The 112,615-nt window shown below is 71.6% G+C and carries 104 protein-coding genes, 1 pseudogene and 1 riboswitch (1 of these 106 running past the window's edge); of the genes and pseudogenes, 57 read left to right on the top strand and 48 right to left on the bottom strand.

The window, feature by feature from the left end:
- Positions 1 to 1,835, bottom strand: a 1,835-nt coding sequence (locus tag DSC45_RS21740) for a DUF2264 domain-containing protein (protein WP_162929295.1), incomplete at its 3' end; no start/stop codon positions are given.
- Positions 1,832 to 2,098: a hypothetical protein gene (locus tag DSC45_RS35805; RefSeq protein WP_162929296.1), complete on the bottom strand. Its 267-nt coding sequence runs from the start codon at positions 2,096 to 2,098 to the stop codon at positions 1,832 to 1,834. The genes DSC45_RS35805 and DSC45_RS21740, both read right to left, overlap by 4 nt.
- A gap of 450 nt (positions 2,099 to 2,548) precedes the next feature.
- Here DSC45_RS35805 and DSC45_RS21745 point away from each other — a divergent pair, with 450 nt between their 5' ends.
- Both DSC45_RS21745 and DSC45_RS21750 read left to right on the top strand, forming a co-directional pair.
- A complete protein-coding gene (locus tag DSC45_RS21745; RefSeq protein ID WP_119293521.1) occupies positions 2,549 to 3,571 on the top strand; it encodes a hydroxyacid dehydrogenase in 1,023 nt (340 codons plus the stop codon).
- Between the two features lie 719 nt (positions 3,572 to 4,290).
- Positions 4,291 to 5,034, top strand: a complete 744-nt coding sequence (locus DSC45_RS21750) for a lysophospholipid acyltransferase family protein (protein WP_119293523.1) — start codon at positions 4,291 to 4,293, stop codon at positions 5,032 to 5,034.
- A 110-nt stretch (positions 5,035 to 5,144) separates the two neighbouring features.
- Here DSC45_RS21750 and DSC45_RS21755 read toward each other — a convergent pair whose 3' ends face one another.
- From DSC45_RS21755 to DSC45_RS21790, 8 genes are all read right to left on the bottom strand, one after another.
- Entirely contained in the window at positions 5,145 to 6,743 is a 1,599-nt protein-coding gene (locus tag DSC45_RS21755; RefSeq protein ID WP_205571389.1) for an alpha/beta hydrolase, read from the bottom strand.
- 144 nt (positions 6,744 to 6,887) lie between these two features.
- The gene (locus DSC45_RS21760; protein WP_119293716.1) at positions 6,888 to 7,700 is read right to left on the bottom strand and encodes an urease accessory protein UreD; all 813 of its coding nucleotides are present in this window, start codon (positions 7,698 to 7,700) and stop codon (positions 6,888 to 6,890) included.
- A 5-nt stretch (positions 7,701 to 7,705) separates the two neighbouring features.
- Entirely contained in the window at positions 7,706 to 8,389 is a 684-nt protein-coding gene (gene ureG, locus DSC45_RS21765) for an urease accessory protein UreG (protein WP_119293527.1), read from the bottom strand.
- Positions 8,390 to 8,440: 51 nt separating this feature from the next.
- On the bottom strand, positions 8,441 to 9,115 hold the full coding sequence (locus tag DSC45_RS21770) for an urease accessory protein UreF (RefSeq protein ID WP_119293529.1): 675 nt from the start codon (positions 9,113 to 9,115) through the stop codon (positions 8,441 to 8,443).
- A gap of 58 nt (positions 9,116 to 9,173) precedes the next feature.
- Positions 9,174 to 10,895, bottom strand: a complete 1,722-nt coding sequence (locus DSC45_RS21775) for an urease subunit alpha (RefSeq protein WP_119293531.1) — start codon at positions 10,893 to 10,895, stop codon at positions 9,174 to 9,176.
- Positions 10,888 to 11,199, bottom strand: a complete 312-nt coding sequence (locus DSC45_RS21780) for an urease subunit beta (protein ID WP_119293717.1) — start codon at positions 11,197 to 11,199, stop codon at positions 10,888 to 10,890. Before DSC45_RS21780 ends, DSC45_RS21775 begins: the two co-directional genes overlap by 8 nt.
- 23 nt (positions 11,200 to 11,222) lie before the next feature.
- Positions 11,223 to 11,525: an urease subunit gamma gene (locus DSC45_RS21785; RefSeq protein ID WP_119293718.1), complete on the bottom strand. Its 303-nt coding sequence runs from the start codon at positions 11,523 to 11,525 to the stop codon at positions 11,223 to 11,225.
- Positions 11,526 to 11,713: 188 nt separating this feature from the next.
- Positions 11,714 to 12,376: a TetR/AcrR family transcriptional regulator gene (locus tag DSC45_RS21790; protein WP_119293533.1), complete on the bottom strand. Its 663-nt coding sequence runs from the start codon at positions 12,374 to 12,376 to the stop codon at positions 11,714 to 11,716.
- 239 nt (positions 12,377 to 12,615) lie between these two features.
- On the opposite strand from DSC45_RS21790, the gene DSC45_RS21795 reads away from it, so the two are divergent.
- Both DSC45_RS21795 and DSC45_RS21800 read left to right on the top strand, forming a co-directional pair.
- Positions 12,616 to 13,602, top strand: a complete 987-nt coding sequence (locus DSC45_RS21795; RefSeq protein ID WP_119293719.1) for an ABC transporter permease family protein — start codon at positions 12,616 to 12,618, stop codon at positions 13,600 to 13,602.
- Between the two features lie 246 nt (positions 13,603 to 13,848).
- Positions 13,849 to 14,973 (top strand): winged helix DNA-binding domain-containing protein, encoded by a 1,125-nt coding sequence (locus DSC45_RS21800; RefSeq protein WP_119293535.1) that lies wholly within the window; start codon positions 13,849 to 13,851, stop codon positions 14,971 to 14,973.
- 32 nt (positions 14,974 to 15,005) lie between these two features.
- Here DSC45_RS21800 and DSC45_RS21805 read toward each other — a convergent pair whose 3' ends face one another.
- Complete coding sequence (locus tag DSC45_RS21805) at positions 15,006 to 15,284, bottom strand: type II toxin-antitoxin system Phd/YefM family antitoxin (RefSeq protein ID WP_119293537.1); 279 nt, start codon at positions 15,282 to 15,284, stop codon at positions 15,006 to 15,008.
- A 101-nt stretch (positions 15,285 to 15,385) separates the two neighbouring features.
- Here DSC45_RS21805 and DSC45_RS21810 point away from each other — a divergent pair, with 101 nt between their 5' ends.
- From DSC45_RS21810 to DSC45_RS21820, 3 genes are all read left to right on the top strand, one after another.
- A complete protein-coding gene (locus DSC45_RS21810; protein WP_119293538.1) occupies positions 15,386 to 16,021 on the top strand; it encodes an ATP-dependent Clp protease proteolytic subunit in 636 nt (211 codons plus the stop codon).
- Positions 16,022 to 16,028: 7 nt separating this feature from the next.
- Complete coding sequence (locus tag DSC45_RS21815) at positions 16,029 to 16,337, top strand: hypothetical protein (protein ID WP_119293540.1); 309 nt, start codon at positions 16,029 to 16,031, stop codon at positions 16,335 to 16,337.
- Between the two features lie 385 nt (positions 16,338 to 16,722).
- Positions 16,723 to 16,896: riboswitch (cyclic di-AMP (ydaO/yuaA leader) on the top strand.
- A gap of 3 nt (positions 16,897 to 16,899) precedes the next feature.
- Positions 16,900 to 17,373 (top strand): C40 family peptidase, encoded by a 474-nt coding sequence (locus tag DSC45_RS21820; RefSeq protein ID WP_119293542.1) that lies wholly within the window; start codon positions 16,900 to 16,902, stop codon positions 17,371 to 17,373.
- Positions 17,374 to 17,513: 140 nt separating this feature from the next.
- On the opposite strand, the gene DSC45_RS21825 is transcribed toward DSC45_RS21820, so the two are convergent.
- Both DSC45_RS21825 and DSC45_RS21830 read right to left on the bottom strand, forming a co-directional pair.
- A complete protein-coding gene (locus DSC45_RS21825) occupies positions 17,514 to 18,473 on the bottom strand; it encodes a threonine/serine dehydratase family protein (protein ID WP_119293720.1) in 960 nt (319 codons plus the stop codon).
- A gap of 215 nt (positions 18,474 to 18,688) precedes the next feature.
- Positions 18,689 to 19,120 (bottom strand): ATP-binding protein, encoded by a 432-nt coding sequence (locus tag DSC45_RS21830; protein ID WP_119293543.1) that lies wholly within the window; start codon positions 19,118 to 19,120, stop codon positions 18,689 to 18,691.
- A 278-nt stretch (positions 19,121 to 19,398) separates the two neighbouring features.
- Between DSC45_RS21830 and DSC45_RS21835 the strand changes: the two genes are divergently transcribed.
- Together DSC45_RS21835 and DSC45_RS21840 are read left to right on the top strand one after the other, a co-directional pair.
- Positions 19,399 to 20,262, top strand: a complete 864-nt coding sequence (locus DSC45_RS21835; protein WP_119293545.1) for a helix-turn-helix domain-containing protein — start codon at positions 19,399 to 19,401, stop codon at positions 20,260 to 20,262.
- 9 nt (positions 20,263 to 20,271) lie between these two features.
- Positions 20,272 to 20,532, top strand: coding sequence for a DUF397 domain-containing protein (locus DSC45_RS21840; protein WP_119293547.1), 261 nt, complete (start codon positions 20,272 to 20,274; stop codon positions 20,530 to 20,532).
- Between the two features lie 111 nt (positions 20,533 to 20,643).
- Here DSC45_RS21840 and DSC45_RS21845 read toward each other — a convergent pair whose 3' ends face one another.
- Positions 20,644 to 21,978 (bottom strand): 6-phospho-beta-glucosidase, encoded by a 1,335-nt coding sequence (locus tag DSC45_RS21845; protein ID WP_119293549.1) that lies wholly within the window; start codon positions 21,976 to 21,978, stop codon positions 20,644 to 20,646.
- Entirely contained in the window at positions 21,975 to 22,751 is a 777-nt protein-coding gene (locus DSC45_RS21850) for a DeoR/GlpR family DNA-binding transcription regulator (RefSeq protein WP_119293551.1), read from the bottom strand. Before DSC45_RS21850 ends, DSC45_RS21845 begins: the two co-directional genes overlap by 4 nt.
- A gap of 179 nt (positions 22,752 to 22,930) precedes the next feature.
- Between DSC45_RS21850 and DSC45_RS21855 the strand changes: the two genes are divergently transcribed.
- Genes DSC45_RS21855 through DSC45_RS21875 form a run of 5 tightly spaced genes read left to right on the top strand, consistent with a single transcriptional unit; the run spans position 22,931 to position 28,405 of the window.
- Positions 22,931 to 23,926, top strand: a complete 996-nt coding sequence (locus DSC45_RS21855; RefSeq protein WP_162929297.1) for a carbohydrate kinase family protein — start codon at positions 22,931 to 22,933, stop codon at positions 23,924 to 23,926.
- A complete protein-coding gene (locus DSC45_RS21860; protein ID WP_119293555.1) occupies positions 23,923 to 25,257 on the top strand; it encodes an extracellular solute-binding protein in 1,335 nt (444 codons plus the stop codon). Before DSC45_RS21855 ends, DSC45_RS21860 begins: the two co-directional genes overlap by 4 nt.
- Complete coding sequence (locus DSC45_RS21865) at positions 25,254 to 26,135, top strand: carbohydrate ABC transporter permease (RefSeq protein ID WP_119293557.1); 882 nt, start codon at positions 25,254 to 25,256, stop codon at positions 26,133 to 26,135. The genes DSC45_RS21860 and DSC45_RS21865 overlap by 4 nt, the downstream gene beginning before the upstream one ends.
- Positions 26,132 to 26,956, top strand: a complete 825-nt coding sequence (locus DSC45_RS21870) for a carbohydrate ABC transporter permease (RefSeq protein ID WP_119293559.1) — start codon at positions 26,132 to 26,134, stop codon at positions 26,954 to 26,956. Before DSC45_RS21865 ends, DSC45_RS21870 begins: the two co-directional genes overlap by 4 nt.
- Positions 26,957 to 26,968: 12 nt before the next feature.
- On the top strand, positions 26,969 to 28,405 hold the full coding sequence (locus DSC45_RS21875; protein WP_162929298.1) for a glycoside hydrolase family protein: 1,437 nt from the start codon (positions 26,969 to 26,971) through the stop codon (positions 28,403 to 28,405).
- Here DSC45_RS21875 and DSC45_RS21880 read toward each other — a convergent pair whose 3' ends face one another.
- Complete coding sequence (locus DSC45_RS21880) at positions 28,406 to 29,578, bottom strand: 8-amino-7-oxononanoate synthase (RefSeq protein WP_119293562.1); 1,173 nt, start codon at positions 29,576 to 29,578, stop codon at positions 28,406 to 28,408.
- Positions 29,579 to 29,788: 210 nt separating this feature from the next.
- Between DSC45_RS21880 and bioB the strand changes: the two genes are divergently transcribed.
- From bioB to mug, 11 genes are all read left to right on the top strand, one after another.
- Positions 29,789 to 30,997: a biotin synthase BioB gene (gene bioB, locus DSC45_RS21885; RefSeq protein ID WP_119293564.1), complete on the top strand. Its 1,209-nt coding sequence runs from the start codon at positions 29,789 to 29,791 to the stop codon at positions 30,995 to 30,997.
- On the top strand, positions 30,990 to 32,282 hold the full coding sequence (locus DSC45_RS21890; protein ID WP_119293566.1) for an adenosylmethionine--8-amino-7-oxononanoate transaminase: 1,293 nt from the start codon (positions 30,990 to 30,992) through the stop codon (positions 32,280 to 32,282). Before bioB ends, DSC45_RS21890 begins: the two co-directional genes overlap by 8 nt.
- 22 nt (positions 32,283 to 32,304) lie before the next feature.
- Positions 32,305 to 33,021 carry a dethiobiotin synthase gene (bioD, locus tag DSC45_RS21895; RefSeq protein ID WP_119293568.1) on the top strand — a complete coding sequence of 239 codons (717 nt, stop codon included), beginning with the start codon at positions 32,305 to 32,307 and terminating at the stop codon, positions 33,019 to 33,021.
- A 199-nt stretch (positions 33,022 to 33,220) separates the two neighbouring features.
- The gene (locus tag DSC45_RS21900) at positions 33,221 to 33,955 is read left to right on the top strand and encodes a class I SAM-dependent methyltransferase (protein WP_119293570.1); all 735 of its coding nucleotides are present in this window, start codon (positions 33,221 to 33,223) and stop codon (positions 33,953 to 33,955) included.
- Between the two features lie 182 nt (positions 33,956 to 34,137).
- The gene (locus tag DSC45_RS21905) at positions 34,138 to 35,016 is read left to right on the top strand and encodes a TIGR03621 family F420-dependent LLM class oxidoreductase (protein ID WP_119293572.1); all 879 of its coding nucleotides are present in this window, start codon (positions 34,138 to 34,140) and stop codon (positions 35,014 to 35,016) included.
- Positions 35,017 to 35,101: 85 nt separating this feature from the next.
- Complete coding sequence (locus DSC45_RS21910) at positions 35,102 to 35,551, top strand: GNAT family N-acetyltransferase (protein ID WP_119293574.1); 450 nt, start codon at positions 35,102 to 35,104, stop codon at positions 35,549 to 35,551.
- A 350-nt stretch (positions 35,552 to 35,901) separates the two neighbouring features.
- Positions 35,902 to 37,248, top strand: coding sequence for a hemolysin family protein (locus DSC45_RS21915; RefSeq protein ID WP_119293576.1), 1,347 nt, complete (start codon positions 35,902 to 35,904; stop codon positions 37,246 to 37,248).
- Positions 37,245 to 38,258: a hemolysin family protein gene (locus DSC45_RS21920; RefSeq protein ID WP_119293578.1), complete on the top strand. Its 1,014-nt coding sequence runs from the start codon at positions 37,245 to 37,247 to the stop codon at positions 38,256 to 38,258. The genes DSC45_RS21915 and DSC45_RS21920 overlap by 4 nt, the downstream gene beginning before the upstream one ends.
- A gap of 90 nt (positions 38,259 to 38,348) precedes the next feature.
- A complete protein-coding gene (locus DSC45_RS21925) occupies positions 38,349 to 39,128 on the top strand; it encodes an SGNH/GDSL hydrolase family protein (RefSeq protein WP_119293580.1) in 780 nt (259 codons plus the stop codon).
- Positions 39,129 to 39,269: 141 nt separating this feature from the next.
- Entirely contained in the window at positions 39,270 to 40,703 is a 1,434-nt protein-coding gene (gene purB / locus DSC45_RS21930) for an adenylosuccinate lyase (protein WP_119293582.1), read from the top strand.
- Positions 40,700 to 41,305 carry a G/U mismatch-specific DNA glycosylase gene (gene mug, locus DSC45_RS21935; protein ID WP_119293584.1) on the top strand — a complete coding sequence of 202 codons (606 nt, stop codon included), beginning with the start codon at positions 40,700 to 40,702 and terminating at the stop codon, positions 41,303 to 41,305. The genes purB and mug overlap by 4 nt, the downstream gene beginning before the upstream one ends.
- Here mug and DSC45_RS21940 read toward each other — a convergent pair.
- On the bottom strand, positions 41,282 to 42,070 hold the full coding sequence (locus tag DSC45_RS21940) for an ABC transporter permease (RefSeq protein WP_119293721.1): 789 nt from the start codon (positions 42,068 to 42,070) through the stop codon (positions 41,282 to 41,284). The genes mug and DSC45_RS21940 overlap by 24 nt on opposite strands.
- A gap of 20 nt (positions 42,071 to 42,090) precedes the next feature.
- On the bottom strand, positions 42,091 to 43,029 hold the full coding sequence (locus DSC45_RS21945; RefSeq protein ID WP_119293585.1) for an ATP-binding cassette domain-containing protein: 939 nt from the start codon (positions 43,027 to 43,029) through the stop codon (positions 42,091 to 42,093).
- A 108-nt stretch (positions 43,030 to 43,137) separates the two neighbouring features.
- On the opposite strand from DSC45_RS21945, the gene DSC45_RS21950 reads away from it, so the two are divergent.
- The 3 genes from DSC45_RS21950 (at position 43,138) to DSC45_RS21960 (ending at position 46,337) form a co-directional block, all read left to right on the top strand.
- Positions 43,138 to 44,370, top strand: coding sequence for a sensor histidine kinase (locus DSC45_RS21950; protein WP_119293587.1), 1,233 nt, complete (start codon positions 43,138 to 43,140; stop codon positions 44,368 to 44,370).
- Between the two features lie 65 nt (positions 44,371 to 44,435).
- Positions 44,436 to 45,086, top strand: coding sequence for a response regulator transcription factor (locus DSC45_RS21955; protein WP_119293589.1), 651 nt, complete (start codon positions 44,436 to 44,438; stop codon positions 45,084 to 45,086).
- A 93-nt stretch (positions 45,087 to 45,179) separates the two neighbouring features.
- On the top strand, positions 45,180 to 46,337 hold the full coding sequence (locus tag DSC45_RS21960; protein WP_119293591.1) for an ROK family protein: 1,158 nt from the start codon (positions 45,180 to 45,182) through the stop codon (positions 46,335 to 46,337).
- A gap of 32 nt (positions 46,338 to 46,369) precedes the next feature.
- Here DSC45_RS21960 and DSC45_RS21965 read toward each other — a convergent pair whose 3' ends face one another.
- Positions 46,370 to 47,137 carry a GntR family transcriptional regulator gene (locus DSC45_RS21965; RefSeq protein ID WP_119293593.1) on the bottom strand — a complete coding sequence of 256 codons (768 nt, stop codon included), beginning with the start codon at positions 47,135 to 47,137 and terminating at the stop codon, positions 46,370 to 46,372.
- 337 nt (positions 47,138 to 47,474) lie between these two features.
- A complete protein-coding gene (locus DSC45_RS21970) occupies positions 47,475 to 48,356 on the bottom strand; it encodes an RNA polymerase sigma-70 factor (RefSeq protein WP_119293595.1) in 882 nt (293 codons plus the stop codon).
- 226 nt (positions 48,357 to 48,582) lie between these two features.
- Between DSC45_RS21970 and DSC45_RS21975 the strand changes: the two genes are divergently transcribed.
- Positions 48,583 to 49,458 (top strand): alpha/beta fold hydrolase, encoded by an 876-nt coding sequence (locus DSC45_RS21975; RefSeq protein WP_119293597.1) that lies wholly within the window; start codon positions 48,583 to 48,585, stop codon positions 49,456 to 49,458.
- Positions 49,459 to 49,473: 15 nt separating this feature from the next.
- On the opposite strand, the pseudogene DSC45_RS21980 reads toward DSC45_RS21975, so the two are convergent.
- A pseudogene (locus DSC45_RS21980) lies at positions 49,474 to 50,385 on the bottom strand (DMT family transporter); the annotation flags it as partial.
- On the opposite strand from DSC45_RS21980, the gene DSC45_RS21985 reads away from it, so the two are divergent.
- Complete coding sequence (locus tag DSC45_RS21985; RefSeq protein WP_119293599.1) at positions 50,376 to 51,848, top strand: MocR-like pyridoxine biosynthesis transcription factor PdxR; 1,473 nt, start codon at positions 50,376 to 50,378, stop codon at positions 51,846 to 51,848. The pseudogene DSC45_RS21980 and the gene DSC45_RS21985 overlap by 10 nt on opposite strands.
- A 43-nt stretch (positions 51,849 to 51,891) precedes the next feature.
- On the opposite strand, the gene DSC45_RS21990 is transcribed toward DSC45_RS21985, so the two are convergent.
- Positions 51,892 to 52,302 (bottom strand): VOC family protein, encoded by a 411-nt coding sequence (locus tag DSC45_RS21990; protein WP_119293601.1) that lies wholly within the window; start codon positions 52,300 to 52,302, stop codon positions 51,892 to 51,894.
- A gap of 344 nt (positions 52,303 to 52,646) precedes the next feature.
- Between DSC45_RS21990 and DSC45_RS21995 the strand changes: the two genes are divergently transcribed.
- Together DSC45_RS21995 and DSC45_RS22000 are read left to right on the top strand one after the other, a co-directional pair.
- Complete coding sequence (locus DSC45_RS21995; protein ID WP_119293603.1) at positions 52,647 to 54,245, top strand: alkaline phosphatase D family protein; 1,599 nt, start codon at positions 52,647 to 52,649, stop codon at positions 54,243 to 54,245.
- A gap of 189 nt (positions 54,246 to 54,434) precedes the next feature.
- The gene (locus DSC45_RS22000; RefSeq protein ID WP_119293605.1) at positions 54,435 to 55,985 is read left to right on the top strand and encodes a GNAT family N-acetyltransferase; all 1,551 of its coding nucleotides are present in this window, start codon (positions 54,435 to 54,437) and stop codon (positions 55,983 to 55,985) included.
- Here the strand turns inward: DSC45_RS22000 and DSC45_RS22005 are convergent.
- On the bottom strand, positions 55,924 to 57,132 hold the full coding sequence (locus DSC45_RS22005) for a trans-sulfuration enzyme family protein (protein WP_119293607.1): 1,209 nt from the start codon (positions 57,130 to 57,132) through the stop codon (positions 55,924 to 55,926). The genes DSC45_RS22000 and DSC45_RS22005 overlap by 62 nt on opposite strands.
- Positions 57,133 to 57,192: 60 nt before the next feature.
- Here DSC45_RS22005 and DSC45_RS22010 point away from each other — a divergent pair, with 60 nt between their 5' ends.
- A complete protein-coding gene (locus tag DSC45_RS22010; RefSeq protein WP_119293609.1) occupies positions 57,193 to 57,660 on the top strand; it encodes an Lrp/AsnC family transcriptional regulator in 468 nt (155 codons plus the stop codon).
- A 72-nt stretch (positions 57,661 to 57,732) separates the two neighbouring features.
- Complete coding sequence (locus DSC45_RS22015; RefSeq protein ID WP_119293611.1) at positions 57,733 to 59,418, top strand: DUF885 domain-containing protein; 1,686 nt, start codon at positions 57,733 to 57,735, stop codon at positions 59,416 to 59,418.
- 6 nt (positions 59,419 to 59,424) lie between these two features.
- Here DSC45_RS22015 and DSC45_RS22020 read toward each other — a convergent pair whose 3' ends face one another.
- The 5 genes from DSC45_RS22020 to DSC45_RS22040 form a co-directional block, all read right to left on the bottom strand.
- Entirely contained in the window at positions 59,425 to 61,071 is a 1,647-nt protein-coding gene (locus DSC45_RS22020; protein WP_119293613.1) for an IS200/IS605 family element transposase accessory protein TnpB, read from the bottom strand.
- A complete protein-coding gene (locus DSC45_RS22025) occupies positions 61,064 to 61,642 on the bottom strand; it encodes an IS607 family transposase (protein ID WP_119293615.1) in 579 nt (192 codons plus the stop codon). The genes DSC45_RS22020 and DSC45_RS22025 overlap by 8 nt, the downstream gene beginning before the upstream one ends.
- 121 nt (positions 61,643 to 61,763) lie before the next feature.
- Entirely contained in the window at positions 61,764 to 64,763 is a 3,000-nt protein-coding gene (locus tag DSC45_RS22030; RefSeq protein ID WP_119293617.1) for an AAA family ATPase, read from the bottom strand.
- Positions 64,760 to 65,923: an exonuclease SbcCD subunit D gene (locus tag DSC45_RS22035; protein WP_119293619.1), complete on the bottom strand. Its 1,164-nt coding sequence runs from the start codon at positions 65,921 to 65,923 to the stop codon at positions 64,760 to 64,762. The genes DSC45_RS22030 and DSC45_RS22035 overlap by 4 nt, the downstream gene beginning before the upstream one ends.
- 234 nt (positions 65,924 to 66,157) lie before the next feature.
- On the bottom strand, positions 66,158 to 67,087 hold the full coding sequence (locus DSC45_RS22040; protein WP_119293620.1) for a LysR family transcriptional regulator: 930 nt from the start codon (positions 67,085 to 67,087) through the stop codon (positions 66,158 to 66,160).
- Between the two features lie 281 nt (positions 67,088 to 67,368).
- Here DSC45_RS22040 and DSC45_RS22045 point away from each other — a divergent pair, with 281 nt between their 5' ends.
- Genes DSC45_RS22045 through DSC45_RS22055 form a run of 3 tightly spaced genes read left to right on the top strand, consistent with a single transcriptional unit; the run spans position 67,369 to position 71,225 of the window.
- Complete coding sequence (locus DSC45_RS22045) at positions 67,369 to 68,172, top strand: enoyl-CoA hydratase/isomerase family protein (protein WP_119293622.1); 804 nt, start codon at positions 67,369 to 67,371, stop codon at positions 68,170 to 68,172.
- A gap of 45 nt (positions 68,173 to 68,217) precedes the next feature.
- On the top strand, positions 68,218 to 69,864 hold the full coding sequence (locus tag DSC45_RS22050) for an acetate--CoA ligase (RefSeq protein ID WP_119293624.1): 1,647 nt from the start codon (positions 68,218 to 68,220) through the stop codon (positions 69,862 to 69,864).
- The gene (locus DSC45_RS22055) at positions 69,861 to 71,225 is read left to right on the top strand and encodes an MFS transporter (RefSeq protein WP_119293626.1); all 1,365 of its coding nucleotides are present in this window, start codon (positions 69,861 to 69,863) and stop codon (positions 71,223 to 71,225) included. The genes DSC45_RS22050 and DSC45_RS22055 overlap by 4 nt, the downstream gene beginning before the upstream one ends.
- 69 nt (positions 71,226 to 71,294) lie before the next feature.
- On the opposite strand, the gene DSC45_RS22060 is transcribed toward DSC45_RS22055, so the two are convergent.
- A complete protein-coding gene (locus DSC45_RS22060; RefSeq protein ID WP_119293628.1) occupies positions 71,295 to 71,921 on the bottom strand; it encodes a YigZ family protein in 627 nt (208 codons plus the stop codon).
- A gap of 161 nt (positions 71,922 to 72,082) precedes the next feature.
- Here DSC45_RS22060 and DSC45_RS22065 point away from each other — a divergent pair, with 161 nt between their 5' ends.
- The 4 genes from DSC45_RS22065 to araD all read left to right on the top strand — a co-directional run bounded on the left by DSC45_RS22065 (position 72,083) and on the right by araD (position 75,976).
- Positions 72,083 to 72,490 (top strand): CoA-binding protein, encoded by a 408-nt coding sequence (locus DSC45_RS22065; protein WP_119293630.1) that lies wholly within the window; start codon positions 72,083 to 72,085, stop codon positions 72,488 to 72,490.
- A gap of 209 nt (positions 72,491 to 72,699) precedes the next feature.
- Complete coding sequence (locus tag DSC45_RS22070; protein WP_119293631.1) at positions 72,700 to 73,344, top strand: GntR family transcriptional regulator; 645 nt, start codon at positions 72,700 to 72,702, stop codon at positions 73,342 to 73,344.
- Complete coding sequence (locus tag DSC45_RS22075) at positions 73,341 to 74,264, top strand: dihydrodipicolinate synthase family protein (RefSeq protein ID WP_119293633.1); 924 nt, start codon at positions 73,341 to 73,343, stop codon at positions 74,262 to 74,264. Before DSC45_RS22070 ends, DSC45_RS22075 begins: the two co-directional genes overlap by 4 nt.
- Positions 74,252 to 75,976: an L-arabinonate dehydratase gene (gene araD, locus DSC45_RS22080; protein WP_119293635.1), complete on the top strand. Its 1,725-nt coding sequence runs from the start codon at positions 74,252 to 74,254 to the stop codon at positions 75,974 to 75,976. The genes DSC45_RS22075 and araD overlap by 13 nt, the downstream gene beginning before the upstream one ends.
- 50 nt (positions 75,977 to 76,026) lie before the next feature.
- Here the strand turns inward: araD and DSC45_RS22085 are convergent, their stop codons facing one another.
- From DSC45_RS22085 to DSC45_RS22105, 5 genes are all read right to left on the bottom strand, one after another.
- Positions 76,027 to 78,378 carry a GH92 family glycosyl hydrolase gene (locus DSC45_RS22085; protein ID WP_240434777.1) on the bottom strand — a complete coding sequence of 784 codons (2,352 nt, stop codon included), beginning with the start codon at positions 78,376 to 78,378 and terminating at the stop codon, positions 76,027 to 76,029.
- A 279-nt stretch (positions 78,379 to 78,657) separates the two neighbouring features.
- Positions 78,658 to 79,215: a YbaK/EbsC family protein gene (locus DSC45_RS22090; protein WP_119293636.1), complete on the bottom strand. Its 558-nt coding sequence runs from the start codon at positions 79,213 to 79,215 to the stop codon at positions 78,658 to 78,660.
- Positions 79,216 to 79,296: 81 nt separating this feature from the next.
- Positions 79,297 to 79,869: a helix-turn-helix domain-containing protein gene (locus DSC45_RS22095; protein ID WP_119293637.1), complete on the bottom strand. Its 573-nt coding sequence runs from the start codon at positions 79,867 to 79,869 to the stop codon at positions 79,297 to 79,299.
- Between the two features lie 163 nt (positions 79,870 to 80,032).
- Positions 80,033 to 80,869 (bottom strand): NmrA/HSCARG family protein, encoded by an 837-nt coding sequence (locus DSC45_RS22100; RefSeq protein ID WP_119293638.1) that lies wholly within the window; start codon positions 80,867 to 80,869, stop codon positions 80,033 to 80,035.
- 81 nt (positions 80,870 to 80,950) lie between these two features.
- Positions 80,951 to 81,700 carry an acyltransferase gene (locus tag DSC45_RS22105; RefSeq protein ID WP_119293723.1) on the bottom strand — a complete coding sequence of 250 codons (750 nt, stop codon included), beginning with the start codon at positions 81,698 to 81,700 and terminating at the stop codon, positions 80,951 to 80,953.
- A 152-nt stretch (positions 81,701 to 81,852) separates the two neighbouring features.
- On the opposite strand from DSC45_RS22105, the gene DSC45_RS22110 reads away from it, so the two are divergent.
- Positions 81,853 to 82,383 (top strand): gamma carbonic anhydrase family protein, encoded by a 531-nt coding sequence (locus tag DSC45_RS22110; protein ID WP_119293724.1) that lies wholly within the window; start codon positions 81,853 to 81,855, stop codon positions 82,381 to 82,383.
- Positions 82,384 to 82,418: 35 nt separating this feature from the next.
- On the opposite strand, the gene DSC45_RS22115 is transcribed toward DSC45_RS22110, so the two are convergent.
- Together DSC45_RS22115 and DSC45_RS22120 are read right to left on the bottom strand one after the other, a co-directional pair.
- A complete protein-coding gene (locus DSC45_RS22115) occupies positions 82,419 to 84,914 on the bottom strand; it encodes a beta-glucosidase family protein (protein WP_119293639.1) in 2,496 nt (831 codons plus the stop codon).
- A gap of 299 nt (positions 84,915 to 85,213) precedes the next feature.
- On the bottom strand, positions 85,214 to 85,651 hold the full coding sequence (locus tag DSC45_RS22120) for a DUF4442 domain-containing protein (RefSeq protein ID WP_119293640.1): 438 nt from the start codon (positions 85,649 to 85,651) through the stop codon (positions 85,214 to 85,216).
- A gap of 186 nt (positions 85,652 to 85,837) precedes the next feature.
- Between DSC45_RS22120 and DSC45_RS22125 the strand changes: the two genes are divergently transcribed.
- The gene (locus tag DSC45_RS22125; protein ID WP_119293641.1) at positions 85,838 to 86,884 is read left to right on the top strand and encodes a DUF8017 domain-containing protein; all 1,047 of its coding nucleotides are present in this window, start codon (positions 85,838 to 85,840) and stop codon (positions 86,882 to 86,884) included.
- A gap of 150 nt (positions 86,885 to 87,034) precedes the next feature.
- Here the strand turns inward: DSC45_RS22125 and DSC45_RS22130 are convergent, their stop codons facing one another.
- Positions 87,035 to 87,889, bottom strand: coding sequence for a spermidine synthase (locus DSC45_RS22130; RefSeq protein ID WP_119293642.1), 855 nt, complete (start codon positions 87,887 to 87,889; stop codon positions 87,035 to 87,037).
- A 75-nt stretch (positions 87,890 to 87,964) separates the two neighbouring features.
- Here DSC45_RS22130 and DSC45_RS22135 point away from each other — a divergent pair, with 75 nt between their 5' ends.
- Positions 87,965 to 88,207, top strand: a complete 243-nt coding sequence (locus DSC45_RS22135) for an Lrp/AsnC ligand binding domain-containing protein (RefSeq protein ID WP_119293643.1) — start codon at positions 87,965 to 87,967, stop codon at positions 88,205 to 88,207.
- An 85-nt stretch (positions 88,208 to 88,292) separates the two neighbouring features.
- On the opposite strand, the gene tuf is transcribed toward DSC45_RS22135, so the two are convergent.
- Entirely contained in the window at positions 88,293 to 89,462 is a 1,170-nt protein-coding gene (tuf, locus tag DSC45_RS22140; RefSeq protein ID WP_119293644.1) for an elongation factor Tu, read from the bottom strand.
- A gap of 349 nt (positions 89,463 to 89,811) precedes the next feature.
- Here tuf and DSC45_RS22145 point away from each other — a divergent pair, with 349 nt between their 5' ends.
- From DSC45_RS22145 to lnt, 5 genes are all read left to right on the top strand, one after another.
- Positions 89,812 to 90,528, top strand: coding sequence for a TVP38/TMEM64 family protein (locus tag DSC45_RS22145; protein ID WP_119293645.1), 717 nt, complete (start codon positions 89,812 to 89,814; stop codon positions 90,526 to 90,528).
- A 227-nt stretch (positions 90,529 to 90,755) separates the two neighbouring features.
- On the top strand, positions 90,756 to 91,628 hold the full coding sequence (locus DSC45_RS22150) for an undecaprenyl-diphosphate phosphatase (RefSeq protein ID WP_119293646.1): 873 nt from the start codon (positions 90,756 to 90,758) through the stop codon (positions 91,626 to 91,628).
- Between the two features lie 263 nt (positions 91,629 to 91,891).
- The gene (locus DSC45_RS22155) at positions 91,892 to 92,878 is read left to right on the top strand and encodes a DUF2382 domain-containing protein (RefSeq protein WP_119293647.1); all 987 of its coding nucleotides are present in this window, start codon (positions 91,892 to 91,894) and stop codon (positions 92,876 to 92,878) included.
- Positions 92,879 to 93,224: 346 nt separating this feature from the next.
- Positions 93,225 to 93,692 (top strand): nuclear transport factor 2 family protein, encoded by a 468-nt coding sequence (locus tag DSC45_RS22160; protein ID WP_119293725.1) that lies wholly within the window; start codon positions 93,225 to 93,227, stop codon positions 93,690 to 93,692.
- Positions 93,693 to 93,824: 132 nt separating this feature from the next.
- Entirely contained in the window at positions 93,825 to 95,429 is a 1,605-nt protein-coding gene (lnt, locus tag DSC45_RS22165; RefSeq protein ID WP_119293648.1) for an apolipoprotein N-acyltransferase, read from the top strand.
- On the opposite strand, the gene DSC45_RS22170 is transcribed toward lnt, so the two are convergent.
- Positions 95,353 to 96,258, bottom strand: a complete 906-nt coding sequence (locus DSC45_RS22170; protein ID WP_119293649.1) for a Gfo/Idh/MocA family protein — start codon at positions 96,256 to 96,258, stop codon at positions 95,353 to 95,355. The two genes, lnt and DSC45_RS22170, sit on opposite strands and share 77 nt — an antisense overlap.
- A gap of 17 nt (positions 96,259 to 96,275) precedes the next feature.
- Positions 96,276 to 97,463, bottom strand: coding sequence for an FAD-dependent monooxygenase (locus DSC45_RS22175; RefSeq protein WP_119293650.1), 1,188 nt, complete (start codon positions 97,461 to 97,463; stop codon positions 96,276 to 96,278).
- A gap of 114 nt (positions 97,464 to 97,577) precedes the next feature.
- On the opposite strand from DSC45_RS22175, the gene DSC45_RS22180 reads away from it, so the two are divergent.
- Both DSC45_RS22180 and DSC45_RS22185 read left to right on the top strand, forming a co-directional pair.
- Positions 97,578 to 98,168, top strand: a complete 591-nt coding sequence (locus DSC45_RS22180) for a TetR/AcrR family transcriptional regulator (RefSeq protein WP_119293726.1) — start codon at positions 97,578 to 97,580, stop codon at positions 98,166 to 98,168.
- A gap of 199 nt (positions 98,169 to 98,367) precedes the next feature.
- Positions 98,368 to 98,850 (top strand): hypothetical protein, encoded by a 483-nt coding sequence (locus DSC45_RS22185; protein WP_119293651.1) that lies wholly within the window; start codon positions 98,368 to 98,370, stop codon positions 98,848 to 98,850.
- 187 nt (positions 98,851 to 99,037) lie between these two features.
- Here the strand turns inward: DSC45_RS22185 and DSC45_RS22190 are convergent, their stop codons facing one another.
- Both DSC45_RS22190 and DSC45_RS22195 read right to left on the bottom strand, forming a co-directional pair.
- Positions 99,038 to 99,565, bottom strand: a complete 528-nt coding sequence (locus DSC45_RS22190; protein WP_119293652.1) for a hypothetical protein — start codon at positions 99,563 to 99,565, stop codon at positions 99,038 to 99,040.
- Between the two features lie 384 nt (positions 99,566 to 99,949).
- Positions 99,950 to 100,204, bottom strand: a complete 255-nt coding sequence (locus tag DSC45_RS22195) for a hypothetical protein (protein ID WP_205571391.1) — start codon at positions 100,202 to 100,204, stop codon at positions 99,950 to 99,952.
- Between the two features lie 316 nt (positions 100,205 to 100,520).
- On the opposite strand from DSC45_RS22195, the gene tdh reads away from it, so the two are divergent.
- From tdh to DSC45_RS22210, 3 genes are read left to right on the top strand one after another with little or no spacing between them, the layout of a single operon-like run.
- Positions 100,521 to 101,549 (top strand): L-threonine 3-dehydrogenase, encoded by a 1,029-nt coding sequence (tdh, locus tag DSC45_RS22200; RefSeq protein WP_119293654.1) that lies wholly within the window; start codon positions 100,521 to 100,523, stop codon positions 101,547 to 101,549.
- Positions 101,550 to 101,599: 50 nt separating this feature from the next.
- Positions 101,600 to 102,823 carry a glycine C-acetyltransferase gene (locus tag DSC45_RS22205; RefSeq protein ID WP_119293655.1) on the top strand — a complete coding sequence of 408 codons (1,224 nt, stop codon included), beginning with the start codon at positions 101,600 to 101,602 and terminating at the stop codon, positions 102,821 to 102,823.
- Positions 102,820 to 103,722: a LysR family transcriptional regulator gene (locus tag DSC45_RS22210; protein ID WP_119293656.1), complete on the top strand. Its 903-nt coding sequence runs from the start codon at positions 102,820 to 102,822 to the stop codon at positions 103,720 to 103,722. The genes DSC45_RS22205 and DSC45_RS22210 overlap by 4 nt, the downstream gene beginning before the upstream one ends.
- An 18-nt stretch (positions 103,723 to 103,740) precedes the next feature.
- On the opposite strand, the gene ung is transcribed toward DSC45_RS22210, so the two are convergent.
- The 6 genes from ung to DSC45_RS22240 all read right to left on the bottom strand — a co-directional run bounded on the left by ung (position 103,741) and on the right by DSC45_RS22240 (position 109,238).
- Positions 103,741 to 104,430, bottom strand: a complete 690-nt coding sequence (gene ung, locus DSC45_RS22215) for a uracil-DNA glycosylase (protein WP_119293657.1) — start codon at positions 104,428 to 104,430, stop codon at positions 103,741 to 103,743.
- An 81-nt stretch (positions 104,431 to 104,511) separates the two neighbouring features.
- The gene (locus DSC45_RS22220; RefSeq protein ID WP_119293658.1) at positions 104,512 to 106,092 is read right to left on the bottom strand and encodes an ABC transporter substrate-binding protein; all 1,581 of its coding nucleotides are present in this window, start codon (positions 106,090 to 106,092) and stop codon (positions 104,512 to 104,514) included.
- Between the two features lie 140 nt (positions 106,093 to 106,232).
- On the bottom strand, positions 106,233 to 106,988 hold the full coding sequence (locus DSC45_RS22225) for an SDR family oxidoreductase (RefSeq protein WP_119293659.1): 756 nt from the start codon (positions 106,986 to 106,988) through the stop codon (positions 106,233 to 106,235).
- A gap of 25 nt (positions 106,989 to 107,013) precedes the next feature.
- A complete protein-coding gene (gene fabG / locus DSC45_RS22230; RefSeq protein WP_119293660.1) occupies positions 107,014 to 107,775 on the bottom strand; it encodes a 3-oxoacyl-ACP reductase FabG in 762 nt (253 codons plus the stop codon).
- Positions 107,776 to 108,009: 234 nt separating this feature from the next.
- Positions 108,010 to 108,393: a DUF3037 domain-containing protein gene (locus DSC45_RS22235; protein WP_119293661.1), complete on the bottom strand. Its 384-nt coding sequence runs from the start codon at positions 108,391 to 108,393 to the stop codon at positions 108,010 to 108,012.
- Positions 108,390 to 109,238 (bottom strand): HipA family kinase, encoded by an 849-nt coding sequence (locus DSC45_RS22240; RefSeq protein WP_119293662.1) that lies wholly within the window; start codon positions 109,236 to 109,238, stop codon positions 108,390 to 108,392. The genes DSC45_RS22235 and DSC45_RS22240 overlap by 4 nt, the downstream gene beginning before the upstream one ends.
- Before the next feature lie 496 nt (positions 109,239 to 109,734).
- On the opposite strand from DSC45_RS22240, the gene DSC45_RS22250 reads away from it, so the two are divergent.
- The 3 genes from DSC45_RS22250 to DSC45_RS22260 all read left to right on the top strand — a co-directional run.
- Positions 109,735 to 110,265: a uridine kinase family protein gene (locus DSC45_RS22250; RefSeq protein ID WP_346426670.1), complete on the top strand. Its 531-nt coding sequence runs from the start codon at positions 109,735 to 109,737 to the stop codon at positions 110,263 to 110,265.
- Between the two features lie 784 nt (positions 110,266 to 111,049).
- On the top strand, positions 111,050 to 111,472 hold the full coding sequence (locus tag DSC45_RS22255) for a hypothetical protein (RefSeq protein WP_119293665.1): 423 nt from the start codon (positions 111,050 to 111,052) through the stop codon (positions 111,470 to 111,472).
- Positions 111,469 to 112,615: the 5' portion of a sensor histidine kinase gene (locus DSC45_RS22260; RefSeq protein WP_240434773.1), read on the top strand. The gene runs 29 nt beyond the window's last position; 1,147 of the gene's 1,176 nt are visible here — the first part of the coding sequence; the start codon lies at positions 111,469 to 111,471; its stop codon lies off the right edge, out of view. Before DSC45_RS22255 ends, DSC45_RS22260 begins: the two co-directional genes overlap by 4 nt.

The following is a 112,615-nucleotide window of genomic DNA, read 5'->3' on the forward strand; positions in this document are numbered from 1 at the left end:
CTGGGCAGCTCGGACCGTACGGGTTCCGGAAGCGCGGAGCGGATCGCGTCGAGGGTGGGCGGCCGGCGCCAGGACTCGGTCCAGCAGGGGCCGTTGGTGGCGGCCAGGACCGCACAGACCAGCCAGTGGGTACCGGGTTCGTGCCTGGCCCGGAGGGTGGGCAGGACGGCGCGCGGGTGCAGGACGTTGGTGTTGGGGAAGGTGCGGACGGCCTCGCCCTCGCGGGTCAGCGCCGGCGACAGGTCCAGGAGCCCGGAGTGGCCTGCCGGGTAGGAGGCCTCGGCCCGGCCCGGGCCCGCGTCGGTGGAGCCCCTGAGCTCGGCCGGGTCGTCGCCGGTGCGGTCGAGGGCCCAGCCGCCCTCCGCGCTGTACAGCGGCCGGTCGGTGCCGAGCCGGTGGACCCGGATGTGCCAGGGCGAGCACGGCAGCAGCCAGGTCTCGACCTCCACTGCGGACATCGGGCTCCACCTCGCCCACAGATGACCGGCCTCGGTGCGCGCCTGCGTGCAGTTCTCCCTCACCCGCCAGTGGCTGTCGTCGTCGCTCAGCGCCAACATGCTGTCGGCGGCGGCCTGTTCGAGGCCCCTGCCGCCGGCCGGGACGCTGAAGCCGAAGGCCGTGGAGTAGGCGAACTTGGCGTACTTCTCGGCGCCGTGCCGCATGGGCGGTGCGTTCTGGCCGCCGGTGAGGGCCATCACATGGCCGGCCGCGCGCTCACGGCAGACCAGCATCCCGGGCTGCGGCTGCACCGACACCGCATACGGGTCGGCCAGCGGCTCCTCCTGCGCGCGCCAGAACGGGTGGCTCTCCTGGAGGGCGAGCGGCAGGAAGAACTTCAGGGCCCAATAGGGGGATCCGGGCGAGTTGTACTCCTCGGCCATGTTGAGATCCGGGTAGCCGTAGCCGACGGTCAGCAGACCCGCGTCGTCGGTGACCGGCTGTCGTGCCCACCAGCGCAGGTGGCGCAGGGCGAGGCCCTTGATCTGCCCCCAGGGCAGGGCCTCGACGTCCGCGTAGGCGAGTGCTCCCCAGAACGCACCCTGGGCGAACCGGTAGGTGAGGCTGCGGCCGAACGGCAGGGCCGCGCCGTCGTCCGCGAACCAGTGCGCGAAGTCGCGGGCGAACAAGGCCGCACGTTCCCGGAGTTGGCGTGCGAGCTCCGGTGCGCGGTCCTCGGCGAGGCGGCTGTGCACCAGGCCGTAGAAGTGCAGTGCGAAGGAGACGTAGTAGTCGCGCCGGGTCGTCGGTCCGTCGGTGTACCAGCCGTCGCCCAGGTAGAAGCCGTCCAGACGCTGCAGCGCGCGCCTCTCGGCGCTGGGGTCGTAGTGCGGTGAACCCACCTTGTACAGGGCGTCGTTGACGAGGACGCGGAAGAACAGCCAGTTGTTGTCCGGGGTTTCGGTCTCGTTGATCCGGGCGAGCCAGCGGGTCAGCCGCTCCTTGGCCGCCGGGGACAGCGGGTCCCAGAGGCGCTCGGGTACGAGGGCGAGCGCGAGGGCGATGGCGGCCATCTCGACGAGCCGCTGGTCGTAATCGGTGGCGGCGCCCCAGTACTCCGCATGCTCAGGGTCGGTGCCGTGGTCGAGGCCGCGCAGATACGGCGAGAAGTCGACGTCCGCGCCGCCGGCGGCGAGCGGGGCCAGGCCCCAGAGCGGGCGGGCGAATCCCTCCAGGGCGGCCGCTCGGTCCGGGAACTGCGCGCCCGTCACACCGAGTTGGGCCAGCGCGCCGCCGGGGCTGAGTCGCTCCCGTACGGGTGCGACCAGGACGTCGAGCGCCTTCTGCAGGTCGGCGCGGGTGGTGAGCGGCAGGTCGTGCAGGGCTCCACGGGTCACGCCGGGGTCTCCTGTTCCGTACGGGGGCGGGTCGCTTCGGCGCGGGGCGGACCGCTGAAGGCGCGTACGCGCAGCTCGGGCATGGGACGGATGCGCTGTGCGGGGAACGGGCGGCGCCGGTGCTCGCGGCGTGGGCGACGGCCCGCAGGCAGGCGTCGAGTCACCGCCGCGACGCCGAGCTGCGGAGCGAACTCGGCCACGCTCGGCATGCCGCGCGACCGCAGCTCGTTCATGATCGCCTCGCGGCGCTCGGAACCGATCACCCAGTACCTCCCTCGGCCCGCGGCACCGTCGTGGCGGGCGGCCGCGTGCGGAGCGGCCCGACACACGGGTGATCACCGGAGACCGGATTCGAGCAAGCGATCCATGGTGATCACACGGGGGGAGAGTACGTCCGCAGTGAGCCACCGGGAAGCCCGTCGACCCTGGTGCCGCGCCAGATTCATCGCCGCGGCAGCTCCCGGCGCACGTGTCGTTCATGACCGTTCGGCACGGACCTCCTTGACTGGCGATCGGAGGTGACCGAACAATCTCGCTAGGGACACGCCGATGCGATCCGGACGATGCGTCGCTGTGCTTTGCCCGTGCCTCACCCGCTCACGCGGGGTTCTCCTGCCTCACCTGCCAGGAACGCCTCCTCGCCGGCAGGCCGCCTGCCGTTCGGGTCCCTGTCTGTCTCAGTACGCCCAACCAGCCGGAGATGACGAGCAGTTATGCGAGATACGATCCCGACCGGCCCACCGGACAAGGCCATTCGCGACGCCTGGACGGTGGCATCGGTAGTCGGGCCGCAGTGGTCCCGCTCCGTCCTCACCGACGGGGCGAAGTCGGTCATCAGACGGCGCGCCGAACTGGTCGAGCACGACCTCGCGGCGGTCGAACTCCGCCCGGACGTACAGGTGTTGATCACCGGCTGGGGCACGCCACGGCTCACCGCCGAGATCCTCGACCGGTTCCCGGCGTTGGAACTCGTGCTGCACGCGGCCGGCAGCGTGCAGGGGCTCGTCAGCGAGGCTTTGTGGGGACGCGGCATCCGGGTCAGTACAGCCGCTTCCGCGAACGCACTCGCCGTCGCCGACTTCACGGTCGCCCAGATCCACCTGTCGCTGAAGAACATGTGGCGCTTGAGCCTTGCCGCGCGAGCCGCCCGCCGGCCCGAACCCCGCGTCGGCGTACGGGGAGTGGACGGCGCGACCGTCGGCCTGATCGGGCTCGGCCACATCGGACGCCTGGTGGCCGAGCGCCTGCACGAACGGGACGTGACCGTACTCGCCCACGATCCCTACGCCGCGCCGGAACAGGCAGCGGCACTCGGAATCCGCTCGGCCGATCTGGAGACCGTGGTCCGCGCCAGCGACGTGCTCAGCCTGCACGCCCCGCTCAACGATTCCACCCGCCACCTGGTGGGCGCCCGTGAGCTGCACCTCATGCCGCCGCACGCCACGTTCCTCAACACGGCACGCGGCGGCATCGTCGACCAGGACGCCCTGGTGGCGTTCCTCGGCCGGCGCACCGATGTCTTCGCCCTGCTCGATGTCACGGAACCCGAGGAACTCGCCCCGGGCCATCCGCTGTTCGCGCTGCCCAACGTCCTGGTCTCGCCGCACATCGCCGGGAGCCTCGGCTCCGAGGAGGCCCGCCTCGGCAACGTCGCCGCGGCCGAGTTCGTCCGCTTCGCCGACGGCGAGCCGCTCCGGCACGAACTGACCCGGGACGAGCTGGCCCGCACCGCCTGAACCACCGAGCCAGGCACATCACCCGTCACACCGCCGCCCCGACCGGCCCACCCCTCCCCCGCGGGAGACGTCCTGCCCCGTCCCGCGGCCGCCGCCGGCTGCGGAGCCCTGGCACTCGTGCCCACCCACGCGCTGTTCCGCATCAGGTGCCGGGGGGCGAGGCGGCCGACGCGGCGGTCACCATCACCTTCGGTGACCGCCCCCGGCAAGGCCGACGATGTGTACGGCCTGGTGTTCAGCACCCGGCGCGGGCCGGGGTGCGCACTGTGGTCACGGACCGCCGCTACATCCTCAACGCCGATCACGCCTCCGGAACACCGATCAGGTCTCCCTCGTCGACCCGTACCCGACGCCCGAGCCCCGGGTGGACCGCCGGCACACCAAGACCCGCCTGACGCTGCCCGCCGCCGGGGGGGCGAGGCCGTCCGGACCGACTGCATCGGCCGCACCGGCCGGGTGCCGGTGAGCGGCAGGAGGTGGCGGTCGAACTGGACGGCGCGATACGGCTGTTCGGCGGGCCGCAGCTGGGAGGCCCGCTGCGGAGGGGACGCAAGAAGACCCGATCCGGTGTCCGACCTGCGCGACAGCACCTGACTCCGGCGTTGCCCACGACACCGCAAGCCCCCGGCTTCGGGCTAGGATCGACCGGCCATGCCCGGCCGACCGGCGACTCGCGGACGCGGCGGGCGAGCCGGTCCCGCAGAGTGAGGAGCAAAGCCGTGTTCTACTACGTGCTCAAGTACGTGCTGCTCGGGCCGTTGTTGAGGCTGTTGTTCCGGCCGCGGATCGAGGGGATCGAGAACATCCCCGACGACGGTGCGGCGATCGTCGCGGGCAATCATCTGTCGTTCGCCGACCACTTCCTGATGCCGGCCATCGTCCGCCGCCGGATCACCTTCCTCGCGAAGGCGGAGTACTTCACCGGGCCCGGTATCAAGGGGCGGCTGACCGCGGCGTTCTTCCACAGTGCCGGTCAGATCCCGGTCGACCGCTCCGGCCGCGAGGCGGGCCAGGCCGCGATCCGCGAGGGGCTCGGGGTGCTGAACAAGGGGGAACTGCTCGGGATCTACCCGGAGGGCACCCGCTCGCACGACGGGCGGCTGTACAAGGGCAAGGTCGGGGTCGCCGCGATGGCCCTGAAGGCGGGGGTTCCGGTGGTGCCCTGCGCGATGATCGGCACCTTCGAGGCGCAGCCGCCCGGCAAGAAGCTGCCGCGTATGCACCAGATCACGATCCGTTTCGGCAAGCCGCTGGAGTTCTCCAGGTACGAGGGCCTCGAGAACGAGAAGGCCGCCTTGCGCGCGATCACGGACGAGATCATGTACTCGGTCCTGGAGCTGTCCGGTCAGGAGTACGTCGACCGGTACGCGGCCGAGGTGAAGGCCGAGGAGCAGGAGGCCGCGAAGGCGGCACGGGCGGAGCAGGAACGTGGGGCCAAGTTCCGGCGGTTGCCGAAGCGTTGAGGCTCCACGGTGCCAGCCGCTGACGGCGGACGACAGCAAGGGGCGGCCGGTGTGCGTACCGGCCGCCCCTCGTCGTGCGCCGGGGATCGGGCGGGAGCGGAGACTCCTGCCTACGACTTACTGCCCGCCGCCTCCGGCTCCGGCGTGGCGTGCGGGTCGCACGTCACATCGCGCCGGTCGGTCCTGCCGGTGAGCAGGTAGGTGTCGACCCGCTTGTTGATGCACGGGTTCTCCAGGTTGGTCACGCCGTGCGAACCGGCGCCCTTCTCCGTGATCAGGCGGGATCCCTCGAGCCGCTTGTGCAGCTCGACGGCGCCCGCGTACGGCGTTGCCGCGTCACGGGTCGCCTGCACGATCAGGACGGGCGGCAGGCCCTTGCCGCTCTTGACGTTCACCGGGGTCTGCTGCTTGACGCCCCAGGTGGCGCAGGGCAGGTTCATCCAGGTGTTGGCCCACGTCATGAAGGGGTGGTCCTCGTGCAGCCGGGTGCTGTCGCGGTCCCACTTCTTGAAGTTGCCGGGCCATTTGGCGTCGGTGCACTCGACCGCCGTGTACACGGCGTTGCCGTTCTCCGCGGAGGCGTTGCCCTCGGTGTCCGACATGTCGGGGGCAGCCGCGTCGATCAGCGCCTGCTCGTCACCCTCGAGGTACTTGCTCCACGTCTCGGCGGTGGGAACCCAGGCCGAGTCGTAGTACGGGGCGCTCTGGAAGAAGCTGATGAGCTCGTTCGGTCCGACGACCCCGCCGAGCGGCTCCTTCTTGGCCTTGGCGCGCAGCTTCAGCCACTGCGCCTCGACCTTCTCGGGGGTGTCCCCGATGCCGAAGGCGTCGTCGTTCTCGGCGACCCACTTCTTCCAGTCGTCCCAGCGCATCTGGAAGGCGACGTCCTGGTCCAGGTTGGCCTGGTACCAGATCTTCTCCCGCGACGGGTTGACGACGCTGTCGACGACCATGCGGCGGATGTGCCCGGGGAAGAGTGTCGCGTAGACCGCACCGAGGTAGGTGCCGTAGGAGACGCCGAGGAAGTTCAGCTTCTTCTCGCCGAGCGCGGCCCGGATGACGTCCAGGTCGCGTGCGGTGTTCGGTGTGGTCATGTGCGGCAGCATCTCGCCGCTGCGCTCCTTGCAGCCGTCCGCGTACTCGGCGGCGAGCTTGCGCTGGGCGCGCTTGTCGGCCTCGGAGTCGGGGACCGGGTCGGCCTTCGGTGCCTTGACGAACTCCTGCGGGTCGATGCAGGAGATCGGCGCCGAGTGGCCGACGCCGCGCGGGTCGAAGCCCACGAAGTCGTAGGCCTTGGCCGTCTTCTCCCAGAGCGGTGCCTTGTCGGGGATCCGCAGCGGGAAGCGCAGTCCCGATCCGCCCGGGCCGCCCGGGTTGTAGACGAGGGAGCCCTGGCGCTCCTTCTTGGTGCCGGTGTTGCCGACGCGGTCGACGGCGAGCTTGATCTGCTTGCCGTGCGGCTTGGCGTAGTCGAGCGGAACGCTGACCCAGCCGCACTGGACGGGCTTCGCGAGCCCCCAGTCCTCGGGGCAGTTCTTCCAGTCGATACCGGTCTTGGCCGCGCGCTTCGCGGCGATGGCCGCGCCGCGCTGCTGCGGGTCCTTGTGGTGGTCGCTGTCGGCGTTCGCCGTGGGTGCGACCACCGCGCTCGCTATGAGTGCGCCGGCGAGCAGTGTGCCGGCCGAGCCGAGCACTGCTGTGCGTCTCAAGTGATACCTCCCCCTGATGATGTGGTGCGTACCCGGGGATCCTTGCGTCTGTGGGGTCCCTGACAACAGGTAGGGACGGGCTTCTTTGCCAATCCGATAACCGGTCACGCCAGTACCGCTCAGGAGTCAGGAACGAACCGCGTGTCAACGAACATCGAGCAGGTCCAACGCGGCAGTCTCGAGGATCGTGCGCAGGGTCAGGGCGTCCGGTGCGACGGCGGTCACGAGCGCGGCAGGACCGGCGAGCGGGGTGAGTGCGGCGTACTCCCCGAGTGTCTGCTGCCGCACCGGACTGCGCTCGAACTCTGGTTGTACGAGGAGGAGTTGACCTACCGCTCGGCGTCCGGCGAGGACCGCGGGGCCGTCCCAGCCGGCAGCGGCTCCGGTGCCGCAGTCGAGTTCCTGGTCGAGCAGCGGGCGTCCGGCGCGGCGGACGGTGAGCCGACTGGTGAGGCGGCCGGAAAGTTCGCCGTGCCGGCCGAGTACTTGCTCCTCGCGCAGCAGCAGGCGCGATGCGGAAGCGAGTTCGGCGACGGTGGTCTGCCGGAGTTCGCTGCCTTGTACGGAGACGACGGGCTCGGGGAGCCAGCGCAGGGTGGCTCCGTCTCCGACGGTGAGGCGGGTGTCGTAGTGGGCCGGAGCCGGGTGGGTGCCGGGGAGCGCCAGGGTGGCGCCGGAGGCGGTGACCCGGAGGTCGGCGCCGGGGGTCACGGTCACGTCGATGGCGAGCCGGTCGCCGCCGAGCGGTGCGCTCATGGCTCCGACCAGCGTCACGTGTGCCTCGCCGGGTTGCCGGGACCGGGTACGACGCGGGGCGAGCGGGCCGGATCCGGCAAGCAGAGGCAAGGCGGTGCCGCCCCGGCCGTCCGGGCGGGCCTCGATGCGGGCGGTGGCCCGGACCCGGGATGCGTCGTCGCGCGGCGGGGCCTCGAGCGTTCGGCCGGCCGAGGTGGCCATGGTGGTCACGCCGCGGTCCAGTCGGCGATCCGCTCGCGTACCCAGTCCGCCACGGGCTTCACGCCCTCCTCGGTGCGCAACGACTGGAGGAGGACGGGCAGTTCACCGCGTTGCTCGGCGGCGTCGCGCGCCATCCGGTCCAGGTCCGAGCCCACGTGGGGCGCGAGGTCGGTCTTGTTGACGACGAGCAGGTCGGAACCGGTCACGCCGGGACCGCCCTTGCGTGGGATGTCGTCGCCGCCCGCCACATCGATCACGAACATCTGGGCGTCCACGAGTCCGCGCGAGAAGGTCGCCGTCAGGTTGTCCCCTCCGGACTCGACGAGGACGAGATCGAGCGGGCCGACGGCGTCCTCCAGGTCCTCGACGGCCTCCAGATTGGCGGAGATGTCGTCGCGGATGGCGGTGTGCGGGCAGGCTCCGGTCTCCACCGCGGTGATCCGCTCGGGCGGGAGTACGGCCTCGCGCACCAGGTGTTCGGCGTCCTCGCGGGTGTAGATGTCGTTGGTGACGACGGCCAGCGACAACTCGTCGCGCAGCGCCCGGCACAACGCGGCGACCGTGGCCGTCTTGCCGGACCCGACGGGGCCGCCGAGACCGATCCGCAGGGCTCGTCTGCTGCCGTCGGCTCGCACGGGCGAACTGTGGGTGTGGCGCTGCGGGAAGGGGGTGGCGTGGTCGAGGTGCATGGTGCTCCTGGGGTGAGTCGGGTGCGTGCCGGGTGCGGTGTCGCGACGGGCTCAGGACGCGAAGAGGCGGGTGTGACGGGCGGCGTGGGTCTCGGCTCCGATGTCGAGCAGTGGGGCGCCGGCGGCGGGCAGCGCCTCGACGCCGTCGGTGCGGACCAGTCGGGCGGCGGCTACCGCCCGTTCGGCGACCGCGTCGAGGTCGGGTCCGAGCCGGGCCAGCACGGCGGTGGCGTCGAAGGGATCGAGGCCGAGCAGTCGCACGGTCGCCGTGGCGGGGCCGCCCACGCTCTCGTACGCGGCACAGTGGGCCGCGTCGACGGGCCCGAGACCGGCGGCGCGTGCGGTGACACCGAGCACCACCGGCTGGTGGGCTCCACGGGGCAACGCCGTTGCCAGGGTGTCGAGTTGAGGGTCGGGCCAGGCGGCACGGGCAGCCCGCATCAGTTGGCGTCCGAGCCGACGGGAGGCGGTGCGCAGTGCGGCGGACGCGGTGCGGGCGTCGGCGGCCTCGTCGAGGGCGAGCGGGTCGGAGCCGTCGGCGGCAGCGGCCGCCAGCGCGGCGGCGACCAGGCCCGCCGTGTGCAGGCGGCCGCGGCAGAACGCGAACAGGCTCGGGGGGTCACTGATCCGCCCGGCGGTGACGGCCGCCTCGGCTCCGCCGGAGTGCGCATGTCCGCCGGCCGGAAAGCGGCCGTCCGCGAGGATGAGGAGGGCGGCTCTGCTCATGGTGAAGCCTCGTGGTCTCGTCAGGACATCGACTCGGGTGCACGGCCTACGTCACCGCTCAGAAAAGGAAGTACCGCTGAGCCATGGGCAGTTCGGCGGCCGGTGCGGGCTCTACGCGCTCGCCGTCGATGGTGACGGCGAAGCTGTCGGGGTTCACCCGGACGTCGGGCCGTGCGTCGTTCTCGCGCATGTCGGCCTTGGTGACGCCACGGGTGCTGGTGATCGCCGTGCAGCCCTTGTCGAGGCCGAGCCGTTCGGTGAGGCCGTCCTCGATGGCCGCGCCGGAGACGAAGTTGAGCGAGTTGGCTCCGGGCGCCTGGCCGTACGCACCGAACATGGGCCGGGGCAGCACGGGTTGCGGAGTCGGAATGGACGCGTTCGCGTCGCCCATCTGCGCGTAGGCGATCTGCCCGCCCTTGAGCACGAGTTGGGGCTTGACACCGAAGAACGCCGGGTTCCAGAGCACCAGGTCGGCGAGCTTGCCACTCTCGACGGATCCGACCTCGGCGTCGATGCCCTGCGCGATCGCCGGGTTGATCGTGTACTTGGCGACGTAGCGGCGGGCGCGGCGGTTGTCGGCGTGGGTGTCACCGGGCAGTGCGCCGCGGCGCTTCTTCATCACGTGGGCGGTCTGCCAGGTCCGCAGCACCACCTCGCCGATGCGCCCCATGGCCTGCGAGTCGGAGGAGATGATCGAGATGGCTCCGAGGTCGTGCAGGATGTCCTCGGCCGCGATGGTGGACGGCCGGATCCGGGACTCGGCGAAGGCCAGGTCCTCGGGCACGGCGGGGTTGAGGTGGTGGCAGACCATCAGCATGTCGAGGTGTTCCTCGACGGTGTTGCGGGTGTGCGGCCGGGTCGGGTTGGTGGAGCTGGGCAGTACGTGGGGTTCGGACACCACGGTGATGATGTCCGGAGCGTGTCCGCCACCCGCTCCCTCGGTGTGGTACGCGTGGATCGTGCGGCCGCCGATCGCGGCGAGGGTGTCGGCGACGAAGCCGGCCTCGTTCAGGGTGTCGGTGTGGATCGCCAGCTGGGCGCCGGTCTCCTCGCAGACTCCGAGGCAGGCGTCGATAACCGCGGGGGTCGCGCCCCAGTCCTCGTGAATCTTGAATCCCAGTGCACCGCCCCGTAGTTGGGCGTGCATGGCCGCGCGGGACATGGTGTTCCCGCGGCCGAGCAGACCGATGTTGAGCGGGGTGGAGTCGAGCGCCTTGAACATCCGGGCGAGGTGCCAGGAGCCGGGCGTGATCGTGGTGGCCTTGGTGCCTTCGGCCGGTCCGGTGCCGCCGCCGACGAGTGTGGTGACGCCGGAGGCGAGCGCGGTGTCGGCGAGGGTCGGTGAGATGAAGTGGACGTGCGCGTCGACGGCGCCTGCCGTGACGATCCGGCCGTTGCCCGCGATGATTTCGGTCTCGGGCCCGATGACCAGGTCGGGGTGCACGCCGTCCATGGTGTCGGGGTTGCCGGCCTTCCCGATGCCGGCGATGCGGCCGTCGCGAATGCCGATGTCGGCCTTGACGATCCCCCAGTGGTCCAGGATCACGGCGCCGGTGATGACGGTGTCGGGCGCGCCGTCCGCCCGCGTCACCGCGGACTGGCCCATGGACTCACGGATCACCTTGCCGCCGCCGAACACCGCCTCGTCGCCGGCCCGCCCGGGGCCGCCGCAGCGGTCCTCCTCGATCTCGACGAGGAGGTCGGTGTCCGCCAGTCGGATCCGGTCACCGGTGGTGGGGCCGAACAGGTCGGCGTAGGCGGCGCGGGTCAGTTCAGCCATCGAGGGCACCTCCGGTTTCGCCCCGCAGTCCGGGTACGAGGCGATGGCCGCCGAGCGGCACCAGATCGACCTCGACGGGGATGCCGGGTTCGAAGCGAACGGCGGTGCCGGCCGCGATGCCGAGCCGCTTCCCGCGGGCGGCCGCGCGGTCGAAGCGCAGTCCGGGATTGGCCTCGGCGAAGTGGTAGTGGGAGCCGACCTGGACGGACCGGTCGGCGGCGTTGAGGACGGTGAGGCGGGTGACCGGGCGGCCCTCGTTGAGCGGCACGGGCCCTTCGGCGTAGAGGATCTCTCCGGGGATCACCGGATTCATCGGGCGCTCCCCCGTCAGACGATCGGGTCGTGGACCGTGACCAGCTTGGTCCCGTCCGGGAAGGTGGCCTCCACCTGGACGTCGTGGAGCATCTCCGGGACCCCGTCCATGACCTGGTCCCGGTTGAGCACCGTGCGGCCGGAGGCCATGAGTTCGGCGACCGTGCGGCCGTCGCGTGCGCCCTCGAGGAGGTGCGAGGTGATCAGGGCGATGGCCTCCGGGTGGTTGAGCCGGAGCCCGCGGGCCCTGCGGCGCTCCGCCACGTCCGCGGCCACATGGATGAGCAGGCGTTCCTGCTCGTGCGGGGTCAGTTGCACGCGTGCCACCTCAACAGTCCGTCGGTGTCCGCCCGTTGGCGGATCCCGCGGGCACGCCGGTCGCCCGGTCGCCGTACCGCCGCATGGCTTTGTCGTCATGTCGGTACGTCGATGAAGGCCCCGTCCCGCAGGAGAGGGTGCACGCTAATGCCGAAGTTTTTCGGGCACGTTAACTGTCCGCCGGAGGCTCAGTCCCGTTCCGTGGACGCTTCCCGCCCCTGTGCCCACCGGTCGCTGTCGGCGTCCATCGAGATCAGCGCCTTCAGGCCGTTCTGCAGAGCGGACACGGGCGGCGCCCCGAACAGCGCCCGTTGCGCGGCGAGCCCCTGGGCCATCGCGATCATCGCCCGGGCCACGTGCTCGGCGGGCACGTCACTGCGCATGATCCCGGCCTCCTGATAGGCCACGACGATGCGCACCCAGGCCCCCTGCACGGCCTCGTACCCCTCGCGCATCACCGCGGAGAGCTTCTCGTCCCGCAGGGTCTCCGTCCACACCTGGACCATGAGCCGCGGGAAGGCCGATTCGTCGCCTGCGGCCAGACGCCGGCCCATCCTGAGGACCGACTCCATCACCTGCGGCAGCAGGACGTCCGGCGGGGGCGGCGGGGTCTGCTCGGCCGCTTCCTCGAAGGCGTGGCGGATCCCGCCGAGCACCTCGCCGACGATCGCACCGATGAGTTCTTCCTTGCCCTTGAAGTAGCGGTAGACCGCGCCGGCCGACAGGTCCACCTCACGCAGGACGTCCTGCATGGACGTGGCGTGGAAGCCGTTACGTGCGAAGCAGCGAGCCGCGCCGTCGAGGATCTGCCGGCGACGTGCATCGAGGTGTTCCTGGGATACGCGAGCCATGCCCCCAAAGTAAAACGAACATTCATTCTTGACAAGCGCCCGCACTTTGCGGACAGTGAGGACAGCACAGAAAACGAACGATCATTCTCTATGGTGTGAACACCCCGGAAGGCCCGGGGAGCGTCGCGGAGATCCGACACAGAAACGAGGGCATCGCCATGTCCGCCACATCCGCTGCACCCGCCGGCGCATCACCCGCCGCACCCGACGGCCCGCGCCTGACCGGCAACGGACGCCGGATGGCGGCCGTGATCGTCCTCGTCCCCATCATCGTCACGCTGGCCCTGTGGGCATTCGCCTGGCCCGCGGCCCGTAGCGCGCCGAACGACCTGCCGGTCGGTGTCGCCGGACCCACGGCGGCCGCCGCCGGAGTGGAGGAGCAACTCCAGTCACAGGGCGGCGCGTTCGAGGTCCACCGGTACGCGGACGAGGCAGCCGCCCGGGACGCGATCGAGGACCGTTCCGTATACGGCGCGGTCGTCGTGACGCAGGGCGGGCCGAAGCTTCTGACCGCCTCCGCCGCCGGACCCGTCGTGTCCCAGCTGCTCACCCAGGCGGTGACGGCGCAGGCGCCCGAAGGGACGCAGGTGGCGACCGAGGACGTGGTCGCGGCCCCGGAGAACGACCCGCGCGGCGCCGCGCTCGGCGCGAGCGTGATGCCCATGGCGATCGCCGGAGTCGCGGCCGGCGCGGTGGTCACCGTGCTCGGGCTGCGCGGGATGCGGGCGGCCCTGGCGCTGGCGGTGACCGCCGCGGTGGTCGGCGTCGTCGCCGTCGCCCTGACACACAGCTGGCTCGGGGTACTCACGGGCAACTGGTGGGCGGAAGCAGGTGCGTTCGGCCTCGCCGCGCTCGCGATCAGTGCGACCGTGGCAGGGCTCGCGGCGCTCCTCGGGTCCGCCGGGATCGGTCTGGGAGCGTTCCTCATGGTCCTGCTGGGCAACCCCTTCTCCGGTGTCACGTCCGCCCCCGAGCTCCTCCCCCAGCCGGTCGGCATGATCGGCCAGTGGCTGCCGCCCGGAGCCGGCGGCACGCTCATGCGCTCGGTGTCGTTCTTCGACGGCGCCGGAGGTGCCGGACCCGCCGTCACTCTCGGCATCTGGGCCGCGGTCGGCCTCGTGGCGGTACTCATCGGCGCACGTTCGCGCCGTAGCTCCGGGTCACGCCCGGCTCAGGCACCGGACACCGCCGCAGGGGCCCAGCCGCAGGGCGTACAGGTGTCCTGACCGGTCGCGCGCCCGCCTGCGGGGGTTGACCCCGAGCCCGCGCCCCCGCAGATCCCACCACCGACCCACGGACCGACCGTGCGCCCTCGCTGTAGCGGACGAGGGCGCACGGTCTTGCTGTACGCGGCACGGCCGCGTTCCTACGAGTAGCGGTCACGCCCTGTCCGCAATGCCTGAGACGGTGATCGGGCATCCGCGTCCCGTGGCAGCACCGGCCACCGGGCACGACCCGAAGGGCCCACCGCTGTGAGTACCGCACGACCGCACGTCCTCGACACCCGAGCCCTCAACCGGGCGACCCTCGCCCGGCAGCTGCTGCTCGAACCGTCCGACGCACCGGTCCAGGACGCCGTACGGCACGTCGGCGGACTGCAGGCCCAGGAACCGCAGGAACCCTTCGTCGCACTCTTCTCCCGGCTGCGCGCCTTCGATCCGGCAGCGCTGTCGGAGCTGCTGGTCGAACGGCACCTGGTGCGAACCCATCTCATGCGCCGCACCGTCCATCTGGTCACAGCCGACGACGCCCTCGCCTGGCGGGCCCGGCACGACGCGATGCTGCGCCAGCGCGTGCTCTCGACGTACCGCCGCGAACTCGGCCACCTGCGCGACGCGGACCTCGACGAACTCGCCACCAAGGGACGGGCGTTGATGTCCGACGGCGAGCCGCGCACCATGTCGGGTCTGGTACGCGAGGTGATGGCCGGCCACCCGACACCGCATCCGCGCGCAGTCGGCGAACTGCTCATCCCCTCCCTGCTCCCGGTGGCCCAGATCCCGCCCCGCGGCCTGTGGCGCACCAAGGCGGGCGTCCAGAACGTCCTGCTCTCCTCCTGGCTCGGCCGCGATGTCGACCCGCCGACGACGGACGGCACCGACCCGGTCGGCCGGGCACTCGTCCTGCGCTACCTGGCCGCGTTCGGCCCGGCCGCCACCGCGGATCTGCGGTCCTGGTCCGGCCTCTCCGGTCTGCCCGCCGCCGTGTCGGCCGTACGCGACGAACTCGTCAGTTTCCGCGACGAGCGCGGCCGCGAGCTACTCGATCTGCCCGACGCACCGCGCCCCGATCCGGACACCCCGGCGCCGGTCCGCTTCCTGCCGGCGTTCGACAACGCGCTGCTCGGTTACGACGACCGCAGCCGGATCGTGGACGACGCCCACCGCGGCCTCTCCGTCGCCGGTGAGCGTGTGGTCCTGCTCGACGGCCGGGTCGCGGCGACCTGGACCGTCGAGGACGGCACGGTCGCGGTCACCCCGCTGCGCCGCTTCTCCCGGTCCGACCGTACGGCCGTGGGCGAGGCCGGCCGGTCGATGGCGGCCTTCCTGTCGGACGGCGAGCACGGGCGCACACGCGTGGGGGCCTCACCCCGCTGACGGACCGGAGGCCGCGCGCCCGAGGACACCGCCTACGAAGCGCCCGGCGCCCGGTGTTCCGCCGTGATGCCGAAGCGCCCGCGTTCGCCTGCAGCAGAGCCCGGGGCGTCGACCGCGGACACCGAGCGGACCACGACCTCCTCCGCCGGCTCCGCCAGCTCTTCGAGTTTCTCCAGGTCGGCGGCCGAGACGAGGGCCACGAGCGGCTTGCCGTGGCGGGTCACGACGACGCGTTCACCGCCGTACACCACGCGATTGATGAGGTCGGCGAGCTCCGCCCGGGCTTGCGTCACCGGAATCTCGTAGGCCATGCTCCCCATCATAACGTCATGTACGTCCTGTACATTTTTTACAGAGGCCTCGGGGCGGCCCGATCCGGCCGCCCCGGTACCGACGGAGGAGGCGCTTCGCCATGCACCGACCGTCCGCCCGCTACGTCCTGCCCGAGTTCACCGAACGCACCAGCTCGGGCACGCGCACCATGGACCCGTATTCGAAGCTGCTCGAGGAGCGCATCGTCTTCCTCGGCACCGCCATCGACGACACCTCGGCCAATGACGTGATGGCGCAGTTCATGCACCTCGAGCACGCCGCTCCGGACCGGGACATCTCGCTGTACATCAACTCCCCCGGCGGCTCGTTCAGCGCGATGACCGCGATCTACGACACGATCCGGTTCGTCACCTGCGACGTGGAGACGGTCTGCCTGGGCCAAGCCGGCTCGGCCGCCGCGGTCCTGCTCGCGGGCGGAACCCCGGGCAAGCGCCTGGCACTTCCGAGCGCGCGCGTGCTGATCCATCAGCCGTCGTTCGCCGAACCGGTCGAGGGCCAGGCCACCGACCTCGCCATCCAGGCGGACGAACTCCTGCGCACCAGGCGGCTGCTCGAGGAGATGCTGGCCCGGCACAGCGGCCGGAGCGCCGGGCAGATCTCCGCCGACATCGAACGGGACAAGGTCCTCGACGCCCCGGCCGCCCTGGAGTACGGCCTGATCGACCGCATCGTCGCGAACCGATCCGCCCAACTCGCCGACCCGGGCCGGGGGTGAAGGCGTCGTGCTGCCACCGGAGTTGCCCGCCCTGCCCGCATTGACGCGAGCGGAAGGCGAGTTGATCGACCGCTATCTCGAAGTCCTCGACCTGGTGGGCCGGATCAACCCGGCGCGGAGCCGCGACACCTACAGCGGTCTGCGCGCCGCACAGGCCCTGGTCACGAAATCCGCTGCGCTGCGCGACGCGCTGAACCGGATGCACACACGGGGCGAAACAGAGATCCACGCGGCAACACTCGCCCGAGCCCTGCGCATTCTGGACGGCGAGCGGCGGGCCGGGCGGATCGCCGTACCACCGAAGCCGCCCAACTGACCTCCGGCGCAACTCGAACGCGCCGCGCGGCCGCGAAGTCCCGCACAGGCGCCCGGAGCCGCTTCCCGATCACTCGCTACGCGCCCGCGACACCGGTCGGTTCGGCCAGACGGGCTCGCCCGCACGATGTATTCCTGTCCGGCCGGGAGCGACCAGAAGATTTGCGGGCCACCGTCGGGCACTTTCCGGAATCTCACATTCCGTCGCAGGTCGAGGCATCGCACGACGCAGGCCGAAGATCAACAAATCGGCGCCGCCCACCCGTTCAGGCCATCGGCACCGGTCTGGATGTTCAGTCGTTTCAACCGGGAATCGGACCGGTTCATGCAGCAGGATCCCTTCCGACGACAAGCCCCCGCCACAGCGACGGGGCGGTCCGGGCGGACGCCGAGTCCTGCCGCCGCCCGGATGTCAGGTCGACAGCAGTGGACCGGCAGGAGTGGAGGACCCGAGCAACACGGAGCACATCGCTCCTCGGGGTGAAGCCGCACAGCGGCCGGGCATCTTCGTTGGCCCGAATCCGACAGGTCATCCTTCACAGGCGGCTGACGAAGGGTTGCGCATGACTGCGCGTCACCGTGTTCCTTCCCTGCTCACCCGGGCCGGCACCGCCTCGGCCCTCACTCTCGCCGCCATCGGCGGCACCGTCGCGGCGCCGGGAGCCGCGACCGAGGCAGAGGCCGCCTCGCACTCCGCCAAGGCCCTGAAGGTCGCCGCCTCGAAGAAGGGCTCCCCGTACCGCTACGGAGCAGCGGGCCCCCAGCGGTTCGACTGCTCCGGCCTCACGCTCTACTCCTTCAAGCGGGCCGGCAAGAAGCTGCCGCGCACCGCAGCCCAGCAGTACAACCGCACCCGGCACATCTCAGCCGGCCAACGCCAACGTGGCGACCTGGTGTTCTTCCACTCGGGCCGCAACGTCTACCACGTCGGCATCTACGCCGGGAACGGGCGGATCTGGCACTCGCCGAAGACCGGTGACGTGGTGCGTCTGCAGAAGATCTGGACCAAGGGCGTCTGGTACGGCCGGGTCCGCTGACCGGGGCGCGCGGGGTTCCGCGGCCCGGATTCGCGCGCCGGTGACGGCGGCGTACGCGAAGCGCTCGCGGCGGGTGGCCGGGGTCGTACCCGGCGGCCCGCCCTCGGGCGGCGCCCCTGCCGCCGGCCCCGGCGCGAGGCTCAGCGCAGGCCGAAGCTCGCGGCCCAGGCGGACACGTCGGCGGTCGTGGCATTGCCTCCGCAGACGACCAGGCCGAGACGGGCGTCAGGGCCGACCCGCTCCAGGACGCGGCGGGCCGCGGGAAGCAGACATCCGGCGGCCGGTTCGGACCACACCTTGGCGTGCTCGGCCAGGTCCAGGACGCCCTGCACCGCTTCGGCGTCGCTGACCGTGAGTACGTCCTCGACCAGGGCGTGGACATGCTCGTAGGTGAGCTGCGAGGCGCTGGGGGCACTCAACGTCGAGACGATCGAGGACAGTTCCACCGGCACCGGCCCGTCCGCCTCCAACGCTTCGGACATGGCCCGGGCGCCCTCCGTCTCCACGCCCCAGACACGCAGCCCCGGGCGGCGGGCGCGCAGCGCGGTGGCGACGCCGGCGATCAGGCCTCCGCCGCCGATGCTGACCACCACATCGGTCAACGCCCCGGCGTCCTCGGCGAACTCCAGACCCACCGTGCCCTGACCGGCGACGACCACGGGATCGTCGAAGGGGTGGACCAGGGTGAGGCCCTTGACGCGCAGCTCCTCGACGAGGGCGAAGGCGCCGTCCATGGTGTCGGCGAGGATCACACTCGCTCCGGCGGCCTCGGCGGTCTCGACCGCGCGGGTGGGCGCGGACCTCGGCATCACCACGGTCGCCTCGATACCGAGTGCGCCGGCCATGACGGCGATGGCGATGCCGTGGTTGCCGCCACTGACGGCCACCACGCCGGCGGCTCGTTCCGCCTCGTCCAGCGTCAGGAGCCGGGACGTCGCTCCGCGCGCCTTGAACGAGCCGGTGCGCTGCAGGAGTTCGAGCTTGGCGGCGACGGGTGCACCGAGCAGCGCGGAGAGCCCGGGGCTCGGCACCGTCGGGGTCCGCACCACATGCCCGGCGATCCGCTCGGCCGCGGCTTCCACATCCCCGACACTGATCAACACATCCGCCTCCGGAACACGATCGGATCCACGCGGCGGCCCCGGCCCGTCCGGACGACCCGGCCGGCCCGCGCGCGTTCTGTGATCATCCTACGCCCGGTGTACCCGCCACGTTCCGTGCTCCCGAGGGTCCGGTACGTGGCCACCCGTCGCGCGTACGGCACACGCGCGGGGCACCACCGGGAGGCTCCAACCCGTCTGCGCCGCAGGGCGGTTCAGCCCTTCACGGGAGCGGTCCAGGGCAGTGCGATCCAGATGGTCTTGCCGCCCTCGGCGGTGGGTGTCACCGAGAGTCTGCCGCCGGATTCGGCGGTGAGCCAGCGGATGATCACCATGCCGCGGCCGTTGTCCTGCTGCACGGCGGCGGGCAGTCGCTGGGGCCAGCGGGGGTGACTGTCGGTGACACCGATACGCAGTTGCTCGTCCCGTGCGAGTTCAAGATCCACCGTGAAGGTGGGCGACTTGCCGAAGGTGTGCTGGACCGCGTTCGTCACCAGTTCCGAGACGATCAGGCGCACCGTGTCCGCCGCGTCCGAGTCCGCCGGCATCCCCCACTCGGTGAGGACGGTCGACACGTACTTCCGTGCCGAGGAGACCGAGGCGGGATCGCTCGGCAGCGTGACGGATGCTTCCTGATGATCTGCCATGGCGACGCTGTCCCTTTCCCACCGGAACCGTCTCTCGGCGCGCAGCGGAGTTGCGCCGGACCGGCACCGGACTGGTGCTTCGCGCCAGACTCCCACTCCGGGGCGGTCGAGGGCGACGATCCGCCGGGATATGCATATATCTGTCGCTCGAAGCGGTGAACTCTGCGACGGAAGAACGTATTTGGACGCCGGACTGACGCAGCGGCGCCCGAGCGGGAGACTGACGTCCGACAAGAGCCGCGCCGGAAGCGAATCGAGCGGCCGGAAGGAGCCGGGCAATGCACTACGGTCCCGCGGTGCGCCGCCGCAAGCTGGGCGCCGAACTGCGCACCCTGCGTGACCGCGCGGGCCTCACCAGCGGAGCGGCCGCACGACTCGTCGGCTGGCACCAGTCGAAGGTCAGCCGGATCGAGACGGGACGCAGCGCGGCGAAGCCGGCGGACGTGCGCATGCTGCTCGACGCCTATGACGTGACGGATCCTCAAGCCCGTGCCCTGCTCGAGGCGTTGGCCGGTTCGGACGACGAGCGCGGCACCAGGCACCAGTGGTGGCACGCGTACAAGGGGCTGCTGCCGCCCGAGTACCGCGACTACATCAGCCTGGAGGCGCAGGCCTGCCGGATCAGCACGCTGGAGACCTCGGTGGTGCCGGGGCTGCTGCAGACCCCCGACTACGCGCGTGCGGTGACCCGGGCCGCGCTCGACGGGCTGCCGCAGAGCCGGATCGACAAGTTCGTCGAAGTGCGTTTGGCCCGGCAGGAAGTGCTGAACGGCGATCCTCCGCTGGAACTGAGCGCCGTACTCGACGAGGCGGTGCTCCGTCGCCCGGTGGGCGGCTACCGGGTGATGGCCCGTCAACTGCAGTGGCTGGGCGAGGTCGCACGGCGGCCGCACGTCAGTCTGCAGGTGCTGCCGTTCGCCGCGGGAGCCCACATCGGTCTCACCGGCCCCTTCGTCATCTTCTCGTTCCCGGACATCGCCGACCTCGACGTCGTAGTTCTCGACCACCTGACGAGTAGCCTCTACCTCGAGCGGAAAGAAGACTTGAAGGCCTATTCCGAGGCCTTCAACTCCCTGCAGGAGCACGCACTTTCGGCACAGGACACGTTGGACTTCATCGCCGGCACGGGCGGTGGCGCGTAAGGAGGCACGATGACGAAGCCGCCTCGGCACGTACTCTCCAGCACGGTTCTGAACAGCGCGACACACGGTGCGCGGTGGCAGCGCAGCAGCCGCAGCACCGGGATGAACAACTGCGTCGAGACCGCCGGTCTCGAACGCGGTCCGCTGAGCGGGAAGCTCGCGGTGCGCGACTCGAAGTACGTCGCGGGTCCCGCGCTGCTGTTCTCCCCGGCCACCTGGGGCACCTTCCTCGACGCCGTCCGGGGCGAGGCGTTCCGTACGTACGACTGAATCCGTCCCCAGGGAGAACGGCGCCACCGGCGCCCGTACCGTCCGCGGTACGGGCGCCTCCGTATGGTCGGCGAAGAGCCAGCGCCGGGCGCGTCTGCGACAGCGCCTCCGTCAGTCCTGGACCTGGGAGGCGCCCAGGTAGCCGTCGGCGAGGGAGCGGGCGACGGTGACGCTGTCGACGAGCGGGTGCAGGGCGAAGGCCGCCACCGCCTGCTGCCGCGACCCGTCCAGGGCTGCGGCGATCACGTGACGTTCGACGTCCTTCACCTGGGCCATCAGGCCGAGCTGGTGGAGATCGGGACGGTCGGTGGTGAGCGGGTGGACGCCGCTCGCGTCGACCAGTGTCGGCACCTCGACGACACAGTCGTCCGGCAGTCCCTGGACCGTGCCGTTGTTGCGGACGTTGAGGATCATCGTCTGCCGCTCGTCACGGCTGATCGCGGCCATCACGCCGAGCGCGACACCGGCGTATCCCTCGTCCCCCGAGACGGCGGCCCCAGTCGTGCTGCCGCCGTCGGAGCGTGCCTCGGCCATGTACGAGGCACTGCGCCGCTCGACCGTGGAGCGCCACAGTCCGGCGAGACCGCCCTCCGGGCCGTGCGCGCTCGCGTTCCGATAGAAGTCGGTCTGCGAGGTGCGCAGTTGTTCGCCGCGGGTGGCGCCGGCCTCGCGGATCGCGTGCACCGCGTCCCGGTTGAAGTAGTAGTAGTACAGGTACTCGTTGGGGATCGAGCCCAGGGTGCGGATCCAGTCCGCGCCGAAGATGCGGCCCTCCTCGAGCTCGCCGAGCAGCGCGTCGTCGGCCAGCAGCTCCGGCAGTACGTCCCGGCCGTCGTACAGCAACCCGCGCAGCCAGCCGAGGTGGTTGAGGCCGACGTAGTCCATTCGCAGCCGCGCGGGGTCGAGCCGCATCAGGCGCGCGACGCGCCGGCCGAGGCCGGAGGGTGTGTCGCAGATGCCGAGGACTCGGTCGCCGAGCACCGTCTGCATGGCCTCGGTGATGATGCCGGCCGGGTTGGTGAAGTTCATGACGTACGCGTCCGGGGCGAGCTTCTTGATCGTCCTCGCGGCCCTGGTCATCACCGGGACGGTGCGCAGTGCGTACGCGAGTCCGCCGGGGCCGGTGGTCTCCTGGCCCAGGACACCGTGCCCGAGTGCGACATGTTCGTCGCGGCAGCGGCCGTCGAGACCGCCGACCCGCAGGGCGGCGAAGACGAAATCGCTGCCCTCGACGGCCGTCTCGAGCTCCAGGGTGGGCCGGATCACCGGAGCGTCCGGACGGCCCTCGGCGAGCTCGGTGAGGATCGCGACCATCGTGCGCAGGCGCGTCTCGTCGATGTCGTGCAGCGCGACCTCCTCGACGCGCGGAGCGCCCCGGTCGCGCAGCAGCGCCTGGTAGACGTGCGGGGTCCGGAATCCGCCCCCGCCGAGGATGCTGAGCTTCATACGACGGTGACCTCCCCACCGGCGTCCCGGCAGAGTGCGAGGGTGGAATCCGGCGCGCCGGTGGTGGTGACGACCGCGTCGATGTCGTCGAGCGCACAGAGCCGGAGCGCGCCGGAGCCGGGGAACTTGGTCTCCGAGGCGAGCAGCACGACCCGGTCGGCGGCAGCGATCATGGACTGTTTGATCGGGGCCTCGACGGCCATGTTGTCGACCACGCTTCCGTTGGCGCGCACGCCGGTGCACGACAGGAAGAGGATGTCGGCGCTCACGTGGCGGACGGCGAGTTCGGCCAGTGACCCGACGAGGCTGCGGTAGTTGCGCCGTACGACACCGCCGAGGAGGACGACGCGGACCGCCTCGTCCTCACGGAGTTCGTCGAGTACGGCCAGGTTCGAGGTGACGACCGTGATGTCCCGGCCGCGCAGCCGCCGGGCGATCAGCGGGGTCGTGGTGCCGATGTCGAGCAGCACGACGCTCTGATCGGGCACCATCGCGGCCGCCGCGTCGGCGAGCCGGATCTTCAGTTCGACGTCGAGGGTCTCGTCGTAGGGCAGTTCGGCCTCACCCTGCCCGTGGTCCTGCACGGTGGCGCGGGGTTTGAGTACCGCACCGCCGTAGGTACGGGTGAGTTCGCCGTTGCGGTCGAGGAGTTCGAGGTCACGGCGGATGGTCGACTCACTGACGGACAACTGCTCGGCGAGCTGTCGCACGGAGGCCGCACCCGTGGTGCGCAACGCGTGGAGTATGTGGTCTTGCCGTTCCCGCAGGATCATGACAATACTCTAGCCGCACTTGCGTGACTTCAGGCAAACTCGGTCAGAACTCAGGCGGAAGTGCGGGGTGTTGGTGATCGCGATCGGCCAAGTGCCCGCAATTCCCGCGGAGCGTGCGCGAGTTCACGCATCTGCGCTCAGCGTCCGCGGTTGCTCCACGACGACCAGAAGGAGACGACGTGCCCGACCCGAGTCCCATCGCCGGCGGGGATCTGCTGTTCGTCGGCGACGTCTTCTGCGATCTGGTCCTCGGCGGAGTGGAGATGCCGAAGCCGGGTGCCGAGGTGTACGCAGACAGCTTCGCCCTCTCCCCGGGCGGCGTCGCCAACCGTGCCGTGGCGGCGGCCCGGACCGGCGCCCGCACGCGCCTGCTCGGGCAGCTCGGCGACGACCCGCTCGGCCATCACATGTATGACGTCCTCGCGGCCGAACCCCGCCTCGACCTCACCCTGTTGGAGCGGGTGCCGGGGCTGCGTTCCCCGGTGACCGTGGCGCTCACCGGAGCGCACGACCGCAGCTTCATCACCTATCAGGAACGGCGGGAGAAGCTGCGATCCGGCCCGCCGCCGGCGCTCGGTCCCGACCCCGTCGGCGCCCTGCACATCGGCATGGAGCAGCCACTGCCCAGCTGGGTGGCCCACCTCCGGGCGGCTGGGACCACGGTCGTCGGCGGGGTGGGCCACGACCCGGACGAGGACTGGTCCCCGGCCGTACTCGGCCGGCTCGCCCACACCGACGTCTTCGTACCGAACGACGTCGAGGCGATGCGCTACACCCGTACCGACGACCCCGTCGCGGCGGCGAAGGCGCTCGCCGAGCACGTGCCCCTGGCCGTCGTCACGCGCGGCCGGCACGGTGTCGTCGCGGTCGACTCGGCGCAGGGCACGCTCACCGAGATCCCCGCAGTGCCGGTCACCGCCGTCGACCCCACGGGTGCGGGCGACGTGTTCGTAGCTACCTTCATGGCTGCCGCACGGCACAGCTGGACCCTGGCCGAACGGCTCCGCTACGCCACCCTCAGCGCCGCACTCTCGGTCACCGGCCACGGCGGCGCGGCAGCCGCACCGCGTCCGCCCGACCTGGCCCGCTTCCTCGCGGCTCGCCGCAACGGGCATGGGACGGAAGGCGATTGGTCCTTCCTCACGTCCGTCCTGGACCGGGAGGCGAGGCGATGAGACGCCGCTCTCTGCCCGCCGCAGGCGCCGGCGTACTCCTCTCTCTGACCGGCTGCGCCCCCGGAGGCTTCAACGCCGAGCGCAGCCGGCCCACGACCGGTCCGGTCTCCAAGAACCTGGGCAACGACCGCATCACCCTGCACGTCTGGGACCAGAACACCGACGAGGGCCCCGACCAGGCGCAGCGAGCGCTCAACCGGGCCTTCGAGAAGCGGCATCCGCACATCCGGATCGAGCGCGTCGCCAGGGCGTTCGGCGACCTGAAGATGACCCTGCGGCTCGCGCTCTCGGGTGAGCACCCGCCGGACGTGGTGCAGGCGAACCAGAGCTACCCGGACATGGGCGCCTTCGTGAAGGCCGGCCTGCTCCGCCCGCTGAACGACTACGCCCGCCTCTACGGCTGGGACACCTACTACCCGTCCAGCCTGCTGAAGCTCAACTCCTTCTCCCCGGACGGCCGTACGTGGCAGGGCCGCGACCTGTACGGCATCTCCCAGACCGGCGAACTCGTCGGCCTGTACTTCCATCCGGGAGTCCTCCGGGAGGCAGGGGTCCAGGAGCCCCCGCGTACGGTGGCCGACCTCACCGACGCGCTGCACAAGGTGAAGGCCACCGGCACCCTGCCCCTCGCCTTCGGCAACGTCGAGGCGTTCCCGGGCATCCATCTCTACGGGTTCGTCCACTCCGCACTGGCCGGGCGGCAGAAGGCCAACGACCTGGTGACGGCGTCCGGCGGGGCCTGGACCGATCCGGAGCCGGTCGAGGCGGCGCAGGTGATCCACGACTGGAGCGCGCGCGGCTACGTCACCTCCGGCGCGAACGGCATCAGCACGGATGACGCGCTGGCCGACTTCCGCCGCGGCCGGGCCGCCTTCCACATCAGCGGCACCTGGCAGGAGGCCCCGCTCACCGGAGCCGGCATCGGCTTCACCGTGCTCACCCCGCCCGGCTCGCCCACCCCCGTCACCATGGGCGGCGAAGGGCTCCCGTTCGCGATCACCGCCAGGTCGAAGCACCCGGACGCCGCCGCCGCGTACATCGACTTCGTCTCGGGCGCGACGGCCGCGCCCGTCCTGGCCAAGTCCGGCAACCTCCCCGTCGTCGAGCCGCGGAGCCGGACCCGGAGCCGTCTCGCCACCGACATCACGCGCGCCTACCAGCGGATCTCGAAGGCGAACGCCGTCACGCCGTACCTCGACTACACGACCCCCACCTTCTACGACACTCTCACTGCCGGGATGCAGGACCTGCTCGCCGGTGAGAAGTCTCCCCGAGAGTTCACCCGGGCCCTGCAGACCGACCACGCCGACTTCCGGGAGAGCAACCGATGACCGGGCGGCGCACGAGGCGCAGCCGAGCCGGATACCTGTACGTGCTGCCCGCGGTTCTCGTCTTCGTCGCCTTTCTCGGCTACCCGCTGGTGCAGACGCTCCAGTACTCCTTCTACGACTGGGACGGACTGTCCCCGGCTACCTGGGCCGGCTGGTCGAACTACGCATCCGTCCTCACGGACGAGACGCTGCGCGAAGCGTTCGGTCACGCGTTGGTGCTCATGGTGTTCTTCGCGGGACTTCCGGTCCTCGTCGCGCTCCTGCTGACGGCGGTCCTCTCGCGGGCGAACGCGCTGCGCGGCATGGGCTTCTTCCGCAGTGTGCTCTTCCTGCCGCAGGTGATCGCCTCGGTGGTGACGGCGACGATCTGGGTGTCCATCTACGCCCCGGACGGCCTGCTCAACAGCGCGCTCGACGCGGTCGGCCTCGGCTCGCTGGCCCGGGTGTGGCTCGCCGACTACGCGACCGCGCTCCCCGCGATCGGATTCGTCGGGACCTGGCTGAACACCGGCCTGTGCCTGGTGCTGTTCCTCTCCGGGGTCGGTTCCGTCCCGCCGTCGCTGTTCGAGGCCGCCCGGCTGGACGGCGCCGGCCCGGTGCGCGAGTTCTTCGCCATCACCCTGCCGGCGCTGCGCGGGCAGATCGCCGTGGCCCTGACGCTCACCGTCACCTCGGCGCTCAAGACCTTCGACCTGGTCTACGTGACCACCTCGGGCGGTCCGGGAAATCAGACGAAAGTGCCCGCGTACGAGGCCTATCACCGTGCGTTCGGCACCGGGGAGGTCGGCCTGGCCGCAGCCGTCGCAGTCACCCTCGCCCTCGTCATCCTGCTCGTGACGGCCCTGATCAGGCGGCTGCAACCGAAGGAGTCGGCATGAGGATCCCGGCGCGTGAGAAGACGGTCGCCTATGTGATTCTCTCGGTCTTCGCGCTGTTCGCCGTCGTCCCCCTGGTCGGGGTGGTGTTCTCGGCGGTGACCCCCGCCGCGGAGAACCACGGTGCCTTCGCCCTGCCCACCCGGATCGACCTCGGCAACTTCGCGACGGCCTGGACCGAGGGCATGCTCAGCAGCTACCTGGTCTCCAGCGTGCTCGTCACCGCCTGCGTGGTGGTGCTCACCTCGGTGCTTGCGGTCCTCGCCGGGTTCGCCTTCGCCCGGCTGGACTTCGCCGGTTCGGAGGCGATCTTCTTCGTGCTGCTCGCCGGTCTGGTGCTGCCGGCGGAGGCGTTCGTGATCCCGCTCTACTTCAACCTCAGCAGCGTGGGACTGATCGACACCTACGAGGCGTTGATCCTGCCGCAGACCGCCCAGTCCCTCGGTTTCGCGGTGTTCTGGATGCGCAACCACTTCCGGTCCTTTCCGGACGAGATCATCGAGGCGGCCCGGATGGACGGGGCGAGCGACCTGCGCGTCCTGTTCCGCGTCATGGTGCCCTCCTCCGTCGCACCGATCGTGACGATGTGCGTTCTGGTCGGCATGTGGACCTGGAACGAGTTCCTGCTGCCTCTGGTACTCGTCACCAGCGAGGACCACCGGACCGCTCCGCTCGGCCTTGCGTTCTTCAAGGGCTCCCACGTGACCGACTACTCCCTGCTGTCGGCCGGCGGCGTTCTCGTCGCCCTGCCGATCGTCGTCGCCTACGTCTTCCTCCAGAAACGGTTCATCTCCGGAATGCTCGACGGATTCGGCACACGCTGAAAGGAGCACGCCATGAAACGACCGGAAAAGCCAAGGCAGTTGGGGATGCAGAGAGAATCCAGGACCCGGCGACTGACCGTCGCGGTGGCCGCCGGAGCCCTGGTGGCTTCCGTCGTCGCGGCGGGCCATCCCTCCGCCGCTCAGCCCGACGCGCAGGAGGCCTCGGTCGGTGCGCACTTCGACCAGCAGATCGCCACCTCGAGCAACCTGATGTTCGGCCTGTCCTCCTGGCCGAAGATCGACCCCCGGTACGCCGAGCAGGTCGCCGACTCCGGGGTCACCATCGCCCGTTCCGACGTCTATCTCTACGACATCATCCCCAGCCGTGAGGTCTTCGAGAAGGACCCCGCGGACTGGAACTGGCACCCGGAGAAGCCCACCGAGACCACCAATGACGACGACATCGACGCCTTCAACGACCAGGGAGTTCAAAGGATGTTGATCATCCACGGCTTCCCGGAGTGGATGGGCACCGAGGGCCAGACCCCCACCTGGGACGGCTTCGACGACTCCCTGCCCGTCACCGACCACGAGGCGCTCGGCGAGGCGTACAAGCAGGTCTTCGCGCACTACCTCGACAAGACCGACTACTTCGAGATCGCGAACGAGCCGGACTTCGCCATGGAGTACGAGGACTACGCCGACATCTACAAGTCCGCGCTGGCCGGGATGAACCAGGTCAGCACCGACAAGCCGGTGGGCCCGCAGATCGGAGACTCCGAACCCGAATGGTTCGAGCGGCTGCTCGCCGACCCCGAGATCGGCCCGGACATCGACTTCGCGGACTGGCATTCGTACGGGGATGACTGGAGTGCGAACGCCGGCGCCTACCGGGACGTGAGCGCCGCCGCAGGCCGCGAGGACATGCCGCTCTTCGTCACGGAATGGAACTGGTCGCCGTCGTTCGAGGACGACGACCCGCTCAACCGCGACAGCCCGGAGGCCATTTCGTATGCCGGCATGAAGCTCTCGGGGATGATGGATGCCGGAGTGCACGGCGCCATGCTGTTCGGCAGCAACGACGCGCCGGACTCCTTCGACGCGGAGCTGCGGCCGCCGTTCGCCTTCATCGACAGTGAGGGCAACCTGGCGCCGAAGTCCGCCGCCTTCCGGCTGCTGTCCACGTCACTCGGTCTCGGCACCGGTGAGAACCGCATCATGCACACCACCGACAGCGGAGTCAGCGCGAGTTGCTCCGCGATCAACGCGGACGGGCAGCGGGTCGCCTGGGCGATCAACGACACCGGACAGACGGTCACCTCCTCGCTCACCCTCGAGAGCACCGGCGCCTCCGGCGACGTCAGCCTCGCGCACTACGTCGCCTCCGAGGACAACGACGCAGCGGAGCCGACGGACACCGAGACCCTGTCCGTCGATCCCGACGGCCGCGTGGACACGACGCTCACGCTGCCGCCGCACTCGATCCACGGTGTCGTCCTCGACAACTAGCTAGTCGCCCCGCGCGCCTGCGGGCGCGGTGGCGTCGACCACCGCGAGTGCCCGGGCGATCTGCTCGTCGGTGAGGTCGGCGCGGGCGGTGAAGCGGAGCCGGGAGATGCCGTCCGGCACCGACGGCGGGCGGAAGCAGCCGACCACCACGCCCGCTTCGCGACAGTCCGCCGCCCACCGGAACGCGGCCTCGGGTGAAGGAGCACGCACCGAGACGACGGCCGCGTCCGGGCGCGCCGAATCGAAGCCCGCCGCGGTGAGCCGCGCGTACAGCTCGTGCGCCACCTGCCGGGCGCGCGCGGCCCGGTGCGGCTCGTCGCGCAGCACGCCGAGTGCGGCCCGCGCCGCTCCCGCGGCGGCGGGTGCGAGGCCCGTGTCGAAGATGAACGTCCGCGCCGTGTTCAGGAGATGAGCGATGACCCGGGCAGGTCCGAGCACGGCACCACCCTGGCTGCCGAGCGACTTGGACAGCGTGATCGTGGCGACCACGTCCGGCGCACCGGCGAGGCCGGCCACATCGGCCGCGCCCCGGCCCCCGCTGCCGAGCACCCCGAGCCCGTGCGCGTCGTCGAGCAGCAGTCCGGCGCCGAACTCGCGGCAGAAACGGGCCGTTTCGACGAGCGGTGCAGCGTCGCCGTCGACGGAGAACACCGAGTCCGTGACCACCAGCCCCTCGCCGACGTGGGTCGCGAGGGCCTTGCGTACGGCGTCGGGGGCGGCGTGGGCGACGACCGAGGTGGTGCCGCGGGCCAGACGGCAACCGTCGATCAGGGAGGCGTGGTTGCCGGCGTCGGAGACGATCAGGGTGCCGTGCGGGGCCAGCGCGGTGACCGCGGCGAGGTTGGCCGCATAGCCGGAGGACAGCACCAGGGCCGCCTCGAATCCGCTGAACTCGGCGAGTTCCGCCTCCAGTCGGGTGTGCAGTGCGGTGGTGCCGGTGACCAGGCGGGAACCGGTCGCGCCGCCGCCCCAGACGTGTGCGGCATCCGCGGCGCCGGCGACGACGTCGGGGTGGCGGGTGAGCCCGAGGTAGTCGTTGCCCGCCAGATCCAGGGCGTCCGTGTGGGGCGCGCGCGGCCGCAGTACGCGTTCCAGGCCGGCGCTGCGGCGCCGGTCGGCCTGCCCGTCGATCCAGTCGAACGGCGCGCGGGGCCTGCTCGCATCCCTGTGCATCGGCCGTCCCTCGTGTCGGGGGCGGCCGGGCGGACCGGTCACCCGTGGGTCGTTCCACGGTCGTCGGCCCGCGGTGCGTTTGTCGGCAGTCAACAGACACTAGCCGGAGAATCGCCAGGCCAGTGTGTGGTAATACCCACACCTCCACCGCCGTCGATTGTGTGGTTCCTACTTGGCCCGGGACGGCGCCGTAAGCAAGGATCGGATCCCATGGACCTGCTGAACACGCTGGTGGACAAGGGGCTTCGGCGCGAGCTGCCGACCCGTGACGAGGCGCTCGCCGTACTGGCGACGACGGACGAGGAACTCCTGGATGTGGTGGCCGCGGCGGGCCGTGTGCGCCGCCAGTGGTTCGGACGCCGGGTGAAACTCAACTACCTGGTGAACCTCAAGTCAGGCCTGTGTCCCGAGGACTGCTCGTACTGCTCGCAGCGGCTCGGTTCCCAGGCCGACATCCTCAAGTACACCTGGCTGAAGCCCGATGAGGCCTCGGAAGCGGCGGCCGCCGGAGTCGCCGGTGGCGCCAAGCGGGTCTGCCTGGTGGCGAGCGGCCGCGGCCCCACCGACCGCGACGTCGACCGGGTGTCGCGCACCATCGAGGCCATCAAGTCACAGCACGAGGACGTGGAGGTGTGCGCCTGCCTCGGGTTGCTGTCGGACGGCCAGGCGGACCGGCTGCGCACCGCCGGCGCCGACGCGTACAACCACAACCTGAACACCTCCGAGGGCACGTACGGAGAGATCACCACCACTCACACGTACCAGGACCGGGTCGACACCGTGCAGCAGGCGCAGACCGCCGGTCTGTCCGCGTGCTCCGGACTGATCGCGGGCATGGGTGAGAGCGACTTTGACCTCGTCGATGTGGTCTTCGCGCTGCGTGAACTCGACCCGGACTCGGTGCCGGTCAACTTCCTGATCCCGTTCGAGGGCACCCCGCTGGGCAAGGAGTGGAACCTCACTCCGCAGCGCGCTCTGCGGATTCTCGCCATGGTCCGCTTCGTCTGCCCCGATGTGGAGGTGCGTCTGGCGGGCGGGCGCGAGGTCCACCTGCGCACGCTGCAGCCGCTGGCGCTGCATCTCGCCAACTCGATCTTCCTGGGCGACTACCTGACCAGTGAGGGACAGGCCGGCTCCGCGGACCTCGCGATGATCGCCGACGCCGGGTTCGAGGTGGAGGGCGCCGACACCGTGACGCTGCCCGAGCATCGGGCCGACGTCGCCAAGGCCGGTGGGTGCGGTTCGCACGGCGGTGGCTGCGGGTCGCACGAGGAGGACGGCTGCGGCACGCACGCGGGGCACGGACCGTGCGGTTCCACGGCCCCGGCCGAGGATCCGGTCGCCGCGGGCGAGGCCCGTACCGACCTCGTCGCCGTCCGCCGCCGTGGCGCGGGAACGGACCTCGCGCCCAATGCCTGAGCTGTCCACGGCCGAACTGCTCGCGCTCGACCGGCAGCACGTGTGGCATCCCTACGGTCCGATGCCGGGCCGCCAGGAACCGCTCGTCGTCGAGTCGGCCTCCGGAGTGCGGCTGCGTCTCGCCGACTCGGGCACCGAACTCGTCGACGGCATGTCCTCGTGGTGGTCGGCGATCCACGGCTACAACCACCCGGTCCTCAACGACGCGGTGCGCGGCCAGCTCGACCGGATGAGTCACGTGATGTTCGGAGGGCTCACCCACGAACCGGCCGTACGTCTGACAAAGCGCCTTGTCGACATGTCACCCGACGGCCTTGAGCACGTGTTCCTGGCTGACTCGGGCTCCGTGTCCGTCGAGGTGGCCCTCAAGATGTGCCTGCAGTACTGGCGTTCGCTCGGCCGCCCGGCCAAGCAGCGGCTCGCCACCTGGCGCGGCGGGTACCACGGGGACACCTGGCAGCCGATGTCCGTGTGCGACCCGGACGGCGGGATGCACGAGCTGTGGTCCGGTGCGCTGCCGCGCCAGGTCTTCGCCGACGCCCCGCCCGCCGAGTACGACGAGACGTATGCGGACCATCTGCGGGCCACCGTGGAGCGCCATGCGGACGAACTGGCGGCCGTGGTGGTGGAGCCGGTCGTGCAGGGCGCGGGCGGGATGCGGTTCCACTCCCCCGCCTATCTGCGGGTGCTTCGGGAAGCCTGCGACGCACACGACGTCCTGCTCGTCTTCGACGAGATCGCCACCGGGTTCGGGCGTACGGGCGCACTGTTCGCGGCGGATCATGCCGGGGTCACGCCCGATGTGATGTGCGTGGGCAAGGCTCTGACGGGCGGCTACCTCACGCTGGCCGCGACCTTGTGCACACCGGGGGTCGCCGAGGGGATCTCGCGCGGTGAGGTGCCCGTGCTCGCGCACGGGCCGACGTTCATGGGCAACCCGCTTGCGGCCGCGGTCGCCGACGCGTCCCTCGGACTGCTCACCGGACAGGACTGGCAGACCGAGGTGAAGCGGGTGGAGAGCGGGCTGCGCGAAGGGCTCGCGGCGGCCTCGGAGTTGCCCGGCGTACGGGATGTGCGGGTGCTCGGCGCGATCGGCGTGGTCCAGCTGGACCACGAGGTCGACATGGCGGCCGCGGGACGGGCCGCGGTCGCGGAGGGGGTGTGGCTGCGGCCGTTCCGCGATCTGGTGTACACGATGCCGCCGTACGTCACCGGCGACGAGGATGTCGCACGGATCTGCCGCGCGGTGTGCGCGGCGGCCGAGGCGGGCCGGGCCGGCCGATGACAGGGAGAGCGAGGGCGGTCGTATGACGGTCGTGGTGGTGACGGGTACCGGCACGGAGATCGGCAAGACGGTGACCGTGGCCGCTCTCGCGTCCGTCGCGGCCGCCGCAGGTCGGTCGGTCGCGGTACTGAAGCCGGCCCAGACCGGTGTCGCCGCAGGTGAGGACGGTGACGTGGCGGAGGTGCTGCGTCTGGCCGGTCCGGCCGTGACCGGCGCCGAGCTGGCCCGCTATCCCGATCCGCTTGCTCCCGCGACGGCGGCCGCGCGCGCCGCACGTCCGGCCGTGCGCCCGGCGGAGATCGCCGAGGCGGCGGAGAAGCTGGCCGCCTCGCACGATCTGGTCCTCGTCGAGGGCGCGGGCGGGCTGCTCGTACGGTTCGACGCGGAGGGAGGCACGCTCGCGGACGCTGCGACGCTGCTGCGTGCACCGGTACTCGTCGTGGCGGCCGCCGGTCTCGGCACGCTGAACACGACCGCGCTGACGACGGAGGCACTGCGGTCCCGCTCGCTGTCGGCGCTCGGGGTGGTGGTCGGCAGCCTGCCGGCGCGGCCGGACCTCGCCGCGCGCTGCAATCTGGCCGATCTGCCGGAGGTCGCCGGGGCTCCGCTGCTCGGCGCGCTGCCGGAGGGTGCGGGAGCGCTGGACGTGCCGGATTTCCGTGCACGGGCCGGCAGTTGGCTGGCGGCGGAGTTGGGCGGGTCCTGGGATGCGGAGGCGGCGCGGGCCGAGTTCGCGTGACAGGTCGAGGGGGGCGCCGACGGCCGCAGTCTCACGCGCGCGGCCTGTACGCCGGTGTTCCCGCGAGCTGACACCACGGGTCCAGGCCGCAGGGGCGAGATCCACCCCCGGGCAGAGGCGGAATATCCACCTGGGAGCCGAGACCGATTCCGCGTTCGTGGAGCAGAATGGGTGCGTTGCCGCAGCCGGAGGGATCTCCATGGCACCACTTCGTTCCAGACAGTCCCAGCGACCCCGGGAATCCGAGCGCGCCAAGCGATCCGGGGCATCCAAGGATGCCGTGCACCATCCTGTATTCGCGCGGGTGTACGCCCGCCAGAGCGTGGCTTCCGAGCGTGTCGTGGCGCCGTACCGCAGGGAGTTGCTGGCCGGGCTGTCCGGTCGGGTCATCGAGATCGGCGCGGGGAACGGACTCAATTTCTCCCATTACCCGAGCTCGGTCTCCGAGGTGGTGGCGATCGAGCCGGAGCGGCTGCTGCGGGAGATCGCGCTGACCGCGGCGCGGCGTGCCGAGGTACCGGTGGACGTGGTGCCGGCCACCGCGGAGGCGCTGCCGGTCAAGAGCGAGGCCTTCGACGCCGTGGTGCTCTGTCTGGTGCTGTGCAGTGTGCGGGACGTGCGCCGGGCGCTGGCCGAGGTGCACCGGGTGCTGCGTCCCGGGGGTGAGGTGCGGTTCTTCGAGCACGAACTGAGCCCGCAGGGGCGGGCGATGCCGATGGTCCAGCGCGGGCTCGACCGGTCCAGGGTGTGGGGGCTGTTCACCGGCGGCTGTCATGTGGCGCGTACACCGGTCGCCTCGCTCGCGGCGGCGGGCTTCGACGAGCCGGAGCACCGCCGCATGCGGCTGCCCGAGCGCGGGCCGCGTACACCCGTCTCGTACTTCGTCCTCGGTTCCGCTCGGCGTCCGGTGGCCGGGGGAGCGAACTCGCCCTGATCCGGGGCACGGTGGCGATGTCGTGATCCGGGCGGGTTCGCCCACCCGGTGGCGGCGCAGCTCCCGGCACCCCGCGTCTCGCCGGTCAACGCACGGGCGGCGATCTCCCACGCGTAGTGTCCGGAGCGGCCGGCCCGCACCCAATGCCGTCGCGCCACCCGCCCTCGTACAGAGGAGAGTTGATGCCCCGTCCCTTCCGTTTCGGAGTCAACCTGACCGATCCCGCGGACGGCGAAGCCTGGCGCGCCAAGTGCAGGCGCGCGGAGGAACTGGGGTACGACGTGATCCTGGTGCCCGACCACCTGGGCATGATGGCTCCGTTTCCGGCGCTCGTCGCCGCCGCCGAAGTGACCGAGCGGCCGAAGCTCGGCACCTTCGTACTCAACGCGGGCTTCTGGAATCCGGCCCTGCTGGCCAGGGAGATCGCCGGCACGGACGCGCTCGTCGGCGGCCGTCTGGAGATCGGCCTGGGCGCGGGGTACGTCCGCGAGGAGCATGAACGGGCGGGTCTGGAGTTCGGCTCGCCGGGCGATCGGGTGCGTCATCTGCGGCACACCGTCGACGAGTTGGACCGGCTCCTGGCGGACGACGGGTACGAGCCGCGCGGGGCGCAGCGGCCCCGGCCGCCCCTCCTGATCGGCGGAAACGGCGACCGGGTCCTGGACCTGGCGGCCGAGCGGGCGGAGACCGTCTCCTTCACCGGCGGCCGGGCCACCGAGGAAGGCATCAAGGCCCACCCTGCCGAGGCGCTGGAGGAACGCGTGAGGGCGTTCCGGGCTCTGGCGGCGCGGCACAGGAGAGATCCGGAACTGAACCTCCTGCTGCAGAACGTGACCGTCACCGACGACCGGGCCGCCGTGGCCGACTCGCTGCTCGGGCTCGCCCCCGACCTCACCCGGGACGACCTGCTGGCGATGCCGATCCTCGCCATCGGCACCGTGCCGGAGATCGTCGGCCAACTGCGGGCGCAGCGGGAGCGGTTCGGCTTCTCCTACCTCACGGTTCTCGAAGCAAACCTGGAGGCTTTCGGGCCGGTCGTGGCGGAGTTGAGCGGCGAGTGACCGTCCGGGGCTCCGCCCGTGCGGCCGTTCCCGCGTACGTGCAATCGACTGGTGTGTGGGCAGGAGCGGGTGATGGGATGCCGCCATGGAACAACCGCACCGTGCACAGACGAACGATCCGCAGATCCGGACGGCGACCGCCGACGACGTCCTCAGTGTCCTGGAGTTCTGGCGGACGGCCGCCGAGGGCACGAGCGTCAGCGACGATCCGGACGGGGTGACCCGTCTGATCTCCCGCGATCCGGACGCGCTGATCCTCGCCGAGCGGGACGGAGTGCTGGTCGGCACGGTGATCGCCGGGTTCGACGGCTGGCGCTGTCATCTCTACCGCCTCGCCGTCCACCCGGAGCACCGCCGCCGCGGGCTCTCGGCGATGCTGCTGCGGGCTGCCGAGGAACGCTTCACGGCACTCGGCGGCCGGCGCGGCGACGCCATGGTGCTGGTCGCCAACGAGACCGCGCATCCGGCCTGGCAGTCGGCGGGCTACCGCCCTCAGGAACAGTGGCGGCGCTGGACCAAGCCGCTGGGCGTCTGAGTCCGCGGCGCCCCGCTCCCCGGTCAGGCCCCGCGCCTCACCCGGCCGGTCGCGCATCGCCGCCCCTCCGTGACGGCCGCCCTCCCCGTTGATCACGGCGGCCACCGTCACCGTCGATGGGGTCCCGCGGCGCAGCCCCGGCGATGCCGTCCCCAGCCGCCGTCCCCAGCCAAGGAAAGGTGCGTGCGCTCCCCCATGGGCGACCCGTCCCGTACCGCGACCGCCCCGAACGGCGGCTCCACCGGCCCGCGCATCGGCCGCCTCTCCCACCCGTCTCCCGAGCCCGTACACCCGCTTCGCCGTCGCGCGGTCCCCAGGCCGCTGGCCGATCATGGAACGGAGGTGACCCGATGACCGAACTGCTCCTGCTCGGTGTGGCCGTCCTGCTCTGCCTGACCTGCGGCGCCTTCGTCGCGGCGGAGTTCTCGCTGACCACTGTCGAGCGCAGCGACCTCGAGCGGGCCGCGGAGCGCGGCGACCGCGGCGCGGCGAGCGCCCTCAAGGCGGTACGCAGTCTGACGTTCCAGCTCTCGGGCGCCCAGCTGGGCATCACGGTCACCAACCTGGTCGTCGGCATGCTCTCCGAGCCGTCGATCGCCAAGCTGATCGCCGGACCGCTGAGGTCGGCGGGCGTGCCCGCGTCCGCGACCTCGACGATCGCCCTGGTCATCGGCACCGCCCTGTCGACCGTCTTCTTGATGGTGGTGGGCGAACTGGTGCCGAAGAACTGGGCGATCTCCTCGCCACTGGCCGTGGCGCGCCGGGTCGCGACGCCGCAGCGCTGGTTCAGTGCGGCGTTCAAGCCGTTCATCACCCACCTGAACAACACGGCGAACCGTTCGGTGCGCCGCTTCGGCATGGAGCCCGCCGAGGAGCTGGCTTCCGCGCGCAGCCCGCAGGAGTTGGTCGCTCTGGCCCGGCACTCGGCCCAGAGCGGTGCTCTCGAGGCGGACACCGCGGAGCTGTTCGTCCGTACGCTCAACCTCGCGGACCTGACCGCGGAGAACGTGATGACGCCGCGGGTCCAGGTGATGGCACTCGACGTGCGCGCCACCGCCGAGGACGTCGCCTCCGCCACCCGGGCGACGGGCCTGTCCCGCTTCCCCGTCTACCGCTCGAGCCTGGACGCGGTGGTCGGCGTGGCCCACATCAAGGACGTTTTGGCCGTCCCCGCCGACCGCCGCGCCCGCCACCCGGTGTCCGAGTTGATGCGCGAGCCGCTCCTGGTCCCGGAGACCCTGACCGTGGACCGGCTCCTCGACCGGCTCTCCGGGCGCCGGACCATGGCGGTCGTGATCGACGAGTACGGGGGTACGGCGGGCGTCGCCACGCTCGAGGACATCGTCGAGGAGGTGGTGGGTGAGGTACGGGACGAGCACGATCCGCACGAGACGCCCGATCTGGCACCGGCCGGCGAGGACGCGGACGGGCGGCGCCTCTACTCGGCCGACGGTTCCGCCCGTACGGACCAGCTCCGCAAGATCGGCCTGCGCGCGCCGGAGGGGCCGTACGAGACGCTGGCGGGTCTGGTGGCCAGCGAACTCGGCCAGATCCCCAAGGAGGGCGACACCCTGCAGGTCGACGGCTGGCAGCTCGATGTCGTGGACGCGGCCGGACACCGGGCCGCCCGCCTGCTGCTGCACGCCCCGGCCGCCGACGCCCCCGAGCCCGGGCGCCCCGAGGAGGAGCGGCGATGATCGTCCTGCAACTGTTGATCGGCCTGGCGACGCTGGTGGTGAACGCGTTCTTCGTGGGCGCCGAGTTCGCGGTGATCTCGGTGCGGCGCAGCCAGATCGAGCCGCGCGCCGAGGCCGGCGAACGGCGGGCCCGCAGCGTGCTGTGGGGACTGCAGCACGTGTCGCAGCTCCTGGCCGCGGCCCAGCTCGGAATCACCCTGTGCACCCTGGTCCTCGGTGTCGTCGCCGAGCCGGCGATCGCACATCTGCTCGAGCCCTTGTTCGACGCGGTGGGCGTGCCGCACGGTCTGGTGCACCCGCTGTCGTTCGTGATCGCGCTGACCGTCGCCACGTATCTGCACATGCTGCTCGGCGAGATGATCCCGAAGAACATCGCACTCGCCGAGCCGGTCCGCATCGTCCTGCTGCTCGGCCCGCCGCTCGTCACCCTGACCCGCGCGCTGCGGCCGGTGATCTTCACGGTCAACGCCTTCGCCAACGCTCTGCTCAAGCTGCTGCGCGTCGAGGCCAAGGACGAGGTCGAGTCGACGTTCTCGGACGACGAACTCGCGCGCCTGGTCAAGGACTCGGGCGACGCGGGCCTGCTCGACGACCGCGCCCAGGAGCGGCTGCACGACGCCCTCGAACTGGGCCGCCGTCCGGTACGGGACGTGGTGCTGCCGTTGGAGCGGCTGGTGTACACGGAGGTCGGGGTCACGCCGGAGGAGCTGGAGGAGCTGTCGGCGCAGTCCGGTTTCTCGCGGTTCCCCGTGGTGGACGAGGGGCGCCGCATCGTCGGCTATCTGCACGTCAAGGACGCGCTCGACGCGATGCCGCGCGATCTGCCGTTCTCGGTACGGGACATGCGGTCGATCGCCCGGGTCCGCGCGGACACCCCGCTCGACGACGTGATGAGCGCGATGCGCCGCAGCCGCACGCATCTGGCGGCCGTCCTCGGGAACGACGGGCGGCTCGAGGGCCTGGTGACGATGGCGGACGTGCTGCGGGAGCTGTTCGGCCAGCCGGTGTGAGCAGGCGGGCGCGCAGCGGTCAACCCGTGCGCCGTCCCGACGTACCGGCCGGTACGTCGGGACGGCGCACGGGTTAACATCGACTCCGCCATGGAGATCAATGCCACCTACACCAGTCTGGTCGCCGTCGGCGACTCGTTCACCGAAGGCATGTCGGACCGGTTGCCCGACGGCAGCTACCGCGGCTGGGCCGATCTGCTCGCCGCGCGCCTCGCCGCCCGGCAGCCCGGCTTCCGCTACGCCAATCTCGCCGTACGCGGCAAGCTGATCGGCCAGATCGTCGAGGAACAGATCGACGTCGCCGCGGCCATGCACGCTGACGTGGTGACCCTCGTCGGTGGCCTCAACGACACCTTGCGGCCGAAGTGCGACATGGGCCGGGTGAAGGCGCTTCTCGACGAGGCGGTCGAGAAGCTCGCCCCGTCCTGCAAGCAGCTCGTCCTGATGCGCAGCCCCGGCCGGCAGGGCCCGGTGCTCGCACGCTTCAGGCCGCGGATGGAGGAGCTGTTCGCCCATATCGACGACCTGGCCGGCCGGCATGGCGCGCAGGTCGTCGACCTCTACGGCAGCGCCGTGCTCGGCGACCAGCGCATGTGGGACGTCGACCGGCTGCACCTCACGGCGGACGGGCACCGCAGGGTGGCCGCGGCCGTCGGCGAGGTGCTCGGCCTCGACTCGGAGTTCGACTGGCGCGCCCCGCTGCCGCCGGGGGTGCCGCCGCGCTGGGCGTCCCGCCGGGTCGACGACGCCCGCTTCGCGCGCGAGCACCTGCTGCCCTGGATCGGCCGCCGCCTCACCGGTCGCTCCTCGGGCGACGGCCGCGCTCCCAAGCGCGGTGACCTGCTGCCGTACGAGCCGCCGTCGTCGTAGTCCGCCGGTGCGCGGGCTCAGTCCACAAGTGCTCGGGCTCCGTGCGACGGTGTGCGCCGCCTTCCCCCGCCTGCCTCTGTGGGTTCCTACAGGTCAGGGACGGTCGGAAGCCTGTACGGACGCCCGGTAAACTCCGTACACGTGACTGCGAAGCCCCGTATCCCCAACGTCCTGGCCGGCCGCTACGCCTCCGCGGAGCTGGCCGACCTCTGGTCCCCCGAGCAGAAGGTGCGCCTGGAGCGGCAGCTCTGGCTCGCGGTCCTGCGCGCTCAGAAGGATCTCGGGATCGAGGTGCCGGACTCCGCCCTCGAGGACTACGCACGAGTGCTCGACACCGTGGACCTCGCCTCGATCGCGGAGCGCGAGAAGGTCACCCGGCACGACGTGAAGGCCCGTATCGAGGAGTTCAACGCCCTCGCCGGCCACGAACACATCCACAAGGGCATGACCTCCCGCGACCTCACGGAGAACGTGGAGCAGCTCCAGGTCCGGCTCTCCATGGAACTGGTGCGGGACCGCTCGGTCGCCGTACTCGCACGGCTCGGCAGGCTCGCGGGCGAGTACGGCGAGCTGGTGATGGCCGGCCGGTCGCACAACGTCGCGGCCCAGGCCACCACGCTCGGCAAGCGCTTCGCCACCGCGGCCGACGAACTCCTCGTCGCTCACGGCAGGATCGAGGAACTGCTCGGCCGCTATCCGCTGCGCGGCATCAAGGGCCCGGTCGGCACCGCCCAGGACATGCTGGACCTGCTCGGCGGGGACGCGGCGAAGCTGGCGGACCTGGAGCAGCGGGTCGCGGCACACCTCGGCTTCGCGCGGTCGTTCACCTCGGTCGGGCAGGTCTATCCGCGCTCCCTGGACTACGAGGTCGTGACCTCGCTCGTGCAGCTCGCGGGTGCCCCGTCGTCGCTGGCCAAGACGATCCGCCTGATGGCGGGCCACGAGCTGGTCACCGAGGGCTTCAAGCCGGGCCAGGTCGGCTCCTCGGCGATGCCGCACAAGATGAACACCCGCTCCTGTGAGCGCGTCAACGGCCTGATGGTGATCCTGCGCGGCTACGCCTCGATGACGGGCGAGCTCGCGGGCGACCAGTGGAACGAGGGCGATGTGTCGTGCTCGGTGGTACGCCGGGTCGCGCTGCCGGACGCGTTCTTCGCGCTCGACGGTCTGCTCGAGACGTTCCTGACCGTGCTCGACGAGTTCGGCGCGTTCCCCGCCGTGGTGGCCCGCGAGCTCGACCGGTACCTGCCGTTCCTCGCCACCACGAAGGTGTTGATGGGTGCGGTGCGCGGCGGCGTGGGCCGTGAGGTCGCGCACGAGGCGATCAAGGAGCACGCGGTCGCCTCGGCACTCGCGATGCGCGAGCAGGGCGCGGAGCGCAACGAACTGCTCGACCGGCTCGCCGCCGACGACCGCATCCCGCTCGACCGCGCCGGACTCGACGCCCTGATGGCCGACAAGCTGTCCTTCACCGGTGCCGCGGGCGCCCAGGTCGCGGCCGTGGTCGCCCGGGTCGAGGAACTGCTCAAGCAGCACCCGGAGGCCGCCGGCTACACCCCGGGAGCGATCCTCTGACCCGCCCCACTCCGCACGACCTCGAGGCCGCCCGCGACCGCATCGTCCCCGATGTGGCCGCGGGCGGGCTCCGTGTCCTGTTCTGCGGCATCAACCCGAGCCTGCTGACCGCGGCCACCGGCCACCACTTCGCCCGCCCCGGTAACCGGTTCTGGCCCGTACTGCACCGTTCGGGCTTCACTACGCGTCAGCTGCTCCCCGCCGAGCAGGAGGAACTTCTCTCGTACGGTCTGGGCATCACGAATGTGGTGGCGCGGGCGACGGCCCGCGCGGACGAGTTGGCGCCTGCCGAGCTCGTGGCCGGCGGCCGGGTACTCACCGGCACCGTGGAGCGGTTGCGGCCGACGTGGCTCGCGGTCGTCGGCGTCACCGCGTACCGCACAGCGTTCGCCGAACGGCAGGCGCAGATCGGGCCGCAGCAGACACGGATCGGTGGGAGCCGAGTCTGGGTGCTACCCAACCCCAGTGGGCTGAACGCCCGTTGGTCGCTGGACGCGATGTCCGAGGAGTACGGGCGGCTCCGAGAAGCGGCGGCACAGGAGTGGGCGCCGGCGTTCTCCACGGTCAGCCACACGGACTCAGGCATCCCTGCGGCGGAATGACCACCAGCCGGCGAGGACCGCGGTCAGGGACCACAGGGCGCAGACGGCGAGGCCCAGCCAGGGGCCGATGGTGCCGGACGGGTCCTGGTGCAGGATCAGTTGGCCCGCGCGGTCGGGCAGCAGGTCGGCCGCGGTCGACGACATGTCGCCGATCACGAAGGACACGATCAGGGTGAACGGGATGAGCAGGCCGAGTGTGGCGGCGCCGCTGCGCAGCAGCACCGTGAGGCCGGCCGCGAACAGGGTCATCAGGCCGAGGTAGATGCCGCCGCCGGTGCAGGCCCGGACCGCTCCGGGTGCGTCGAGCCCGATCGCGTAACTGCCCATGAAGAGCTGGCCGATGAGGAAACTGGCGTACGCGGTGACCAGGCCGGCCACGATGCCGAGCCCGGCGATCACCGCCATCTTGGACGCGTAGAGCAGACCGCGGCGCGGAACGGCACCGAGCGAGAGGCGCAGTGCTCCGTCCCGGTACTCGCAGGAGACGGCGGTCGCACCGAAGGAGATCGCGGCGATCTGGGCGAAGTTGAGGGCGTAGAAGGCGTTGAAGAGAGGTTCGGCGCCCGGGTTGTCGGCCTCGGCCCGGCCGACTGTCGGGAAGACGAGGAGGGTGACGGCGAGGGTCACTCCCACGACGCAGACCAGTGACGTGAGGCTGGCCCGCACCGATCGGATCTTGATCCACTCGGAGCGGAGTACGGCCTGGACGGACGTCCCCGCGGAGGCGGAGGCCGTGGCGGTGGCGGGCTCGGAGACGGCGGTCATGGCGGTGGTGCCTCCTCGGGTCATGTGCGGGCCTCCTGACGGCCGGCGGGCGTCCGGGCGGCGAACTCGGTGTCGTCCGCGGTGAGTGCGAAGTAGGCCTTCTCCAACGAGCCTTCTTCGTCGGCGAGTTCGAGTACGGGAACACCCTCGTGGGCGGCGATGGCGCCGACTTGTTCGGCGCGGACTCCGTCGACGAGGAGCCGGCCGCCCTCCCCGCGCTCGACGGCGTGTCCGGCGCGGGTGAGCGCGGCCTCGAGCCGGGAGCTCTCCAGGGCCCGCACGCGCACCCGCGGGCTGCTGTGCTCGTCGATGAAGGCCCGCATCGGGGTGTCCGCGAGCAGCCGTCCCCGGCCCAGGATGACCAGCTGGTCGGCGAAGGTCGCGGTCTCGTTCATCAGATGGCTGGACACCAGGACGGTTCGGCCTTCCGCCGCCAGCCGGCGTACCAGGTCGCGGATCCAGATGATGCCTTCCGGGTCGAGGCCGTTGGACGGCTCGTCGAGCATGACCACCTGCGGGTCGCCGAGCAGCGCGCCCGCGATGCCGAGGCGCTGGCGCATGCCGAGCGAGTACGTGCGGACGCGTTGTCCGGCCACGTCCGTGAGTCCGGCCTCGGCGAGGACCTCGTCGACGCGGGCGGCCGGGATGCGGTTGGCCGTCGCGAGGGCGAGGAGGTGGTTGCGTGCGGTGCGGGACCCGTGCGCCGCACCCGCGTCGAGCAACGCACCGACCACACGCAGCGGTTCGGGGATGGAACGGTAGGGGCGGTCGCCGACCGTCGCGGTGCCCGAGGTGGCGGTGTCGGTGCCGAGGACCAGGCGCATGGTGGTGGACTTGCCCGCGCCGTTGGGGCCGAGGAACCCGGTCACCTGCCCGGGATGCACGGTGAACGTCAGGTGGTCCACGGCGCGTTTCGCCCCGAAGTCCTTGGTGAGCTCCTGTACGTGGATGCTGGTCATGGGCCCATGTTCGCGGGCGCCGAAGGGCCACCGCTTCCCCCGCCGGTGGGGATCGTCTCCCCCGCCAGGGGGAGCAGTTCCGGGCGAACACGCTGGCAGGATGGCCGCATGCCCGCTCTGCTCGCCCCGCTGACCCGCGCCGTCACGTACACGCGCTGGCTGCACATGCTGATGAGCTCGGTGATCCCGGTCATCATCACGTTCGTGTATCCCGGGTGGATCGATCTGACGCCCGGTGAGTGGGCGATCATCCCGCTGCTGCCGATCCCGCTGCTCGTCCTCGCCGCGTACCTGTTCCCGGCGACCCGGCTCGCGGAGGGGCTGCAGGCGCGCCTGATGCTGCTGCCCGGTCCGCACTCCCGTGAGCGGGCGGACGCGGAGGGCGGGGAGCGGGTCGACGACATCGTGGCGGCGCCTTCGGTGTCGTGGCGGGACCGCGGGCGCACCGCCCTGTGGCTGGTGCTGCGGCTCGAAGTGGGCTGTGTGGTGGCCATGTTGAGCAGCCAGGCGTTCGCCCTCTCCCTCGACCTGATCGCCGCTGCCGCGGGCGACCGGGCGAACGCGGCGTCGGTCCTGCACCCGGCCGGCGAGCACTGGGCGTACGGCCTCCTGGTGCCGGTGCCGCCCCTTGTGCTCATCTATCTGATGGCCGGTGCGGGGGCCGCCATGACGGCTGCCGCGCGCCGGTTCCTCGGCCCTTCTCCGACCGACCGAGTCGCGGCTCTGGAGGCCCGTACCGAGTTGCTCCTGGAGCGCAACCGCATCGCACGGGAGCTGCACGACTCGATCGGGCACGCACTGACCGTCGCGGTCGTGCAGGCGGGTGCCGCGCGGGCGGCGGGCAGTCCGGAGTTCACCGGCCGTGCCCTGGACGCGATCGAGGAGACCGGCCGCGCGGCCCTCGATGACCTGGAACGCGTGCTGCGCGTACTGCGGGAGCCGTCGCCGCCGACGAGCCAGCAGCCGACCCTGGCCGATGCGCACGGTCTCCTGGACTCGGCGCGCACGGCGGGCGCCGATGTGCGGGCCGGCATCACGGGCCCGCTGGAGCGGGTTCCCGCTCCGGTCTCCCGCGAGGGGTACCGGATTCTGCAGGAGTCCCTCACCAATGTGCTGCGGCACGCCGACGGTGCTCCGGTACGGGTCCGACTCACGGTCCACGACGCGCTCCTGGAGATCGACGTCAGCAATCCGCTGCGCAGCCCGGGCGCGGACGGGAACGGCTCCGGCGGCAGCGGACTGCGCGGCATCCGCGAGCGGGCGGCACTGCTCGGCGGCCGTGCGACGGCCGGGCCCGAGGACGCCGACTGGCTGGTCCACGTGGAACTGCCGCTTGCCTGAAGGCGTCGGCGGCTCGGCGGACCACGCGGCGCGGGCGCCCGACGAGCGCCCCTAAGCTGTCCGACGTGTCGGTGACTGTGCTGCTCGTGGACGACGAGCCCTTGGTGCGTGCCGGGCTGCGTGCGGTCCTCGAGGCGCAGGCGGACATCGAGGTGGTGGGCGAGGCCGCGGACGGAGCAGCGGTGGTGCCGCTGGTGCGGCGGCTGCGTCCCGATGTCGTGGCGATGGACGTCCGCATGCCGCTGCTCGACGGGATCGAGGCCACCCGCGCGGTCCTGCGGACGGTGCCCGATCCGCCTCGCATCCTGGTGGTCACCACCTTCGAGAACGATGAGTACGTGTACCAGGCCCTGCGGGCCGGAGCCGACGGCTTCCTGCTGAAGCGGTCGCGGCCGGAGGAGATCGTGCAGGCCGTGCGCCTGGTGGCCCTCGGCGATTCGCTGCTCTTCCCGGCCGCGGTGCGCGCGCTCGCCGCCGAGTACGGGAACGCGGCGGCGCGTGCGGCCCTGGACCGTGCGGCGCTCACCGAGCGCGAGGCCGCGGTGCTGCGCCTGATGGCGCGGGGGCTGTCCAATGCGGAGATCGCCGCCGAGCTGGTCGTCGGCACCGAGACGGTCAAGTCGCATGTGAGCGCCGTACTGGCGAAGCTCGGGGCGCGGGACCGGACGCAGGCCGTGATCGCTGCTTACGAGTCCGGTTTCGTCGCGCCGGGCTGAGTACGGTCCACTTCCGCCGCCACCCGGCTCTCGCCGGACCACCGCGCTGCGAGTACGATCCGCCCATCACGCGGACGAGCTGGGAGGACGACGTTGGCGGGCCTGACCGGCGGAGATCCTTCCTTGCTGCGGCGGATCAATTCGGCCGTGGTGCTGCATGCACTGCGCGGTGCGGACTCCGCCTCCCTCACCGAGATCACCCGCAGCACCGGGCTGTCCCGGCCGACCGTCGAGGGCGTGGTGGACGGTCTCATGGGGGCGTCCCTGGTGGTCGAGGTGCCTGCCGAGGGCGGTACGGCACGCCGTCAGGGACGGCCGGCCCGACGGTTCCGCTTCCGGGCCGAGGCGGGACATCTGCTCGGCCTCGAGATCGGTTCGCACCGGGTCGCCGCGGTCGTCTCCGATCTGGACGGGCGGGTCATCGGTGCGGGGCAGAAGCCGGTCGACGTGACGGCTTCGGCCGACGAACGTATCGACCGGCTGCGCGCGGCGATCGCCGACGTGCTGCGCAGGACCGGGGTGTCGCGCGACTCGCTGCGCGCGGTCGGTGCGGGCAGTCCGGGGATCGTGGAGGCCGACGGGACCGTACGGCTCGGCACCGCGCTGCCCGGCTGGACGGGCCTGGCCCTGGGTGACCGGCTCCGGCGCTCGTTCGCCTGTCCGGTGTTCGTCGAGAACGACGCCAACGCGGCGGCTGTCGCCGAGCATTGGAAGGGTTCGGCACGGGACTGCGACGACGTGGTGTTCGTGCTCGCCGGGCTGAGTCCGGGCGCCGGGTCGCTGATCGGTGGCCGGCTGCACCGGGGATTCGGCGGCGCGGCGGGCGAGATCGGCGCGCTGCATCTGCTCGGCCGCGAAGTGACGCCCGAGACGCTCCTGTCCACGACGGACGAGCCGCTGCCGCCACTGGACGAGCAGGCCGTCACCGAGGTGTTCGCGCACGCCCGGGAGGGCGACGTCCGGGCCGCGGCGGCCGTCGAACGCTATATCCAGCGGCTGGTGCACGATGTGGCGGCCCTGGTCCTGGCGCTCGACCCGGAACTGGTCGTGATCGGCGGCTGGGCGGCCGGCCTCGACGGCGTACTGGAGCCGCTGCGGCAGGAGTTGGCGCGGTACTGCCTGCGCAGCCCCCGGGTCACGCTGTCACTGCTCGGTGAGGCGGCCGTTTCCACGGGGGCGCTGCGGCTCGCGCTCGACCATGTCGAGGCGGAGCTGTTCGCGGTGGAGAGCACCGTGACGGCGCGCCGCTGAGCGCCGCACCGCACGGCAACCGCGCCGGAGGGTCAGGAGGCCTGCGCCTGAGGGCTCGTGCCGTCGTGTATTTCCACGTCGCCGGAGTCGCCGAAGGTGAGGCGGCAGGTGTCGGCACGGTAGGTGGCCATCGACACGGCCGCGGTACGTCCCTGGGCGAAGTAGCGAGTGGTGACCAGGAGGACGGGGGCACCGGGGAGGCGGTCGAGCTCCTTGGCGTCGTCCGCGCGGGCCGAGGCCAGCTCGACCGAGCGGTCCTCGCCCTCCAGGTCGAGCCGCTGCAGCTCGCGGAGCACGGCACGCGCGCGTGCCGGTCCTGCGGGTGCGTCGATGCCGGAGAGTTCGGGGACGGCGGCCTCGGTGACGTAGAGGAGCTCGGCGGCTACGGGCTGACCGCGGCTGACCCGGGACCTGCGCACCAGGTGCACGGTCTGCGCGGGGTCCTCTTCGAGGAGGCGCGCGACGGCGACGGGTGCCAGGGTCTGCATGCAGTCGGCGGCGCGCCAGGCGTCGTCTCCGGTGCCCGGCCAGTTCTGCCGGGGCGATCCCAGGTCGACGCCCATCCGGGGCGGGGCAACGGTGGTGCCGACTCCGCGGCGTCGCTGCAGCCGGCCTTCGAGCTCGAGCTGCTCGAGTGCCTGACGCAGGGTGGCACGTGCGACACCGAAACGGGCGGCGAGGTCACGCTCGTTGGGCAGGATCTCGCCGACCGAGAACTCGGAGTCGAGTGCTTCCGCGAGGACGGTCTTGAGGTGCCAGTACTTCGGCTCCGGCACCGATTCCAGCTGCGTGGTCCCCACCCTGATCCTCCGCAATCGCCGTGTCCCGGCTCGGTTTTACGTGCCCTTGTTTATTAAAGGTTCCTGCACTATCCGCCGACGATAGGCCGGGCCCCCGGCTTGGTCAAGACCAATCCTCCGTCCGTTACGGAGCGCAGGCAGCCGGTGCCTCGATGTGTTCACACGTTGTTCGCGGCAGGCCATCGCGCTGAAATCTGCCTCTACGCGCGCGTGGCGGACGATGGCGGACGGCGTCCGGGCAGGAGGCGTCAACCTGGCACGGCCGGGGCCGAGTTCGGACGGGGGCTCGAGGCGTACGCGGCGTCGACCTCACCGGCGGCCGCCGCGCGCGGGGCCCTCAGACCGTGAAGGATGTGAGCTTGTCCGGGTTGCGGATCACGTAGACGCAGCTCACCCGGCCGTCGCGGACCTCGATCTGGAAGACCGAGTCGGGCTTGCCGGCGGACAGGACGAGGATGGCGGGCCCGCCGTTGACCTCGACGGAGCGGGTCTCGAAACCTTCGATCGACTGCCCGGAGACACCGCGCAGGAAACGCCCCACCTTGTCGGCGGACTCGATGACCCGGAGCGGAGCCTTGTGCTTGCCTCCGCTGTCGCCGACGAGGCGCGCGTCCGGGGCGAGCAACGACATCAGCCCGTCGAGGTCGCCCTCGACGGCGGCGGTGAGGAACCGTTCGGTCAGATCACGCCGTTCCACCGGGTTCACGTCGAAGCGTGGCTTGCGCTCCTGCACGTGCTTGCGGGCCCGGCCGGCGAGTTGACGTACTGCGGCCTCGCTGCGGTCCAGGGTGGTGGCGATCTCGGCGTACGGGTAGCCGAAGGCCTCGCGCAGCACGAACACCGCGCGCTCCAGCGGGGACAGCGACTCGAGGACGACGAGGACGGCGAGGGAGACCGAGTCCGCGAGGACGGCGCGCTCGGCCGAGTCCTGCACGGTGGGCCCGAAGTCGGTGACGATCGGTTCGGGCAGCCAGGGGCCGACGTAGGACTCGCGTCGGGCGGTGATCTGCCGGAGCCGGTCGATGGCCAGGCGTGTGGTCATCCGGACCAGGTAGGCGCGCGGTTCACGTACCTCCTCGCGGTCGGCGGACGACCAGCGCAGCCAGGCGTCCTGCACGACGTCCTCCGCGTCGGCGACGCGGCCGAGCATGCGGTAGGCGACACCGGTCAGCACGGAACGGTGCTCTTCGAAGACGTCGGTCGGAGTGTCCGTTGCCACGGTTCCATCCAAAGCCGCCACGGGCGCGGTGTCCAGGCGCCACGGGTGCGACACCGCGCACAGTCACGCCGGGACGGGCGTGCACGTACGTCTCTTCGCTCGGACTTTTGCCCGAACTGCCCCGATCCGCCGATGGATTGAACAGCCGGATCCAGTCAAGGGATACCCGTCGGTAACGGTTGCTGACAAACTGTCTACAAGACCGCCGCCCACGTCGAGGAGCAGCATGTCCACCACCGCTTTCCTGAGCATCGACACCCCCCACGGGCCCGAAGCGGTGTCCGTCGCCTACCACCGGGAGGGCTCGGGCGAGCCGTTGCTCCTGCTGCACGGGATCGGGCACCACCGGCAGGCCTGGGACCCGGTGCTGCGCATCCTGGCCGCCGAGCGGGACGTCATCGCCGTCGACCTGCCGGGGTTCGGGGAGTCGCCCGCGCTGCCGGACGCGGTGCCGTACGGCCTGCCGGAGGTGGGCACCGTGCTCAGTGCGTTCTGCGCCGAACTCGGGCTCGACCGGCCGCACGTGGCGGGCAACTCGCTCGGCGGCATGCTGAGCCTGGAGTTGGCGCGCAGGAAGCTGGTCCGCAGCGCCACCCTGCTCTCACCCGGCGGCTTCTGGACGCCGGGTGAACGCCGGTACGCGTTCGCCACCTTGCTCGCGATGCGCGGCGGCGCCCGCCTGCTGCCCGTGCCGGTGATCGAGCGTCTGGCCCGCACGGCGGCCGGGCGTACCGCCCTGACGAGCACCATCTACGCACGGCCGTGGCGGCGTTCACCCGAGGCGGTGGTGGCGGAGACCCTGGCGCTGCGGAACGCCACCGGATTCGATCTCACCCTCGCCGCCGGACGCGAGGTCGCCGGTGCGGCGACCGCCGAGGACGTCCCCGGAGTGCCCGTCACCATCGCCTGGGGAGAGCGCGACATGCTGCTCCCCCGCCGGCAGGGCGTGCGCGCCAAGCACGTCATCCCGTCCGCCCGCCTGATACGGCTGCCCGGCTGCGGGCACGTCCCGATGAACGACGATCCCGCGCTGGTCGCCCGCGTCCTGCTCGACGCGACCGCCGCCGCCTCGCTTCCCTCCCCGGCGAGCGAACACGCCTGACCCCAGGGCCACTCCGGCGCCGACCAGCGCGCTGCCCGCGGCCTGTGCCGCCCCGTACGTGCCCGTCCCGACGAGCGGGGCGGTGCAGGCCGCGGTGACCGGAATCAGCCCGGAGAAGAGCGTGGCGCGTTCGGCACCGATGCGCTGGATGCCCGCGTACCAGCAGACGAATCCCACCACCGTCACGACGAACGCCTGCCAGCCGAGCGCCGCGGCCTCCGCACCGGTCGGGAAGCGCAGCCAGCCGCCGCCGTCCGCGACGACACCCACGGCAGCGGATTCCAGCGCGGCCAGACCGCAGACGGTCGCGGACAGGAGCCGCGGCCCGAGCGGGCGCAGTACGGGCACCGCGAGTACGGCGAATCCGACCTCCCCGAAGAGCGCACCGGACGAGTACCCGATACCCGCCGCATCGGTACGCCCCCAGCCCTGGACGACGAACGCACCGATCGCCACCACGCTCGCGCCGATCAGCACCGTCCGGGCCGGGCGGCGCCCGTCGAGCATCGGCACCAGGACGGCGACGACGACGGGCGCGCAGCCGACGAAGACGCCGGGAACAGCCGGTTCCGCGGTGCGTTCGGCCGCGAGCACGGCCAGGTTGAAGCCGACCATGCCGACCGCGGCGAGGAGAAGCAGCCGGCCCCACTGTGCGACGGTGAGGCGGCGCAGGGTGGTGAGGCCGCGCCTCCCGCACATCGGCAGCAGGACGGCGCAGGCGAGGCCGTAGCGCAGGAACTGGCCGCCTCCGTAGGGATAGTCGCCGAGCACGCTGTTGGCGGTGAACGAGGCGCCGACCAGGCAGCAGGCGAAGGCGGCGAGCAGGGCTCCGCGCAGTGCGCCGCCGCCCGGGGCGGTGTCAGGGATCATGCACCCGACGCTAGGAACAGCGGCGGCCCGCTTTAAGGTCCACTTCCATGACGCCATCGGGGACCAATCCGCAGGCCGGTACGGGCCTGGAGCCGTCCGACGCGGCACCGGACGGCGCGGGCCGCGCGTGGACAGCCTCCTGGGAGCTGCTGCTGCCTGCCGCGCGGGCACCGGCACGCGCGCGTGGCCGCACCTTGCAGGAGGCGCTGCGGGAGTCCGTGCGGTCGGGGCGTCTCGCCCCGGGTACCCGGCTGCCGTCCAGCCGTGAGCTGGCCGCCGACCTCGGAGTGTCACGCGGTCTGATCACCGACGCCTACGAGCAGTTGACGGCGGAGGGCTATCTGCGGGCCGGCCGGGGCGCAGGTACGTGGGTCGGCGAGGCGGCGCGCGCGGGTCGGCCCGCGGCGGCCGTCGACCGCGCGCCGCGCCCGGACGCGCGGGTGGACTTCCTGCCGGGCGTCCCCGATCTGTCGCTGTTCCCGCGGGCCGCCTGGGCGTCGGCGCACCGCGAGGTGCTGGCCGAACTCCCGCACCAGGGCCTCGGGTACCCCGACCCGCGTGGGCTTCCGCGGCTGCGTACGGCGATCGCGGAGCTGCTGACCCGGCGGCGCGGGGTCGTCGCCAGTCCGGAGCGGGTGATCGTCTGCTCCGGTGTGGCACAGGCGATGGCACTGGTCGGTGCCGTGCTGCACGCGCGCGGGGAACGTGCGGTGGCCGACGAGGATCCGGGCAGCCCGGAGCACGCCCAGCTGATGGCGGCCGCGGGCCTGGACACCGCCCACGTGCCGATGGACGGGGAGGGCGTCTCGGTGCACCGGCTGCGCGAGACCGGCGTGCGGACGGTCGTAACCACGCCGTCCCACCAGTTCCCGGCCGGCATCGCCTACTCCGCACGGCGGCGGGCCGAACTCCTCGACTGGGCACGCTCGGTGGACGGCCTGGTCGTCGAGGACGACTACGACGGCGACTTCCGCTACGACCGCGATCCGGTGGGCGCACTGCAGGGTCTCGACCCGGAACGGGTGGCCTACACGGGGTCGGTGAGCAAGTCGCTTGCGCCCGGGCTCCGGCTCGGCTGGCTGCTCGTACCCGAGTCCATCGGCGAGGCGGTCGTCGCGCGCAAGCGACTGCTCGACCTGGGCAATCCGGTGATCGACCAGGAGCTGCTCGCGCGCTTCCTGCAACGCGGCACCTACGACCGCCACTTGCGCCACTGCCGCCGCGTCTACCAGGAGCGGCGCAATGCGCTCGTGGACGCCTTCCGCCGGTGCTTCCCCGGTGCCGAGCTCTCCGGGATCGCCGCCGGACTGCACGTCGTCGTACGCCTTCCGGCGCGGTACGGGCCCGAACCGGTGTTCCTGGGCCGTGCGGCGGCGGCCGGGATCGCGCTGCGGCCGCTGAGCAGCTGCACGCAGGAGCCGGACCGGGACGGTGCGGTCCGGCTGATCGTGGGCTATGCCCAACTGCCGCCCGCGCGGCTGCAGGAGGGAGTGCGACTGCTGGCCGGTGCGGTGCGGTGAGCCCTTCCGGCGCTCCCTGCACTTACGGTGCTTCCGGTGCGGCTCAGGTGTTGGTCCACGCGCGCGTGCACAGCACGAGGCGGTATCCGTCGGGGTCCTGGACAGTGACGCCCCACTCGTTCCAGTACGGGTTCGGGGAGGTCACCCGGGTGCCGCCGTGCTCCTCGAGCCGGGCCAGGAGGGCCTCGGGCACCGCCCCGTCGAAGTACAGGACCAGGAGGTCCTCTTCGGTCGGCCGGGGTTCGACGAGGGCATGTTCCTGGTGGGTGAGTTCGAGGTGCCAGTCGGCGTCGGGCGCGCCCACCATGAGCAGGTCGTGCTCACCCGGGCCCCCGGATCCCGTGGTCCGGTAGAGGACTTGGAGACCGAGGCCGCCGGTCCAGTAGCGCTCGGCGGCCTCGAGGTCGCGGGAGGGCCGGGCGATCCGCAGGTGGCGCTGTCCGATGTCGTACACGGGCTCCCGTTCCTGGCTGCGGTGCGCCGGGGGGGGGGGCAGGTGGCCGGGCCCGGCGCCGGATTTGCATGGCGTCGTCGAGCGTAGGCAGCGGGCGCGGGGCGGGACATCGGGCGTTCGTCCTGGTCCCCGTGGGTTGAGGTACGGGCCCGTGGGCGTAGGACCCTTCGCGGGGGCGACGTCGCGGGCGGGCGCGCCTCAACAGTGAGCGCCGGGCAGGGTACGGTGCGGCGGGTTCCCCTGGGGGCATGCCAGTTGTTCACTGGGGGTTCGCACGATGGCTGTGAGGCACGAGTAGGTGTGTGACCGCACACCAGCCGGTTGAAGTCTCTGGAGGCGTATCGATGTCAGACCGTCTGCCGCACTCGGCCCCGGGCCGCCGTTCCGTACTGCGCGGTTCCGTCGCCGCTTCCGCGGCGGTCGCCCTGCCCGCGCTCGGCGGCGCGGCCGCTCCGGCCCTCGCACGGTCGGGCCGTCCCGGCGCCGACTGGGGAGTGCAGGCCGGTGACGTCACCGCGCACTCGGGTCTGGTCTGGGTCCGCTCCGACCGGCCCGCCCGGATGATCGTCGAAACCTCGGCCACCGAGTCGTTCAAGAACAGCACGACCTGGCGCGGACCGCTGCTCGGCCCCGGCACCGACTTCGCGGGCACGACCCGGCTGCGCGGGCTGCCGGCCGGCGAGCAGATCCACTACCGGGTGGTACTCGCCGACCCGGACGATCCGCGGCGCACCGGCCGCCCGGTCACGGGTACCTTCCGCACCGCCGAGCGCGGGCGCGGCAAGGGCGCGCGCTTCGTGTGGTCCGGCGACATCGCGGGGCAGGGCTGGGGCATCAACCCGGACCGCGGGGGTTACCGGATCTTCGAGGACATGCGGCGTCTCGACCCGGACTTCTTCCTGTGCAGCGGCGACACCATCTACGCGGACGGGCCGATCGAGTCCAGTGTCACGCTGCCCGACGGGCGGGTGTGGCGGAACGTCACGACGGACGAGAAGGCGAAGGTGGCGGAGACGCTCGCCGAGTTCCGCGGCGCCTTCCGCTACAACCTGCTCGACGAGAATCTGCGCCGGTTCAACGCCCAGGTCCCCGGCATCGTCCAGTGGGACGACCACGAGGTGTGCAACAACTGGTATCCGGGCGAGATCCTGGACGACGAGCGGTACACGGAGAAGGACGTGGACGTGCTCGCGGCCCGTTCGCTGCGCGCCTTCAGCGAGTATTTCCCGGTGTCGTCGCTGTCCCCCGGCGCCGGCGGGCAGGACACCGACGGACGGATGTACCGGGTGGTGCGGCACGGCCCGCTGCTCGACGTCTTCGTGCTCGACATGCGCACGTACCGCAACGAGAACTCGCCCGGGCGCGGGACCGACGACCCGCAGGGCATCCTCGGTGAACGTCAACTCGCTTGGCTCAAGCGGGAGTTGTCACGTTCGCGGGCGGTGTGGAAGGTGATCGCCTCCGACATGCCGCTGGGGCTCGTCGTCCCGGACGGCGACACGGACTTCGAAGCCGTGGCGCAGGGCGACCCGGGTCAGCCACTGGGGCGTGAGCTGCAGATCGCCGAGCTGCTGCGCCACATCAAGCGCCGCCGGATCACCGGCACGCTGTGGCTGACGACGGACGTGCACTACACCTCGGCCCAGCACTACGAGCCGGACCGGGCGGCGTTCCAGGACTTCGAGCCGTTCTGGGAGTTCGTCTCGGGACCGCTGGCGGCCGGCGGCTTCCAGGCGCTGAAGCTGGACAAGACATTCGGTCCGCGGCAGGCGTTCATCAAGGCGCCGGACCGTGCGAACACGTCGCCGATGGAGTCGCCGCAGTACTTCGGCGAGGTGGACATCGACGGATCGAGCGGGGAGCTCACCGTACGGCTGCGGCAGGACGGCGGCGGCGAGGTGCTCTTCAGCAAGACGCTGGAGCCGGGGCGGGTCGGTCAGTAGGGCGATCGCTGCGGGTATCACCTGCCGTGCGGAGTGGACGTACGGCAGGTGCGAGCCACCCCGAACCTCAGCTCGCGGACGCAAAGGGGACAGGTGGTTCATTGATCAACGGAAGGGGCAGATGGGCTCTTAACCGATCAGACACAGAGCGTTTGTGATCACGCAACACCGGTCGTCCAGAGTGCTCGCATGACCCGAAAAATCGACAACGCCCGAGCGCGGAGCGCGAAGCAGGCCCGCCACACCCACCACCACTGGCGGCGCGACCTGGTGGAGCTCGCGGCCCTGTTCACCGCGGTCGCGGTGGCGGACACCATCGCGAAGACCATCGTGAACGGTCCCGACGGGCCCGTCCTGCTCGTCGCCTCCGCCGTCGCCCTGCTCGCCACGGCCGGCTTCCACACATGGTGGTCACGACACCACGGCCACGCACCGCCGCCGGGCGATACGGGCGCCCCGCGGACCGCGGGGACGACTGGGCGCGAGGAGCCGCAGGCATCAGCCATCGGCACCACGACCGCGGTAACCGGACGCCCGCAGCCGGAACTGTCCGACAAGGCGCTGTGGCGGATGCGTACCACCGTCCGGGACGAGCCGGGTTCACTGGCCGCCCTGTGCGCGGCACTCGCCTCCATCGAGGTGGACATCCTCAGCCTGCAGACGCACCCGCTCGCCGACGGCACGGTCGACGAGTTCCTGCTGCGGGCACCCGCGGACCGGCCGGCCGCGGAGCTGACCGCAACGGTGTCCCGCGCCGGCGGCACCGGCACCTGGATCGAGCGTGCCGACGCCCACGACCTGGTGGACGCCCCCACCCGCGTCCTGGCGCTGGCCACCCGCACCGCACTGGACGCCGCGGAACTCCCGCTGGCGCTCAGGCAGTTGCTCGGCCGCTGCAGCATCAGGTCGCTTCCCGGGCAGTCACCGACCGGTGCCCGTACGAACCGGGAGTCCGCGCCGGTCGAGGGTGTGCTCGAGGGCACCCTGATGCGGTTGCGCGACCCCGCGGGTGGAACGCTCACCGTGGAGCGGGCCCATCTCCCCTTCACACCCACCGAGTTCGCCAGGGCGCGTGCCCTGGTCGAGCTCGACGCGCGGCTCGGCCCGCGCATCCCCCGCAGCCAGGACGTCCTCACACTGCCCGAGGGCAACTCGATCACCGTGCAGCGGGCCGGCACCGATGACCTCGACGCCGCCCGGGCGCTGCACCAGCGCTGCTCGAAGCGGACCCTGAGCCTGCGCTACCACGGCCCGGGCGGTGACGCGGACCGCTACCTCAACCACCTGCTCAGCCCCCGCTTCGGCCGCACCCTCGCGGCCCGTACCGCCTCCGGTCGCATGGTCGCGCTCGGCCACCTGCTCTGGGACGGTGACGAGACGGAGGTGGCGCTGCTCGTCGAGGACGACTGGCAGCGGCGCGGCATCGGCCGGGAACTCCTCGGCAAGCTGGTCGCTCTGGCCCTGGAGACGGGCAGTACGAGCGTGTACGCGGTGACCCAGGCGCAGAACACCGCCATGGTCGCCTCGATGCGCGCGCTCGAACTGCCCCTCGACTACCAGGTGGAGGAAGGCACCCTGGTGATCACGGCCCGCCTCGCGCCGGTCACGGACGCTGACGCGGGCGGGATCGTCGGCGGTACGGACGCGGCCGCACCGGCCGCCACCGAAGCGGTCGCGGTCACCCGGCAGTCCGGCTACGAGGACGCACGGTCCCTGCCCGGGTCGGCTCCGCGGCGCTGAGCGCCCGGTCCAGGTCGTCCCACAGGTCGTCGACGTCCTCCAGGCCGACCGACATGCGAAGGAGCCGGTCCCCCACCCCGGACGACCTGCGGTCGCCCGCGTCGACGATGCGGTGGCTGATCGAGGCGGGGTGCTGGATGAGGGTGTCGACGCTGCCGAGACTCACCGCCGGGGTGATCAGCCGCACCGCGGCGATCACCTCGTGCGGGTCCCCGGCGGTCTCGAAGGCCACCATCGCGCCTCCGATCCGCGGGTAGTGCACCCTGCCCACCCGAGGGTCGTCCCGCAGCCGCCGCACCAGCTCCACGGCGGTCTCGGAGGCGGCCCGCATCCGTACGGGCAGCGTGGAGAGTCCGCGCAGCAGCAGATAGCCGGCGAACGGATGCAGCACACCGCCGGTCGCGAACCGGACCTGCCGCAACTTGCGGGCGAACTCCTCGGTGCAGGCGACCACTCCGCCGAGTACGTCACCGTGCCCGCCGAGGTACTTGGTGGCGCTGTGCAGCACCAGGGTGGCGCCGCTCCCGGCGGGCCGCTGCAGCACCGGTGTGGCGAAGGTGTTGTCGGCGAGCAGCGGCACCGAGCCGCAGGAGTGCGCCACCGCGCGCAGATCGACCTCGGCGAGGGTGGGGTTCGCCGGCGACTCCACGACGACGAGGCCGGTGTCGGGCCGGATCGCGTCGGCGATCCCCGCCGGGTCGACCCAGGTCACCTCGGTGCCGAGCAGGCCTGCGTCGAGGAGGTGGTCGCTGCAGCCGTAGAGCGGACGTACCGCGACGACGTGCCGCAGGCCCATGGACCCGCGGACGAGCAGGACGGCGCTGAGCGCGGCCATGCCGCTGGCGAAGGCGACGGCGCTCTCGGTGCCCTCCAGTCGGGCGAGCGCGGTCTCGAAGCGGCCGACGGTGGGGTTGCCGAGCCGGGCGTAGACCGGTGGGCCGTCGTCGAGCGCGCCCTCGGCAGCGAAAGCGTCGATGCGGGCGGCCTCGCCGCGGCTGTCGTACGAGGGGTAGGTGGTGGACAGGTCGAGCGGCGGGGCGTGCAGTCCGAGTCCCGCGAGGTCTTCGCGGCCGGCGTGCACGGCTTCGGTGGCCAGGGCCCTGGGAGTGGTCGGGGCGGCGTGGTCGGTGTCCATGTCCGTGTCCATGGAGAGAACGGTGAGCCCTGTCCGGTGTGAACGGGGATGCGTCCGCGCTATGTTCGGCGGATGAGCGAATCCGTCGTACTGGACCCGGTGGATCTGCAGATCCTCTGTCTGCTGCAGAACGATGCCCGGACGACCTACCGCGACCTCGCGGCACAGGCGGGCGTCGCACCGTCCACCTGCCTGGACCGGGTGGCGAGGCTGCGCCGGTCCGGCGTGATTCTGGGACACCAACTGCGCCTGGATCCGGCGAAGTTGGGCCGCGGCCTGGAGGCACTGCTGTCGGTGCAGGTGCGGCCCCACCGCAGGGAGCTCATCGGCCCTTTCGTGGAGCGGATGAGGGCGCTGCCGGAGTCCCGCGCGCTGTTCCATCTCACCGGCCCGGACGACTACTTGGTGCATGTCGCGGTGACGGGTACGGCCGATCTGCAGCGTCTGGTGATCGACGAATTCACCTCGCAGCGCGAGGTGGCGCGGGTGGAGACCCGGTTGATCTTCCAGCAGTGGGACTGCGGTCCGCTACTGCCCTGAGCGAAGCGAAACGACGCATTCCGGCAGCGAAATCCGGTGACGTGAGAGACCTGCGCGTAAGAGGATGTCCGCATGTCAGACACCACTGAGAGCCCATTGCCCCGCCAGGTGGCCGACGCCTACGTCGACGACCTGATCGCCCTCGATCCCATCACCGGTACGTTCCTCGGAGTCGCGGAGAGCTCGTCGCGACTGCCCGATCTCTCCCCGGCGGGCTCTCGCCGGTGGGCCGAGCTGGCCCGTACGACGCTGGAGCGCCTCACGGCCGCGGAGCAGGCCCCGGGCGGTGACAGCGATGTGGAGCGGCGCTGTGCCCGGCTGCTGCGCGAGCGTCTGACCGCCGAACTGGCCGTGCACGAGGCGGACGAGGATCTGCGCGCGGTCGGCAATCTCTCCTCCCCCGCCCACTCGGTGCGCGAGGTCTTCACCGTCACCCCGACCGCGACGGACGAGGACTGGGCGGCCGTGGCCGAGCGGCTGCGCGCGGTACCCGCGGCCCTCGAGGGCTACCGGGAGTCCCTCACCCTCGGCCTGGAGCGCAAGCTGTACGGCGGCCCGCGGGCCACTGCGACCTTCGTCGGTCAGTTGACCGAGTGGGCGGGTACCGACGGCGGCTGGTTCGACGACTTCGCGGCCGCGGGGCCGGACTCCCTGCGGGGCGAGCTCGACGCTGCCGCCGCCGAGGCGACCGAGGCGGTGCGCACGCTGCGCGACTGGATGCGCGACGTGTACGCGCCCGCCGTGGAGGGGCAGCCGGACATCGTGGGCCGCGAGCGCTACGCCCGCTGGTCCCGCTATTTCAACGGCACCGACCTGGACCTCGACGAGGCCTACGCGTACGGCTGGTCCGAGTACCACCGCATCCTCGGCGAGATGCGCACCGAGGCGGAGAAGGTGCTGCCCGGCGCGGCCACGCCGTGGGAGGCGCTCAAGCACCTGGACGAGCACGGCACGCACATCGAGGGCGTCGACGCGGTCCAGGAATGGCTGCAGGGCCTGATGGACGAGGCGATCGAGACACTCGACGGCGAGCACTTCGAACTCGCCGACCGGGTACGGAAGGTGGAGTCGCGGATCGCCCCGCCCGGCGGCGCCGCGGCGCCTTACTACACACCGCCGTCGGAGGACTTCGCACGGCCCGGCCGCACCTGGCTGCCCACGATGGGCGACACCCGCTTCCCGGTGTACGACCTGGTGTCCACCTGGTACCACGAGGGCGTCCCCGGTCATCATCTGCAGCTGGCGCAGTGGGTGCACGTCGCCGACGACCTCTCCCGCTACCAGGCCTCGATCGGCATGGTGTCGGCGAACGCGGAGGGCTGGGCGCTCTACGCGGAGCGCCTGATGGACGAGTTGGGCTTCCTCACGGACGCGGAGCGGCGGCTCGGCTACCTGGACGCGCAGATGATGCGTGCGGTGCGGGTCATCGTCGACATCGGCATGCACCTGGAGCTCGAGATCCCGGACCACTCGCCGTTCCACCCGGGCGAGCGCTGGACTCCGGAACTGGCTCAGGAATTCTTCGGCCGGCACAGCGGCCGACCGGCCGACTTCGTGGAGAGCGAGCTGACCCGCTATCTGTCGATGGCCGGTCAGGCCATCGGCTACAAGCTGGGTGAGCGTGCCTGGCTGCTCGGCCGGGAGAACGCCCGGCGGGCGCACGGCGACGCCTTCGACGCCAAGCGCTGGCACATGGCGGCCCTCTCCCAGGGCTCCCTCGGCCTCGACGACCTGGTCGAGGAACTGTCCAAGCTCTGACCGTTCCTAAGCAGTGTCCAGGAGCGGCATTTGCTGCCAGTTCCCGGAACTGCGCGCATCCCGAACGGTGTTGGATGCGCTGGGTTCCCGCATTCGTTGTTCCCCGATCCGGCGACGTGCATCGTGTGCACGCTCCGTGACGGGTGGGCGGGTTCCCTCACGCCTCCGTGCACTCGGTTCGGCCTGGACGGTCCGATGCCCACGACGATCACTCTGGTCGTCGTGGGGCGGTGCTGTCCGTCGCCGGATCGGGTGCCCGAGGGCGCGTCGCCCGATCGCGATGCCGGCGGCGTCGTGACGGGACATTTTTCGCTTGCTGCTGGTCAGTGGCTTGCGCCAGTGCTGGTCGCCCCACATCGAGGTGTACGCCGGATCGACGGCCACGATGCTCAGGCCATGCTCGGCCGCCATGCTGACGAGCCGGGCCTTGAGTTTACCGGTCGGGATGCCGGAGATGAGCTGCCGGAACCGCTTCTTACGGCCGTGTTTCTCGCGGGTCTTCTCGGCGGTGAAGTCCAGGTTCTCGATGCCGATGGTCTTGACGCCGCATCGGTTGGCCCAGTGCAGGAGTTGGCTGATGGCATGCCGGATCTGCGCGTCACGATGCTCTGCCGACCCGGTGAGGTCGTAGAAGAACCGGCGCGGGTCACCGACCGGGTTGCCGTGCGGGTCGAGCTGGTAGGCGGCGAAGTGGTCGGCGTTCGTATCAACGCCGACCATGCCCTCGGCGCGGGCCGTCTCCAGCGGTACGGTCTTGACCGGCGGGATGCTCCAGGCCGCTGTCAGGTACCAGCGCCCGCGCTGGACGTCGTGGTGGATGCGGTAGGCCACGGCTCGGTTCGCTTCGATCCGGTCACGCCACTGGGCGCCCCGATGAGCGAAGGCCACCTTCGAGGCGAGGACGTACCGGCCGTGCTTGGCGTTGGCCAGGTGCGCGAGCGGCGCGGGCAGCTTGATGCTGACCTCGCCCTCGGGCGTGACGCGGATGGTCTCGTTGCCGAAGCGTTTGCCGGACTCGCCGTCAGCGGCCAGGAACCAGCGCTCGGCCTCCCACCGCTCACGCCATTCGGTCTCGGTGAGCTGCGCGGCTTCGAGGTGGTGACGCGTGTTGAGCAGACGCCGGCCGCCACGTACGACGTGCACGACACCGGCCTCACGCTCGGCGCGGGCGACGTCGAGGCGGTGTTCCAGGATCGCCAGACGCCGGGTCTTTTGGAACCACTCGTGCTTGGAGCGGTAGCCGCCGGGCGCCCGCTTGGTTCCCTTGTCTCCGATCGGCTGGGACAGGCGGTGCGCGACCGTCTTGACCCCGGCCTCAAGGGACTGGATGTGGGCGAGCTGGCAGCGCCTCGACAGCGCCCACTGATCGTGGGTGGCCTTGGTGACGGCACCGGCCCACCGGGACGACGACTCGGCAGTGAGGCTCTGCTTACGGGCCGCCCACGCATCCGAGTTGTGGTCCAGGCCGTCAGCGCACCGGGCCTTGAGATCGAGGGAGGCGAGGTGCCCGACGTGTTCACCGACCAGGCGCAACACCCTCTCGTCCTCGGCGGTGAGGTGCTTGAGACGGTCGCGTATCGCCACGCCGGACGGGCCGAGCGCGACGAACGGTTCCTCGATCTGGCGGAGTTGCTTCTTCTTCGCCTCAGCCATCCGAGGCCGCCGCTTCAAGAGCCTTCTCGGCTCGGTTCTTCGCCGAGCGCCGCCCATACAGGCGGGCACAGAACGACGTCAGCACCTCCACCATGTCCCGCACCAGGTCGTCTTCGACCTCGCCGTCATCAAGAACGACGAGGCGGCGCCCTGTTGCGGACAGGGCCGCTTCGACAAGTTCGACGTTCATACGGCCGAGCCGGTCTTTGTGCTCAACCACGACCGTGGTCACCTTCGGATCAGCCAGCAGCCGCTCCGCCTTCGCCCGGCAGCCGTTCACACCCGAGGCGATCTCGGACTCGACACGAACAACCTTGTGACCGGCCTTCGCAGCCCACGCCGACAACCGCGCGGTCTGTCGCTCCAGATCCGCCTTCTGATCGTGAGACGAGACACGCGCATACAAGCCCACACCACCGGTCACGGTGGGTGAGGCGTTCGCTTCCATGTTCACCAGGATCGTGCGCGGCCCCACCCGTTCCGCAGGGACCGGCAACGTGCCCTCACGGAACCAGCGGTACGCCGTGCGGGGCGCAATGCCCTGCGCTCGTGCCCATTCCGTCAGGTTCACACCGAAGACCGCACAACACTCATGACACCTGAAAGACACTCATGAACACTTACTCGAGAGCTGCTTCACCCCCCGAGCACCCGCCGGCCGTCCACCGACTGCGGCCGGCGGGTGCCACCGGTCAGGCTGCTGCCGTGCGTTGCCGCAGCGTGGAGCCGTCGCGGTGCTTCACGACTTCGAGTTGGGCGTGTACGCGGCGCCGTAGGTCGGGTACGTGGCTGACGATGCCGACGCTGCGGTCGCGTTCACGCAGGGAGTCGAGTACGTCGAGGACCTCGTCCAGGGTCTGGTCGTCGAGGCTGCCGAAGCCCTCGTCGATGAAGAGGGTGTCGAGGCGTACGCCGCCGGCCTCGTCGGTCACCACATCGGCGAGACCGAGGGCCAGGGCGAGCGAGGCGAAGAAGGTCTCGCCGCCGGAGAGTGTGGCCGTGTCCCGCTCGCGGCCGGTCCAGGCGTCGACCACGTGCAGTCCGAGGCCCGAACGGCCGCGCCCCGCACGGTCGTCCGAGTGCACCAGGGTGTAGCGGCCCGCGGACATGCGCTGCAGGCGCGCGGTCGCCGCGGCCGCGACCTGTTCGAGCCGGGCGGCGAGTACGTAGGACTCCAGACGCATCCGGCGTTCGTTCTCGCTGGCGGTGCCGGCGGCCAGGCCGGCGAGCCGCGCCACCCGGTCGTACTCGGTGCGCAGTGGCCCCAGTTGGCGGGCCTCGGCCTGCGCGTGGGTGGAGAGACGGTCGAGTTCGGTGCAGCGGCCGGCCGCCGCGTCGTCGGCCGAGACGGTGTCGCGCAGCACGCGGTCGGCGGTGTCCGCCCGTGACCTGGCGGTGTCCGGGTCGGCGGCGGGCCGGGCCTCGGCAGCGAGCGTCTCGTCCTCGGCGAGTACAGCGCGGACCGCGGCCTCCTCCTGTTGGCGACGGTCGATTCGGTGCTGCAGTTCGCGGTGCGCGGCGTCGTCGAGTGCCGCCTCGGCGGCCTGCCGCGGGGTGTCGAAGCCGGCCCGGTAGGCGGCGTCGGCGAGCCGGGAGTCCGCGTCCTTGAGGCGCTGGGCCGCGTCCGCCGCGGCGCGTACTGCGTCGGCGGCGGCGGTGAGCAGATCCGCCTGGCGCTCCAGCTGGCCGGCCCGTGCCGCCACGCTCTCGGCGTCGCCCCGCGCCTCGGCCAACTCGCTGCGCACATCGGCCCGTTCACGGTCCAGGCGTTCCGTTCTGGCCTGCCGGGAGGCGATCCGGGTCAGCGCTCGTTCGCGCCCGGAGAGGCGGCGGGCGTGTTCCTCCTCGGCGTGGGCGAGGGCTTCCTGTGCGGCGTGCAGTCCGGCCGCACGGTCCCGCACGTCCGCGTGCTCGCGCCGCAACTGCTCCACGGTGGAGGCCAGTTCGGCGGTCGTGTCGTCGCCGGTCGCCTCCACTGCGGCGGCGAGCGCGGCGGAGACGGCGCTGAGTTCGCGCTCCGCCTCCTGGCGGCGTTCGTCGGCGCTGCCGTGGGCGGCAAATGCGGCTTCCTCGGTCCCCCGGTCGACATGACCGGCGACCTTGGTGGCGGGGTCGGGGTGGTCCGTGGAGCCACAGACGGCGCAGGCGGTGCCCGGTTCGAGGCCCGCGGCGAGTTCGGCGGCGATGCCGCGCAGCCGCTGTTCCTTGAGGCCGAGCCAGTGTTCGTGCGCGGCGAGGGCCGCCTCGCGGGTCCGGAGTGCGGTGTGCTCGCACTGTTCGGCGCGTACGGCGAGTTCGTCGCGGCGGGCGGCAGCGGCGAGACGGTCCTGGGCCGACGAGAGGGCGGCGGCGAGGTGTTCGGCCCTGGCGACCGCGTCGCGGGCGGAGTCGACCGCGCCGCGGAGCGAGTGGTGGGTGGCGTCGGCGCGGTCGAGCCATTCGGTGACGTCGCGCAGGGCCTCGTCGTCGGCACGTTCCTCGCGGTCCAGGCCGGCGCGTTCCTCGGTGAGGGCGGCGAGGCGCTGTTCGGCGCGGCGGGCGGACTCCAGGCCGCCGAGTTCCTCCAGGGCCTTGCGGGCGGCGGACGCGAGGGTGGCCGCGCCCGCTCCGGCCAGGTCGGCGGGCAGGGCCGCCCTGGCGCGCTCCTCGGCGGTGGTGCAGCCGCGGTGCTCGCGCTCGGCGTCGGCGCGCAGGCGCAGCGCCGGTGCGACCGTCTCGGCCTTGCGGCCACGCTCCATGCGGGCCCGTAGCTCGGCGTACGCGGTGTCGCCCGCGGCCAGCGCCTCGGCCCGAGCGCGGGCCTCGGCGGCCCGCTGCTGCAACCGGTGGGTGGCGAGTTCGGCATCCAGCTCGCGGCGTGCGGCAGCCTGGACGCGTTCGGCCTCGGCGACGCGGGTACGGGCGAGCGTCCGCCGCTCGCGTGCTCCGGCCCGGGCTACGGCGGCCCAGCCGAGTACGTCGTCGGCGAGGCCGGGTTCGCCGGGTGCCGTGTCGGGCAGGGGCAGTTCGGCGGCCGGGCCCGCGGCCTGCTGGATGCGGTGGGCGACGGCGAGCAGCCGGTCGTCGCCCGACTGGACACGGGCCTGAGTGGCGCGGCGCAGTTCGGCGAGCTTGTCCTCGACCGCGGCGAAGCGACGGGTGTCGAAGAGCCGGCCGAGGACCCGTCCACGGGCCTCGGCGTCCGCCCGCAAGAACCGTGCGAACTCGCCCTGCGGGAGCAGCACCACCTGGCAGAACTGTTCTTTGCTCATGCCGAGCAGCCGGCCGACCTCCTCGCCGATCTCCTGGTGGGAGCGGCTGAGGTCCTGCCATGCGCCGCTCACCGCGTCCCGGGTGCGCAGCCAGGTCTGCGCCTTGTCGACCGTGGTGCCGGTGCCGCGCTTCTTGGGGCGCACCCGGGCGGGCTGCCGGGTGACCTCCAACCGGCGCCCGGCGACGGAGAGTTCGAGGGTGACGGAGGTACGTGTGCCGGCCGGCGCATGGTCGCTGCGCAGGGCGACGGACTGGCTCTGCCGGGAGCCGGGCACGGATCCGTACAGGGCGTAGCAGACCGCGTCCAGGACGGATGTCTTGCCGGCTCCGGTGGGCCCGTGCAGCAGGAAAAGGCCGGCCCCGGACAGCGCGTCGAAGTCGATCTCCTGGGTGCCGCCGAAGGGGCCGAAGGCACTGATCGTCAGCCGGTGCAGCCTCATCGGGCGACCTCCCGCAGGGTGTCGTCGGTGCGGACGGTGTCGATGGCATCGCGCAGGACGGCACGTTCGGCGTCGTCGGCTCGGCTGCCGCGGACGTGCGCGACGAAGTCCTCGGCGATCTGCTGGTCGCTGCGCCCGTCGAGCCGCTGGGCGTAGGAGCCGGTGTCGTCGCCCGGGGCACGCTCGGGGGCGAAGACGAGGCTGAGCGTGTGCGGGAAGCGTGCGCAGAGTGCGGCCATCGGTTCGGCGGGCCGTACGGCGTCGGTGAGGGTGGCCTCGACCCAGGAATCGGTGTGGGTCTCCAGGTCCGGGTCGGCGAGCAGGTCGTCCAGGGTGCCGCGGATCCGGGCGAGGCGGCGCGGCGCGGGGCAGTCGACGCGCTCGGCGCTCACGGCACCGCCGGCGTCCAGATCGACCAGCCACATGCTCTTGCGGTGGTGCTCCTCGGAGAACGAGTACGCGAGCGGGGACCCCGAGTAACGCACCCGCTCGGAGAGCTTCTGGCTGCCGTGCAGATGGCCGAGCGCCACGTAGTCCACCCCGTCGAAGATGCCGGCCGGCACCGAGTCGACGCCGCCGACGGTGATGTCGCGCTCGCTGTCGCTGGCTTCACCGCCGGTGACGAAGGCGTGCGCGAGGACGACCGATCGGGTGCCGGCGGGACGGTCGGCGAGATCGGCGCGCACTCGCTCCATGGCGGCCCCGAGCACCGCCTCGTGCCCGGCCTTTTCGACCGCGAACTCGTCCTTGACCAGGGCTGGTTCAAGGTACGGCAGCCCGTAGAAGGCGACGTCCCCGTGGGCGTCGGCGAGCATCACGGGCGTGCCGCAGGAGGCCGGCGCGGTCCGCAGGTGGATGCCCGCGCGGCCGATCAGGCCCGCTCCGACGCCGAGGCGTCGCGCCGAGTCGTGGTTGCCGGAGATCATCACCGTCGGCACCCCGAGATCGGCGAGGCGGTGCAGCGCGGAGTCGTAGAGCTCGACCGCAGCGAGCGGCGGCACTGCCCGGTCGTAGACGTCACCGGCGACGACGACGGCGTCCACCCGGTGCGTGCGGACCGTGTCCACCAGGTGCTCGATGAACGCGGACTGCGCCTCGAGCATGCTCACCCGGTGGAAGGACCGCCCCAGGTGCCAGTCGGAGGTGTGCAGGATCCTCAAGACGCGACTCCGGCCCGCATGCTCCTCATTCCACCCCTCGCTCCGCCTTGCTCCACGGCTGCGCCGCGCTTGTCGTGGCCTCGGCCCTCTCCCGGCCGTCGGCACAGGTCACGGTAACGCCGGTGGGTCCCGGATTCCCCACGGACCCCGATATTCCGCCCGGCACGGCATCGACGCGCGACGCCCGCGCCCCGCATCGCTCTGCGGCAGGCACCCACCGCCCGACCCGGCCGCTCACCGTTCCCGCACGCCCCGGTCCCCGTCGGCCTCCGTGCGGTGCCCCGCCCGCTCCAGCCCCTCGTACACCGACTCGGTGAACGCCGAGATGGTCTCGTTGTGGCGGCTCGGCACCCACACCACCGAGGTGAGCCAGGCGAGCACCGCGCCCTCCAGCGGCCGCCAGGCGAGTCCTTCGGGCAGTGCCGACGCGGGGCTCTCGTTGAGGTGGATGCCACGGCCGGCAAGGACGAGACCGTGTACGAAGTTCGGGTTTCGGGCGTGCCGGATGGAGCCGGGCAGGAAGCCCTCGTCGCGGCAGACGGTGAGCATGTGGTCGTAGAGGCGGGGGGCCATCGCCCGCGGGAAGATCACCAGAGGTGACCCGTTGAGGTCGCGCAACCGCACGCGGTCGGCTCCCGCGGCCGGGTGCCCCTGCGGCAGGACGACGCCGAGTTCGCGTCGGGCCACCGGGCCCGACTCGAGACCCACGGTGTCCGCGGGATGCCGGACCACGCCGGCGTCCAGCTCTCCCTCGCGCAGCCGCGACAGTTGCTCGTCGGTGGTCAACTCGTGCAGATCGAGCAGTACGTCGGGCACCCGGTGGGCGAAGGTCGCGGTCAAGGTGGACAGCACCACGGGGGCGGTGTCCGGCGGGACCCCGACCCGCAGCGCCCCCGCCTCACCGGGACGGATCCGGCGCATCGCCTCGCGCGCCGTCTCCACCCCGCACAGCACGGGCCGTACGTGCTCGAGCAGCAGCGCGCCGGCCTCGGTGAGCTGGACGCCGTGCCGGGTGCGGTCGAAGAGCCGGATGCCCAGCTCGCGTTCGAGGTCGCGGATGCGCTGGGAGAGCGGCGGCTGGGCCATGTGCAGGCGTTCCGCGGCCCGACCGAAGTGCAGTTCCTCGGCGAGCACGGAGAAGTAGCGCAGATGACGGAGCTCCATCCGCGGACCCTAACCCCGGGGGACGCGCGGCAGGCGTCCCCCGGACGCGACGTCTGCCCGGGCGGCCGCAGGAGACCCGCCGGCCCGGAACCTGCAGCCATATCGCAGCGATATCGCCGCCAGTCCCGATTGGTGTTGGCCGGGGCCCAACTCCCCCTGTTTGCATGACTGCTCACGGGAGTCCGCCCCGCGGACAGCCTCCCGTCATCCCCGTCTCCCCGGCATCCCCGCGCCTCGCCGCGCTCGCTGGCGCCTGCGCGCATCCCAGGAAGGGCCCGCTCATGACCGACCCCACCGCCGTACTGGTCGCCCACCACCCCGTCGCCGCCGACGACCTGCCCGCGGGCGCGTACGTGGCCGAGGTGACCCTGAACCGCCCCGAGAAACTCAACGCCTGGACGGCGGACATGCGGGCCGCGCTGGTCTCCGCCCTGCGCACCGCGGACGCCGACGCCTCCTGTCGCGCCGTGGTCCTCACCGGTGCGGGCCGGGCCTTCTGTGCGGGCCAGGACCTGGCCGAGACGGCGGCGATCGACCCCGACGACCACGCCGCGGCCGAGGCCTGGATCGACGACTTCGGCCTGCTCTTCCGGGTCGTGCGCGGCCTGGCCAAGCCGGTGATCGCGGCGGTCAACGGGGTGGCGGCCGGATCCGGTTTCCAGTTCTCGCTGCTCGCCGATCTGCGGATCGGTCACGCGGGCGTACGGATGGGCCAGCCCGAGGTCCTCTCCGGGATTCCCAGCATCACCGGGATCTGGGCGATGTGGGGAATCCTCGGCCGGGCGAAGACGACCGAGTTCGCGCTCACCGGGCGTCTGGTGGACGGCACCGAGGCGCACCGCCTCGGCCTGCTGTCCCGGCTCGTCGACGAGGAGCAGGTCCGGGACGAGGCCATCGCCGAGGCCACCCGGCTCGCGGCGCTGCCGCCCGGCGCGGTCGCCCTCACCAAGGGCCGCATCCGCGAACTCGACGACGCCGGCCTGGACGAGGCGGTGGCCGCCGCCAAGAAGGTGCACACCGCGGCCTACGCGACCGGGGAACCGCAGGCCGAGATGGCCCGCTTCCTGGCCGGCCGCCGCCGCTGACCGGCCGCGCCCCCGCACCACCCGGACGAGAGGACGACCCATCCCATGACCACCTGCGCCACGACCACGGGCGATACGCCCGCCACCGGCGGGGCCGGCGACGCCGCGTACCGCGGCCTCCTCGAGGAACACCGCTGGAGCGTTCCCGAGCGCTACAACATGGCGGCCGACGTGGCCGACCGGCACCCCGGCGACCGGCTCGCCCTGATCTTCGAGGACCACACGGGCCACCGGGAGGAGGTCCACTGGCAGCAGGTCCAGGACCGCTCCCGGCAGATCGCCGCCCATCTGCACCGGCTCGGCGTCCGCAAGGGCGACCGGGTGGCCGTACTGCTGCCGCAGCGCCCCGACACCCCCGCCACCTACCTAGGCGTGCTGCGTACCGGCGCCGTCCTGGTGACCATGTCACTGCTCTGGGCGGACGAGCCGATCCGGTACCGGCTCGCCGACTCGGGGGCGAGTGTCCTGGTCACCGAGCATGCGGCCCTCGAGAGGACCGGTGGCTTCGACGGCGCGGTCGTCGACATCGACGATCCGTCCCTCGCCGCCCTCGCCCCCGAGTTCGAGACGGCGGACACCGCCCCCGACGACCCGGCCCTGATCTTCTACACCTCGGGCACCACCGGCGCGGCCAAGGGCATCGTGCACGCCCACCGCACCCTGCTCGGGCACAACGAGTTCCGGTACTGCCACGACCTGCGGACCGGCGACGTCTTCTACGGAGCGGGCGACTGGGCCTGGTCGATGGCCAAGCTGATGGGCCCGCTGCGGGCCGGCGCCGTCCACCTCGTGTACCGCCCGGCCGGCGGCTTCGACCCGTCCGGTCTGCTGGCCTCCATGGCACGGAACAAGGTCACCACATCGCTGGTCAACCCGACCTTCATCCGTAAGATGAGGCAGCATGTCCCGGATGCCGGGAGCCGCCACCAGCTCTCTCTGCGCGTCGTCTGCTGCTCCAACGAGCCGCTCACCGAGGACCTCATCACCTGGTTCCGTGACCAGTTCGGCGTCACCCCGCTCGACTACTACGGGTCCACCGAGTCGTACCCCCTGCTCGGGAACTTCCCCGGAGTGCCGGTGAAGCCGGGCTCGATGGGCCGGCCGCTGCCCGGCTGGGACGTGGTGCTGCTCGACTCCGAGGACCGCGAGGTGCCGGCGGGTGAGCCGGGTGAGATCTGCCTGCGGGCGGGCTCCAATCCGCAGTTCCCGCTCGGCTACTGGCAGCGGCCCGAGGCGAGCGAGGAGACCTTCGGTGGCACCTGGTACCGCACGAAGGACCAGGCGGTGCGGGACGAGGACGGCTACTTCTGGTTCCTCGGACGTACCGACGACGTCATCAAGACCTCCGGGTACCGGGTCGGACCGTACGAGGTCGAGGCGGCGCTGCGCGGTCATCCGGCGGTGGCGGACGCAGGCGTGGTCGGAGTGCCCGATCCGGTGCGCGGACAGGCCGTCAAGGCGTGGATCGAGCCGGCCGACGGTCACCGGCCGAGCGAGGAACTGGCCCGGGAGATCTCCGCGTACGCACGCGACAACCACTCCCGCTTCGCCTATCCGCGGCTGATCGAGTTCGTCGAGGCCCTGCCCAGGTCGGCGACCGGCAAGATCCAGCGCGCGGCGCTGCGGGACCGCGACACCGGGCCCACCTCCCCGGCGGCCGCCGGACACAACCGAGAGGACGGACGCACATGACGGCTCAGAGCAGCACGCCCGCCTCGGCGGGCGCCGCGTCACCTGCCTCCCCGGGAACCGAACCGGGTGGCGTCACCGCCAAGGTGCGGCGCAAGGTCACCACGGCGACCGCGATCGGCAACTTCGTCGAGTGGTTCGACTCCGGCGCCTACGCCATCATGTCGGCCACCCTCGCAGGTCTCTTCTTCCCGCAGTACGACAAGACCGCGGCGCTCCTTGCCACTTGGGCGGTCTTCGCCGGCGGCTTCATCGCCCGCCCGCTCGGCGCGGCGTTCTTCGGCCGGTACGGGGACAGGATCGGCCGCAACCGGATGCTCGCTCTGAGCGTGCTGTGCATGAGCGGCTCGACGTTCCTGATCGGCGTGCTGCCCGGCTACGCGACGATCGGCATCGTGGCACCGGTGCTGCTGTTCCTGCTCCGAGCCATGCAGGGCTTCTCCACCGGCGGCGAGTACACCGGGGCTTCGGCGTTCATCATGGAGTACGCGCCGGACGGCCGCCGCGCCCGCTACGCCAGTGTCGTCCCGCTCACCGTGGGACTCGCCTCGGTGGCAGGCGCGTTGACCGGACTGCTCATCACGTCGACGCTGGACGAGGGTGCGCTCAACAGCTGGGGCTGGCGCATCCCGTTCCTGCTCGCCGGACCGCTCGGTCTGATCGGGCTCTATCTGCGCAGCCGGATCGACGACACCCCGGTGTTCCGCGCGATGGAGGAGCGCAAGGTGGTGCAGAAGGCACCGCTGCGGGAGGCCTGGCGGGTCTGTCGCCGTCAGGTGCTGACCCTCTTCGGCTACAGCATCACCAACGCGGTCGGCTACTACCTGATGAGCAGCTACATGATCGCGTACATGTCGGAGGAGGTGGGCTACACCAAGGCGGAGGCGATGCTGACGAGTGTCGTCGCGATGCTCGCGTACAGCGCGGCCTGTCCGCTGATGGCGGCCGCGAGCGACCGCTACGGGCGCAGGCCGCTGCTGCTGCTTGCCTGCGGAGGCTTCGTGGTGGCCACGTTGCCGGCGTTCTGGCTGATCGGCACGAGCCTGGTCGGGGCCGTCTTCGGGGCGTCCGTGCTCGCGGTCCTTGTCGCGGTGATCGGTACGTCGAACGTGCCGGCGATGGTGGAGATGTTCCCCGGGCAGCTGCGCGCGAGCGGTTCGGCGATCGGATACACCGCCGCGTACGTGATGTTCGGCGGCACCGCACCGTTCGTCGCGACGGGTCTGGTGTCGCTCAGCGGGACGTCGCTGGCGCCCGGCTTCTATCTGATGGCGCTCGCGGCCGTGTCCGGGGTGGTCCTGCTGCGGTCGTTCCGCGAGACCTTCCGGCTGCCGCTGAACCGGACGACGGTGCTGGAGAAGTAGCGCACCCGCCGAACGGCCGGTGTTTCCGCGCCCGCTGCGGAGCGGGGACACCGGCCGCGCCCGCGCATGTCACGCGGCGCCGTAAGCCTCGCCGCCGAGTTCGCAGTGGGCGCTGCCGGCCGTGGCGTCGGCCAGCCAGCGCCGGAAGTCGTCCACGTCGGCGTCCGGCAGGGCGACCTCGAGGGTGACGGCCTCTCCGTAGCGCACGTCGCGCACCGTGCGTCCGGTGGAGCGCAGGTCGTTCTCGAGCTTTCCCGCGCGCTGGTGGTCGACGGTGACGGTGGCGAGCCGGAACCGTCGCCTGGTGATCGTGCCCAGTGCGTCGAGCGCCTCGCCGACCGCTCCCCCGTACGCCCTGATCAGTCCGCCCGCGCCGAGCTTGACCCCGCCGAAGTAGCGGGTGACGACGGCGACGGTGTAGCGCATGTCGCGGCGGAGCAGCATCTGGAGCATGGGGACACCCGCGGTGCCGCCGGGCTCGCCGTCGTCGCTCGCCTTCTGTACGGAGGCGTCGGTGCCGATGACGTAGGCCCAGCAATTGTGGTTGGCACCGGGGTGCTGCTTGCGGATCTCGGCGACGAAGGCCTGGGCCTCGGACTCGGTGGCGGCGGGGGCGAGCGCGCAGAGAAAGCGCGAGCGGTTGACCTCGGTCTCGTGCACGCCCTCGTGAGGCACGGTGCGGTACGCGTCCTGCATCCGCCCAGGGTATGTGCACGGTGCGCGGTGCCGGCCGGGCGGGCGGGCCGGTGGGGAATCCGCCGTCGGGGGTCGGCGTTGTCGGGGACAGTGAGTGCGACAGGCGTACCCACACGAGGCCGGCTGCCCCTGCCGCCGGCCCGCGGCGCAGGAGGCTGGACGTGTACGGCGACCCCGCAACCATCGGCAGGATCCTCGACGAGCTGGGTGACACCTGGGCGGTGGTCGGCCTCTCCGCGAACCAGGAGCGCGCGGCGTACGGCGTGGCCCAGGTGCTGCAGCGCTACGGCAAGCGGATCGTGCCGGTGCATCCGAAGGCGGAGACGGTGCACGGGGAGCAGGGGTACGCCTCGCTCGAGGAGATTCCCTTCCCCGTCGATGTGGTCGACGTCTTCGTCAACAGTGAGCTGGCCGGTCCGGTCGCGGACCAGGCGGCGGCCGTGGGCGCGAAGGCGGTGTGGTTCCAGCTCGGTGTCGTGGACGAGGACGCGTACGCGCGGACCCGCGAGGCGGGCCTCGAGATGGTGATGGACCGCTGCCCGGCGATCGAGATCAACGCACGGCGGTAGACACCTGCCGCGCGGCACAACTCTGTTGGTGCGCGATGGTCTCCCGGCGGTTCTCCGGGAGGCCTTTTCGCCCGGCTCCGTTGCGGCAACGCCGCTTTCCTGCGCACAGCATTGACGGGTCCCTGAGCCTCCCTTAGCTTCTGCGTCGTACCTCGTACGTCATATATGAGACGCGGTATATGAGGGCAGGACGACGACAGAGGGTCCCGATGAACCTTGCGCCCCACCCCATCCCCTCCCGCACGCAGTACGTGCTCGAGGCCGTCAAGCACCGCATCCTGACCGGTCGACTGGCGCCGGGCCAGGCGCTGGTGGAGACAGAACTCGCTGCGCACTTCGGGGTCTCCAAGACACCGGTGCGCGAGGCGCTGAAGACCCTGGCCGGCACCGGACTCGTGGTGATGAGCCAGTACAAGGGCGCGACCGTCCGCACCGTCGACCGGGCCATGGCCCACGAGGTGTACGACGTACGGCTGTTGCTCGAACCGGAGGCACTGCGGCGCACCGTCCGGCACAGCGCCCGCCTCGACGCGGCGAGCGAGGCACTCGACCGTGCGGAGCGGGCGGTCGATGCGGCCGAACGATCCCTGGCCAACCGGGAGTTCCACCGCGCCCTGTATCTGCCGTGCGGCAATCCACTGCTCACCCGGATGCTCGACGACGTCCGCGACCAGGCCGCGCTGGTGTCGACCGCCGCCTGGTCCGTACTGCCGTCCTGGGACCGGGAGGCGGCCGAGCACCGGGAGGTCCTGCGGCTGGCACTCGACGGCGACGCCGAGGCCGCCGGCCGCCAACTGCACCAGCACATCGCCTCGTTCGTCCTGCGCGCCTTTCCCGAGGAGGATCCGGTATGACCGGACGCACCGAACCCCGCGACTTCACCGCGCTGCGCACCGCACTCGCCGATGTGGTGGCCATCCCGGTCACGCCCTTCGCCGCCGACGGTTCGGTGGCGCGCGAGGAGTACCGGGCGCTGCTGCACCGCCTGCTCGACGGCGGTGTCCGCACCCTGACACCGAACGGCAACACCGGGGAGTTCTACGCCCTCGCCCCCGAAGAGCGGCGCCTGACCGTCGAGTTGACCCTGCGCGAGGCGGGCGACGGCAGCACGGTCCTGGCCGGTGTCGGGCACGACCTGCCGACCGCGATCGACGCCGCGCGGCACGCGCGCGACACCGGGGCCCGCATGGTGATGGTGCATCAGCCGGTGCATCCGTATGTGTCGGCGGAGGGCTGGGTGGACTACCACCGCGCCGTCGCGGACGCCGTGCCGGAGCTCGGCGTCGTGCCGTACATCCGCAATCCGCGCCTGCCGGGCGGTCGGCTCGCCGAGCTGGGTGAGCTGTGCCCCAATGTGCTGGGCGCCAAGTACGCGGTGCCGGACCCGGCGGTGTTCGCGGCGTTCGCCCGGGACGCGGGCCTGGAACGGTTCGTGTGGGTGGCCGGGCTGGCCGAGCTCTACGCCCCCGCGTACTGGCCCATGGGCGCCACCGGCTTCACGTCGGGCCTGGTCAACGTGGCACCGGCGCTGTCGCTTCGGATGCTGCGAGCGCTCCGCGACGGCGACCACCCGGCGGCCGTGCGGGTGTGGGAGCAGATCCGGCCGTTCGAGGAACTGCGCGCCGCCGACCAGTCCGCCGACAACGTCTCGGTCGTCAAGGAAGCCCTCTGTGCACTCGGCCTGTGCCGCCGCGAGGTGCGTCCACCGAGTCGCGTTCTGCCCGCCGAACTGCAGGCCCGCGTAGCCGAGTTGGTGAAGGGGTGGGACCTTTGAGGCCCGAGGAGCTGCGCAGTCACGCCTGGTACGGGACGGACGGGCTGCGGTCGTTCAGCCACCGGGCCAGGACCCGCCAGCTCGGTTACCTGCCCGAGGAGCATCTGGGCAAGCCGGTCATCGCGATCCTCAACACCTGGTCCGACATCAACCCGTGCCATCAGCATCTGCGGGACCGGGCACAGGCGGTGAAGCGCGGCGTGTGGCAGGCGGGCGGATTCCCGTTGGAGTTCCCGGTCTCGACCCTGTCGGAGACGTTCCAGAAGCCGACGCCGATGCTCTACCGCAACCTCCTCGCCCTGGAGACCGAGGAACTCCTGCGCTCCTATCCGGTGGACGGCGCGGTCCTGCTCGGCGGCTGCGACAAGACGACACCCGCGCTCCTCATGGGGGCCGCCAGCGTCGACCTGCCGACGGTCTTCGTGCCGGCCGGGCCGATGCTGCCCGGACACTGGCGCGGCGAGGTGCTCGGCTCCGGCACCGACATGTGGAAGTACTGGGACGACCACCGGGCCGGATTGATCGGCGACTGTGAACTGGGCGAGCTGGAGAGCGGCCTGGCCCGCTCCCCCGGCCACTGCATGACGATGGGCACCGCCTCCACCCTGACCGCCGCCGCCGAGACACTCGGCGTGACGGTGCCGGGTGCCTCCGCCATCCCGGCCGTCGACTCGGGCCACGACCGCATGGCCGCCGCTTCGGGGCTGCGGATCGTCCCACTCGTCGAACAGGACCTGCGGTTGTCGCAGATCCTCACGAGGGAGGCGTACGAGGACGCGGTGGCCGCGGTGCTCGCCCTCGGCGGCTCCACCAACGCGGTGATCCACCTGACCGCGATGGCGGGTCGCAGCGGAGTACGGCTCGCGCTGGACGACTTCGACCGCATCGCACGGACCGTGCCCGTGCTGGCGAATGTCCGCCCGGGCGGCCGGTACCTCATGGAGGACTTCTACTTCGCGGGCGGACTGCCCGCTGTGCTGGCCGAGTTGACGGACGTACTGCACCTGGACCGGCCGACCGTCTGCCACACGAGCCTGCGCCGGCAGCTCGCCGGTGCCACGGCGCACGACCGGGAGGTGATCCGGCCGCGCGACCGGCCGCTCGCCGACGAGGGTGGGGTCGCCGTACTGCGCGGCAACCTCTGTCCGGACGGAGCCGTCATCAAGCACATCGCCGCCGAGCCCCGGCTGTTGCGCCACACCGGCCCCGCGGTGGTCTTCGACGACTACCGCACGCTCCAGCGCACCATCGACGACCCCGCACTGGGCATCACCGCCGACCATGTCCTGGTGCTGCGCGGTTCGGGCCCCAAGGGCGGCCCGGGCATGCCCGAGTACGGCATGCTCCCGATCCCGGCCCACCTCCTGGAGCAGGGGGTGCGCGACATGGTGCGGATCTCCGACGCGCGGATGAGCGGCACCTCGTACGGGACCTGTGTGCTGCATGTCGCCCCGGAGTCGCACGTCGGCGGGCCGCTCGCGCTGGTCCGCACCGGGGACACCATCACGCTCGACGTACCGGCCCGAAGTCTTCATCTGCACGTCGAGGACGAGGAGTTGGCAGCACGCCGCGCTGCCTGGACCGCTCCGGCCGCCCGCCAGGGACGGGGATACGGAGTGCTGTACGACGAGCACGTCACCCAGGCCGACGCCGGCTGCGACTTCACCTTTCTCGCGCGCCCCGGCGAGGTTCCGGAGCCTTACGCGGGCTGAACGCCGCACTTCCTCGCGGGCCCTGTACCGGCCCGCGAGGAAGTGCCGGGTCAGCGCGGCAGGCTCTCCGGTGCCGTGGCCCACTGCTTGTTCGGCTGCGCGGCGAGCCTGAAGTCGAGCCGGCCGCCGTCGGTGACCAGCTTGCCCGCGTCCCAGGAACGGTCGCTGGAGCGGCCGTCGACCCGCACCGAGTCGATGTACGGGCGGTCGTCGCCCGCGCCCGGAGCGTTGATCACGAGGTCGCGGCCGTGACGCCGGTCCACCGTGACCTTCTCGAACGACGGCGTACCGAACAGCGTCGCCGCGCTGCCGGGCTCCTGCGGGTAGAGGCCGATCGAGGCGAAGACGTACCAGGCGGACATGGTGCCGAGGTCGTCGTTGCCGGGAAGGCCGCTCGGGCCGGTGCCGTACACCGTGTCGGCGATCTGCCGGACGGTCTCCTGGGTCTTCCAGGGCTGACCGAGCGCGTTGTACAGCCACGGCGTGTGGATGCCGGGCTCGTTGGTCGGGTCGTAGCGCAGCGGGTCGCCGCCGGAGACCGACCAGGAGCCGTCCTCGTCGTGGAAGAAACCGTCGAGGCGGTCGGCGGCGGTGTCCCGCCCGCCCATCGCGGCAGCGAGTCCCGGCACGTCCTGCGGGACCATCCAGGTGTACGTGGAGCTGTTGCCCTGGGCGAAGCCCTGGTCGCTTGTCGGGTCGAATGGAGTGACCCAGGAGCCGTCGAGGTCCCGGGCCTGGATGTAGCCGGCGTCCTCGGTGGCCTGCGCGTTGTAGACGTTGCGCCAGTAGTCGGCGCGCTCACCGAAGCGGCGTGCGTCGGCCTTGCGCCCGAGCAGTTTCGCCCAGTGACCGAGCGCCGAGTCGGCGACCGCCGCCTCCAGGGTCTCGGCCGCTCCACCCCAGCAGTGGCAGTCGTCCTGCGCCGCATAGTGACTGCTCAAGTACTGCTCCAGATGGGGCCGTTGGCCCTCGCACTGGCCGGGGCAGCCGGCGTCCGAGAGCCCGTCGGGGTGCGGCACCGTGGCCTGCTCGGCCAGCGAGTCGAAGGCACCCTCGGCGTCGAAGTTCCGGACCCCCATGGCGTAGAAGGTGGCGAGGGTGGCGGCGGAGGGATCGCCGGTCATCACATGGGTGGGGCCGTTGATGTGCACCCAGCGGTCCCAGACTCCGCCGTTCTGTCGGGCGAAGTTGTACAGGGACTGCGCGAAGTCGCCCGCGACGTCCGGCTTCACAAGGGCGAGGAGCTGGATCTGGGCCCGGTACTGGTCCCAGCCGGAGAAGTTCGTGTACTGGGCGCGCTGGCCCTTGGCCAGCCGGTGCGGCTTGCCGTCCATGCCCGGATAGCGGCCGTCGGTGTCGCTGACCAGGTTGGGCTGCAGGAGCGAGTGGTAGAGGGCGGTGTAGAACGCGGTGCGGCGGTCCTCGCTGCCGCCCTTGGCGGTCACGGCGCCCAGCTCGCGGTTCCAGGCGTCGTATCCCTCGGCCGCCACCTCGTCCACGCCCGCGTCGCGCGGGATCTCGGCGCGCAGATTGGCCTCGGCGCCGGCCTGGCTCACGTACGAGATACCGAGGCGCATGGAGACTGTGCGGTCGTCGGAGGTGTCGAAGCCGACGTATCCGCCGGAGCCGCGACCCCGTCGGTCGTCGCCGGTGGCGTAGCCCTCTCCCCCGGAGGCCGAGGTGGAGCCGGGTGACAGCTTGTCGTCGTGCCAGGTGCCGTGGTCGGCGAAGTCGCGGTCGAACGTCGCGCTGAAGTGCAGTTTGTAGTAGCTCTTGCGGTTGTTCTCACCGCCGTTGGCGCGCCGGCCGCAGAATGCGCCGGTCTTCACCCAGCCGGTGACCTTGCGGGCGGCGCGGTCGATCTCGATGTGTGCGTCCTCGCTGCCGTTGAGCGAGTTGGAGGTCCTGAAGAGCAGGTTGGCGGGCTTGTCGGCCGGGAACGTGAAGTCGCCGACCCCGGCGCGTTCGCTGACCGCGAGGTCGCTGGTGACGCCGGAGTCCAGGCCGAGTGTGTAACGGCCGGGCACGGCACGCTCGTTGTCGTGCGAGAAGTCGGAGGCGTACACCTCGTCCTTGGTGTCCGCGGACGGCGAGGAGTCGACCGCGCCGGCGAACGGCATGACGGGGATGTCGCCCGCGGCACCCGGGTGGCAACCCGCGCCGTTGACGTGCGTGAGGCTGAATCCGCGGGTACGGGTGGCGTCGTAGGAGTAGCCGTTGGCGGCGCCTGTGTCGGTCTGGTCGCCTTTGGTGCTGGTGGGCGACCACGACATCATGCCGTACGGCCGCACGGCGCCGGGATAGGTGTTGCCGCCGTTGGCCGAGCCGATCAACGGGTCGACAGCAGCGGCGGGTTCGGCGGCGGGACGCCCCGACGGATCCGCGGACGCGGACCCGGGCAGGCAGGTGAGCACCACCGCGAGGCCGGTGCCGACGGCGGCGGGGACGGCCAGGCGGGATCTGCGCCAGGCGCGTGGGGACAGCAACTCTTCGGACGACACGGCTCACCACTCTCCGGGAGGCAAGGAAGGCCGCTCGGGACGGACGCGCGACGGCCGGCCCACCTTGACATCGATGTCAGACGCGCCTCGAATCCTGCAGCACGCGGCAGCGGTGGACAAGCCCCGTTCCGTACCTTGGCGGACCGTTCTCCGTACGTTCACGGGAGTCGGACGGGGTGCTCAGACACGCCCGAGCCCTTCGACGACCAGCGCGCCGGGGAGTTCGGCGAAGGCCTTGCCGGGCACGATCAGCTTGCCGCGCCGGCGCCCGCTGCCGATGAGTACATGCGGCGTATCGACCACGGCGGCGTCCACCATGACCTGCCAGTCGGCGGGCAGGCCGATGGGGGTGATCCCGCCGTACTCCATGCCGGTCTCGCCGGTCGCCGTGTCCATGGGGGCGAACGAGGCCTTGCGGGCGCCGAGTTGCTTGCGCACGGCGCCGTTCACGTCGACCCGGGCAGAGGACAGTACGACACAGGCGGCCAGGGTCGACTCGCCTCCGCGCTTACCGGCCACGACCACGCAGTTGGCCGACCGCTCCAGGAGTTCGGCCCCGTGGTGCTCGACGAAGACGGCGGTGTCGGCGATCTCCGGGTCGGTGTCCACGTAGAGGATCTGCTCGGCCGACACCGTGCCGCTCCACCGCCGTACGGCGTCGGCGACGGGTGCGGTGAGCAGGTCGAGGCAGTCCGGGGCGGGCCGGGCGTCGTCGAAGTTGCCGATGGGTGCACGCATGCCCGCAAGCTAACAGGGCTCCCGGCGTCCAGATGCGGGTGTCTCAGACTGCGGTCGCGACGACGAGCAAGCCCTTGCCGGTCAGGTCGCGGGCGGGATGGACACGGCCATCGTCAGTTCGAGCGGCTCGGGGCCCCGGTTGTGGTAGCCGTGCGGGGCGTTCGCCTCGAAGGTGACGGAGCCACCGGCCGGCACCCGGTACTCCTCGCCGTCCACGACGAGGGACAGTTCGCCCGAGGTGACGTGGAGCAGCTCCACCGTGTCCTTGAGGTGCGCGTCGGAGTCCCGGCCCTCGCCCGGCTCGAAGCGCAGCGACCACAGCTCGAACGGTCCACGCGCCCATGCGCTCACCAGCAGCCGGGACGAACTCCCCTGCTCCGTCGACCACATACGGACCGCCTGCTCGGCCGGGACCACCCGGACCCTGGCCTCCTCCTCGTGGTCGAGGAGCGCGGTGATGCTCACTCCGAGCGCGTCGGCGAGCTTCACCGTGGTGCCCACGCTGGGGTTGGTCCTGGCCTGTTCGATCTGGATGATCATGCCTCGGCTGACGCCCGACCGGGCGGCGAGCGCGTCCAGGGTGTAGCCGCACTCGCCGCGCCGGCGCCGGAGGTTGCGGGCGAGCGACTGCGTCAGCTGATCGAGGTCCGACACGCGTCCGTCCCGTCGTTTCCGAGTCCGTGGTCCCTGGCCCGGGGTCCGGGGCGCCGGAACCACGTGCGTACACCGTGGTTGTTCACCGCACTGTACTGCGGCGCGGCCCGCCGGACCCGTCGTTCACCCTGGTCACCGGGCGTCCCGGGGCGCGGACGCCGGATCAGGAGGCGGCCGGCGCCAGGCGACGGGCCAGGAACTCCTCGAACGTCAGGAGCCCCGGGTGCTCGGCCCGCAGCGCCGGGATGTCCGCCTCGTACCCCTCCTCGGCGAACCACTCGAACATCCGCTCCTCGATCGGCACCGTCACGAGCCGCGTCGGCGTCCCGGTCACCCGCTCGTAGATCTCCGCCACCTGCGGGAAGGTGAGTTCGTCACCGGCCAGCTCGATCCGGCGCCCCGTGTGGTGCGCGGGGTTCTCGAAGGCGTCGGCGGCGAAGTGCCCGATGTCGTCGGACGCCACGAACTGCATGGGGCGCTCCGGGTCGACCGGGAGCTCGAGGATCCGCTCGTCCCCGGCCTCGGCATAGTGCAGCAGGTTGTTCATGAAGAACGCGGGACGCAGGACGGTGGCCGGCAGGCCCAGCGCGCGGATGTGCCGTTCGATCTCGGCCTTCGTCTCGAAGTGGTCGATCCCGGTGGCCCGTTCGGCACCACCGACCGAGCTGTACACGAGGTGAGGTACGCCGGTCTCCGCGACCGCGTCGGCCACGGCCTTGCCCTGGCGCACCTCCGCGGCGAGCGTCTCGGGTTCGAACGCCAGCGCCTGGACGCTGAAGACGCCGCTCGCTCCGGTCATCGCCGTACGCAGCGAAGCGGGGTCGTCCAGATCGCCGCGGACCAGGATCGCGCCCTGCTCCTTCAGCTCTGCGGCCGCCGGCTTGTCCGGGTCGCGCACCAGCGCGTGCACCGGGCGGCCGCGGGCCAGGAGTTCGCGGGCGGTGGCGCCGCCCTGGTTGCCCGTGGCGCCGATGACCAGGACGAAACCGGTGTCGTTCATGGGAGCACTCCCTCCGTGGGGCGCGGAATTCGGTACTGCCGCGCCGGGAGTGACAGGTTCGTTCTTCAACCGCGGTTGAGGTCAAGCGCTGCCCGGGGACTCCGGGAGTTCGGCGAGAGCCATCAGCGCTTCGGGGGTCATGTTCTCGGGGATCGGCACCGGTGCGGGCGTACGCAACGGAGGCTGCCAGCCCTGTTCGGCGTCCCAACGTCGTACGACACGGGCAGGCGTACCGGCGACCACGCAGTGGTCCGGCACCTCGCCGCGGACGATCGAACCCGCCGCCACCACGACGTTCCGGCCGAGGCGCGACCCGGGCAGCACGACCGCGTTGGTGCCGATCCAGCAGCCGGGCCCGATGTGCACCGGCTCCATACGCGGCCACTGCTTGCCGACGGGCTGCTCGGGGTCGTCGTAACTGTGGTTGGTCGAGGTGACATACACGTACGGGCCGAAGTAGCAGTCGTCCCCGACGGTCACGGTGGTGTCCGCGATGATGTGGCTGCCGCGGCCGAGCACCACACCGTTGCCGAGGGTGAGGATCGGGTCGGGGCCGAGGTCCAGATCGGGCATCAGGCCGGCGGTGAGCGTCACCTGCTCGGCTACGACGCAGTGGTCGCCGAGCTCGATCCAGGGCTCGCCGAAGACGGTTCCCTGCGGGAAGGCGAGCCGGGTGCCGCGACCGATCGCACGGAACCGCAGCCGGCCGGGCCGCTCGGGCGTCACGGCGCCCTGCCGCTGCACCCAGCGCCAGGCCGCGTGCACCACACCGCTGGTGGCCCTGCGGCGATGCGCGGCGAGCGATGAGAACGTGTTCCGGTTCTTCGGCACGTGCCCACCGTACTCAGCGGTACTGACGTCGGAACCGGCTCTCACCTGTGATCTTCACCCCACCGCTGCACCGGCGCCGCGGGCCGTCGCCTACGGTTCCGGGTGAGCGCGACGGCCCGGTCGACCGCCATGAGCAGGAGCAGGAGCAGGACATGGGACACGAAGCACTGATCGCCCCGGTGGGCGGCAAGACCCCCGAGGTGCACCCGGAAGCCTTCGCGGCCCCGACCTCCGTCGTACTCGGCGAGGTGACCCTCGAGGCGGGATCCAGCGTCTGGTACCAGGCCGTGCTGCGCGGCGACGGCGGGCCGATCGTGCTCGGGGCGGACAGCAACATCCAGGACAACTGCACCCTGCACGTCGACCTCGGCTTCCCGCTGACGGTCGGCGAGCGGGTGTCGGTGGGGCACAACGCCACCTTGCACGGCTGCACCGTGGAGGACGACTGCCTGGTCGGTATGGGCGCGACAGTGCTCAACGGGGCGGTGATCGGGGCGGGTTCGCTGGTGGCGGCCCAGGCACTCGTACCGCAGGGCATGCAGGTGCCGCCGGGTTCGCTGGTCGCCGGGGTGCCGGCCAAGGTGCGGCGCCCGCTGACCGAGGAGGAGCGCGCGGGCCTCGAGCTCAACGCCGAGGTGTACTGCGAGCTGGCGAAGACGCACCGCGCGGCGCACGAGGACTGACCTCGACGGCGCGGCGGGTGCGTGCCGGGTCGAGTTCACCCCCGCGGCTCGACCCGCACCTGCCCCCACAGACGCAGGTCTTCGGCGGAGGCGCCGACGCGGACGGTGCGCAGGCCGGTGCCGAGCACCCAGTCGTGCCGTGCCGGATCCCAGGAGGACAGCGAGCGCCGGGACACGCGTACCGCGACCCGGCGCCGCTCCCCCGCGTCGAGGGTGAGCCTGCGGTAGCCGGCGAGCGCGGTCTCCGCCTGGTCGAGCCGGAGGCCGGGCGCCGGGCCGAGGTACACCTGCGCCACCGTGACGCCTTGCCTGGCGCCGGTGTTGCGCACCGTGAAGGTCACGTCGACCCCGCCGTCGGCGGCCCGCACATCGAGATCCTCGTAGGCGAACGCGGTGTACGACAGGCCGTGACCGAAGGGGAAGAGCGCGCGCAGTCCGCGTGCCGCGTACCAGCGGTAGCCGACGTGGATGCCCTCGGTGTACTCCTCCCGCCCGTCGACCCCGGGATAGCGGCGTGGGTCACCGGCCGTCGGATGGGTGCGCTCGTCCACCGGGAAGCTCTGGGTGAGCCGGCCACCGGGGTCGGTGTCGCCGAACAGGACGGCTGCCGTGGCGGCGGCGCCCTCCTGGCCCGGGTAGTACATCTGCAGCACCGCGCCGGTGTGCCGCAGCCAGGGCATCGAGACGGCCGACGAGGTGTTGAGGACCACCGTGGTACGGGAGTTGACCGCGGTGACGGCCTCGATGAGGGCCTCCTGGTGGCCGGGGAGTGCGAGGCTCGTGCGGTCCTGGCCCTCGGTGGCGTCCTCGTAGGCGAAGAGGACCACGGAGTCGGCGGCGCGCGCGACCTCGACCGCCGCCGCCACGTCCTCGGCGCGGGTGGCACCGGTGATGTGCCGCAGCCGGAACTTCTGGCCCTCCTCGCCGCCCTTCGCCGTGATCCTCAACCGGTGCTCGCCTGCGGTGAGTCGCAGGGTGGCACGCCGGACACCGAGGCCGTCCGGCGCGGTGCTGACGAGACCGCCGGCGAAGTACTCGGCGGTGCCGCGCCGGACGGGGTACAGCTCGCGGTCCCCGAGGTGCACCACCGGCCGGTCCTCCCCGGTGTAGTGCAGGACGAGGGTCCACTCGTCGTCCTCGGCGACCCGCAGGGTGCCGTCGTAGCGCCACTCCTCGCCGGCCGCCACGCCCTGGCCCTCGGCGTCCAGACCGCGGGTGAGTGCGCCGCCGGGCAGAGCCCGGCCGAAGACGTCCTCGCCGAGCGCGTAGCGGACCCGTGCGTCGTCACCCGCGCGCTTCCTGATCGCGTCGAGCGGGCTCGTCGCGCGGTCGGGCACCACGTGGGCGCTGCCGCCGCCGCTGACGAAGGGCACCTGGCCGGTGGGGCCGACCACGGCCACGCTCCGGTCCGCCGCGTCCGTGAGAGGGAGTGTCCCCTCCTCGTTCCGCAGCAGGGTGGCCCCCGCCTTCGCCACCTCGAGGGCGATCCGCGCACCGGCCTGAGCGTCGCGCTCGGGCCGTGCGGGGCCGTCCGCGTCGAGCAGCCCGAAGCGGTCCAGTACGCCGAGGAGCCTGCGCACCGAACGGTCGACCTCGGACTGCGGCACGTCGCCGCCGCGTACGGCCTTGGCGAGAGGCGCTCCGAACCGGGTGCCGGCCGGCATCTCCATGTCGAGGCCCGCAGCGATGGACGGGGCCGTGCTGCGCGCCGCGTCCCAGTCCGTCATCACCCATCCCCCGAAGTTCCAGCGCCGCCGCAGGACGGTGCCGAGCAGTTGTTCGCTCTCGCTCGCGAAGCGCCCGTTGACCTTGTTGTACGCCGCCATGACCGCGCCGCAGCCGGCCGCCACCGCGGCCTCGAACCCGCGCAACTCCGTTTCGTGCAGCGTCTGTTCGTCGATCCGCACATCGACGGACATCCGGTCCTTCTCCTGGTTGTTCCCGGCGAAGTGCTTGACGGTGGCGATGAGCCCTTCGCCCTGGATGCCGCGGATCTCCTCGGCGACCAGGTCGGCGGCGAGCAACGGGTCCTCGCCGAACGTCTCGAAGTTGCGCCCGGCGTACGGGGTGCGGATCAGGTTGACCATCGGCGAGAGCAGCACGTCCTGACCGAGCGCACGACCCTCACGCCCGATCACCCGTCCGTAGGCCCGCGCGAGCGACGGGTCGAAGGCGGCGGCGAGCAGGATCGGTGCGGGCAGCGCGGTGGCGTGGGCCTTGACCCGTACGCCGGCGGGGCCGTCGGCGAGGCGCAGCGGCGGGATCCCGAGGCGCGGCACACCGGGGATGTAGCCGGCCTGTCCGAGGCCGTCGGGGTCCTCGGTGCCGTGCAGCAGGGCGACCTTCTCATCGAGTGTGAGGCGACCGATCAGGGCCTCGACGCGGGGCAGGGGGCGGGGGCCGGCTCGCCGTCGGACGGCGGGCCGCCCGGGCAGTGCGTACGCGGGGCCGCCGGTCACGGCCGCCGCGGCGACCAGGGCGCAGCTGCCGAGCAGGCGCAGCGCGGACCGCCGGGACACGGTGTCGGACATGGACCGTCACTCCTCGATGTGCGCGGGCATCGGCGCGGGCCGGGACTGCGGCCCACGACGCACTATGCGACATAAGGGGCATGACGGACCGTCGGACACCGCGGGCGCGGGGCCAGGACGACGCGTCTGGCCCCGCGGCGCCACGCGAGCGGCGGGTGCGCCCGGCCGGATCGCGGGGCTCAGGGCCGGGTACACCCGCCGCGGCGGCACGGGGTGCCGACCCGGCCATCGAGGGGAGCGGCACTCGCCGCCCGGATCGGTCGTGGCGCCGACTCAGCGGTTTCGGCCGTGGCGCCGGTTCAGCGGTTGGGGCGCAGGGTCCAGACGACCGTCATCTCACTGGTGACGGCGCCGTCCTCGCGCTGGACGGAGACGGCGACCGGGAACTCGGGGCGCTCGCCCGCGTCGAGCTCGGCGACGACGTCGGCCACCGGGCGCCCCAGAGTGGCGGTGGCGGTGACCGGCCCCATGGCCAGTTTCTTGAACGCGATGTCGGCCGTCACGGGAAGCGGCACGGCGCGCGAGAGCTGGTCACCGAAGGCGGCCAGGACGACAGCGCCACTGGCCGACTCCCCGAGGGTGAACATCGCACCGGCGTGCGGGCCACCGACGTGATTGCGGTAGTCCGGCTCGTCCGGCAGGTGCACCACCGCACGTTCGGGGGTGACCTCGCCGTAGGACAGCCCCAGGGTCTTCACCATCGGCACCGTGGCGGACAGCATCTCGCCGATCGACATCTCATCAGTACTCATGAGGTGATGTTACTCGCTGGTATCCGCCCCCGACCAGCCTTTCCCTGGAGACGAACTCGCCCCCTTTGTCCGGCCGTACGGCATCAGCACGGTCACAGTCGCATCAGCACGGTCACATTGAGGGGGGCGGCCGTGGCACACCGCGGCGGGCGCCGTCTATCGTTAACCGCCATGTGGCCAGGACAGCAGCCGCCCGGGGGCGAGCAGAACCCGCAGGACCAGAGTCAGAACCCCTATCAGCAGCCGGGGTATCAGACACCGAACCCGTACCAGCAGCCGGGGTACCACACTCCGAACCCGTACCAGCAGCAAACGCAGCCGGGCGGCGCTCCGCAGTGGAACACCCCGGCCCCGCTCGGCGCGCCGGAACCGCCGCCGGGGAACGACCGCAAGAAGACCACGGTGATCGCGATCGTCGCGGCGACCGCCGTCGTGATCGCGGCCGGCGTCACGGGATTCTTCGTGCTCGGCGGGGACGACAAGGACGACAAGAAGAAGGACGAGGCGAAGGGCGGCGGCGACAAGTCGTCCTCCGCACCGAAGACCCCGAAGCCGACCCAGACGGAGGAGGGAAACCCGCGGGACGGCAGCGGCGGCGAGAAGGCGACGGTGCCGGGATGGAAGACCGTGGTCAACCCGAAGTGGGGCACCGCCTTCGACGTACCGGCCGAGTGGAGCGTCATGTCGCCCGGCACCTCGATCGGCTTCGAGGACCCGGACAGCAAGGACATGAAGCCGCTGATCACCATGTCGGCGCCCGCCGAGTACAAGGGCGAATGGTGCACGGAGGACGACGACAAGGACGGCGAGGAGGACCACACGAGGCTCGCCGCGGCCGGCACCAAGGGTGCGAACGGCGCCAAGAACGAGGACGAGGTGGCCGTCAACTCGGTGCCCTGGTGGGTCTTCGGTGGCTACACCCAGCCCGACAAGAAGAGCCTCACCGTCCCGAAGCTCGGCAAGGCCAAGGCCTACACGACGAAGGCCGGCATCAAGGGCAAGTACGCCTGGTCGCGCTCCACGAACTCGCCGCAGATCGGTAAGTCGAAGTGCGCCACGGACGGCAAGGCGATCTCGTTCGGCTTCAAGAACGCCAAGGGTGACTTCGTGTCCTGGCACTTCTACGGCGCCAAGGGCGTCAAGGAAGAGGTCAAGGAAGAGACGATCATGAAGATCCTCTCCACGCTGCGCCTCGCCAAGGACGCCCCGACGGGCTGACACCACCCCTGCGGACACCGCCGCCACACCGAGGGCCGCCCCGGACACCGGGGCGGCCCTTGGCGCGACTCGGGCGATCCGAGCTCGGCCTGTCCCGGCACCCACGACGCAGCGTCCTCGGTCGACGCTCCGTCAAGTCGCCGCAGTGGCTCAGGAGATGGTGAACGAACCGTCCGGAGGTACCGGGGACGCGACCGCGTGGTCGTCGAGTACGACCGGCGCCGAGCCGGTCAACCGGCGTAGAGCGGGGCCGTGTTCGACGCGGGCCGGGAAGGCGTCGGCGGCGGTGCGGCGAGTGAGGGCGGCGATGGGGAGTTCACGGTCGGAGGCGATCAGTACCGCGTTGCCGAACCGCCGGCCGCGCAGGACCGCCGGCTCGGCAATGACCGCCAGGTGCTCGAAGACCGCCCCGAACGTGGCCAGTTGGGAGCCCAGGAACGCGAAGGGCGCACCGTCGGCCAGATTCGCCGCGTAGACACCGCCGGGCCGCAGCACCCGCGCCGCCTCCCGGGCGTACGTGAGGGACGTGAGGTGGGCCGGCACCCGGGAGCCGCCGAACACGTCCGCCACGATCACCTCCGCGCCGGCGGCGGGCGCCGCCGTCAGCCATTCGCGCGCATCGGTGGCGTGCGTGCGGACGCCGGATCCGGGTGGCAGCGGGAGGTGCTCGGCGATCAGCGAGAGCAGCCCGCCGTCCGCCTCCACCACGTCCTGGCGCGAGCCGGGCCGAGTGACGCAGACATAACGCGGCAGGGTGAGCGCTCCGCCGCCGAGGTGCACCACGTCGAGGGGCAGACCCTCGACGGCCACCGTGTCCAGCACGTGCCCGAGCCTTCGCGCGTACTCGAACTCGAGATACGTCGGCTCGTCCAGGTCCACGTACGACTGCGGCGCACCGTCCACCGTGAGCAGCCACGCACGGTCCCGGTCCACGTCCGGCATCAGCTTGGCGTCTCCGTGGTCCACGGTGCACGACACAGGTCTCGGCTCTTCCACGGGTGCCATTGTGCCGCGCGGGCGGGGCCCGTGACCCGACGGTCGGCGCCCGGCCGTCGAGATCCCGCAGGAAGCGCCGCGTCCATGTCGGATTCCCGTACCGCGAGGGTGACCGGCCGGCGCACGGGCGGACATGCCGCCCACGCGGGCGCGGTGACCGGACGTACCGATCTGGTGGTCTCGGTGCTCTGTCGCGGCGCCGAGGACCTGTACACCTTCGTCAGCGGCGGACTGGGCCGACTCGAAGGCGTCCGCACCGCGGAGACCGCGGTGCCCCTGCGTCGGCTGAAGAGCCTGACCAACGAACCGGCCCCGCCCCGGCCTTGACCGAGACGGCCGGGGGCACCTGAACGCGACGATGCCCGGCTCGCGTACGACGTACGCGAACCGGGCACCCGTCGGACGGGGCGTCCTAACCGACCTCCGTCACCTTTCCTGCCGCGACCGTGCGGCCGCCCTCGCGGACGGCGAAGCCGAGACCCGCCTCGAGCGGGACGTCCCGGCCCAGCTCCACGGTCACGGTGACCGTGTCACCGGGGCGCGCGACGGCGGTCTCGCCCAGGTCGACGTCGCCCACCACGTCCGCGGTCCTGATGTAGAACTGCGGCCGGTAGCCGGTGGACACCGGTGTCGTACGGCCTCCCTCGCGCGCGGAGAGGACGTACACCTCGGCGGTGAACCGGCGCGCGGGCGTGACACTGCCCGGCGCCGCGACCACGTGGCCGCGCCGCACTCCGTCGCGCGGGACTCCACGCAGCAGCAGCGCGACGTTGTCGCCGGCCTCCGCGCTCTCCATCGGCTTGCCGAAGGTCTCGAGCCCGGTGACCACCGTGTCGATGTCCGCGCCGAGCACCTCGACGCGGTCACCGACGCGCACGGTGCCGCGCTCGACGGCTCCGGTGACCACCGTGCCGCGGCCGGTGATGGTGAGGACGTTCTCCACCGGCAGCAGGAACGGCGCGTCGGTGTAGCGCACCGGCATCGGCACATGGGTGTCGATGGCGTCGAGCAACTGGCGCAGGGCGGCGGTCCATTGGGGGTCACCCTCCAGAGCCTTGAGTCCCGAGACCCGTACGACGGGGACGGTGTCGCCCGCGTAGCCGTGCTCGCCGAGCAGCTCGCGGACCTCCAGCTCGACCAGGTCGGTCAGCTCGGGGTCACCGGCGTCCGCCTTGTTGAGGGCGACGACGATGTGCCGGACGCCGACCTGACGGGCGAGCAGCACGTGCTCGGCCGTCTGAGGCATGATCCCGTCTAGCGCGGAGACGACGAGTACGGCACCGTCGAGCTGGGCCGCGCCGGTGACCATGTTCTTGACGTAGTCCGCGTGTCCGGGCATGTCGACGTGCGCGTAGTGCCGGGTGTCGGTCTCGTACTCGACGTGCGAGATGTTGATGGTGATGCCGCGCAGCGCCTCCTCCGGGGCCCGGTCGATGCGGTCAAACGGCACGAAGGTGCCGCCGCCGTCCTCGCTGAGCACCTTGGTGATGGCGGCGGTCAGCGTCGTCTTGCCGTGGTCGACGTGGCCCATCGTGCCGATGTTGAGGTGGGGCTTGGTGCGCGTGTATGCCGTCTTGGACATGGCTGTTCTGCTCCGCGGAACGAAGTGAGGTCTCTTTCGGGAGACGGGGACCCCCCGGTCCGACCGACCCTCCCCCTGTGGGGTCCGCCGGAATGTCCGGGGAGGGTCAGCGTCGTGCGCCGTCCGCGGGGAATGCGGCAGCCTCGGCGGCGCCCGCGACTGCGGGCGCTGCTGCGAGGAACATCTGCCGGAACATGGCCATGATCCTGGCGCAGCGCGGGCCCCTGCGCGACTGATTTTCCGTACGGAGGCGGGGGCGCGGGCGGCCGTGCCGACCCGGGACGGGACCGTGACGCCCGTGAGACGCACCATACGGCGATCACACATACCTGTCGGTTACGCTCCCCGAATGCCCGTCCCCGTCCCCGGGCCCGCTCCCACGGGCCTCGCCGTGCGCTGCGGCCGCATCCTGCTCTCGCCGTGGTCGCGGTTCGCGCTGCTGGTGGCCGTCCTGTCGGGCGCCGGTCTGCTCGTGCTGCTCTTCGAGCCCCAGGAGCTGCTCTCGCGGGGCTGGCCGCCACAGCTGAACGGCGCCACCGCGGTGGTCGCCTTCGCGCTGGCGTACGGACTGTGCACCGCGGCGTTCGTCCCGCGCCCCCTGCTCAATCTCGCGGCGGGCGCACTCTTCGGCTCCCAACTGGGCCTGGCGGGCGCCGTGGCCGGGACGGTACTCGGCGCCGGGATCGCGTTCGGCCTCGGCCGGGTACTCGGGCAGGAGGCGCTGCGGCCGCTGATCCGGGGGCGGCTGCTCGTCGCGGTGGACGGTCAGTTCAGCCGGCACGGCTTCCGCTCGATGCTGGCGGTGCGGCTGTTTCCCGGGGTGCCGTTCGCCGTGGCCAACTACTGCGCCGCCTTCTCCCGGATGCGCTGGTTCCCGTTCCTCCTCGCCACCGGGCTCGGCTCGATACCCAACACCGCCGCCTACGTGGTGGCGGGCAGCCAAGCGGCGACACCGACGTCCCCCGCGTTCCTCGTCGCCATGGGCTTCATCGCGCTCAGCGGACTGGCCGCGGCGCTTGTCGCCTGGCGCAAGCGGAACGCCCTGCGGGGCCGCGCGGGGGCGTGAGCCCGTACCTCTCCCAGATGCGGACCGGGGCCCTCCCGGGGCGTTGACCCGCCCTTTCGGGAAGGTGAACCGGGCCGTTCACATCCGGGCGGTACTCTTCGCCGCGGCGGACCGACGATCTACGTCGCCACCGCGGCTCGACGTCGCCGCCACCACCCATTCCGCAGCCCGTCGGGCCCCTCGCGCGCGGCCCGACGCACAATCAGATCCGGGACGGCACAGGCCGCATGAGCTGGTTCGAATCATTCATCCTCGGACTCGTCCAAGGGCTCACCGAGTTCCTGCCCATCTCCTCCAGCGCGCACCTGCGGCTGACCGCGGCGTTCGCCGGATGGCACGACCCGGGGGCGGCCTTCACGGCCATCACGCAGATCGGCACGGAGACCGCCGTCCTGATCTACTTCCGCAAGGACATCGTGCGGATCGTCTCCGCGTGGTCCCGCTCGCTCCGGGACAAGTCCATGCGCGGTGATCACGACGCGCAGCTCGGCTGGCTGGTCATCGTCGGCTCGATCCCGATCGGCGTTCTCGGCATCACGCTCAAGGACCAGATCGAGGGCCCGTTCCGTGACCTGCGGCTGATCGCCACGACGCTGATCGTGATGGGCGTCGTGCTCGGCGTCGCCGACCGCCTCGCCGCGCGCGACGAGGCAGGGGGACGGCACCGCGCGATCAGGGAACGCAAGACGCTCAAGGATCTGGGCGTCAAGGACGGTCTGATCTACGGCTTCTGTCAGGCGATGGCACTGATCCCCGGTGTCTCCCGCTCGGGCGCGACGATCAGCGGTGGTCTGCTGATGGGCTACACCCGTGAATCCGCGGCCCGCTACTCCTTCCTCCTCGCGATCCCGGCGGTGCTCGCCTCGGGTGCGTACGAGCTGAAGGACGCGGGGGAAGGTCATGTGTCCTGGGGGCCGACCGTTTTCGCGACGTTCATCGCTTTCGGTGTGGGTTACGCGGTCATCGCCTGGTTCATGAAGTTCATCACCACCAAGAGCTTCATGCCGTTCGTCTACTACCGGATCGTCCTCGGCCTCGCCCTCTTCGTCCTGGTCGGAACCGACGCGCTCAGCCCGCACGCGGGAGAGTCGGCGGAATGAGGGCCGGCGCGATGAGGGGCACACGGCCGGGCGGGGTGCACGAGCCGCCCGGGTTCACTCGAATGGCCTAGTCGCCCTCGGTCGCCACGTGCCGCCGTGACCGCCGCTCGCCCACCGCCCGAGACCGTCTGGCGCCCAGCCGCAGCTACGGTCGGTGAAGGCCTGGCTTGCGTACCCCTCCGCTCCAGCGCCCGATGGACATGAGGCACACGGCACCTCCGGCGATCTCGGATCGCCCCCTGTGCCTGAGGGAGTGATCACGCATGACAGAGGGCGAGACCTTCAGCAAATCCGATGCCCTCGTTGGGCTCACCGCCTACGACCGCGAGGGCGACAAGATCGGCAGCGTCGAGCGGGTCTTCCTGGACGACGACACGGGCCGCCCGGAGTGGGCGACGGTGAAGACGGGCCTCTTCGGCATGAAGGAGACGTTCGTCCCGCTCGCCGGTGCCAGCCGCAAGGGAGACGCCCTGAACGTGCCCCACAGCAAGGAGACCGTCAAGGACGCCCCGCGGGTCGACGCGGATCAGCACCTGGAGCCGCGACAGGAACAGGAGCTGTACACGCACTACGGCGTGACGCCGCCGGCCGGGACCCAGCGGGCCCCCGGCCAGGGCACGGGTCGTACCGGCCAGGGCATCGGCCAGACCGGTCAGGGCACGGGAAGCGCCGGCAGGCCGCAGGCCGTTCCCGACACCGCACTGAGCGGTGGCGTGGGCGCGGGCGCCGGTGCGGGAGCGGGCGCTGCGGCAGTCGCCGGCAGCGGCCGTGCCGACGAGAGCTCCGGACGCCACGCCGGCGCCCGTGAACCGGCGATGCGTTCGGGCCCGGGCTCGGAGGGCAAGGACCACGAGATGATCCGCTCCGAGGAGCGGCTGCACGTCGGTACCCGGGAGGAGGAGGTCGGCCAGGCTCACCTCCGCAAGGTCGTGGTGACCGAGGACGTCACGACGTCCGTACCGCTCTCGCACGAAGAGGTACGCGTGGTGCGCGAGCCGATCAAGGAGGGCGACGCCAAGGGCGCGACCATCAGCGAGGCCGAGACCGAGGTGACGCTGCACGCCGAACGGCCGGTGGTCCGCAAGGACACCGTGGCGGTGGAGCGTGTCCGTCTGGAGACCGAGAAGGTCCAGGAGACCCAGGAGGTCTCCGAGACGGTCCGCAAGGAGGAGATCCAGTTCGACAGCCCGCAGGACCACAAGGGCATGCCGGGCGAGGGTGGCCGCGGTAAGCGGGGACCGCGCCACTGACCCCCTGGTGGTCCGCGGTAGGTGCCCGGCCCGGCTCCGTCCCTCGAGGGCGGAGCCGGGCTGTTGTCCGTCGGCCCGGCACGGGGGAGGGTGGCCGGCGGCCACGCGTCCCGGGCTCCCCGGCAGGACGGCTTCCTGCTCCGATCGGACCGGGGCGCGGCCGTACCGGGAAGCGTGTGTGCGGTACGGGCGCGGGCGGACCGGTCGCACGGGGCGCGTTCGCCCCTGCCGGCGCCGCGCCCGCTGCCCGGTTCGCCCGCTCACGGGACGTGTCGCCGAAGAGGCGCCCGAGACCGAAGGCCGCACGGCTCTTGGCTCCGCGGTCCCCGTGTTCAAGACTGAGCCGATGACGCAGCGTGTGGACCTCGCGACCGTGATGGACCGGCTGGCCATCGACGCTCTCATCACCGACTACGCCAGGTCCGTGGACGACGCCGCATGGTCGGCGTACCGCGGCCTGTTCAGCCCGGACGGCCGTGCCGACTACCGGTCGGCGGGCGGCATCGAAGGCACGGCGGACGAGGTGGCCGACTGGCTCGCGCAGAATCTGCGGATCTTCACGATGCGCCAGCACCTCGTGGTGAACCGAAGGCTCCGCTTCAACCTCACCGACGGCGCCGTCGGTGACGACGCGCGGCTCGAAGCCGACTACTTCAACCCGATGCGGACCGGGTCCGCCGGCTCCGCCCCGGACTTCGAATGCGGCGGCCGCTATCTCTTCGGCCTGCGGCGGGACGACGCGGGCTGGCGGATCGCCCTGGTCGAGGTGCACGAGAAGTGGCGCCGGATCCGCCGCTCCCCCGGGGCCGATTGAGCCGGCGTGAGGCCGGGCGGTGCCACCGCGGCGCAGCCCGTGCGGAGCAACCGGTTCCACGCACCCTGTCGCGTACCGCCGTACGCCCGCACACTGGTCCTACGCAGCGGCGTGCAGGCGAGGAGGCGGGGCATGGACTTCTTGGCCGGGACGACGGGAGCCGGAATCGCACGCAGGGCGGGCCGGGCACTCGACTCGCCGTGGTGGCGGGGTGGCGCGGCGTTCGCCGCGGGGGCGTTGCCCGCGCTCGCCTTCCCCGCGCCCGCCTGGTGGTGGTTCGCCTACGTCGCCCTCGTGCCGTGGATCCTGCTGGCGGCGTCCGCGCCGACGTACCGGCGGGCGGGGCTCGACGGATGGATCGGCGGGATCGGCTTCATGCTGGCCGTGCACCACTGGCTCTTGCCCAGCCTGCATGTGTTCACGTTGCTGATCGCGGCTCTGCTGGGTCTCTTGTGGTGGCCCTGGGGCCGGCTCGTGCGGCAGCTGCTTGCGGGGCGCCCTTCGCCGCGGCGGGCCGCGGCCGCTCTGGTGGTGCTGCCGTCGGTCTGGCTGTTCGCCGAGCTGGTGCGGTCGTGGGAGAGGCTCGGTGGCCCGTGGGGGCTGCTCGGATCGAGCCAGTGGCAGGTGGAACCTGCGCTTCGGCTCGTCTCGGTGGGTGGCGTCTGGCTGGTCAGCCTGGTCATCGTCGCGGTCAACACGGCGGTGGCCCTGCTGATCGCCGTTCCGGCCGCCCGTACCCCCGCCGCCGCGGGGATGGCACTCACCGCGGTCGCCGTGAGCGCCGTGTGGGTGTGGGCGCCGCGGCCGGAACGGGACGGCACGGCGCGGATCGCGCTCGTCCAGGCCGGGATGTTCGACGGCGACAGCGGCGCCGCGCAGCGCTTCGAGAAGCAGGAGGCGCTGACCAGGGAGCTGGCCGGGCGGGACCTCGATCTGGTGGTGTGGGGCGAGAGCAGCGTCGGATTCGATCTGGCGGACCGCCCCGATCTCGCCGACCGCCTCTCCCGGCTGTCGCGGGACGTGGGCGCGGACATCCTGGTGAACGTCGACGCGCGGCGCTCGGACCGGCCCGGCATCTTCAAGTCCTCGGTCCTGGTGGGCCCGAAGGGCTTGACCGGTGACCGCTACGACAAGATGCGCCTGGTGCCGTTCGGTGAGTACGTGCCGGCGCGGGCTCTCCTCGGGTGGGCCACGTCCGTCGGCAAGGCCGCGGGCGAGGACCGGGTGCGCGGTGAGACGCCGGCCCTGATGCGGCTGTCCGGCGGGCTGCAGGCCGGGCCGCTGGTCTGCTTCGAGTCGGCGTTCCCGGACATGAGCCGGCATCTGACGCGGGAGGGTGCGGGGTTGTTGCTCGCGCAGTCCTCGACGTCGAGTTTCCAGGGCAGTTGGGCGCCGGAGCAGCACGCCTCGCTCGCCGCGATCCGGGCCGCGGAGAGCGGACGGCCCATGGCGCACGCCACGCTGACCGGCGTCTCCGCCGTGTACGGCCCGTCCGGGGAACGGATCGGCAGGCAGTTGGGTACCGACGAGCGGAGCGCCGAGGTGTACGAGGTGCCGCTGGCCTCCGGCGTCACCGCGTACGTACGGATCGGCGACTGGGCCATGCACGGAGCACTCGGCGTACTCGCCGCGTTCTGTGCGGTGGAGGGGCTGCGGGCCTTCAGACGGCCGCAGTCAGAAGGCGTTCCAGCACCCGTTCGCACAATGCGTGAGTCGCCAGCGCGTCCCGGGCGCTGAGCGTCCGGCCCACGCGGACCGCGTCGAGGAATTCGAGTACGGCCTGTTCGAGGCCGCGCTGGCGGGCGACCGGCACCCAGTCTCCGCGCCGGCGCACGCTGGGCTGCCCCCTGTGGTCGACGACCTCGGCGAGATTGCGCACCTCGCGCTTGGCGTCCTGGCCCGACACCTCGAGCAGTTCCTCGGTGGAGCCGCTGAGCCGGTTCATGGCCCCGATCGCGGTGAACCCGTCGCCCGAGAGCTGCAGAACGACATGGTGGAGCAGCCCGTCGCGCATCCTGCCGCGGACCACCACGTCGTCGACGGTGCCGGGTGCGAGGAAGCGCAGCGTGTCCACCACGTGGATGAAGTCGTCCAGGACGAAGGTGCGCGGGTCCTCGGGCAGTCCGGCACGGTGCTTCTGCAGCAGGATCAGATCGCGCGGGTGCTCGAGGCACTGGGCGTAGCCCGGTGCGTGACGGCGGTTGAAGCCGACGGCGAGGGACACTCCGCGGTCCTCGGCGAGCGCCACCAGCCGTTCGGACTCGGCGAGTTCGTACGCGATGGGCTTGTCGACGTAGGTGGGGACGCCGGCCTCGACGAGGCGTTCGACGATGGCGGGGTGGGCCGCGGTCGGGGCGTGCACCAGGGCGGCGTCGAGGCCCTGGACGAGCAGTGAGTCCAGGTCGGTGTGGAGCCGCTCGGCCGACAGGTGGTGGGCGGCTCCGATGCGCTCCAGGGTGGCCGCGGTGCGGGTCTGCAGGTGCAGTTCGACGCCGGGGAGGGTGGCGAGTACCGGAAGGTAGGCCTTCTGCGCGATGTCACCGAGCCCGATGCAGCCGACCTTCACGTCCGTCTCCCCTGCTGTCAGTGGCTTTCCGGACGGGCAGCATACGTGCGCTCGGGCGGCTGCCAGTCCAGGACCCCGTCGAAGCTGCGCAGCATGACGCTGCCGCCGAACCGTCCGACGCCTGCGATCACCGTGTCGCGCACCATGACGCCGGCTCGGCTGCGCACGGTGGTGGCCCTGCCGGTCCGGACGGACCTGCGGACGACGTCCATCGTGCGGGGCAGTCGGTCGCGGGTGTACGCGGCGAGCGCGAGGCCGAGTTCGGCTTCGCCGGGGGTGTGGTGGGCGAGGACGACGGCGTCCTCGATGGCCTGGTTGCCGCCCTGTCCCAGGCTCGGGGGCATCGCGTGTGCGGCGTCGCCGAGCAGCGCGACGCGGCCGCGATGGTAGGCGGGCAGAGGTTGCTTCACGTACCGCACGTCGTTGCGGAGGACGTCCTCGGGGGCGGCGGCGTCCAGGATCGCCGGGATCGGCTGGTGCCAACCCCCGAACACCCGGCGCAGTTCGGCCAGTTCGGAGTCGGGGGCGCTGCCTCCCGCCGGCACGGCTGCGGCGGCGTACGCGTAGATCCGGCCGTCCTTGAGCGGCTGGCTGCCCCACAGCCGGCCGCGGCCCCAGGTCTCGTGCGGGGCGAACTCGCGCCCGGCCGAGGGGACCACGCAGCGCCAGGTGGTGAATCCCGCATACACGGTTCCCGGGTGGTCGGGGAACAGGGCCCGGCGCACCTGGGAGTTGATGCCGTCGGCGCCGACCACGAGGTCGGCCTGCTCCTCACCCGCGGTGGTGGTGACGGTGGCGGGGCGGGTGGTGCCACCCGGGTCGGTGAGTTCGGCCGGACTGTCGACGCGTACGGCGTCCTGCGGGAGTTCGGCGCGGAGCCGGTCGATGAGGGTGGCCCGGTGCAGCAGCACCAGGGTGCTCCCGAAGCGGCGGGCGGTGGCGGCACTGTCGGTACGGGCCAGCCAGCGGCCGCCCGGGGTGCGCAGCCCGCCGGGCCCCTGCCAGGCGGCGAGTTCGCGGACGGGATCGCCGAGGCCGATGACGTCGAGGGCGCGCTGCCCGTTGGGGGCGAGCGAGATGCCGGCGCCGACCGGTTCCAGAGATGCGGCGCGCTCCAGGACGGTGACCTGCCAGCCGCGCCGGTGCAGGGCCACCGCCGCGGTGAGCCCGCCGATGCCCCCGCCGATGATCAGTGCGCGTGCCATGACTCCTCCTGCTGGTCGCTCCGCGTGATGACCGCAATCCGGTTACTACAGGTGTAGTCACCCCATGGCGCCGACCATACTACAGCTGTAGTCGTCGTGGGTAGAGTGGCCGCCATGACCGAGAGCACACCGGGGCGTACCCGGGCCGAGAGGATCGCGGACGCCGCGCTCGCCCTGCTCGCCGATCGTGGCATGCGGGGCCTCACCCACCGGGCGGTGGACGCGGCGGCCGGACTGCCCGAGGGATCGACGTCCAACCAGGCACGCACCCGACTCGCGCTCCTCGAAGCCGCCGTGCGCCGGCTGGCCGAGCGCGAGAGCCAGGTCCTCGCGCCGCGCGAACTGCCGGATCCGGCCAAGGGGATCGACGCGTTCGCGGACAGCCTCGCACTGGCTCTGCACCGGTCCCTCGAGGGGCACCGCCCCCTGGTGGTGGCCCGCTACGAGCTGGCGCTCGAGGCGACGCGACGCCCCGAGCTGCGGCGGTACTACGACGAGGCCGGGCGGCAGTTCAGCGAACCGCTGCTCGCACTGCTGCGGGAGTCCGGTTCGGCGGATCCGGAACGGCATGCACTGCAGCTCGTCGCCTGGTGCGACGGGATGCTGTTCTGCTGCGTGGCCGGTTCCTTCCATGCGACGACGCCGTCGGTGGCTCAGCTGCGCGCAGGCTTCGGCGAGGTACTGCGCGGGATGCTGTCGGCCTGACGGCTCATGGTCCGCGGCGTGGGCCGATCCGCTCGGGCGGGCGCCGTTCACCGTGCGGGCGCCGCCGCGCAGTCAATCGTTCCGCGGCGTCCACCCGGCTCCGCACGGCTTCCACGGGCGGGTGACCGGCGTCACCCGCCCGGGCCAACCTCATCCCTTCCCTGCTCCAAGAGGCCCGGGACGGAGCAGAGTTGCCCGGATGCACCGAATGACCACAGCGGCGCTCCTCGTCACGGTGGCGGTCACCGCCGTCTCCGGATGCGTCTCCGTCGCACAGCCCTCGGTCCGGGAGTCCGGCTCCCCCACCGCCCCTCCGGTCGCGGCTCCGAGCGCGCAGCGGGGTTCGGCACCCAGGGCAGTCGAGGCGCCGGCGCGGGAGGCCCTGCGGCTGATGGGCCCGGCCCCGAGCAAGAGCACGGACACGGCGTCGCCCGCGCCGACGCCCGGGCAGGACGCAGGCCCGGCACCGACGGCGACTCCCGGAGACCCTCCCGGGGGCGGCCCACCGGGCCAGGGCAGGGCCCGGGCGCCCCGGCTTCCGGTGGGCGGCGACCTGCCCGCCCGTGTCCTGCCCACCCAGACGGCCATCGGCGCTGAACTCTGCAAGCTCGGACGGCAGTACGGCGGCTGGCCCCCGGACAGCCCACAGGCACGGATCTGCGAACGCGCGTCCCGCGGCTAGCGCCGGGACGGCAGTGCGTGAGGCCGTCCCGGGCGCGCATGACCGGGGCACCGCACAAGTGGCTGCCCGTCGATTCGGCCGAAGGGGGCACACCGGACTTCCCCGGGGCAGCGCGCGGCACCCGCTGCCGCTGGTTCGCGACCGCCGTTCACGTCGTACGGGCATGAAGGTGGTGAACCCCGGAGTTCTATGCGGGACGCGGATGTGGCGGTCCCAGCGGCCCGCCGGGTGACGATCCGCTGGACTGCAGTCGCCGTTCGAGACGCTCGACCGCGTTCCGGATGCCGTCGCCGTGTGCGTCGTCGACGAGGGAGCCGAAGGCTGCGCGGGAGGCCGTCAGGTGCACGCGGGCCTCGGTCTCCTTGCCGAGCTTGAGGTAGTCCGCCGCCAGGTTGACGTGCAGCGACGGGTAGAAGGCACGCAACGCCAGGGACTGGTGGTGCTCCTCCTCCGCCCGTGCTTCCGCGAGCCGCTCCGCCGCGGCCAGGGCCCTGAGGTCCCAGTCCAGTTCGTCGGCGGGGTCGTCCTGGGTGTCCGCCAAGTAGTGGGCGATCGTGCAGCGGTGCAGCGGGTCGCCGGCCTCTCCGACCTCCTCCCACAGCGCGAGGAAACGGTTGCGGGCCTCTTCGCGGTCCCCGGCACGATGCAGCATGACCGCCTGCCCGGCCCGGGCCATGACGGCATCCTTCGACGCCGGCTCCTGCTCTTCAGCCACGGCTTCCTCCATGTTCGCGATGCTTGGCCGTACGTCCGACCATGCCCCGGGACCGGTCGGTCCGCGAGACGTCACCCCGCGACCGGCACCCAAGCCGGGGACGCGACCCGCACCTTCCGGGCCGTCCACTTCCTGCCGCACGCGGTATCCCGGGCCGGCGAACCGGACGGACCGGCGGAGCGCCGTAGGGAGGAGCTCGCAGGGCCTCGATGAACCGGGCGAAGACCGGCGCCGGGCTCGGCGGGAGGGTCCGTCCGTTGTTGACGGACACCAGGCGCCCATACCGTTCTGTACGGGTCCCGTTGGCGATCTCCAGGCGGGCCGGGAGCCGGCGGCGCAGGTCGATGTCGTCCGTGCGGTCGCATACCTGGGCGTGGCGGGAGGTCAGGCCGTCGACGACGGGTGACTCCTCGGCGGAGTCCGCGAGCTGCCGTCGGTGAGGGCACGACCGGCCTGCCCGCGGACCGTTTCGGTGAGGTCGTGGTGCAGCCCGGTGGCGTCGCGCCGGGCACGTTGGGCCGCCTGATGCTCGGCCATCCGGCGCACCGCGGTACGCAAGTCCTGTTCCTGGGTGGGTTCGGCGAGTTCCGCCCGGGCGTCGACCTGCTCGGGCTCGGGGTCTTCCGGCAGCTCGGGCATGGTCGGGCGCAGCATCGCGACGAGGTCGGGATCGGCGTGCGGACCACCGAAGTGGCGTGGATGAACTCGTCGATGAGACGCCGGCGTTCGTCGTCGGAGAGCCGTGCGCGCTGGTGCGTGAGAGCCGTTTCCTTTGGAGCCGGACGCAGCCCTGCGCGCGGCATGCAGGAAACCTTCGGCGGTGCTTAAGAAATCCTCGATGGACCGCGGCATCCCCGTACGGAAGAGTCGGATGCGGCGGTGGACGACCGCCCTCCACCCACTCCACTCCCTTGGGCTCGCCCTGCCGTGGGAGCCCCACGAAGGAGCCGATCCGTTGAAGGCACTGGTCAAGGACAAGGCAGAACCGGGGCTGTGGCTGGCGGACGTCCCCGAACCGTCCGTCGGCACCTCGGACGTACTGATCAAGGTGCTGCGGACCGGGATCTGCGGCACGGATCTGCACATCCGGGCCTGGGACGGCTGGGCACGGTCGACGATCGGTACGCCGCTGGTCGTCGGCCACGAGTTCGTCGGCGAGGTCGTCGGGACTGGTCGCGGCGTGACCGGCATCGCCGTCGGTGACCTGGTCAGTGGCGAGGGCCACCTGGTGTGCGGGAGCTGCCGCAACTGTCTGGCCGGGCGCCGGCATCTGTGCCGCGCGACGGTGGGACTCGGCGTGGGCCGTGACGGCGCGTTCGCCGAATACGTCGCGCTGCCCGCGTCCAATGTGTGGGTGCACCGGGCGCCGGTGGACCTGGACGTCGCGGCGATCTTCGACCCGTTCGGCAACGCGGTGCACACGGCGCTCTCTTTCCCGCTGGTGGGCGAGGACGTGCTCATCACCGGCGCCGGTCCGATCGGCCTGATGGCTGCGGCGGTCGCCCAGCACGCGGGCGCCCGCAACGTGGTGATCACCGACGTCAGCGAGGAGCGCCTCGACCTCGCCCGCAAGGTGGGGGTCAGTCTGGCCCTCGACGTGTCCGGCGCCACGATCGCCGACGGCCAGCGTGAGCTCGGTCTGCGCGAGGGCTTCGACATCGGCCTGGAGATGTCCGGCAACCCGGTCGCGATGCGGGAGATGCTCGCCAACATGACGCACGGCGGCCGGATCGCCATGCTCGGCCTGCCGTCCGAGGAGTTCGCGGTCGACTGGGCCCGCATCGTGACCTCGATGATCACCGTCAAGGGCATCTACGGCCGAGAGATGTTCGAGACCTGGTACGCGATGTCCGTGCTTCTGGAGGGCGGCCTCGACCTGTCACCGGTGATCACCGGCCGCTACCCGTACACCGACTTCGAAGCGGCCTTCGACGACGCGGCGAGCGGCCGCGGCGGCAAGGTCATCCTGGACTGGAGCGCCTGACTCCGCCTGTCCGCGGCTCCCTGAACTCCCCTCCCCGAAGGACTTCTCCCATGCTCGACGACGTACGCGACGACATCCGCACCACCCTCGACGAGATCACCGCGGCCGGCCTGCACAAGCCCGAGCGGGTCATCGGCACTCCGCAGTCCGCGAGCGTCGAGGTCACGGCCGGCGGCCGCCCCGGCGAGGTACTCAACTTCTGCGCGAACAACTACCTCGGACTCGCCGATCACCCCGAGGTCGTCGCCGCCGGACACGCCGCGCTCGACCGCTGGGGATACGGCATGGCGTCCGTCCGCTTCATCTGCGGCACGCAGGAGGTCCACAAGGAGCTCGAGGCGCGGCTGTCCGCGTTCCTCGGCCAGGAGGACACGATCCTCTACTCGTCCTGCTTCGACGCCAACGGCGGTGTCTTCGAGACGCTGCTCGGCGCGGACGACGCGGTGATCTCCGACGCCCTCAACCACGCCTCGATCATCGACGGCATCCGGCTGAGCAAGGCCCGCCGGTTCCGCTACGCCAACCGTGACATGGCCGATCTCGAGGCCCAGTTGAAGGCCGCGGACGAAGCAGGTGCGCGACGCAAGCTGGTCGTCACGGACGGCGTCTTCTCGATGGACGGCTATCTGGCCCCGCTCGCGGACATCTGCGATCTGGCGGAGCGGTTCGGCGCGATGGTGATGGTCGACGACTCGCACGCCGTCGGCTTCGTCGGCCCCGGCGGGCGCGGCACTCCGGAGCTGCACGGTGTGATGGACCGTGTCGACATCATCACCGGGACGCTCGGCAAGGCCCTCGGGGGCGCCTCCGGCGGCTACGTCGCCGCCCGCGCCGAGATCGTCGCGCTCCTGCGTCAGCGCTCGCGCCCGTACCTCTTCTCCAACTCCCTCGCCCCGGTGATCGCGGCGGCCTCCCTGAAGGTGCTCGACCTGCTCGAATCGGCCGGCGACCTGCGGGAACGTCTCGCCCGGAACACAGAGCTCTTCCGCAGCCGTATGGCAGCCGAAGGATTCGACATCCTGCCCGGCGAGCACGCCATCGCGCCGGTCATGATCGGCGATGCGACGATCGCGGGCCGGATGGCCGAGCTGCTCCTGGAGCGCGGGGTGTACGTGATCGGCTTCTCGTATCCCGTGGTGCCGCAGGGCCAGGCCCGTATCCGCGTACAGCTCTCGGCCGCGCACTCCACCGAGGACGTGAACCGTGCCGTGGACGCCTTCGTCGAGGCCCGCGCGCACCTGGACGCGACGGGTTTGGCAGTATCGGAGGCATGATCGAGGCGCGGCGGCTGCACATCCTCCGGGCGGTGGCCGACCACAACACCGTGACGGCGGCCGCCGCCGCGCTCTATCTCACGCCCTCCGCGGTCTCCCAGCAGCTGGCGGCCCTGGAGCAGGAGACGGGTCACAAGCTGGTGGAACGGGGCGCACGCGGGGTCACCCTCACCGCCGCCGGCGAGATCCTGCTCACCCACACCAACTCCGTGCTCGCCCAGCTGGAGCGGGCCGAGGCGGAGCTGGCCGCGTACAGCACGGGCGAGGCCGGCACGGTGACGCTGGCCTCGTTCGCGACCGGCATCGGGCTCGTCGTCGGTCCGGCCCTGACACAGCTGGCCGTACGGGCACCGGGCATCCGGGTGCGGGTCCAGGACGCCGAGGGCGACGCCAGCCTGCCGATGCTCCTCGACCGGCGTATCGATGTCGCGGTCGCCGTCGAGTACCGGGGCGCCCCCGGCGCCGACGACGACCGGATCACCAGGGTGCCGCTCTACGCGGAGCCGTTCGACGCGGTGCTGCCGGTGGGGCACCGGCTCACGGACGCCGAGTGGGTGCCGCTCTCCGAGCTCGCGCGGGACACCTGGATCGGACCGTACCCGGGCAATCCCTGCCACGACGTGGTGGTCCTGGCCTGTGAACACGCCGGATTCTCGCCGCAGTTCGAGCACTCCTCCGACGATTTCCGGGCAGTGGTGGCACTCGCCTCGGCCGGCGCCGGGGTGGCGCTCGTCCCGCGTTCCGCACTGCACGGCATGGACCTCACGGCGGCCGCCGTGCGGCCGGTGGACGGCGCCGCCCCGGCCCGCAAGGTGTTCGCCGCGGTACGCCATGGGGCGGAGGCGCATCCGCTGATCAGGCCGGTCATCGACGCGCTGCGCGAAGCGGCCGTCGGCTGATCCGGCGGCAGCCGCCCGTCAGCTCGAGGCCAGGTCGGGGATCCGCCAGTCGATCGGGGTGTGTCCCTGTGCGGCGACCGCGGCATCGATCTGGGTGAACGGCCGGGAACCGAAGAACTTCCGTGCGGACAGCGGCGAGGGGTGAGCACCCTTGACCACCGCATGGCGCTCCGCATCGATCAGCGGCAGCTTCTTCTGTGCGTAGTTCCCCCACAGGACGAAGACCGCCGGGTCCGGACGCGCGGACACCGCCCGGATCACCGCATCGGTGAATCGCTCCCAGCCCTTGCCCTTGTGGGAGTTGGCCTCGGACGCGCGGACGGTGAGCACCGCGTTCAGCAGCAGGACGCCCTGCTCGGCCCAGGGCATCAGATAGCCGTTGTCCGGCACCGGGGTGCCGAGTTCGGCGTGCATCTCCTTGAAGATGTTCCGCAGCGACGGCGGCGTCCGCACCCCGGGACGTACCGAGAAGCACAGACCGTGCCCCTGGCCCTCGCCGTGGTAGGGGTCCTGGCCGAGGACGAGCACCTTGACCCGGTCGAACGGTGTGGCGTCCAGGGCGGCGAAAACTTCGGACGACGGCGGGTACACCGGTCCGTTCGCCCGCTCCTTCTCGACGAACTCGGTGAGCTCCGCGAAGTACGGCTGCCTCAGCTCGTCGCCGAGTGCGTCCTGCCAGGACGCGGGGAGCGCGGCGGTTCCGGTCACGTGAACAACCTCCGTGGTGCGGTGTCTCGACTTCCCCAAAACCTACCGTCGGCCACTGACACCGCACCGCCGACCATGCGCCTACCAGCTGGTCTTCCGGTGCAGTTCCCACATCTGCATGATCGTCGACGGGTCGAGCGCCCGCTCACCGCCCGCGATCTCCTCGCTCGCCGCCACGTACTGCTTGCCCTGCCACAGCGGCAGCAGCCGCGCGTCCTTCACCAGGATCTCCTGAGCGGCCTCGAACTCCCGGGCCACCGCACCGCGGTCGGGCTCCCTGCGGGACTGCGGCAGCAGATCGGCGATGATCTTCGGCGACGGGTAGGGCGTGCCGAGTGCGTTGTTCTCGCCCACGAAGGGCGCGATGAAGTTGTCCGCATCGGGGAAGTCGGGGAACCAGCCGCGGCCGAACACCGGATACTCGCCCGCCCGGTAGCCCTTCTCGTACGTCCTCCAGGGCCGGCCCTCGAGCTTGATGTCGAACAGCTTGGACGCCTCGAGCTGCCGCTCGATCTCCTCGAACTCGGTCCGCGTCACCGATCCGTAGCGGTCGGTGGTGTACCAGAGCGTGAGCGGTACCGGCTCGTTGATTCCGGCCTCGTCGAGGATGGCGCGGGCCTTGGCGGTGCTCGGCTTGCCGAAGGTGTCGAAGAAGCCCGTGGTGTGACCGGCGACGCCCTGCGGGACCATCGAGTACAGCGGCTCGACGGTGTCCTTGTAGACGTTGTGGGCGATCGCCCAGCGGTCGATGACCTGGGCGATCGCCTTGCGCACGGCGGGGTTCTTCGTCCACCGGTCCTTGGGGTTGAACACCAGGTAGCGCGTCTCGGTGCCGGCGCCCTCGATGAGCTGGATGCCCTTCTTGGAGTTCTGCGCGTCCAGATCGACGATGTCCTCGGAGGCCAGGCCTCGGAAGGTGACGTCGATGTCCTTCTTCTTGAGGGCGCCCGCCAGTTCGGCCGAGTCCTGGAAGTAGCGGATGGTGACCGCGTTGTTCTTGCGGTCCGCCGGTCCCTTGTACTTGTCGTTGCGTACGAGTTCGGAGGTGTCGTCCTCCTTGTACTCCTGCAGCACGTACGGGCCGGAGCCGGTGACCGCGCCGTCGTTGCGGAGCTTGCCCGCCGGATAGTCCTCCTCGTTGACCAGGGACATCGCGGGGGTGGCGAGGACGAACGGGAAGGTGGCGTCGGGCTTTTCGAGGTGGAAGGTGACTCCGCGCTCGCCCTCGACGGTGACCTTGTCCAGGCTGCCGAGCATGCCCTCGGGGCCGCCTGTGACGCCGATCTTCCTGATCCGGTCGATGGAGTGCTTGACGTCCTTGGCGTCCAGGCTGCTGCCGTCGGAGAACTGGAGGCCCTTGCGCAGTTCGCAGTGGTAGACCTGGTTGTTCTCGCCCCGGAACTCGCAGTGCTCCGCGGCGTCGGGCTCGGGCGTGGAGCTGCCGGTCGGGAAGCTGACGAGCGTCTGGTAGACGTTCCGGTACAGCTCCCAGGAACCGTCCCAGGCCGCGGCGGGATCGAGGGTGGAGGGGGCGCTCGTCGTTCCGACGACGATGGGCTCCTCGTCGTCGGAGCTCTGGGATTCGAGCAGGCCACAGCCCGCGACCAAGGATATGGACACAAGTGCCGCAGCCGTCTGCAGGCTTCGGGTCCGGTTGAACACGCGCACGCTCCTCGATCGGCCACGCTAGAGGTGGGCAGACGATACCGCAGTGCCCTGCCGGTCCAACCTTCAGGACCGGCAGGGCACTTGATATGCACAAACGTCGGCTGTGCGGCGTAGTTCGGCGGCTGTACCGTTCGTCAGCCGACGCCCGCATTGAGGAAGATGCCACCATCGACGACGAGTGTCTGGCCGGTGATCCAGTCCGCCTGCTCGGACGTCAGGAAGGCCGCGGCACCGCCGATGTCCTCGGGCACGCCGAGCCGGCCGAGCGGGTAGGAGGCGGCTGCCTCCTCCTCCCGCCCCTCGTACAGCGCCTGGGCGAACTTCGTCTTGACCACTGCGGGCGCGATGGAGTTGACCCGCACCTTCGGCGCGAACTCGTGGGCGAGCTGCAGCGTCAGATTGACCATGGCCGCCTTGCTCATGCCGTACGCGCCGATGAACGGCGAGGCGGAGACGCCGGCGACCGACGCGATGTTCACGATGGCGCCCCCGTTGGCGCTCTGCCATGCCTTCCAGGTCTGCTGGGCGAAGCCGAGCGCCGAGATGACGTTGGTCTCGAACACCTTGCGGGCCACGTTCAGATCCAGGTCGGCGATCGCGCCGAACACCGGGTTGGTGCCCGCGTTGTTGACCAGGAAGTCGACGCGTCCGAAGGTCTCCATGGTGCGTTCGACGGCCACCGCCTGGTGGGCCTCGTCGTGCGCCTTGCCGGCGACGCCGATGACCCGGTCCGGGCCGAGCTTGTCGACGGCTTCCTTGAGCGCGTCCTCGTTGCGTCCGGTGATGCACACGCGGTCGCCTCGGGCCACGAGGGCCTCGGCGATGCCGTAGCCGATGCCGCGGCTGGCGCCGGTGACCAGTGCGGTCTTGCCGCTGTCCTGCACAGTCATGATGCTGATTCCCTTGATCCTGGCGTCAGTTGAGCGGGCCGCCGGCCACGTACATGACCTGTCCGGAGACGAATCCGGCCGCCTCCCCGGTGAAGAAGGCGATCGCGTTGGCGATGTCGTCGGGCCGGCCGACGCGCTGGACGGGAATCTGGGTGGCGGCCGCGGCCTGGAAGTCCTCGAAGCCCATGCCGACACGGTCGGCGGTGGCCTTGGTCATCTCGGTGACGATGAAGCCCGGGGCGACGGAGTTGGCGGTGATGCCGAACTTGCCGAGTTCCTTGGCCAGGGTCTTGGTGAAGCCCTGCAGACCGGCCTTGGCGGCCGAGTAGTTGACCTGTCCGCGGTTGCCGAGGGCGGAAGAGCTGGAGAGGTTCACGATGCGGCCGAAGCCGGCGTCGACCATGTGCTTCTGACAGGCCTTGGACATCAGGAAGGCGCCGCGCAGGTGCACGTTCATGACGGTGTCCCAGTCGGACGCCTCCATCTTGAACAGCAGGTTGTCGCGGAGTACGCCGGCGTTGTTGACGAGGATCTGCGGGGCGCCGAGCTCGGCGGCGATACGGGCCACGGCGGCCTCGACCTGAGCCTCGTCGGACACGTCGCAGCCGACCGCGAGCGCTTTGCCGCCTGCGGCGGTGATGGTCTCCACGGTGTCCTTGCAGGCGCCCTCGTCGAGGTCGATCACGGCGACCGCGCGGCCCTCGGCGGCCAGCCGGATCGCGGTGGCCGCGCCAATGCCTCGTGCGGCTCCCGTGACTACGGCCACGCGCGCTTCAGTGGTGGACATCCTTGTTCTCCTCGCCCTCGATGCGGCTGCGCACCAGCGGCGCTCCGGTCTCAGTCATTCCCGGTGAGCGACCGCTTAGTACCTTCGGCAGTCGTGACGCTAGAAGCCCTGGCACCCGGTGTCAACGGCTCATCGGCTGCTGGAGCCCTGTGTCACGCACCACGTCCGAGCACCCACCCGCGTCCGCCGACCGCCCAAGACGCCAGGACCGGCCGCCCCGGACACGGACGCCTCTCAGTGGACGAGCAGCTCGAGGAGGCGCGCCACCTCGGCGGCCGGATCGGCGGTGAGACCGGTGTGCACGGGGCCGGGCTGCACGACGGTGGACCGCGGCGCGATCAGCCAGCGGAAGCGCCGGCCCGCGTCGTCGCCCGCTGCCTGTCCTGCCGCCTCGCCGCCGCAGCAGATCCCTTCGACCGCCCGCAGCGCCGCCCGTACGCCGACCACGTCCGCCTGCGTGTCGAGGGCCTTCAACTTGGCCTCGTCGAGGTGGGTGCGGGCGGCCACGAAGGACTTGGCCCGGCAGTAGACGACCACACCGGCGTTGAACTGCTCGCCGCGCTCGACCCGCGGCACCACCCGCAGCAGTGCGTACTCGAAGACGTCTCGCTCACTCATGCGCCGACACCGCCGGTGCGCGCGGTGCGCGGCCGCAGGTCGACCTGTTCGGTCAGCCAGCCCGGGGCGTTGGACGCCGGGCGTTCGGTGCGCGGGCCGAGCGTGATGCGGTCGGCCAGGCCTCGGACCCGGGCGAGCAGAACGTCGACGTAGGCGCGGCGCACGGCGTCGGGCCCCTCGAACCCCGGCTCGTCCTCCAGCCAGGCGTCGGGGACGTCCGCGGCGACCTCGGTGAGCAGTTCCTCGGTGACCAGGGGCGCGAGCGCCGTATCAGCGGCGTTCACGTCCGGGCCGAAGGAGGCGAGTGCGTGGTCCGCGGCGTCGTAGGGCTTCTCGGCCGCGGCGGCCGCGGAGCGCCAGTTGTGGTGCCAGATCATGCTGGCGCCGTGGTCGATCAGCCACAGATCGCCGTGCCAGACCAGCAGGTTGGGGTTGCGCCAGGACCGGTCCACGTTGTTCACCAGGGCGTCGAACCAGACGACACGGCCCGCCTCCGCCGACGTCACCGCGTAGGCCAGCGGGTCGAAGCCGATGGATCCCGGCAGGAAGTCCATCCCGAGGTTCAGACCGCCGCTGGCCTTCAGGAGCTCCTGCACCTCCTGGTCCGGCTCGGACCGTCCGATCACCGGGTCGAGGTGCATCCGGACGAGGTCCGGCACCCGCAGACCGATCCGCCGGGCCAGCTGCCCGCAGATGATCTCGGCCACCAGGGTCTTCCGGCCCTGCCCTGCCCCGGTGAACTTCATGACATACGTGCCGAGGTCGTCGGCCTCGACGATCCCGGGGAGCGAGCCGCCTTCACGCAAGGGCGTGACGTAGCGGGTCGCGGTGACTTCGGTGAGCATTGCGCCAGGTTATCCAACTCCTCACCCTTGCAATCGAAGCCTCAGCCGGCGCGAGCGCCACCGACGACGCGGCCCCGATCGCCCTGGGGAGAATCTGGAGAGTTTCGCCTGCCACTCCACTTCCCGCGCTCGCCGAGCGTCCCGGCCAGGGCGGTACGCCCCTGGCTCCCGGCCTCCGGTATGCAGTGCGCGTGGTGACCGAGTGTGCTGACGGGCGAGGAGAGCCCGAGCTCTCGAAGGAGAGCAACGACCGCCTCTCCCGCCACCATGGGAGACGTCCCTCGTCGTATGCGGCGCGCTCGCGAGTTCGAGCGGCTCGCGAGTTCGAGCGGCTCGCGCCGTTCTCCTGCGACGAGGACTGAATCGAAGTCGGGGCACCAAGACGACAGAGCGGGGCAACGAAGTGGGTTCAGCACACCGCCTTCTGCTGGCGGGAGGGGCGGGTGCAGGGAAGTCCACCCTCGCCCGAAGCCTCGCAGCACACTGCGCGACCGGCGTGACGGTCGTGCATCTGGACGACTACTTCTACCGCGATCCCGGCCTCGCGCCGACCGTCCCGTCCACCGGCGTCCCCGGCACACGGATCGTCGACTTCAGCGACCCCCGGTCCATCGACACCGGCCGGCTCTGCGAAGCGCTGGCCCGGCACAGTGAGACGGACCTTCTGGTCGTGGAAGGGACGTTCGCGCTCGCGCTGCCCGAACTGCACCGGCAGGCGGCGGTGCGCGCGTACGTCGATGTCCCGCCCGACATCCGCCTCGCACGAAAGGTACTCCGTAAACTCGAAGACGCGGCCGCGGATCCACAGGCGTCAGTGCGGGGTTATCTAGCGCGCGGCCGACAGGCGCACGCCGAGCACGTCGAACCCACGCGCGCCCGCGCAGACATCGTCCTCGACGGCACTCGGAGCCCCCAAGCGCTCGTCGAGGACCTCGCGACGTTCATAGACCTGCGTGGACCACGCCCCCCGCTCAGGCCGGCCCGGAAGGCGAGGGACACCAGCGGCGACGGGCTTCGCCCGACGTGACCACCGGACGGCCTTGTTTGTTCACGCAGCCCGAACTTCGTCCGCGCGACCTCGTCGTGCCGTCCTGAGGTCGCGCAGATCGGGCCACGAGTTGCCCAACGGTTCCACGCTGCCGAACTTGAGGTCGACGTACTGGTGTGACGGCTGCGTCGCGTGGCCGACCTGTCTGCCGACGCCTCCGCGCCTCCGCAGCCATCGGCGTCCCCGTGCTCACCGCCGCACGCGGTGCTGCACGGTGCCTCCCGATGCCCGTCCAGTTACACGCCCCCGCCGAGCACCTCGGTAACCGGGAATGGGCAAGTTGAGGTGACCAGGACGGCATTCGGAATCCCAGGAGGCGTTGTCTCCGGCGTCGCTTTGAGAACGATCACTTGCTTCAGGGGCTTCCCTCGGCAGGCGGTGATGCTCGCCCGTTCTCCCGGGCACGCGCCTCCTCCGCCAGCGCCTGCCCGAAGCCGCTGGATGCGCCGCTTCGGGTGTCTCGTCGCGTGTTTCGTCAGCGCCGCCTCCACGCGCACGCTCTGGATACCCGCGGCTCTGTGTCTGAGCGGCCGCCGCAGCAGTCCGCATACTCTTTGCTACTCGCAAGCACCCACTGGCCGGTGAGGTCAAGCATGGCTTCGGCAGCGGGTCGCCCGCCGGCTGCAACGTCGAAGGCCGCCGCGTTGACCCACCCCTGGTGACCGGGATGCCGGGGCGGTGCAGGGGATCAACCAAAGTAGACAGGTGCGGCCGACTTTCCGGGACTGCGCGGGCGTGCGGGAGCGCATTAGCGTCGGGAGACATGAACGGGGACCGGAGCACGGAGGGTGCACTCGTGGCAGAGGGCGAGTACAAGGGCAGCAGCGCCGAGGAGCTGGCGGCCAAGAAGCGCGGGGACCGGATCGCGGCCGGGGTGGATCAGAGCGTGTTGTTCCCCCGGCGGGGTTCCGTGCTGATGACGGCGGGCCGGCTGGTGCTGACCGACTGGGGCGGTTCCGGAGACTTGACACTCCGACCGGGCCAAGTGGTCGGCGTGGAGAGGAAGTTCACCGATCTGTACGGCCGGTTCGTCGGCGGGCTGCTCGACTCGGGCAAGCCACTCATCCTGGAGACCACCGCGGCGGGGAAGATCTATCTCCTGGTGAACCACAAGACGTTCATGGAGACGACCGACAACAAGAAGTGGGAGAAGTTGATCAACCAGTGGCGTGCGGGCGGCCGTTGAGGACGCCACGGGATCTCCTCGTCGACTCGGCGGGAGTGATCCTGGCGGCCGTGATCGGCCTGGTCGCGGGGTGGTCGCGGCTCGCCGCGGTCGGATACGGGCCGCGCGGCGCACTGGACTTCGCGGCGGGCGCGCTGTGCTGCCTGGCCCTGGTGTGGCGGCGCCGGTGGCCGGTCGGTGTCGCGGTCGTGACCACGCTCGTTTCGGCCGTCACGGTCACACCGGCGGGCGCCGCGCTGGTGGCGACGTTCTCGCTCGCGGTGCACCGGCCGCTTCCGGTGGTGACCCGGGTGGCGATGGCGGGCGTTGCCGGCGGCGTGGTGAGCGCGCTGCTCTATCCGAGCCCCTATCTGTCCGCGGAGGCCAACGGGGCGATCAGTCTGGTGTTCTCCGCCATGGCCACCGCCCTCGTGGTCGGCTGGGGACGCCTCGTACGGGCCCGTCGTGAGGTACTCGCGGCTCTGTCCGAGCGGGTACGTCGCGCCGAGTTCGACAAGGAGGCGAGGATCGCGGCGGCGCGGCGGGCCGAACGGGACTGGCTGGCGCGGGAGATGCACGACGTGCTCGCCCATCGCATGTCGCTGCTCAGCGTGCACGCGGGAGCGCTCGAGTTCCGGCCGGACGCCTCGCCCGAGGAGATCGCACGGGGCGCGGGGGTGATCAGAGCGGCCACCCACCAGATGCTCACCGACTTGCGGGCCGTGGTCGGGGTGCTGCGCGAGAACGCCGAGGACGGGGCCGTACGCGGCGGCACCCTGGAGGATGTCGCCCCGCCCCAGCCGGTGTTGGCGGATCTGCCGCAACTGGTAGCCGAAGCGCGCGAGGCCGGCGACCGCGTGGCGGCGGCCGTCGACCTGCCCGGCGACCCGCAGGCCCCGTCGATGACCTCGGCCGCCGTGTACCGGATCGTCCAGGAGGCGCTGACCAACGCCCGTAAGCACGCACCCGGCGAACCCGTATCCCTCGACGTGACCGGCGCCCCCGGCGACGGCGTCCTGGTGACGGTCAGCCAGCCGCTCGCCCCACAACCGGCGCCGCCCATCACGCCGGGCGGTGGCCTCGGCCTGGTCGGGCTTGCGGAGCGGGCCACTCTGGCCGGCGGTACTCTCGACCACGGAGCCGTCGACGGCCGGTACCGTCTGA

It is taken from the genome of Streptomyces sp. YIM 130001 (assembly GCF_003574445.1).
GTDB lineage: Bacteria > Actinomycetota > Actinomycetes > Streptomycetales > Streptomycetaceae > Streptomyces.

What these genes read in the sequence shown, in the direction of transcription:
- DSC45_RS21760 (WP_119293716.1), bottom strand. Translation starts at nt 7,700, where the DNA reads ATGGCCACCTCGGCCGGCCGAACGCTCGAGGCCCCGCCGCGCGACGAC.
- DSC45_RS22150 (WP_119293646.1), top strand. Translation starts at nt 90,756, where the DNA reads ATGAGCTGGTTCGAATCATTCATCCTCGGACTCGTCCAAGGGCTCACC.
- DSC45_RS21910 (WP_119293574.1), top strand. Translation starts at nt 35,102, where the DNA reads ATGGAACAACCGCACCGTGCACAGACGAACGATCCGCAGATCCGGACG.
- DSC45_RS22185 (WP_119293651.1), top strand. Translation starts at nt 98,368, where the DNA reads ATGCACCGAATGACCACAGCGGCGCTCCTCGTCACGGTGGCGGTCACC.
- DSC45_RS22045 (WP_119293622.1), top strand. Translation starts at nt 67,369, where the DNA reads ATGACCGACCCCACCGCCGTACTGGTCGCCCACCACCCCGTCGCCGCC.
- DSC45_RS22195 (WP_205571391.1), bottom strand. Translation starts at nt 100,204, where the DNA reads ATGCCCGAGCTGCCGGAAGACCCCGAGCCCGAGCAGGTCGACGCCCGG.
- DSC45_RS22090 (WP_119293636.1), bottom strand. Translation starts at nt 79,215, where the DNA reads ATGCGTGCACCCATCGGCAACTTCGACGACGCCCGGCCCGCCCCGGAC.
- fabG (WP_119293660.1), bottom strand. Translation starts at nt 107,775, where the DNA reads ATGTCCACCACTGAAGCGCGCGTGGCCGTAGTCACGGGAGCCGCACGA.
- DSC45_RS22030 (WP_119293617.1), bottom strand. Translation starts at nt 64,763, where the DNA reads ATGAGGCTGCACCGGCTGACGATCAGTGCCTTCGGCCCCTTCGGCGGC.
- DSC45_RS22020 (WP_119293613.1), bottom strand. Translation starts at nt 61,071, where the DNA reads ATGGCTGAGGCGAAGAAGAAGCAACTCCGCCAGATCGAGGAACCGTTC.
- DSC45_RS22120 (WP_119293640.1), bottom strand. Translation starts at nt 85,651, where the DNA reads ATGTCGATCGGCGAGATGCTGTCCGCCACGGTGCCGATGGTGAAGACC.
- DSC45_RS21875 (WP_162929298.1), top strand. Translation starts at nt 26,969, where the DNA reads ATGAAACGACCGGAAAAGCCAAGGCAGTTGGGGATGCAGAGAGAATCC.
- DSC45_RS21900 (WP_119293570.1), top strand. Translation starts at nt 33,221, where the DNA reads ATGGCACCACTTCGTTCCAGACAGTCCCAGCGACCCCGGGAATCCGAG.
- DSC45_RS21775 (WP_119293531.1), bottom strand. Translation starts at nt 10,895, where the DNA reads ATGGCTGAACTGACCCGCGCCGCCTACGCCGACCTGTTCGGCCCCACC.
- DSC45_RS22240 (WP_119293662.1), bottom strand. Translation starts at nt 109,238, where the DNA reads ATGCTCACCGAAGTCACCGCGACCCGCTACGTCACGCCCTTGCGTGAA.
- DSC45_RS21985 (WP_119293599.1), top strand. Translation starts at nt 50,376, where the DNA reads ATGACGCCATCGGGGACCAATCCGCAGGCCGGTACGGGCCTGGAGCCG.
- DSC45_RS21770 (WP_119293529.1), bottom strand. Translation starts at nt 9,115, where the DNA reads ATGAGCAGAGCCGCCCTCCTCATCCTCGCGGACGGCCGCTTTCCGGCC.
- DSC45_RS21830 (WP_119293543.1), bottom strand. Translation starts at nt 19,120, where the DNA reads ATGGCAGATCATCAGGAAGCATCCGTCACGCTGCCGAGCGATCCCGCC.
- DSC45_RS22010 (WP_119293609.1), top strand. Translation starts at nt 57,193, where the DNA reads ATGAGCGAATCCGTCGTACTGGACCCGGTGGATCTGCAGATCCTCTGT.
- DSC45_RS21745 (WP_119293521.1), top strand. Translation starts at nt 2,549, where the DNA reads ATGCGAGATACGATCCCGACCGGCCCACCGGACAAGGCCATTCGCGAC.
- DSC45_RS21860 (WP_119293555.1), top strand. Translation starts at nt 23,923, where the DNA reads ATGAGACGCCGCTCTCTGCCCGCCGCAGGCGCCGGCGTACTCCTCTCT.
- bioD (WP_119293568.1), top strand. Translation starts at nt 32,305, where the DNA reads ATGACGGTCGTGGTGGTGACGGGTACCGGCACGGAGATCGGCAAGACG.
- DSC45_RS21925 (WP_119293580.1), top strand. Translation starts at nt 38,349, where the DNA reads ATGGAGATCAATGCCACCTACACCAGTCTGGTCGCCGTCGGCGACTCG.
- DSC45_RS22155 (WP_119293647.1), top strand. Translation starts at nt 91,892, where the DNA reads ATGACAGAGGGCGAGACCTTCAGCAAATCCGATGCCCTCGTTGGGCTC.
- DSC45_RS22135 (WP_119293643.1), top strand. Translation starts at nt 87,965, where the DNA reads ATGTCGGATTCCCGTACCGCGAGGGTGACCGGCCGGCGCACGGGCGGA.
- DSC45_RS22225 (WP_119293659.1), bottom strand. Translation starts at nt 106,988, where the DNA reads ATGACTGTGCAGGACAGCGGCAAGACCGCACTGGTCACCGGCGCCAGC.
- DSC45_RS21915 (WP_119293576.1), top strand. Translation starts at nt 35,902, where the DNA reads ATGACCGAACTGCTCCTGCTCGGTGTGGCCGTCCTGCTCTGCCTGACC.
- bioB (WP_119293564.1), top strand. Translation starts at nt 29,789, where the DNA reads ATGGACCTGCTGAACACGCTGGTGGACAAGGGGCTTCGGCGCGAGCTG.
- DSC45_RS22110 (WP_119293724.1), top strand. Translation starts at nt 81,853, where the DNA reads ATGGGACACGAAGCACTGATCGCCCCGGTGGGCGGCAAGACCCCCGAG.
- DSC45_RS21890 (WP_119293566.1), top strand. Translation starts at nt 30,990, where the DNA reads ATGCCTGAGCTGTCCACGGCCGAACTGCTCGCGCTCGACCGGCAGCAC.
- DSC45_RS21880 (WP_119293562.1), bottom strand. Translation starts at nt 29,578, where the DNA reads ATGCACAGGGATGCGAGCAGGCCCCGCGCGCCGTTCGACTGGATCGAC.
- DSC45_RS21950 (WP_119293587.1), top strand. Translation starts at nt 43,138, where the DNA reads ATGCCCGCTCTGCTCGCCCCGCTGACCCGCGCCGTCACGTACACGCGC.
- ureG (WP_119293527.1), bottom strand. Translation starts at nt 8,389, where the DNA reads ATGCACCTCGACCACGCCACCCCCTTCCCGCAGCGCCACACCCACAGT.
- DSC45_RS22055 (WP_119293626.1), top strand. Translation starts at nt 69,861, where the DNA reads ATGACGGCTCAGAGCAGCACGCCCGCCTCGGCGGGCGCCGCGTCACCT.
- DSC45_RS21905 (WP_119293572.1), top strand. Translation starts at nt 34,138, where the DNA reads ATGCCCCGTCCCTTCCGTTTCGGAGTCAACCTGACCGATCCCGCGGAC.
- DSC45_RS21975 (WP_119293597.1), top strand. Translation starts at nt 48,583, where the DNA reads ATGTCCACCACCGCTTTCCTGAGCATCGACACCCCCCACGGGCCCGAA.
- DSC45_RS22050 (WP_119293624.1), top strand. Translation starts at nt 68,218, where the DNA reads ATGACCACCTGCGCCACGACCACGGGCGATACGCCCGCCACCGGCGGG.
- DSC45_RS21945 (WP_119293585.1), bottom strand. Translation starts at nt 43,029, where the DNA reads ATGACCAGCATCCACGTACAGGAGCTCACCAAGGACTTCGGGGCGAAA.
- tuf (WP_119293644.1), bottom strand. Translation starts at nt 89,462, where the DNA reads ATGTCCAAGACGGCATACACGCGCACCAAGCCCCACCTCAACATCGGC.
- lnt (WP_119293648.1), top strand. Translation starts at nt 93,825, where the DNA reads ATGGACTTCTTGGCCGGGACGACGGGAGCCGGAATCGCACGCAGGGCG.
- DSC45_RS21865 (WP_119293557.1), top strand. Translation starts at nt 25,254, where the DNA reads ATGACCGGGCGGCGCACGAGGCGCAGCCGAGCCGGATACCTGTACGTG.
- DSC45_RS22130 (WP_119293642.1), bottom strand. Translation starts at nt 87,889, where the DNA reads ATGGCACCCGTGGAAGAGCCGAGACCTGTGTCGTGCACCGTGGACCAC.
- DSC45_RS21870 (WP_119293559.1), top strand. Translation starts at nt 26,132, where the DNA reads ATGAGGATCCCGGCGCGTGAGAAGACGGTCGCCTATGTGATTCTCTCG.
- DSC45_RS22180 (WP_119293726.1), top strand. Translation starts at nt 97,578, where the DNA reads ATGACCGAGAGCACACCGGGGCGTACCCGGGCCGAGAGGATCGCGGAC.
- DSC45_RS21840 (WP_119293547.1), top strand. Translation starts at nt 20,272, where the DNA reads ATGACGAAGCCGCCTCGGCACGTACTCTCCAGCACGGTTCTGAACAGC.
- DSC45_RS22070 (WP_119293631.1), top strand. Translation starts at nt 72,700, where the DNA reads ATGAACCTTGCGCCCCACCCCATCCCCTCCCGCACGCAGTACGTGCTC.
- DSC45_RS21790 (WP_119293533.1), bottom strand. Translation starts at nt 12,376, where the DNA reads ATGGCTCGCGTATCCCAGGAACACCTCGATGCACGTCGCCGGCAGATC.
- DSC45_RS22125 (WP_119293641.1), top strand. Translation starts at nt 85,838, where the DNA reads ATGTGGCCAGGACAGCAGCCGCCCGGGGGCGAGCAGAACCCGCAGGAC.
- DSC45_RS22160 (WP_119293725.1), top strand. Translation starts at nt 93,225, where the DNA reads ATGACGCAGCGTGTGGACCTCGCGACCGTGATGGACCGGCTGGCCATC.
- DSC45_RS21845 (WP_119293549.1), bottom strand. Translation starts at nt 21,978, where the DNA reads ATGAAGCTCAGCATCCTCGGCGGGGGCGGATTCCGGACCCCGCACGTC.
- DSC45_RS22205 (WP_119293655.1), top strand. Translation starts at nt 101,600, where the DNA reads ATGCTCGACGACGTACGCGACGACATCCGCACCACCCTCGACGAGATC.
- DSC45_RS22040 (WP_119293620.1), bottom strand. Translation starts at nt 67,087, where the DNA reads ATGGAGCTCCGTCATCTGCGCTACTTCTCCGTGCTCGCCGAGGAACTG.
- DSC45_RS22005 (WP_119293607.1), bottom strand. Translation starts at nt 57,132, where the DNA reads ATGGACACGGACATGGACACCGACCACGCCGCCCCGACCACTCCCAGG.
- DSC45_RS21795 (WP_119293719.1), top strand. Translation starts at nt 12,616, where the DNA reads ATGGCGGCCGTGATCGTCCTCGTCCCCATCATCGTCACGCTGGCCCTG.
- DSC45_RS21805 (WP_119293537.1), bottom strand. Translation starts at nt 15,284, where the DNA reads ATGGCCTACGAGATTCCGGTGACGCAAGCCCGGGCGGAGCTCGCCGAC.
- DSC45_RS21850 (WP_119293551.1), bottom strand. Translation starts at nt 22,751, where the DNA reads ATGATCCTGCGGGAACGGCAAGACCACATACTCCACGCGTTGCGCACC.
- DSC45_RS21920 (WP_119293578.1), top strand. Translation starts at nt 37,245, where the DNA reads ATGATCGTCCTGCAACTGTTGATCGGCCTGGCGACGCTGGTGGTGAAC.
- DSC45_RS21810 (WP_119293538.1), top strand. Translation starts at nt 15,386, where the DNA reads ATGCACCGACCGTCCGCCCGCTACGTCCTGCCCGAGTTCACCGAACGC.
- DSC45_RS22100 (WP_119293638.1), bottom strand. Translation starts at nt 80,869, where the DNA reads ATGAACGACACCGGTTTCGTCCTGGTCATCGGCGCCACGGGCAACCAG.
- DSC45_RS21940 (WP_119293721.1), bottom strand. Translation starts at nt 42,070, where the DNA reads ATGACCGCCGTCTCCGAGCCCGCCACCGCCACGGCCTCCGCCTCCGCG.
- DSC45_RS22115 (WP_119293639.1), bottom strand. Translation starts at nt 84,914, where the DNA reads ATGTCCGACACCGTGTCCCGGCGGTCCGCGCTGCGCCTGCTCGGCAGC.
- DSC45_RS22175 (WP_119293650.1), bottom strand. Translation starts at nt 97,463, where the DNA reads ATGGCACGCGCACTGATCATCGGCGGGGGCATCGGCGGGCTCACCGCG.
- DSC45_RS22000 (WP_119293605.1), top strand. Translation starts at nt 54,435, where the DNA reads ATGACCCGAAAAATCGACAACGCCCGAGCGCGGAGCGCGAAGCAGGCC.
- DSC45_RS21835 (WP_119293545.1), top strand. Translation starts at nt 19,399, where the DNA reads ATGCACTACGGTCCCGCGGTGCGCCGCCGCAAGCTGGGCGCCGAACTG.
- DSC45_RS22060 (WP_119293628.1), bottom strand. Translation starts at nt 71,921, where the DNA reads ATGCAGGACGCGTACCGCACCGTGCCTCACGAGGGCGTGCACGAGACC.
- DSC45_RS21820 (WP_119293542.1), top strand. Translation starts at nt 16,900, where the DNA reads ATGACTGCGCGTCACCGTGTTCCTTCCCTGCTCACCCGGGCCGGCACC.
- DSC45_RS22145 (WP_119293645.1), top strand. Translation starts at nt 89,812, where the DNA reads ATGCCCGTCCCCGTCCCCGGGCCCGCTCCCACGGGCCTCGCCGTGCGC.
- DSC45_RS22255 (WP_119293665.1), top strand. Translation starts at nt 111,050, where the DNA reads ATGAACGGGGACCGGAGCACGGAGGGTGCACTCGTGGCAGAGGGCGAG.
- DSC45_RS22015 (WP_119293611.1), top strand. Translation starts at nt 57,733, where the DNA reads ATGTCAGACACCACTGAGAGCCCATTGCCCCGCCAGGTGGCCGACGCC.
- DSC45_RS22210 (WP_119293656.1), top strand. Translation starts at nt 102,820, where the DNA reads ATGATCGAGGCGCGGCGGCTGCACATCCTCCGGGCGGTGGCCGACCAC.
- DSC45_RS22235 (WP_119293661.1), bottom strand. Translation starts at nt 108,393, where the DNA reads ATGAGTGAGCGAGACGTCTTCGAGTACGCACTGCTGCGGGTGGTGCCG.
- DSC45_RS22075 (WP_119293633.1), top strand. Translation starts at nt 73,341, where the DNA reads ATGACCGGACGCACCGAACCCCGCGACTTCACCGCGCTGCGCACCGCA.
- DSC45_RS21995 (WP_119293603.1), top strand. Translation starts at nt 52,647, where the DNA reads ATGTCAGACCGTCTGCCGCACTCGGCCCCGGGCCGCCGTTCCGTACTG.